100 protein-coding genes (2 of these 100 cut by a window edge) are annotated in these 115,343 nt (G+C 62.6%); 63 read left to right on the forward strand and 37 right to left on the reverse strand.

All coding sequences use genetic code 11. The annotated features are described in order from the left end of the window. The 3 genes in view from EKO19_RS11330 to EKO19_RS11340 are tightly spaced (each overlapping or abutting the next) and all read left to right on the forward strand, a layout consistent with a single transcriptional unit that may run on beyond the window. Window positions 1-1,032: the 3' portion of an MGDG synthase family glycosyltransferase gene (locus EKO19_RS11330; protein WP_175597030.1), read on the forward strand. 381 nt of this gene lie to the left of the window's left edge; the window shows 1,032 of its 1,413 coding nt (coding positions 382-1,413); the start codon falls outside the window, past its left edge; it ends in the stop codon at window positions 1,030-1,032. Further along, window positions 1,029-1,583: a YkoP family protein gene (locus EKO19_RS11335; RefSeq protein WP_129776529.1), complete on the forward strand. Its 555-nt coding sequence runs from the start codon at window positions 1,029-1,031 to the stop codon at window positions 1,581-1,583. Before EKO19_RS11330 ends, EKO19_RS11335 begins: the two co-directional genes overlap by 4 nt. Beyond that, the gene (locus tag EKO19_RS11340; RefSeq protein WP_129776530.1) at window positions 1,583-2,152 is read left to right on the forward strand and encodes a polysaccharide deacetylase family protein; all 570 of its coding nucleotides are present in this window, start codon (window positions 1,583-1,585) and stop codon (window positions 2,150-2,152) included. Before EKO19_RS11335 ends, EKO19_RS11340 begins: the two co-directional genes overlap by 1 nt. On the opposite strand, the gene EKO19_RS11345 is transcribed toward EKO19_RS11340, so the two are convergent. After that, the gene (locus tag EKO19_RS11345) at window positions 2,149-2,874 is read right to left on the reverse strand and encodes a glutathione S-transferase (protein ID WP_129776531.1); all 726 of its coding nucleotides are present in this window, start codon (window positions 2,872-2,874) and stop codon (window positions 2,149-2,151) included. The genes EKO19_RS11340 and EKO19_RS11345 overlap by 4 nt on opposite strands. Before the next feature lie 316 nt (window positions 2,875-3,190). Between EKO19_RS11345 and EKO19_RS11350 the strand changes: the two genes are divergently transcribed. Further along, window positions 3,191-5,773: a putative bifunctional diguanylate cyclase/phosphodiesterase gene (locus EKO19_RS11350; RefSeq protein ID WP_175597031.1), complete on the forward strand. Its 2,583-nt coding sequence runs from the start codon at window positions 3,191-3,193 to the stop codon at window positions 5,771-5,773. An 80-nt stretch (window positions 5,774-5,853) separates the two neighbouring features. Continuing rightward, window positions 5,854-7,626: an AI-2E family transporter gene (locus EKO19_RS11355; protein WP_129776533.1), complete on the forward strand. Its 1,773-nt coding sequence runs from the start codon at window positions 5,854-5,856 to the stop codon at window positions 7,624-7,626. A gap of 4 nt (window positions 7,627-7,630) precedes the next feature. Here the strand turns inward: EKO19_RS11355 and EKO19_RS11360 are convergent, their stop codons facing one another. Next, window positions 7,631-9,601, reverse strand: coding sequence for a lytic transglycosylase domain-containing protein (locus EKO19_RS11360; RefSeq protein ID WP_175597032.1), 1,971 nt, complete (start codon window positions 9,599-9,601; stop codon window positions 7,631-7,633). A gap of 132 nt (window positions 9,602-9,733) precedes the next feature. Between EKO19_RS11360 and EKO19_RS11365 the strand changes: the two genes are divergently transcribed. The 3 genes from EKO19_RS11365 to EKO19_RS11375 all read left to right on the forward strand — a co-directional run bounded on the left by EKO19_RS11365 (window position 9,734) and on the right by EKO19_RS11375 (window position 11,551). Next, a complete protein-coding gene (locus EKO19_RS11365) occupies window positions 9,734-10,246 on the forward strand; it encodes an MgtC/SapB family protein (RefSeq protein ID WP_129776535.1) in 513 nt (170 codons plus the stop codon). Window positions 10,247-10,276: 30 nt separating this feature from the next. Then, a complete protein-coding gene (locus tag EKO19_RS11370) occupies window positions 10,277-10,819 on the forward strand; it encodes a methylated-DNA--[protein]-cysteine S-methyltransferase (protein WP_246038875.1) in 543 nt (180 codons plus the stop codon). Window positions 10,820-10,948: 129 nt separating this feature from the next. Beyond that, window positions 10,949-11,551, forward strand: a complete 603-nt coding sequence (locus EKO19_RS11375; protein WP_129776536.1) for a DUF4136 domain-containing protein — start codon at window positions 10,949-10,951, stop codon at window positions 11,549-11,551. 58 nt (window positions 11,552-11,609) lie between these two features. Here the strand turns inward: EKO19_RS11375 and EKO19_RS11380 are convergent, their stop codons facing one another. Further along, window positions 11,610-11,888 (reverse strand): hypothetical protein, encoded by a 279-nt coding sequence (locus EKO19_RS11380; protein ID WP_129776537.1) that lies wholly within the window; start codon window positions 11,886-11,888, stop codon window positions 11,610-11,612. Between the two features lie 204 nt (window positions 11,889-12,092). On the opposite strand from EKO19_RS11380, the gene EKO19_RS11385 reads away from it, so the two are divergent. The 3 genes from EKO19_RS11385 (at window position 12,093) to EKO19_RS11395 (ending at window position 16,482) form a co-directional block, all read left to right on the forward strand. Continuing rightward, complete coding sequence (locus EKO19_RS11385; RefSeq protein WP_217705262.1) at window positions 12,093-13,916, forward strand: SLC13 family permease; 1,824 nt, start codon at window positions 12,093-12,095, stop codon at window positions 13,914-13,916. Between the two features lie 84 nt (window positions 13,917-14,000). Further along, window positions 14,001-15,098 carry an MBL fold metallo-hydrolase gene (locus EKO19_RS11390; protein ID WP_129776539.1) on the forward strand — a complete coding sequence of 366 codons (1,098 nt, stop codon included), beginning with the start codon at window positions 14,001-14,003 and terminating at the stop codon, window positions 15,096-15,098. Between the two features lie 163 nt (window positions 15,099-15,261). After that, window positions 15,262-16,482 (forward strand): winged helix-turn-helix domain-containing protein, encoded by a 1,221-nt coding sequence (locus EKO19_RS11395; protein ID WP_129776540.1) that lies wholly within the window; start codon window positions 15,262-15,264, stop codon window positions 16,480-16,482. A gap of 248 nt (window positions 16,483-16,730) precedes the next feature. Here the strand turns inward: EKO19_RS11395 and rpoD are convergent, their stop codons facing one another. The 4 genes from rpoD to rpsU form a co-directional block, all read right to left on the reverse strand. Continuing rightward, complete coding sequence (rpoD, locus tag EKO19_RS11400; RefSeq protein ID WP_322095740.1) at window positions 16,731-18,620, reverse strand: RNA polymerase sigma factor RpoD; 1,890 nt, start codon at window positions 18,618-18,620, stop codon at window positions 16,731-16,733. Between the two features lie 89 nt (window positions 18,621-18,709). Beyond that, entirely contained in the window at window positions 18,710-20,473 is a 1,764-nt protein-coding gene (dnaG, locus tag EKO19_RS11405) for a DNA primase (protein ID WP_129776541.1), read from the reverse strand. Between the two features lie 49 nt (window positions 20,474-20,522). Further along, window positions 20,523-20,972 (reverse strand): GatB/YqeY domain-containing protein, encoded by a 450-nt coding sequence (locus EKO19_RS11410; protein ID WP_129776542.1) that lies wholly within the window; start codon window positions 20,970-20,972, stop codon window positions 20,523-20,525. Between the two features lie 75 nt (window positions 20,973-21,047). Next, window positions 21,048-21,275 (reverse strand): 30S ribosomal protein S21, encoded by a 228-nt coding sequence (rpsU, locus tag EKO19_RS11415; RefSeq protein WP_129776543.1) that lies wholly within the window; start codon window positions 21,273-21,275, stop codon window positions 21,048-21,050. 271 nt (window positions 21,276-21,546) lie between these two features. Between rpsU and tsaD the strand changes: the two genes are divergently transcribed. From tsaD to folK, 3 genes are all read left to right on the forward strand, one after another. Next, window positions 21,547-22,575: a tRNA (adenosine(37)-N6)-threonylcarbamoyltransferase complex transferase subunit TsaD gene (gene tsaD / locus EKO19_RS11420; RefSeq protein ID WP_129776544.1), complete on the forward strand. Its 1,029-nt coding sequence runs from the start codon at window positions 21,547-21,549 to the stop codon at window positions 22,573-22,575. A 10-nt stretch (window positions 22,576-22,585) separates the two neighbouring features. Beyond that, window positions 22,586-22,978, forward strand: a complete 393-nt coding sequence (folB, locus tag EKO19_RS11425; protein ID WP_129776545.1) for a dihydroneopterin aldolase — start codon at window positions 22,586-22,588, stop codon at window positions 22,976-22,978. A gap of 256 nt (window positions 22,979-23,234) precedes the next feature. Then, window positions 23,235-23,777, forward strand: a complete 543-nt coding sequence (gene folK, locus EKO19_RS11430) for a 2-amino-4-hydroxy-6-hydroxymethyldihydropteridine diphosphokinase (protein ID WP_129776546.1) — start codon at window positions 23,235-23,237, stop codon at window positions 23,775-23,777. Here folK and EKO19_RS11435 read toward each other — a convergent pair. Then, window positions 23,728-24,480, reverse strand: coding sequence for a pteridine reductase (locus tag EKO19_RS11435; RefSeq protein ID WP_129776547.1), 753 nt, complete (start codon window positions 24,478-24,480; stop codon window positions 23,728-23,730). The genes folK and EKO19_RS11435 overlap by 50 nt on opposite strands. 62 nt (window positions 24,481-24,542) lie before the next feature. Between EKO19_RS11435 and EKO19_RS11440 the strand changes: the two genes are divergently transcribed. Next, on the forward strand, window positions 24,543-25,721 hold the full coding sequence (locus EKO19_RS11440) for a class I SAM-dependent methyltransferase (protein WP_217705265.1): 1,179 nt from the start codon (window positions 24,543-24,545) through the stop codon (window positions 25,719-25,721). Here the strand turns inward: EKO19_RS11440 and EKO19_RS11445 are convergent. Then, the gene (locus EKO19_RS11445; protein WP_129777361.1) at window positions 25,690-26,949 is read right to left on the reverse strand and encodes a multifunctional CCA addition/repair protein; all 1,260 of its coding nucleotides are present in this window, start codon (window positions 26,947-26,949) and stop codon (window positions 25,690-25,692) included. The two genes, EKO19_RS11440 and EKO19_RS11445, sit on opposite strands and share 32 nt — an antisense overlap. A gap of 92 nt (window positions 26,950-27,041) precedes the next feature. Between EKO19_RS11445 and EKO19_RS11450 the strand changes: the two genes are divergently transcribed. From EKO19_RS11450 to EKO19_RS11460, 3 genes are all read left to right on the forward strand, one after another. After that, on the forward strand, window positions 27,042-28,139 hold the full coding sequence (locus EKO19_RS11450) for an aminopeptidase (protein ID WP_129776548.1): 1,098 nt from the start codon (window positions 27,042-27,044) through the stop codon (window positions 28,137-28,139). Window positions 28,140-28,261: 122 nt separating this feature from the next. Beyond that, window positions 28,262-29,017: a GDSL-type esterase/lipase family protein gene (locus tag EKO19_RS11455; RefSeq protein WP_129776549.1), complete on the forward strand. Its 756-nt coding sequence runs from the start codon at window positions 28,262-28,264 to the stop codon at window positions 29,015-29,017. After that, window positions 29,010-30,242, forward strand: a complete 1,233-nt coding sequence (locus EKO19_RS11460) for an acyltransferase family protein (protein ID WP_129776550.1) — start codon at window positions 29,010-29,012, stop codon at window positions 30,240-30,242. Before EKO19_RS11455 ends, EKO19_RS11460 begins: the two co-directional genes overlap by 8 nt. An 11-nt stretch (window positions 30,243-30,253) precedes the next feature. Here EKO19_RS11460 and EKO19_RS11465 read toward each other — a convergent pair whose 3' ends face one another. Together EKO19_RS11465 and cueR are read right to left on the reverse strand one after the other, a co-directional pair. Next, window positions 30,254-32,665 (reverse strand): copper-transporting P-type ATPase, encoded by a 2,412-nt coding sequence (locus EKO19_RS11465; protein ID WP_281281053.1) that lies wholly within the window; start codon window positions 32,663-32,665, stop codon window positions 30,254-30,256. Between the two features lie 3 nt (window positions 32,666-32,668). After that, entirely contained in the window at window positions 32,669-33,124 is a 456-nt protein-coding gene (gene cueR / locus EKO19_RS11470; protein WP_129776551.1) for a Cu(I)-responsive transcriptional regulator, read from the reverse strand. A 225-nt stretch (window positions 33,125-33,349) separates the two neighbouring features. On the opposite strand from cueR, the gene EKO19_RS11475 reads away from it, so the two are divergent. From EKO19_RS11475 to EKO19_RS11485, 3 genes are all read left to right on the forward strand, one after another. Then, window positions 33,350-34,543, forward strand: a complete 1,194-nt coding sequence (locus EKO19_RS11475; RefSeq protein WP_175597033.1) for a hypothetical protein — start codon at window positions 33,350-33,352, stop codon at window positions 34,541-34,543. Between the two features lie 22 nt (window positions 34,544-34,565). Next, window positions 34,566-36,116: a Calx-beta domain-containing protein gene (locus EKO19_RS11480; protein WP_129776553.1), complete on the forward strand. Its 1,551-nt coding sequence runs from the start codon at window positions 34,566-34,568 to the stop codon at window positions 36,114-36,116. Between the two features lie 168 nt (window positions 36,117-36,284). Further along, window positions 36,285-38,123 carry an NEW3 domain-containing protein gene (locus tag EKO19_RS11485; protein ID WP_157995225.1) on the forward strand — a complete coding sequence of 613 codons (1,839 nt, stop codon included), beginning with the start codon at window positions 36,285-36,287 and terminating at the stop codon, window positions 38,121-38,123. 57 nt (window positions 38,124-38,180) lie between these two features. Here the strand turns inward: EKO19_RS11485 and EKO19_RS11490 are convergent, their stop codons facing one another. Further along, window positions 38,181-39,533 carry a Do family serine endopeptidase gene (locus tag EKO19_RS11490; RefSeq protein WP_129776555.1) on the reverse strand — a complete coding sequence of 451 codons (1,353 nt, stop codon included), beginning with the start codon at window positions 39,531-39,533 and terminating at the stop codon, window positions 38,181-38,183. 530 nt (window positions 39,534-40,063) lie between these two features. Between EKO19_RS11490 and EKO19_RS11495 the strand changes: the two genes are divergently transcribed. Then, window positions 40,064-42,208, forward strand: coding sequence for an adenosylcobalamin-dependent ribonucleoside-diphosphate reductase (locus tag EKO19_RS11495; protein WP_246038876.1), 2,145 nt, complete (start codon window positions 40,064-40,066; stop codon window positions 42,206-42,208). 59 nt (window positions 42,209-42,267) lie between these two features. Next, the gene (locus EKO19_RS11500; protein ID WP_129776556.1) at window positions 42,268-42,984 is read left to right on the forward strand and encodes a TSCPD domain-containing protein; all 717 of its coding nucleotides are present in this window, start codon (window positions 42,268-42,270) and stop codon (window positions 42,982-42,984) included. 123 nt (window positions 42,985-43,107) lie between these two features. Here the strand turns inward: EKO19_RS11500 and EKO19_RS11505 are convergent, their stop codons facing one another. Both EKO19_RS11505 and EKO19_RS11510 read right to left on the reverse strand, forming a co-directional pair. Next, complete coding sequence (locus EKO19_RS11505) at window positions 43,108-43,539, reverse strand: hypothetical protein (protein ID WP_129776557.1); 432 nt, start codon at window positions 43,537-43,539, stop codon at window positions 43,108-43,110. Further along, window positions 43,527-44,153, reverse strand: coding sequence for a nucleotidyltransferase domain-containing protein (locus EKO19_RS11510; RefSeq protein WP_129776558.1), 627 nt, complete (start codon window positions 44,151-44,153; stop codon window positions 43,527-43,529). The genes EKO19_RS11505 and EKO19_RS11510 overlap by 13 nt, the downstream gene beginning before the upstream one ends. A 376-nt stretch (window positions 44,154-44,529) precedes the next feature. On the opposite strand from EKO19_RS11510, the gene EKO19_RS11515 reads away from it, so the two are divergent. The 10 genes from EKO19_RS11515 (at window position 44,530) to EKO19_RS11560 (ending at window position 55,007) form a co-directional block, all read left to right on the forward strand. Then, on the forward strand, window positions 44,530-45,261 hold the full coding sequence (locus EKO19_RS11515) for an endonuclease/exonuclease/phosphatase family protein (protein ID WP_129776559.1): 732 nt from the start codon (window positions 44,530-44,532) through the stop codon (window positions 45,259-45,261). Between the two features lie 72 nt (window positions 45,262-45,333). Then, window positions 45,334-45,999, forward strand: coding sequence for a trimeric intracellular cation channel family protein (locus tag EKO19_RS11520; RefSeq protein ID WP_129776560.1), 666 nt, complete (start codon window positions 45,334-45,336; stop codon window positions 45,997-45,999). 60 nt (window positions 46,000-46,059) lie between these two features. After that, window positions 46,060-47,643, forward strand: coding sequence for an AAA family ATPase (locus EKO19_RS11525; RefSeq protein ID WP_129776561.1), 1,584 nt, complete (start codon window positions 46,060-46,062; stop codon window positions 47,641-47,643). Between the two features lie 2 nt (window positions 47,644-47,645). After that, a complete protein-coding gene (locus EKO19_RS11530; protein WP_129776562.1) occupies window positions 47,646-48,632 on the forward strand; it encodes a hypothetical protein in 987 nt (328 codons plus the stop codon). Window positions 48,633-48,637: 5 nt separating this feature from the next. Continuing rightward, window positions 48,638-50,437 (forward strand): vWA domain-containing protein, encoded by a 1,800-nt coding sequence (locus EKO19_RS11535; RefSeq protein WP_129776563.1) that lies wholly within the window; start codon window positions 48,638-48,640, stop codon window positions 50,435-50,437. Beyond that, window positions 50,434-51,390, forward strand: coding sequence for a radical SAM protein (locus tag EKO19_RS11540; RefSeq protein ID WP_129776564.1), 957 nt, complete (start codon window positions 50,434-50,436; stop codon window positions 51,388-51,390). Before EKO19_RS11535 ends, EKO19_RS11540 begins: the two co-directional genes overlap by 4 nt. A 2-nt stretch (window positions 51,391-51,392) precedes the next feature. After that, complete coding sequence (locus EKO19_RS11545) at window positions 51,393-51,977, forward strand: hypothetical protein (RefSeq protein ID WP_129776565.1); 585 nt, start codon at window positions 51,393-51,395, stop codon at window positions 51,975-51,977. After that, window positions 51,974-53,317, forward strand: coding sequence for an AMP-binding protein (locus EKO19_RS11550; RefSeq protein WP_217705266.1), 1,344 nt, complete (start codon window positions 51,974-51,976; stop codon window positions 53,315-53,317). The genes EKO19_RS11545 and EKO19_RS11550 overlap by 4 nt, the downstream gene beginning before the upstream one ends. Continuing rightward, complete coding sequence (pnuC, locus tag EKO19_RS11555; protein WP_129776566.1) at window positions 53,314-53,910, forward strand: nicotinamide riboside transporter PnuC; 597 nt, start codon at window positions 53,314-53,316, stop codon at window positions 53,908-53,910. The genes EKO19_RS11550 and pnuC overlap by 4 nt, the downstream gene beginning before the upstream one ends. Further along, the gene (locus tag EKO19_RS11560; protein ID WP_129776567.1) at window positions 53,907-55,007 is read left to right on the forward strand and encodes an AAA family ATPase; all 1,101 of its coding nucleotides are present in this window, start codon (window positions 53,907-53,909) and stop codon (window positions 55,005-55,007) included. Before pnuC ends, EKO19_RS11560 begins: the two co-directional genes overlap by 4 nt. On the opposite strand, the gene EKO19_RS11565 is transcribed toward EKO19_RS11560, so the two are convergent. After that, the gene (locus EKO19_RS11565; RefSeq protein WP_175597034.1) at window positions 54,988-55,875 is read right to left on the reverse strand and encodes a MurR/RpiR family transcriptional regulator; all 888 of its coding nucleotides are present in this window, start codon (window positions 55,873-55,875) and stop codon (window positions 54,988-54,990) included. The genes EKO19_RS11560 and EKO19_RS11565 overlap by 20 nt on opposite strands. Before the next feature lie 157 nt (window positions 55,876-56,032). Between EKO19_RS11565 and EKO19_RS11570 the strand changes: the two genes are divergently transcribed. From EKO19_RS11570 to EKO19_RS11620, 11 genes are all read left to right on the forward strand, one after another. Continuing rightward, window positions 56,033-56,893, forward strand: a complete 861-nt coding sequence (locus tag EKO19_RS11570; RefSeq protein ID WP_129776569.1) for a class II fructose-bisphosphate aldolase — start codon at window positions 56,033-56,035, stop codon at window positions 56,891-56,893. Between the two features lie 3 nt (window positions 56,894-56,896). Then, a complete protein-coding gene (locus EKO19_RS11575) occupies window positions 56,897-57,850 on the forward strand; it encodes a carbohydrate kinase family protein (protein WP_129776570.1) in 954 nt (317 codons plus the stop codon). A gap of 14 nt (window positions 57,851-57,864) precedes the next feature. Continuing rightward, window positions 57,865-58,095, forward strand: a complete 231-nt coding sequence (locus EKO19_RS11580; protein WP_157995226.1) for a biotin/lipoyl-containing protein — start codon at window positions 57,865-57,867, stop codon at window positions 58,093-58,095. Then, window positions 58,095-60,107 carry an alpha-ketoacid dehydrogenase subunit alpha/beta gene (locus EKO19_RS11585; protein ID WP_129776572.1) on the forward strand — a complete coding sequence of 671 codons (2,013 nt, stop codon included), beginning with the start codon at window positions 58,095-58,097 and terminating at the stop codon, window positions 60,105-60,107. The genes EKO19_RS11580 and EKO19_RS11585 overlap by 1 nt, the downstream gene beginning before the upstream one ends. After that, a complete protein-coding gene (gene lsrF / locus EKO19_RS11590; RefSeq protein WP_129776573.1) occupies window positions 60,100-60,993 on the forward strand; it encodes a 3-hydroxy-5-phosphonooxypentane-2,4-dione thiolase in 894 nt (297 codons plus the stop codon). The genes EKO19_RS11585 and lsrF overlap by 8 nt, the downstream gene beginning before the upstream one ends. A 1-nt stretch (window position 60,994) precedes the next feature. Beyond that, window positions 60,995-61,696, forward strand: coding sequence for a ribulose-phosphate 3-epimerase (locus EKO19_RS11595; RefSeq protein WP_129776574.1), 702 nt, complete (start codon window positions 60,995-60,997; stop codon window positions 61,694-61,696). After that, window positions 61,693-63,657, forward strand: a complete 1,965-nt coding sequence (locus EKO19_RS11600) for a bifunctional aldolase/short-chain dehydrogenase (RefSeq protein ID WP_129776575.1) — start codon at window positions 61,693-61,695, stop codon at window positions 63,655-63,657. The genes EKO19_RS11595 and EKO19_RS11600 overlap by 4 nt, the downstream gene beginning before the upstream one ends. 36 nt (window positions 63,658-63,693) lie before the next feature. Continuing rightward, window positions 63,694-64,365: a D-lyxose/D-mannose family sugar isomerase gene (locus EKO19_RS11605; RefSeq protein WP_129777366.1), complete on the forward strand. Its 672-nt coding sequence runs from the start codon at window positions 63,694-63,696 to the stop codon at window positions 64,363-64,365. Window positions 64,366-64,395: 30 nt separating this feature from the next. Then, window positions 64,396-65,574 carry a hypothetical protein gene (locus EKO19_RS11610; protein WP_129776576.1) on the forward strand — a complete coding sequence of 393 codons (1,179 nt, stop codon included), beginning with the start codon at window positions 64,396-64,398 and terminating at the stop codon, window positions 65,572-65,574. Next, window positions 65,571-66,950, forward strand: coding sequence for a sugar porter family MFS transporter (locus EKO19_RS11615; RefSeq protein ID WP_129776577.1), 1,380 nt, complete (start codon window positions 65,571-65,573; stop codon window positions 66,948-66,950). The genes EKO19_RS11610 and EKO19_RS11615 overlap by 4 nt, the downstream gene beginning before the upstream one ends. Before the next feature lie 175 nt (window positions 66,951-67,125). Continuing rightward, window positions 67,126-68,412, forward strand: a complete 1,287-nt coding sequence (locus tag EKO19_RS11620; protein WP_157995227.1) for a C13 family peptidase — start codon at window positions 67,126-67,128, stop codon at window positions 68,410-68,412. Here EKO19_RS11620 and EKO19_RS11625 read toward each other — a convergent pair whose 3' ends face one another. The 7 genes from EKO19_RS11625 to EKO19_RS11655 all read right to left on the reverse strand — a co-directional run bounded on the left by EKO19_RS11625 (window position 68,413) and on the right by EKO19_RS11655 (window position 77,616). After that, on the reverse strand, window positions 68,413-70,071 hold the full coding sequence (locus EKO19_RS11625; protein WP_129776579.1) for an alkaline phosphatase family protein: 1,659 nt from the start codon (window positions 70,069-70,071) through the stop codon (window positions 68,413-68,415). Window positions 70,072-70,262: 191 nt separating this feature from the next. Further along, window positions 70,263-72,035: an IlvD/Edd family dehydratase gene (locus EKO19_RS11630; RefSeq protein ID WP_129776580.1), complete on the reverse strand. Its 1,773-nt coding sequence runs from the start codon at window positions 72,033-72,035 to the stop codon at window positions 70,263-70,265. Continuing rightward, window positions 72,025-72,894 (reverse strand): SMP-30/gluconolactonase/LRE family protein, encoded by an 870-nt coding sequence (locus EKO19_RS11635; RefSeq protein ID WP_129776581.1) that lies wholly within the window; start codon window positions 72,892-72,894, stop codon window positions 72,025-72,027. The genes EKO19_RS11630 and EKO19_RS11635 overlap by 11 nt, the downstream gene beginning before the upstream one ends. Window positions 72,895-72,925: 31 nt before the next feature. Continuing rightward, window positions 72,926-73,690 (reverse strand): SDR family NAD(P)-dependent oxidoreductase, encoded by a 765-nt coding sequence (locus tag EKO19_RS11640; RefSeq protein WP_129776582.1) that lies wholly within the window; start codon window positions 73,688-73,690, stop codon window positions 72,926-72,928. A 19-nt stretch (window positions 73,691-73,709) separates the two neighbouring features. Next, window positions 73,710-74,867, reverse strand: coding sequence for a fumarylacetoacetate hydrolase family protein (locus tag EKO19_RS11645; RefSeq protein ID WP_129776583.1), 1,158 nt, complete (start codon window positions 74,865-74,867; stop codon window positions 73,710-73,712). Window positions 74,868-74,879: 12 nt separating this feature from the next. After that, entirely contained in the window at window positions 74,880-76,367 is a 1,488-nt protein-coding gene (gene xylE, locus EKO19_RS11650; protein WP_129776584.1) for a D-xylose transporter XylE, read from the reverse strand. 166 nt (window positions 76,368-76,533) lie between these two features. Continuing rightward, the gene (locus EKO19_RS11655; RefSeq protein WP_129776585.1) at window positions 76,534-77,616 is read right to left on the reverse strand and encodes a LacI family DNA-binding transcriptional regulator; all 1,083 of its coding nucleotides are present in this window, start codon (window positions 77,614-77,616) and stop codon (window positions 76,534-76,536) included. Window positions 77,617-77,804: 188 nt separating this feature from the next. Here EKO19_RS11655 and EKO19_RS11660 point away from each other — a divergent pair, with 188 nt between their 5' ends. Genes EKO19_RS11660 through EKO19_RS11675 form a run of 4 tightly spaced genes read left to right on the forward strand, consistent with a single transcriptional unit; the run spans window position 77,805 to window position 85,808 of the window. Continuing rightward, window positions 77,805-79,943 carry an alpha-glucuronidase family glycosyl hydrolase gene (locus EKO19_RS11660; RefSeq protein WP_129776586.1) on the forward strand — a complete coding sequence of 713 codons (2,139 nt, stop codon included), beginning with the start codon at window positions 77,805-77,807 and terminating at the stop codon, window positions 79,941-79,943. A gap of 17 nt (window positions 79,944-79,960) precedes the next feature. Then, a complete protein-coding gene (locus EKO19_RS11665; protein WP_129776587.1) occupies window positions 79,961-81,886 on the forward strand; it encodes a sialate O-acetylesterase in 1,926 nt (641 codons plus the stop codon). Continuing rightward, a complete protein-coding gene (gene manD / locus EKO19_RS11670) occupies window positions 81,886-83,136 on the forward strand; it encodes a D-mannonate dehydratase ManD (protein ID WP_129776588.1) in 1,251 nt (416 codons plus the stop codon). Before EKO19_RS11665 ends, manD begins: the two co-directional genes overlap by 1 nt. Window positions 83,137-83,138: 2 nt before the next feature. Continuing rightward, the gene (locus tag EKO19_RS11675) at window positions 83,139-85,808 is read left to right on the forward strand and encodes a glycoside hydrolase family 3 protein (RefSeq protein WP_129776589.1); all 2,670 of its coding nucleotides are present in this window, start codon (window positions 83,139-83,141) and stop codon (window positions 85,806-85,808) included. Window positions 85,809-85,879: 71 nt separating this feature from the next. Here EKO19_RS11675 and EKO19_RS11680 read toward each other — a convergent pair whose 3' ends face one another. Then, the gene (locus EKO19_RS11680) at window positions 85,880-88,231 is read right to left on the reverse strand and encodes a glycoside hydrolase family 3 N-terminal domain-containing protein (RefSeq protein ID WP_129776590.1); all 2,352 of its coding nucleotides are present in this window, start codon (window positions 88,229-88,231) and stop codon (window positions 85,880-85,882) included. A 390-nt stretch (window positions 88,232-88,621) separates the two neighbouring features. Between EKO19_RS11680 and EKO19_RS11685 the strand changes: the two genes are divergently transcribed. The 7 genes from EKO19_RS11685 (at window position 88,622) to EKO19_RS11715 (ending at window position 98,050) form a co-directional block, all read left to right on the forward strand. Then, a complete protein-coding gene (locus tag EKO19_RS11685; protein WP_217705270.1) occupies window positions 88,622-91,696 on the forward strand; it encodes a TonB-dependent receptor in 3,075 nt (1,024 codons plus the stop codon). Between the two features lie 376 nt (window positions 91,697-92,072). Then, complete coding sequence (locus EKO19_RS11690) at window positions 92,073-94,256, forward strand: LysM peptidoglycan-binding domain-containing protein (RefSeq protein ID WP_129776591.1); 2,184 nt, start codon at window positions 92,073-92,075, stop codon at window positions 94,254-94,256. Next, the gene (locus tag EKO19_RS11695; RefSeq protein ID WP_129776592.1) at window positions 94,253-94,636 is read left to right on the forward strand and encodes a hypothetical protein; all 384 of its coding nucleotides are present in this window, start codon (window positions 94,253-94,255) and stop codon (window positions 94,634-94,636) included. The genes EKO19_RS11690 and EKO19_RS11695 overlap by 4 nt, the downstream gene beginning before the upstream one ends. 150 nt (window positions 94,637-94,786) lie before the next feature. Continuing rightward, the gene (locus tag EKO19_RS11700; protein WP_217705271.1) at window positions 94,787-95,353 is read left to right on the forward strand and encodes a L,D-transpeptidase family protein; all 567 of its coding nucleotides are present in this window, start codon (window positions 94,787-94,789) and stop codon (window positions 95,351-95,353) included. A 13-nt stretch (window positions 95,354-95,366) separates the two neighbouring features. Continuing rightward, a complete protein-coding gene (gene ppnN, locus EKO19_RS11705; protein WP_129776593.1) occupies window positions 95,367-96,785 on the forward strand; it encodes a nucleotide 5'-monophosphate nucleosidase PpnN in 1,419 nt (472 codons plus the stop codon). Continuing rightward, the gene (locus EKO19_RS11710; protein WP_129776594.1) at window positions 96,782-97,483 is read left to right on the forward strand and encodes a DUF6901 family protein; all 702 of its coding nucleotides are present in this window, start codon (window positions 96,782-96,784) and stop codon (window positions 97,481-97,483) included. Before ppnN ends, EKO19_RS11710 begins: the two co-directional genes overlap by 4 nt. Window positions 97,484-97,774: 291 nt before the next feature. Next, complete coding sequence (locus tag EKO19_RS11715) at window positions 97,775-98,050, forward strand: hypothetical protein (RefSeq protein ID WP_129776595.1); 276 nt, start codon at window positions 97,775-97,777, stop codon at window positions 98,048-98,050. A 22-nt stretch (window positions 98,051-98,072) separates the two neighbouring features. On the opposite strand, the gene EKO19_RS11720 is transcribed toward EKO19_RS11715, so the two are convergent. Beyond that, window positions 98,073-99,017, reverse strand: a complete 945-nt coding sequence (locus EKO19_RS11720) for a nucleotide-binding protein (protein ID WP_129776596.1) — start codon at window positions 99,015-99,017, stop codon at window positions 98,073-98,075. A 212-nt stretch (window positions 99,018-99,229) separates the two neighbouring features. On the opposite strand from EKO19_RS11720, the gene EKO19_RS11725 reads away from it, so the two are divergent. The 3 genes from EKO19_RS11725 (at window position 99,230) to EKO19_RS11735 (ending at window position 102,135) form a co-directional block, all read left to right on the forward strand. Beyond that, window positions 99,230-99,460, forward strand: a complete 231-nt coding sequence (locus tag EKO19_RS11725) for a hypothetical protein (protein ID WP_129776597.1) — start codon at window positions 99,230-99,232, stop codon at window positions 99,458-99,460. Between the two features lie 188 nt (window positions 99,461-99,648). Then, window positions 99,649-101,604, forward strand: coding sequence for a molecular chaperone HtpG (gene htpG, locus EKO19_RS11730; RefSeq protein ID WP_129776598.1), 1,956 nt, complete (start codon window positions 99,649-99,651; stop codon window positions 101,602-101,604). Window positions 101,605-101,628: 24 nt separating this feature from the next. Next, entirely contained in the window at window positions 101,629-102,135 is a 507-nt protein-coding gene (locus tag EKO19_RS11735; RefSeq protein WP_129776599.1) for an FKBP-type peptidyl-prolyl cis-trans isomerase, read from the forward strand. Between the two features lie 95 nt (window positions 102,136-102,230). Here EKO19_RS11735 and EKO19_RS11740 read toward each other — a convergent pair whose 3' ends face one another. Beyond that, complete coding sequence (locus tag EKO19_RS11740) at window positions 102,231-102,878, reverse strand: YbhB/YbcL family Raf kinase inhibitor-like protein (protein WP_129776600.1); 648 nt, start codon at window positions 102,876-102,878, stop codon at window positions 102,231-102,233. A 119-nt stretch (window positions 102,879-102,997) separates the two neighbouring features. Between EKO19_RS11740 and EKO19_RS11745 the strand changes: the two genes are divergently transcribed. Both EKO19_RS11745 and EKO19_RS11750 read left to right on the forward strand, forming a co-directional pair. After that, window positions 102,998-103,657 carry an alpha/beta hydrolase gene (locus EKO19_RS11745; protein ID WP_129776601.1) on the forward strand — a complete coding sequence of 220 codons (660 nt, stop codon included), beginning with the start codon at window positions 102,998-103,000 and terminating at the stop codon, window positions 103,655-103,657. Between the two features lie 16 nt (window positions 103,658-103,673). Then, window positions 103,674-104,132, forward strand: coding sequence for a tellurite resistance TerB family protein (locus EKO19_RS11750; RefSeq protein WP_129776602.1), 459 nt, complete (start codon window positions 103,674-103,676; stop codon window positions 104,130-104,132). A gap of 63 nt (window positions 104,133-104,195) precedes the next feature. Here EKO19_RS11750 and EKO19_RS11755 read toward each other — a convergent pair whose 3' ends face one another. The 5 genes from EKO19_RS11755 to EKO19_RS11775 all read right to left on the reverse strand — a co-directional run bounded on the left by EKO19_RS11755 (window position 104,196) and on the right by EKO19_RS11775 (window position 107,601). Next, the gene (locus EKO19_RS11755; protein WP_116810858.1) at window positions 104,196-104,507 is read right to left on the reverse strand and encodes an HU family DNA-binding protein; all 312 of its coding nucleotides are present in this window, start codon (window positions 104,505-104,507) and stop codon (window positions 104,196-104,198) included. 360 nt (window positions 104,508-104,867) lie between these two features. Then, window positions 104,868-105,395, reverse strand: coding sequence for a DUF4426 domain-containing protein (locus tag EKO19_RS11760; RefSeq protein ID WP_129776603.1), 528 nt, complete (start codon window positions 105,393-105,395; stop codon window positions 104,868-104,870). Between the two features lie 51 nt (window positions 105,396-105,446). Continuing rightward, a complete protein-coding gene (locus EKO19_RS11765) occupies window positions 105,447-105,980 on the reverse strand; it encodes a YggT family protein (RefSeq protein ID WP_129776604.1) in 534 nt (177 codons plus the stop codon). Between the two features lie 8 nt (window positions 105,981-105,988). Further along, window positions 105,989-106,810, reverse strand: a complete 822-nt coding sequence (proC, locus tag EKO19_RS11770) for a pyrroline-5-carboxylate reductase (protein WP_129776605.1) — start codon at window positions 106,808-106,810, stop codon at window positions 105,989-105,991. 53 nt (window positions 106,811-106,863) lie between these two features. Continuing rightward, window positions 106,864-107,601 carry a YggS family pyridoxal phosphate-dependent enzyme gene (locus EKO19_RS11775; protein ID WP_129776606.1) on the reverse strand — a complete coding sequence of 246 codons (738 nt, stop codon included), beginning with the start codon at window positions 107,599-107,601 and terminating at the stop codon, window positions 106,864-106,866. A 103-nt stretch (window positions 107,602-107,704) separates the two neighbouring features. On the opposite strand from EKO19_RS11775, the gene EKO19_RS11780 reads away from it, so the two are divergent. The 3 genes from EKO19_RS11780 (at window position 107,705) to EKO19_RS11790 (ending at window position 111,196) form a co-directional block, all read left to right on the forward strand. After that, window positions 107,705-108,745, forward strand: a complete 1,041-nt coding sequence (locus EKO19_RS11780) for a type IV pilus twitching motility protein PilT (RefSeq protein ID WP_129776607.1) — start codon at window positions 107,705-107,707, stop codon at window positions 108,743-108,745. A gap of 151 nt (window positions 108,746-108,896) precedes the next feature. Beyond that, window positions 108,897-110,060: a PilT/PilU family type 4a pilus ATPase gene (locus EKO19_RS11785; protein WP_129776608.1), complete on the forward strand. Its 1,164-nt coding sequence runs from the start codon at window positions 108,897-108,899 to the stop codon at window positions 110,058-110,060. 8 nt (window positions 110,061-110,068) lie between these two features. Beyond that, on the forward strand, window positions 110,069-111,196 hold the full coding sequence (locus EKO19_RS11790; RefSeq protein ID WP_129776609.1) for a PilT/PilU family type 4a pilus ATPase: 1,128 nt from the start codon (window positions 110,069-110,071) through the stop codon (window positions 111,194-111,196). Between the two features lie 42 nt (window positions 111,197-111,238). On the opposite strand, the gene EKO19_RS11795 is transcribed toward EKO19_RS11790, so the two are convergent. From EKO19_RS11795 to gshB, 7 genes are all read right to left on the reverse strand, one after another. Further along, window positions 111,239-111,574 (reverse strand): hypothetical protein, encoded by a 336-nt coding sequence (locus EKO19_RS11795; RefSeq protein ID WP_129776610.1) that lies wholly within the window; start codon window positions 111,572-111,574, stop codon window positions 111,239-111,241. Between the two features lie 31 nt (window positions 111,575-111,605). Next, a complete protein-coding gene (locus tag EKO19_RS11800) occupies window positions 111,606-112,025 on the reverse strand; it encodes a hypothetical protein (protein WP_129776611.1) in 420 nt (139 codons plus the stop codon). A gap of 81 nt (window positions 112,026-112,106) precedes the next feature. After that, the gene (locus EKO19_RS11805; RefSeq protein WP_129776612.1) at window positions 112,107-113,093 is read right to left on the reverse strand and encodes an aspartate carbamoyltransferase catalytic subunit; all 987 of its coding nucleotides are present in this window, start codon (window positions 113,091-113,093) and stop codon (window positions 112,107-112,109) included. Between the two features lie 32 nt (window positions 113,094-113,125). Beyond that, entirely contained in the window at window positions 113,126-113,638 is a 513-nt protein-coding gene (ruvX, locus tag EKO19_RS11810) for a Holliday junction resolvase RuvX (protein ID WP_322095745.1), read from the reverse strand. Beyond that, a complete protein-coding gene (locus EKO19_RS11815; RefSeq protein ID WP_129776614.1) occupies window positions 113,569-114,132 on the reverse strand; it encodes a YqgE/AlgH family protein in 564 nt (187 codons plus the stop codon). The genes ruvX and EKO19_RS11815 overlap by 70 nt, the downstream gene beginning before the upstream one ends. 45 nt (window positions 114,133-114,177) lie before the next feature. Next, entirely contained in the window at window positions 114,178-115,080 is a 903-nt protein-coding gene (locus EKO19_RS11820; RefSeq protein ID WP_129776615.1) for a TonB family protein, read from the reverse strand. Further along, window positions 115,077-115,343 carry the final stretch of a glutathione synthase gene (gshB, locus tag EKO19_RS11825; protein WP_322095741.1) on the reverse strand. The gene runs 720 nt beyond the window's last position, so only the last 267 of its 987 coding nucleotides appear in the window; its start codon lies beyond the right edge, outside the window; its stop codon occupies window positions 115,077-115,079. Before gshB ends, EKO19_RS11820 begins: the two co-directional genes overlap by 4 nt.

The following is a 115,343-nucleotide window of genomic DNA, read 5'->3' on the forward strand; positions in this document are numbered from 1 at the left end:
TCCTCGGTTGCCTCCAAGGAAGGGCAAAGCATCCCGCGCGGCGGTCGCTACGCCTCCGACAAACTGCTGTATTCCTTGCTGTGCGCGTCGATGCCGTATGACGGTGACAGTCTTGCGGGCAATGGCGTGCGCGCTCGTTTGGCTTTGTGGAAATTCACGTACCTGCGGCTGATCCGGCGGCTCGATCCCGCGATCCGCAAGTTCGCGCCCGATGTGATCGTCAGCACCCAAATGATCCCCGCGGCCATGACCTCGTACCTGAAGCAACGCGGCAAGGTGCACGCGTCCATGGTCGGAGTACTGACGGACTTTGGCGTGCACGATTTCTGGAAGCAGCGAGGAGTGGATCGCTACTGTGTGGCGCATGCGTCCATCCTGGAAGGGGATGGTTCGTCGACGTCTTCGCGTGCTGCCGCGACTGGCGTGCCATTAATGCCGGATTTTGCGTTTCCATTGTCACAAGCCGAAGCGCGTCGTGCGTTGGGGTTGCCCGAGGAGGCGCAGATCGTGCTGGTGCTCGGCGGCGGCCTGGGGTTGAGTGTGGACTCGGCCGCGCTGTCGCTGTTGCAGCGGCCGGCGTCGACGCACGTCGTCGTCATGCCTGGCACCAACAATAAAGCGCGGGTGTCGCTGGACCGTCTCGCGGCTCAGCATCCGCAGCGGTTGAAAGTTTGCGAGTGGACCGACCGCATGGATATTTATCTGCGCGCGGCCGATGTGGTCGTCGGCAAGCCCGGCGGCATCACGGTTGCCGAATCGCTGGCGTGCGGCCGGCCGTTGCTGGCGACCCGTTCGCTGGGCGGCCAGGAAGGATTCAACGTCGATTTTCTTACGCGTCACGAAGTCGGCGGCCTGGTCGCCGATGGCGAGTTGCTCGATCGCGTCGATGCGCTGCTGCGGGACCGGGATGCATTGCAGAGCATGCAGCGTCGTGCCTGGCTGCTCGGTCAGCGCGATGGCGCGGCGAGAGTGGCGCAACTGGCGCTCGATCTGGCCTCCGTCAACCGGGCAATGGCTCGACAAACCCGATGAAACTGCTGCATCGATTCGCGCAAGGCGCGCTCGGCGTCGTCGACGCCTGGTACTACCGGCGTTACAAGTTGAAGACGCTCGGACCGGTGTTGTTCATCGGTCGGGCGCAGTATCGCGGGCCGGATCTGACGTTCGAGGATGGCACGCTTCTGCGCGACAACGACGTCATCGGCCGTTTGCACTTCAACAATGCGAGCATCGCGGCGCTGGGCGAGGGCTCCATGCATCGGGTTGGATTTCGGTTCGCCAAGCTGATGCGCGAGTCGCTGCGCAAGCTGGCGGAAGCGGCGCATAGCGATCCCGCGTTTGCCGATGTGCGAGTGTTTCAGGGAACGACGTGGATTCCCGCGCACGGCGAGGTCGTCGGGTTCGTCAGCACGCCGATGCCCAAAACGTGGCGAACCAGATTGCTGTCGGCGCACTTCAAGATGCTGATGTGGGTGTTCGCACCCGCTGCGCGAATTCGCGATCGCGAGCAGGCTGAGCCGCGCCTATACTGGCTGACACGCGCAGCACTGTCGCGCAATCTGGGTAAGTTGAAGGTCGGTTAGTGGATCGCGTCTTTCTCACATTCGACGACGGGCCGGATCCCGAGTGGACACCGCAGGTGCTCGATGCACTTGCGCACGCCGGGGTGAAGGCAACGTTCTTTGTCATCGGGCAGCAGGCGCAGCGCACGCCCGATCTCATGCGACGCATTCACTCGGCGGGACACGCCGTCGGCAATCACACCTTCAGTCATCGACATCCCTGGTTCATGTCGTCGCGGACGGCGCGGGCACAGGTACGCGATGGCGCGAAGGCGATCAGCGACGTGGTCGGTGCGGAGCCGAAGTTCTATCGTCCGCCGCATGGGCGCGAACGTGCGTGCATGACCGATGAGGCGCATCGCTGTGGCGAGCAGGTCGTGCTGTGGAATGTCAGTGCGATCGATTGGGGGCCGCTGGGGGCGGCCGATGGCATCGAAAAGCGGCTCGATGCCGTGAAGGGCGGCGATATCGTGCTCATGCACGACGGCCAGAACAAGCACAATCGGCCGGACCAGCTGCTGAAGATTCTGCCGCTGTTTCTGCGCAAGCTGTCCGATCGTGGGCTGCGCGCCTCGTTATTGCCGTCCTAGCCATCCAGCTCCGGGTAATCGCGGAACAAGTCGTCGTTGTTGAAGGCGAGGCGTCGGCCTGATTCGGCGTAGCGCTTGATGCGCGGGCGATCGAAGACGGCGTCATGCAGTTTCAACAGTCGCGGATGTTTGCGGAGTGCCTTTGTTGAGGCTTTCGGGAACGCGTAACGAATTCCCGCGACGACTTGAGCCAGCGACAGGTCCGCGTAGGTGACGCGAGCGCCGACCAGCCACGGGCCAGCGCTTCGATTGCGGGTCAGTACTTTCTCGAAATAGTTGAAGAATTTTGGAATGCGGTGCTCGCGGAAGTCTGCGGCGCGGCGTTTCGCGGCCGCCTTTTGCTCTTTGTAGTAGAGACCTGCGGCGATCGGGTGATGTGTGTCGTGGGCTTCGACGACGAGATCCGCGACTGTCAGCTGCAGCTGATGCACCCAAAGTTTGCCCGCCTCGTCGTGCGGCGCGAGCTTCAACGGGCCGCCGAGGTAAAGCAGGATGTTCGAGGTCTGACCGATGAGTTGCTTGCCGACCTTGAGAAAGGGCGGCGCGAACGGCGGATGCGGGACGCGCGGGCCGTCGAGGAATTTATTCATGGCGGGCACGCCGCCGCCCTGGTTCTCGGGCTTCAGCGCGATGTCGACGTACTTCGCGCCGCCTTCTTCCAACGCCAGTCGGACAAATTCTCCGCGGCCCTGGATGCCTGGCCAATAATAAAGCTCGTACATGTGGGGTCCTCGTCCGGGTTGGGTTCATTTCTTTGAAGGCTTCGCGGCCAGATATCGTTCCCGGATGCTGAACGCACCGCGCCGCCGGTGCCGATAAGTTAAATCACACAGCAGCCGGGGCGGCAAAGCGAGACTTGCTGCTCAATCCAATCGAGTTCCTACAGACCGGAACCGGAGCCGGTGGCACATTGCCGGCTCTTATCTTACGTAGTGATACTGGATGGAGCTTCCTCCAAGCCGAACCGATGGGATCGACTCTGGCGAAGGAACATCGCGTCCAGTCTTCGGTCTGCGTTCAGGACAATGGCGGCCGGGCATGGCCCTGCGCGTGGCCATCGGTTTCGCGGCGGTGGCGCTCACGGTCATCGTAGCCAACGTTTCCACCCAGCAAAGCGCCCGCGAGGCCCGGGAAAAGGTTCGTGAGCTGCTGGTTCAGCATGAGCCGTTGGTGCGCGCCACCGAGTCGCTGGCCGCCGCCGTCTCCATGTATGAACGCGCGGTGATCGACCAGAGCGAGACCAGCACCATCGCGCAACAACCGGTCAAAGCCGCCGCCCAGCGCATGACCGAAGCCGCCAACGATTATCAAGAGGCTGCCGGCCGTTTCTCCGAGTTCGATAGCCCCGCTCCCGCATTCACCGCGGAGCTCAACAATTTTCTCAAGGCGGGCGACGATCTTCTTCGCAGCAGTGTGGCGCGTCGCTCACGCATGCGTGACTGCTGGGCGCGCTTCGATACCTTGGAGACGAGCCTCAACGCCCCGCAGGCGAATGCGGTGCGCTTTGCCGGCGCGGTATTCGCGAGCGAGAAGCTGATGGATCTGTCGCGCATGCTGTCCGGCATTCGTGAGCAAGTCAGCGCCGCCGCGAGTCTGTCATCGCCGCGTTCGTTGCAGTTCATCATCGCCAGCGAGAACGCGTTCCGCTCGCGACTTCAGCAGCATTCGGCTGAGCTGGCGAAACTGCATGGCCAGCCGTGGCTCGATCAAGTGAAGGCCAACTTCAACAACGTGGTTGCCGGCCGGCGCGCCGCGTTCGAAAGCATCGAGGCATTCAACGAGCGGTCGGTGATGTTCCGCGATCACACCGCTGAGATCTCGGGCATGGTCGTCAACAAGCTGGTCGAGCCGGCACGGCGAGCGCTGGCGGATGCGGATCGACTGGCGGTGCAGGCGTCGGATCGCGCGGACAGTCAGCTCGGTTGGGCGAGTGCCGTCGCCATGCTGTTGTTGATCGGCATTGCCATTGCCACGGTCACCGGCGTGACCGCGCCGGTGCGTCGATTGACCGAAGCGACGCGGCGTTTGGCTGGAGGTGCAGTCAGAACGCGAGTGGTGCGTGGTGGTGTGCGCGAGCTGGATACGTTGGCCGAGGCGTTCAACCAAATGGCCGAGCAGCTTCAGCAGGCGCAGAACGCGGTTCGCGTGCATCAGCTGGAATTGGAAGCGCGCGTCGATGAGCGCACACGCGAGCTGAATCATCTCGCGCATCACGATCCGCTCACCGATCTGCCGAACCGCCGCCATTTGCTGGCGCATCTCGATGAAGCCCTCGACAGGGCGCGTCTGCGCAACGGCCGCCTGGCGTTGCTGTTCATCGATCTGGATAACTTCAAGACCATCAACGACAGCATGGGTCACGCGTTCGGCGACCGCGTGCTGCAGGCGGTGAGTGAGCGGTTGCGCATGAACAGTCTGTTCTCGCGCTCGTTCAGTGCCCGTTTGGGTGGCGATGAATTCACGGTTGTTTGCGAAGAAGTAAGTCAGCTAGGGGATGTCGAGAGGCTGAGCCGTTCGGTGCTGGAGGAATTCCAGCGCTCGCTGAGCGTGCATGGCCGCGAGCTAAGGATCAGCGTCAGCGTCGGCGCGTGTGTCTTCCCGGATCACGCGTCCGACTCTCATGCTTTATTGCGAGCGGCCGATTCGGCGTTGTTCCGCGCCAAGGAGTCGGGCCGCAATTGCTGGAGCCTGTACGCGCCGCAGCTGCTCGAGGCGGCGGCGTCGCGGTTCAAGGTCGAGCAGTCGTTGCGTCGGGCGGTGGAGCAGGGCGAGTTCGAACTGCTCTACCAGCCCGAAGTTTGTTTCGAAACCCTGGAGACCCACACCGTCGAGGCGCTGCTACGCTGGCGTCAGCCCGATGGCAACGTGGTGTCGCCGGCGGACTTTTTTGCGGTTGCCGAGCAGACTGGCCTGATCGCCGATATCAGCGACTGGGCGCTGCGTACGGCGATCCAGACCGCGGCAGTATGGAACAATGGCCCGTGGCCCAAGGCGCGCGTTGCCGTGAATATTTCTTCGCAGCAGCTGATGAGCGCCAGCTTCGTCACTCGCCTGCAATCGCTGCTCAATCAGTATCAGCTGCCGGCGCACTGCCTGGAAATCGAGCTGACCGAAAACGTGTTGCAGACGGGCGCGAACACCATCGCGACGTTGAAGCGGTTGCGTGATCTCGGCATCAGCATTGCACTGGATGATTTCGGTACGGGCTATTCCTCGCTCACCTCGCTGGAGCGCTTGCCGCTGACTCGCGTGAAGATCGATCGCAGCCTGGTCAGGACGATCGATACGGGCGGCCGATCGCCGGCCATCGTGCGTTCAATCATCGGCCTGTGTCATAGCCTCGGCTTGCAGGTGACGGCCGAAGGCGTCGAGCGGCCGGCGCAGCTGGGCGTGCTGCTGAACGATCGCGGCGTGCAGATCCAGGGCTATCTGGTATCCCGGCCCATCAACGCGGCGACGGTGCCGGTGTTCATCGATCAGGCCCGCGCGCATCTGGAGCAATTGATGATCGGCGCGCCCGCGCCGGCTCAGGACAACGAAAGCACGACGCGGCTACGTACTTTGCGAGCGTCGTCTGCGCGCGGCACGCGTTCTGGAAGGCCTCCCGCCGACGAGAAGTGAGGAACCGGCGCCTGCGGCGCGGAGTTTCTGCATCGTCGTCTTCCAAACAAGCCGTCCCCCGGCGCAGGGGCTGATTTCAGGTGCCGCAGAATCCTTTACCCGCACGTTTGAACGGCCCGTGGGTCACGTTGCTCACGCTCGTGCTGGTGGTCGGCATTCTGTACACGGGCAAACAAGTGTTATTGCCGATGGCGCTGGGGGTGGTGCTGGCCTTCGTGCTCACGCCGCTGGTACGCCAGTTCGACCGCATGCATTTGCCGCGCTTCGCCGGGGTGACGCTGACCATGGTGCTGGCGCTGAGCGCCGTGAGTGGCATGGGCTATGTGGTGTACGACCAGTTTGCCCAGCTGTCCGGCGAGATCAGTCAATACACCTCATCCATGCGTCGCAAGGTCGGTGAACTGCGGCTCGGGAACGACGCCGCCATCCGACAGTTCACGCGCACGCTGGATCGTGTCACGGACCAGCTGTACGACGATCCCGACCAACGCAAAGCGCAGCCGGTGCGAGTCGTGCCGCCGAAGCCGTCGCCGACGGAGCGGCTGCGCGGGTCGTTTGGCGCCATGTTCGAAACGATCGCCAGTGCATTCATCGTGGTCGTGCTGGTGGCGTTTCTCCTCGGGCAGCGCGAAGACTTGCGCGATCGTTTCATACGGCTGATCGGCGCCGGCAATGTGACGATGACCACGCGGCTCATGAACGAAGCGGCGTATCGGGTCAGTCAGTTCCTGGTGTGGCAGACGCTGATCAATCTCACGTTCGGCGTGCTGGTGGGATTGGGGCTGTACTGGATCGGGGTTCCGTATGCGGCGTTGTGGGGTGGCATCACGGCACTGCTGCGTTTCGTGCCCTACGTCGGAACGGTGTTGTCTGCGTTGATGCCGGCGCTGCTGGCGTTCGCGACGTTTCCTGGCTGGGCTGAGACGGTACAGACCCTGGCGCTGTTCCTGGGGCTGGATTTGATCACTGCCTATTTCGTCGAACCGGTGGTGTTCGGTTATCGAACCGGTGTTTCGTCGTTTGCGTTGCTGGTGTCGGCGCTGTTCTGGATCTGGGTGTGGGGGCCGGCGGGACTGCTGCTCGCGACACCGCTGACTGTATGTATCGCCGTGCTGGGGCGGCACGTGCGCTCGTTGCGTTTTCTCGCGGTCATTTTCGCGGATGAGCCGGCGTTGCAACCGCATGTTCGTTTCTATCAGCGGTTGCTGGCGCGTGATGAGGACGAAGCCAGCGTGCTGGTGAGTCGCAAACTTCAGGAGGCCGGGCCGATCGGGGTGATCGATCAGGTGCTCATGCCCACGATCACACTGGTCCTGAGTCATCGCGAGCAGACCGAAATCACCGAGGACGATGCTGCGTTCGTGCTGGATGTGGTCGCCGAGACGTTGCAGCAGCTGCCAAGTACGGCGCATGCGATGCTGCCGAGGGCAAGCATCATCGGCTTGACGGTACGCGCGCCGGCAGATGAGTTGATACTTGCGATGTTACGGACGGCCTATGGTCGTGAGCGCATCACACTCACGTCGCCGGAGCTGACGGCGGAAGAGGCCTTGCGTGCCGCCATTCGTCAGGCGCCCGCGATGATTTGTATCGCCGCTGCCGCGTCGACTCGCGGATCCGAGTTGCGAAATTATTGTCGCCGCATTCGCAGCGAGCTGCCTGACACGCGCATCGTCGTGTTACGTCCGCAATTGCCGGAGGAAGAGGCACCGCGCGCGATTGATCGCTTCCGTGAGGCGGGTGCTGACAGCCTGGTGGTTGACGTCAAGGAAGCGGTGGTCACCATCGATCGGCTGTTGCCGGCGACCGAGGAACTGGCGAGCAAGCCGCGTCCGCTCTCGGCGCACGCTTAGTCGATCAGCTGCCGTCCTCCGCCAGGCCGAGCATCGCCGAATCGCTCAAGGGGGCGATTCGCGCCAGCCAGCCATCGACCTTCTGCGGCTCGCCCGTCTCGAGCCAAGAGAACACCACGTTGTGCCACAGGATTCGCTGCACGTAGTTGCGGGTCTCGTTATAGGGAATGTTTTCGACCCAGACATCGGGGTCGAGCGATTCCGAAGGCATCCAGCGCGCGGCGGCGTTCGGACCGGCGTTGTAGCCCGCCAGGGCGACGATGGTTTGACCGCCAAACTTATCCACCAGTCCCCGCAGATTGGCCGCGCCCAGCGGCACGTTGATCACAGGGTTGAACAGATCGTCGGGTGAGGGGCGCGGCTTCTTCCACTTGCTGGCTGTGCGACGCGCGGTCTCCGGCAACATTTGTAACAGGCCGCGCGCGCCAGCCGACGATTGCGCGTCCCGGCGATACAAGCTTTCCTGCCGCATCACGCTGTAGATGAGTTGCGGCGGCAGGCTAGTCAGTTTCGCGGCGGACAAGACTTCCGCGTCGTACGGCTGCGGATACAACAGCTCGTAGTCATTGAACACTTTCTGCTGACTCGCAGTGGCGATGGCCTGATCGTAATAGCCCCAGCGCGCGGCGAGATGAATGGACTGCTTGCGGGCCGAGTCCATCAATTGATCGAAGCCGAATGCCCATTCGCTGTTCGCTTGATTGCGCATGTCGCTCATCAACAGCTCACGCGCGCGCACCATCGGCGGCAGCTGTTCCATGCGGTTGACCTGCGCCTGATCCAACACCAGCTTTTCCGGATGGGGTGCCACCGGCCGATCGAGCCGCGCGCCAGCCATGATGGAATAGAAGTTGTCGTCGATCAGCACGGACTCATACAGCTCGCGCGCGAGTTTCGGATCGCCGGTCTTCTCGGCGGCGCGCGCCGCCCAGTAACGCCAGCGAGCCAACGCGCGCTGTTGATCGGGCATGGCCGCGATGATGTTGCCGACGAGTTTCCAATCGCCTGCCCACAGCGCGGCGCGGGCGTGCCACTCGCGAGCGACCTCGTCGAAATCTTTCAGCTGCACCCGCTTGAAGTAGTCGAGTGCTTCGGTGCGCCGACTCCAGGCCAGGCCGAGCCCCAATGCCAGCGCGTACGGGCTGGCGGTCTCTTCGGTGAGCTTGCGAGCGCGGACAAAATTTTCGTAGCGACGCATGGCGCCGTCGCTGTCGGCGCGAACCAGCCGCGACCAGCCGGCGAGCTGCGCTTTGGGTTCGACTTCCAGCGCAGGCGACGCGATCAACGCATCGATCTGTTTCTGCGGATTCTCCAGCAGCGCGGCCCATCGCAGCAGCGGCGCGGCCCGATCGGGCGGCAAGCCGGTGGCGATTTGTTTCGCGAAGCCCGGATTGTTGTTTTCGAGCGCGCGCCGCACGCGTTGCTCGACCAGGTCCGGCGTCAGCGCGTTCTGAGCGCGCATCCATGCAAACGCCTGTTCGCAGTCTGGCAGGCTGGTGGGAGTGAGCCACTGACGCGCGACGTCTAGCGACAAGTCCTGCGTCTGACCCAACGCGATGCGAGCGGTGAAGCTGTGACAGCGCAGTGAATCACTGGCTGAATCATCTTTGTAATACTTCAGGAACGGCTGCCACTGCTGACGGGCAGCGAGACTCGTCAACCAGGCGCCACGCACGTCGCGCCCGACGGGTTCGCGTTCATAGTAGGAGATGAAGGTCTCGGCGCTCTGATCGGCGGGGCCGAGGTCATTTGTTGCCACCGACAGGGCTCGTTTGATACGCGCGGCCTGCAGGTACGGATACAAGGGGTAGCTGCGCAGCGCCTCGCTGTCCTTTTTCCCGTCGCTGGGCTGCGTGCTTGCTTCGGCGTACGCGTCTTTGAAAACGTCGCGGGTGTGCTTGAACGGGTCTTTGGCGGCGAGCGCCGTGCCGCCAGTCAGCGACAGCGCGGTCAGAGCGAGCAACGACGATTTCATCAGCCGGAATCGATTCATGGCGTCAGATTAATGGCAAATGCCGCGCCTGACCATTGCGGGAGCTGGCGCGGCGGAGCGACGGAGCACACCGCATCAGAGGAACCCTACGGCCGGGCGCAACGTTCCGGCCGCATGGACTGGTATGTCGCATTGGGCGGTCACCACACCACGCTGCCGCCGCTGGAAACCACGCTGCGCGTGCTGGCAGCGGTGGTGGTCGGTGCCCTGATCGGGCTGGATCGCGAGCTGCGTAACAAGCCGGCCGGTCTGCGCACCCATATTTTGATATCGCTGGCGGCCGCTTTGTTCACTGTGATCGCCTTCGAAATCCATATTCAGTTCGCCGGCGGCGACAGCTCCAAGACGGCCGATCCGGTTCGTATCATCAACGCAGTGACCGCCGGGGTCGCGTTTCTGGCCGCGGGCGCGATCATCCAGAGTCGCGGCAATGTGCATGGCCTGACAACGGGCGCCAGCATGTGGCTGGCGGGCGCGCTCGGCACGTCATGCGGAGCGGGTTACTACTTCGTCGCCCTGGTCGGCATCGTGCTGGCGCTCACGGTGCTGGTGGCGGTGTCGAAGCTGGAACGGTGGATGAACACCAAACCCGATTCGGAGCAGCGGGATAAGGATGTCCCTAGTTGAGACGGGGCCGCTCGTGTAACGTGCGCGCCCGTGAACGCCGCTGTTACCTCCGAGCCGCCGCGATACATCGACTGGTACGAGTCGCCGGTCGGGCCGCTGATTGCCAGTGCAACCGACAGCGCGCTGTGTAGCCTGTCGTTCTGCGATGCCGAGCGACTGGAAGAGCGGCTGCAGGAACTGCGGCACCAGTACGGGGCGCCGGTTCGAGGTGGCGACAGCGCGGTGCTGAGCGATCTAAGAGTGCAGCTCGCGGAATATTTCGCGGGTCGGCGCCGGGATTTCGAGCTGCCGCTGAGCGCAGCCGGCACGCCGTTCCAGGAGCGGGTGTGGGCGGCCCTTTGCGAGATTCCCCATGGCGAGACCTGGTCGTATCTGCAGCTGGCCGTGCGTATCGGTGACGCGCTGGCGACCCGCGCGGTCGGGTATGCGAATGGCGCGAATCCCATCGCCATCGTCATTCCCTGCCATCGGGTCATCAACGCCGATGGCGGCGAGGGGGGCTACGGCGGCGGGCTGTGGCGCAAACGAATTCTGCTGGATCTGGAACGGGGTCAGGGCTGTTTAGCGCTGTGACGGGGTTGTGAGCGCCGGTTCAGCCGCCATATAGGCGTTCAGGATGAACATTTGGTAACACGTCGCGCCGGAACTCGCACCGGGACGATGCGACTAATCAGTAAGCTGATGCGGACGAGGTAGTAAAGCATGTCCTTCAAGCCTGCCAATACATCATTGTGGTCGAAGGCGGCGGCGGCGCTGGCGCTGACGGCCGCGCTGTTCGCGGCCGGTTGTGCCACCACCTCCGGCCCCAAGACCCGGATCGACTACGACAAATCGGCCGACTTTTCGGTGTATCGGACTTACGGATTCCCGAAGGAAACCGGCACCGATCGCGGCGGTTATTCGACGCTGGTGACCAGCTACCTGAAGAGCGCCATGTCGTCGCAGATGGAAGCCCGCGGTTACAAATACAGCGAGGATCATCCGGACCTGCTGGTGAACTTCTACATGAACACCCGCGAGCGCACCGAGATCCGCCCGGACGCCCGCGCGTCGGTGGGCTATGGCTATTACGGCTATCGCTACGGCCTGTACAACGCCTGGCCGATGTATGACGAAGACCGCACGGTCACGTACAAGGTCGGCACGTTGAACCTCGACATCGTCGATGCCGAGAAAAAGCAGTTGGTGTGGGAAGGCGTGGCCGAAGGCCGCGTCAGCGAAGAAGAGCTGCAGAATCCCAAGGTCGCCATCAATGGCGTCGTGACCGAGCTGATGCGTCAGTATCCCGGCCGGCCGAACATGTAACCTGTCCTTTCCAGCCGACCGTCAGCTCGTGCTGTCGGTCGGCGCGTCCGCGCCGCCGTTATCTGATGTGCCCGCTGAGCATCGAGTCCATCTGCTCGGCGCTGAGCTCGATCTCGATTTCGATGGTGTCGTCGTCGAGTGCCGGGTCCGGCATCGGATCGGCCGGCGACAGCACCGCGCCGTCGTTGTTGGCGGCCGGCAGCGGCTTGAGCAGGGGATCGAACTCGCAGATGTCGTCGACTTCGATTTCGGTGCTGGGGGAGAGCGGGGCGACGGAGGAGGGATCCGTCAGCTCCTGGGCGGTGAGATCGATGGAGATCTCGGCGATCGGATTCATGAATTCACGCCCTCATTCGACTTCGACGCCCTGAATGCTGCCAGAGCCGCGCGGGTCGAGCCTGCAACGCAGTTCACACACGGGAGTCGCGAGGATCATGAAATCCGGCGACTTACCGTAATCCCGCGATTATGACCGTCGCCTGTGACCGTTCTGGAACCATTCCAGGGCGTCGTTCATTGGGCCGCGATGACAACGATTCCCATGCCCGACCCGCACGCGATCGCTGTCATGCTCCTGACCCTGGTCGCGCTCTATCTGTTCTCGCGCGACTCTCTGCCCATCGAAACTTCCAGCCTGCTGGTGGTGGCGGCCCTCGCCATCGGCTTCAGCGTGTTTCCGTATCGGCCGCCGGAGGGTGGCGAGCTGGATCCCATCCGATTCTTCGCGGGCTTCGGCAACGAGGCGCTGATTGCGATTTGCGCCCTGGTGATGGCAAGTCAGGGGCTGGTCGCCACCGGAGCGCTGGCACCGATCGGGCGCGTCGTGCATCGGGTGTGGCAGATCAGTCCGATCCTGGCCATGGGGGTCGTGATCCTGGTGACGGCGGTCGTCAGCGCGTTCATGAACAACACGCCCCAGGTCGTGTTGATGATCCCGATCCTCACGGCCGTGGCCATGCGCTCGGGCATGTCGCCGTCGAAGCTGCTCATGCCCATGACGTTCGCGTCGCAGATCGGCGGGATGGGGACGCCGATCGGCACGTCGCTGAACCTGCTGGTGATCGGCAGCGCGGCCAGTCTCGGCGTCGAGCGATTCCATATGTTCGACTTCATTGCGCCGGCGTCCCTGGCGGCGATTCCCGGATTGCTGTTCCTGTGGCTGGTCGCGCCGCGACTGCTGCCTGACAAGCAGCCGGCATTCGTGAATGCCTCGCCGCGCATTTTCGATGCGCAGCTGCATATCACCGAGACCAGCCCGGTCGCGGGCAAGACACTGGCGGATGCGAAGAAGCTCACGCAGGGCGAAATGGCCGTCGTGTCGGTGCGGCGCTCGGCGGATCTGGTGATTACGCCGTTGCCGGATGTGATCTTGCGGCCCGGTGACCAATTGTCGGTGCGCGATACGTCGGAACAGCTGATGGAATATTCGCGCGTTCTCGGTGCGACGCTGTTTTCCGGCGATGTGCGCGTCGACGCGGAACATCCGATCACAGCGCCGGATCAGCAGACGGCCGAGTTGGTGCTGACACCGGCTTCACCGTTGCGAGATCGCACGCTGGCCCAGGCCAACTTCGATTGGCATTACCAACTGATCCCGCTGGCGGTTCATCGGCCCGGTGAAGAGCAGGCGCTGAGTCCGGCGACGCCGCTGCGAGATGTGCGGCTGGGCGTCGGCGACGTGTTGCTGGTGCAGGGACCGGCGGAACAGATCGAAGCGCTCAAACAACGCAGCGAAATGCTGGTGCTCGACGCCACGAGCAATGTGCCGCTGACCGCCAAGGCGCCGCTGGCGCTGGGCATCATGGCGGGCATCGTCCTGATCGCGTCGTTGCGAATCGCACCGGTCGCCATCGCCGCGATTTGCGGCGTGCTGGTGATGGTGACGACGGGATGTTTGAAGTGGCGTCATGCGACGCGGGCCCTGGACTCGTCGATGATTCTGTTGACGGTGGCGAGTCTGGCGTTGAGTCTGGCGCTGGTGACGACCGGCGGTGCTGCCTTCATCGCGCAAGTCGGTGCCGTGCTGGCGAAGTCCATGCCGCCGCTGGCCGTGTTGAGTGCGACGATGCTGTTCATGGCGATCATGAGCAGCGTGATTTCCAACAGCGCCGCGGCGGTCATCGGCACGCCGATCGCGATCGAGTTGGCGCGTCAGCTGGGTCTGGCGCCCGAGCCGTTCGTGCTGGCGGTGATGTTCGGCGTGAACATGGGCTTCGCGACGCCCATGGCCGATAACTGCAACTTGCTGGTCTATAGCGCGGGTGGCTATTCCTTCGGGGATTTCCTGCGTGTCGGTCTGCCGCTGACCTTGATCATGTGGCTGGCACTGACCTGGGTCCTGCCGCATTTCTACCCATTGGGGTGATCCCACGCAGCTGCGCAGGATCGGGCAAGAATCCGCCAGCTTCGCCTAACGCTCAGCTAAGTCTGCCGGGGCAAGATAGCTGCCATGCGCCTCATTGGTTGGGTGTTGTTATTGGGAGTTGTCGCTATGAGCGCGGCCTACGGCAATCGACCTGCTTCTTCCTCGAGTCAGTTTCGCGACGGTCAATTTCACAATGTCACGACGCCCAAACAGCCGGGCGGCTGGCAGATCGTGAAGTTGTGGTGGCAGTTCATGTTCAAGGACGCGAGCCGGACCGTGCCGCCCGAGGCGCTGCCCGTGACGCCGCTGACGCGGGAGCACTTGGATCAGGCGCCGGATGGCTCGATCTATCGGCTCGGGCATTCGACCGTGCTGCTGAAATTGAACGGCAAATTCTGGCTGACCGATCCGGTGTTCTCCGAGCGCGCCTCGCCGGTGCAATGGGCCGGGCCGAAACGTTTCCTGCCGACACCGATCTCGTTCGAGGAGTTGCCGCCGCTGGCCGCGGTGATTCTGTCGCACGATCACTTCGATCATCTCGATCGCGACACGGTGCTGAAGCTGCAGGCCAAGACGAATAAGTTTCTGACGCCGCTCGGTGTCGCCGATCATCTGATCGAGTGGGGCATTCCCGCCGGCAAGACGCATCAGCTGGATTGGTGGCAGACGATCGAGGTGGACGGGATTCAGTTCACCGCCACGCCGGCCCAGCATTTTTCCGGGCGCAGCATGTTTACCAAGAATCCGACGTTGTGGGCGTCGTGGTCCATCTACACCGGTACGCATCGCATCTTCTTCAGCGGCGACACGGGTTATTTCGACGGCTTCGCCGAGATCGGCCGGCGTCACGGGCCGTTCGATCTGACCTTGCTGGAAGCGGGCGCGTACGACAAGCAATGGGAGGGCGTGCACATGCTGCCCGAGCAGGTCATGCAGGCGCATAAGGATTTGCAGGGCGACTGGTTGCTGCCGATTCACAACGCCACGTTCGACCTGGCGTTCCATGCGTGGGACGAGCCGATGGAAAAGATGTTGGCGCTGTCGGCGCAGCACGGTGTTCGTCTCACCATGCCGCGTATCGGAGAGCCGGTCCGCCTGGATCATTACCAGTCGGCCCAAGCGTGGTGGCGTTTGAAGCCGCAACGTCGGCCCAGCAACGTGCCCGCAACAGCGACTTCATAGCCGACCTCGACCAGCGGGCCTTCGGCCCGCTGCCGCGATTGCAGCTTCGATCCTGCCGCATCGTGTGAACCCGGCGACGGCGCGCTGCCTCTAAAACCGGCGGGCACCGTCAGGGTTTGCGGCTAGACTGCGCGCTTCCTGACACTCGGGGATGCGGGTCGGCATGGGCGCGGCGAAGGACTCTCTCTCGATCGGCGAAGCGCGACGAGTCGCAATAGCGGCCCAACAATTCCTGGGCGGCGGCAGTGCGCCACGCAGTGGCAAGGCGTTCGCGGAGATCGTGCGGCGCCTGGGCGTCGTGCAGATCGATTCAGTCAATGTCCTGGTCCGTTCGCACTATCTGCCGATATTTTCCCGGCGCGGTCACTACAAGAGCACGCTGCTCGAGCGCGCGGCTTATGACGATCGACTGTTGTTCGAATACTGGGGCCACGAAGCTTCGTTGCTCCCCGTCGAATCGTATCCATTGTTCCGCTGGCGCATGGACGATGCGCGCAACGGCGTCGGCACGTGGGGCCGGCTCAAACGCTATGCGAACGATCACCAGGATCTGGTGAAAGCCGCGCTCGATCAGATTCGCGAGCGGGGTCCGCTGGGCGCGAGTGAATTGACCGGCGCGGGCAAATCCAAAGGCAGCTGGTGGGGCTGGAGCGAGGGCAAGGAAATCCTCGAGTGGCTGTTCTGGATCGGGGACGTGACCACCGCGCGCCGGCGCAACTTCGAGCGCATCTACGACCTGCCCGAACGCGTGTTGCCCGAGGCGCCGCGAAATGCGCCTGTGCCTTCACGAGAGCACGCCCAGCGCGAGCTGACGATGATTGGCGCCAGAGCCATGGGGGTGGCAACGGCGCGCGACCTGCGCGATTACTTCCGGCTTCCGGCGAAGGAAGCGGCGGCGCGGCTGGGTGAGCTGGTGGAAGAGGGCAAGCTGGTGCCTGTCAACGTGGAAGGCTGGAAGCAGCAGGGTTATTTGCATCACGAAGCGAAGCTTCCGCCGGCGGGCAAAGTCGCCGATATCGCGGCGCTGTTATCGCCGTTCGATTCATTGATCTGGGAACGTCAGCGCACGCAACGGCTGTTCGATTTTCATTTTCGCCTGGAGATCTACACGCCGAGTCACAAGCGTTTGCATGGTTACTACGTGCTGCCGCTGCTGCTGGGCGAGCGCATCGTCGGACGCGTCGATCTGAAATCGGAACGGCAGAGCGGGGTGTTGCAAGTGAAGGGTGGCAGCGTCGAGCCGGGGATCAAACCGGAGAGGGCAGTCGAGCCGCTGGCGAAACAGTTGAGCGAGTTGGCCGCCTGGCTGGGGTTGGAGAGTTACGCGGTCACAACTCGAAAAGGTGAACTCATGCGCGAACTCAAGAAGCTGAAGTCGCGCTGAATAAAGGTGACTGTGGCTTCAGCCCCCGCCGCGGACCGACCAGCCGAACACGCACATCACGATGAACAGTGTCAGATAAAACAACACGCTCATTGCCGCCCACTCCAATCTCCCGTCTTGTCGAAAAAACGCGAGGCGGGGGTGGTCGGTTCCCGTTGTAGAAAATGCGTATTCTGCCCTCGGGCCCAAAAAACAAAGCCCCCGTGAGGGGGCTTTGTCAGCTCACCAAAGAAAGCTGAACTTTAGTTCTAGTCATCCATCAGGAAGCTGCGCAGCTGCTCGCTGCGGCTCGGATGACGCAGCTTGCGCAGCGCCTTCGCTTCGATCTGACGAATGCGCTCGCGCGTCACGTCGAACTGCTTGCCCACTTCTTCCAGCGTGTGGTCGGTATTCATGTCGATACCGAAACGCATCCGCAGGACCTTCGCTTCGCGCGGCGTCAGGCCGGCGAGAACGGAGTGCGTGGTCTCGCGCAGGGATTCCATCGTGGCGGAGTCGATCGGCGAGTCCACCGAAGTGTCCTCGATGAAATCGCCAAGGTGCGAATCCTCGTCGTCACCGATCGGCGTTTCCATGGAGATCGGCTCCTTGGCGATCTTGAGCACGCGGCGGACCTTGTCCTCCGGCATTTCCATGCGCACCGCCAGCTCTTCCGGCGTCGGCTCGCGACCCATCTCCTGCAGCATCTGCCGCGAAATGCGGTTCAGCTTGTTGATGGTCTCGATCATGTGCACCGGGATACGGATGGTGCGTGCCTGGTCGGCGATCGAACGCGTGATGGCCTGGCGAATCCACCAGGTCGCATAGGTCGAGAACTTGTAACCGCGACGGTATTCGAACTTGTCGACGGCCTTCATCAAGCCGATGTTGCCTTCCTGGATCAGGTCGAGGAATTGCAGGCCGCGGTTGGTGTACTTCTTCGCGATCGAGATCACCAGACGGAGGTTGGCTTCCACCATCTCCTTCTTGGCGCGGCGGGCCTTGGCTTCGCCCACGGCCACTTCGCGGTTGATCTCTTTGACTTCCGCGATCGTCAGGTGCACGCGCTCCTCGAGCGACATCAGCTTCTTCTGCTGCTTCTCGATCTCTTCACGCAGACGCGCGAGCGCGGCCGAGTGCTTGCGCTTGGCGCGGATGTGCTTGTCGAGCCACTTGGTGTTGGTCTCGTTCTTCGGGAAGGTCGAGATGAAATCCTTGCGCGGCATGCCGGCATCGCGCACGCACAGGATCATGATCTGCTTCTCGAGGTTGCGGATCTCGGCGACGTTGTCGCGCAGCTGCACGATCAGCGCGTCGAACATCTTCGGCGACAGCTTGAGCTCCATGAACTCGCCGGCGACCTTCTTGCGCAGCTTGACCGACTTCGGGTCCTTGCCGGTCTTGTCCTCGGCCATGGCCTTGAGCACCTGCTGGTGCCCCTTGGCGATGGATAGGAAGCGGCGCGCGGCCTCTTCCGGATCCGGACCGGTCTCGAGGGTCTCTTCGTCCTCGCTGTTGCCGTCGCCTTCCTCGTCCTCGGTCTCTTCCTCAGCCGGCGCGGCAGCCGCCGCCAGTTTCGGATTGACCGGCGCGGCGATTTCGTCCGGCGCGTTCGGGTCGATGAAGCCGGTGATGATGTCGACCAGGCGGCCCTGACCGGCCTTCACCTGCTCATACTGGTTGAGCATGAAGTTGTAGGTGAGGGGATAGCTGGACAGCGCACCCCGCACCGTGTCCAGGCCTTCCTCGATGCGCTTGGCGATACGGATTTCGCCTTCGCGGGTCAGCAGCTCGACCGTGCCCATTTCGCGCATGTACATGCGGACCGGGTCGGTCGTGCGGCCGAATTCGGCGTCGACCGTGGCGAGCGCGGCCGCGGCTTCTTCGGCGGCCTCCTCGTCGGCGACTACCGGCTCGGCCAGCAACAGGGCTTCGGACTCCGGTGCCTTCTCGTACACCGTGATGCCCATGTCGTTAATCATGTTGACGATATCTTCGATCTGTTCCGGATCGACGATTTCGCTGGGCAGATGGTCATTGACCTCGACGTACGTCAGGTAGCCCTGCTCCTTGCCACGGGCAATCAGCAGCTTCAATTGCGATTGACGCTCATCGGCGATCTGCGCCGGTTCCTTTTTTGCTGCCAAGGTTTTGCTCAAGTCGGGGCCCTCACGTGCTGTCGGGGGTGGGCGGGCTTAAAAAGACCGCGCAGTGTACTTTGATCGTTTTCCGGGCGCTAGGTTCGCGTTCACGCACCATTATCGACCGGAGGTTTACGGGCCAGCAGCCCCTGTAACTCGGCCTTTTCCGCATCGGTCCGGTCCGTCTTCTTTAACAAAAAGTCGGTTCGAAGCCGCGCCGCCTCCTCGCCAAGCCGCTGGACTGCGTCGACCAGCTCCCTGGCGGCGCCGGCGGCATCGACCAGGCACTCCTGAGCGGCCAATTTCGCCAGGTGCTCAACATCGGGGCGGTCCCGCCAGCGTTCAAGCAGCGCTCCTGTGTTAGCGCATGGCCGGCGGCCTAGTTCCTCGATCAAATCGATCAACAAGGCGATTCCCGGCCTTGCCAGCGTGGCCAGGGCCGGATTCAACACGACTTTGTCGGCAATTTGCGGGTAATGCACCAATAAAGAGATCGCCTGACGGACCAGATTGCGCCGGCCCGCCTGAACCTGCGGCCGGGCCGGGGTACGTGCCGGCTCCACGGTCGCGGGTTTCGTTTCCGCGCCCTCACCTAACATAGACGTCAAACGACCGCTTTTCAGGCCCACGGTTTTCGCAACTTCGTCGGCCAGCAATTCACGGAATATTCCGGCGGGGATGCGCTCGAGCAATGGTCGTGCCAGGGCCCCCAGCTGAGCCCGTCCGTCGATGCTGCGGATATCGACCTGCGCGCTCAGCTGATTGATGAAATATTCAGACAACGGCAGCGCCTGTTTGATCCGGGCCTCGAACGCTTCGCGGCCTTCCTCGCCGACCAGGGTGTCCGGGTCGTGGCCCTCGGGCAGAAACAGGAACCGGATCTGACGGCCCTCGCGCACCTGACTCAGCGAATTCTCCAGCGCCTTCCACGCGGCCGCCCGGCCGGCGCGGTCGCCGTCGAAACAGAACGTCACTTCGTTACAGATGCGGAACACGCGTGCCAGATGCTCCGGGGTCGTGGCCGTGCCCAGCGTGGCCACGGCATAAGTGATGCCAGCCTGATGAAGACGAACCACATCCATATAGCCTTCAACGATCAACAGCCGGGTCAGGGTTCGGCTCGCCTGCCGGGCTTCATATAAGCCATAAAGCTCCCGGCCTTTGTGAAACAGTTCCGTTTCCGGCGAGTTCATATACTTCGGCTCGCCCTTATCGAGCACTCGCCCGCCGAAACCGATGGTGCGCCCGCGCGCATCCCGGATCGGGAACATCACCCGATCCCGAAACCGGTCGTAATGACCTGAACGGTTGTCCCGCTCGATGATCATTCCCGTCTGCAGCAGCCGCTGCCGTTCGGCGTCGCTGCCACCCAATAGCTTGAGTACCGAGTCCCAGGCATCCGGGGCGTATCCGAGGCCAAAAGTCAGGGCCGTTTCGCCGGTGATACCACGGGCCTTGAAATAGTCCTTACCGCGATCCGTGTTCATCAACTCGCTGCGGTAGAAACCCGCGGCTTTCTCCAATGTCGCGAACAATGCATCCGAGGGCGGCGGCCGCTGGCCCGGGGTTTGCTCGCGCGGCACTTCGACGCCGATCCGGTCCGCCAGTTCCTCGATCGCGTCGACGAAGCCCATGTTGTCGTGCTTCATCAGGAAGCCGAGCGCGTTGCCGTGCTCGCCGCAGCCGAAGCAGTGATAGAAGTTCTTGTCCGGGACCACGGTGAACGACGGTGTCTTCTCGCCATGGAACGGGCAGCAGCCCTTGTATTCCTTGCCGTGCTTTTTCAACGGCACGCGGCTGCCGATCAGCTCGACCAGGTCGACCCGGGTGATCAGATCTTCGATGAAATGTTTGGGGATGAGGCCGGACACGAATACAAGAGTATGCGCGGCGACGGGGCCGGCATAGAGCCCGGTTGTCTCAGCCGCCGAGCTTGGCCTTCAGCTTGGCACTGGCACTGGCCATGTCGGTGCGACCCTGCGCCTTCTGCTTGAGCAGCGCCATGGCCTTGCCCATTTCCTTGATGGACGTGGCGCCGGCTTCGGCGATGGCCTGGGCGATCAGGGCGTCGACTTCCGCCTCGCTGAGTGCTTCAGGCATATAGACCTGCAGCAGGTCGATTTCCTTCTGTTCCTTGGCGACCAGGTCCTCGCGACCGCCGCTCTGGAACTGCGCGATGGATTCCTTGCGCATCTTGATCATCTTCTCGATCACGGCCAGCACCTGGGTGTCGTCGAGCTGAATGCGCTCGTCGACTTCGCGCTGCTTGATGGCGGAGGTGATCATCCGGATGGTGCCGAGGCGCTCGCTGTCCTTGGCCTTCATCGCCGTCTTCATGTCTTCGGTGATGCGGTCTTTGAGTGAGGACATGGCGGCTATCGAACTTCGGCGGGGAGGGGAATCGGCGGGGACGGGGCTTGCGGCCCCATCCCGGAGACAGATCTATCAGTAAGCGCGGACGCGAGCCGGGCCGCGGCTGCTGCCGTCGCGGGTGACGCGCTTCATGTGGCGCTTCACGGCGGCGGCCTTCTTGCGTTTACGTTCCTGAGTGGGCTTTTCGTAGAATTCCCGGCGGCGCAGTTCCGTCAGGACCCCGGCCTTTTCGCAGGCGCGCTTGAAGCGCCGCAAGGCGGCATCGAAGTACTCGTTTTCTCGGACGCGAACGCTCGGCATTACTAACCTCGGAATGTGAACACGGCCCGCTTCGGTCGATTCGAGCCGACGACGAGCGCCGAAGACTGGCGTCGGGGTCGAGGACGAAACGAGACGGGGACGATTGAGAGCGCGGCAGTCTAATGGCCCGCGCGGGGAAAAGCAAAATTCCCGGGCTTCCGGCCGCCCGGGGCACGATCGCGGCCCGTTTTTGCCGCTTGGGGGTTAAGCTTCGCGCCCCCAAAGTTGGCTTTTGGGCATTTTCCTACGCAACCCGCCCTACGCAGTTCAAGTGAAAGTCCTCGGCATCGAAACCTCCTGCGACGAGACCGCCGCCGCCGTTTACGACGGCGAACGCGGGCTGCTGTCCCATGCCCTCTATAGCCAGGTCCAGCTGCACGCCATTTACGGCGGCGTCGTGCCTGAACTGGCGTCGCGCGACCATGTGAAGAAGCTGCTGCCGCTGGTTCAGCAGGCGCTGGCCGAGGCGAAAATCGAGGCGGATCAGCTGGATGGCGTCGCCTACACCGCCGGCCCGGGCCTGGTCGGGGCATTGCTGGTAGGCGCTTCGGTGGCGCGCAGCCTGGCGTTTGCCTGGGGCAAGCCGGCGGTTGGAGTCCATCATTTAGAAGGACATTTGCTGGCCCCCATGCTGGAGACCGCCGCGCCGGACTTTCCGTTCCTGGCGCTGCTGGTGTCGGGGGGCCATACCTTGCTGGCCGAAGTGCGCGGCTTGGGGGAGTACCAGATCATCGGATCGTCGCTGGATGATGCCGCCGGGGAGGCCTTCGACAAGACGGCCAAGATGCTCGGCCTGCCGTATCCCGGCGGCCCGGCGCTGGCCAGGCTGGCGGATACGGGCAAGCCCGGCGGCTTCGACTTCCCGCGCCCCATGCTCGACCGGCCGGGGCTGGATTTCAGCTTTAGTGGGTTGAAGACCGCGGTGGTGGTCGCGATTCGCGGCCGGCAGCTCGATGAACAGACGCGCGCCGACGTTGCTTATGAGTTTCAGCAGGCTGTGGTCGAAACGCTGGTCGCCAAATGCGCGCGCGCCGCGAAGCAGACGGGGCTGAAGACGTTGGTCGTTGCGGGCGGTGTGGGTGCGAATCGACGGTTGCGCGCGGAGCTGCAGGCGTTGGGTGAGAAGCGCGGCTTGCGAGTGTTATATCCGCGCCCGGAGTTTTGCACCGACAACGCAGCGATGATCGCGTACGCTGGTTATCGCCGGCTCGCGGCGGGCGAGCACGACGACCTGAAGATTCGCGCCACCGCGCGCTGGCCGCTCGATACGCTGCGCAACCCTTCCGTCATTGGTCATTAGTCATTTCTCAATGGACAAGATCTTTCTTTCCCAGCTCAGCGTTGAATGCATCGTCGGCATTTGGGATTGGGAACGGCGCGTCAAACAGACCGTCATCATCGATGTCGAGATGGCCGCCGATATCCGCAAAGCCGCGGCGACCGATCACATCGACGACACGATCGATTACAAACGAGTCGCCAAGCGATTGCTGTCGTTCGTGGGTGAGTCGCAGTACCAGCTCGTGGAGACCCTTTGCGAGGCGATTGCGCGAGTGATCGTGACGGAGTTTGGCGTGGCGTGGGTAAAGGTGCGGCTGAACAAGCGTGGCGCGATTCGCGGCGCGAAAGATGTCGGTATCGAGATCGAGCGGCGCGCGGAGGATTACGCCGGCGTGGCAGTGGCGCAGCAGACTCAGCCATGACGAATAACTCAGCCACTGATTTAAAAGAGAAGACTTGCGCGCTGGCACGGAAAGGAGCCGCCGCTGCTGAACCGTTGAACAACGCAGTCTTCTCAGCTGTTCGGAAAGGAGCCGCTGCTGAGCCGTTGAACAACACGGTCTTCGCAGCTGTTCGGAGAGGAGCCGCTGCTGAGCATCTGAGCAAGGGGTTCTTCATGTCGGCTGGGAAGGGCACGGCCGGTGGGCATAGGGCGGCTTGTTTGAACGGGCGGCGGGCATGACGGCCGTTTATGTAGCGGCCGGCAGCAATGTCGAGCCGGAGCGATATTTGTCGGTGGCGTTACGCGCGCTGGCCGCGACCTTCGGGCCGCTGACGTTGTCGCCGGCTTACAAGAACAAAGCCGTGGGATTCGAGGGCGCGGACTTCATTAATCTGGTTGTCGGCTTCGGCACGCAAGAGCCGGTTGCCGAAGTCCGGCAGCAATTGCAGAAAATCGAAGCCGTCTGCGATCGCCCGCCGGGCGCGCCGAAGTGGGCGCCGCGGACCATGGATCTCGACATCCTTCTCTTTGGCGATCTGATCAGTAACGACCCTGGCCTGATCATTCCTCGGCCCGATCTGCTGAAGCGACCGTACATGCTCAAGCCGATGGCCGACATAGCGCCCGACGTCCAACATCCGGCGCTGGGCAAAACGATGCGCGAGCTCTGGGAGACCTTTCCGGGGCGCGGCGACCATCAGATGGTCGAGGTGCTGCTCGGTGGCGAGCCTACCAACCCACACTCCGCCCCCCGTCGACAGCCAGAATCTGGCCGGTGACGAACGGCGCGTCCTTCGCGAAGAACAGGGCCGTGCGCACGATGTCCGGCGGCGAGCCGCTGCGTTTGAGCAACGTCTTATCGATGATTTCCTGTTTCACCGTTTCATCCAAGCCGCCCTCGGGCCACAAGATCGGCCCGGGCGCGATGCCGTTGACCCGCACTTCCGGCCCCAGCTCGCGCGCCAACGAACGCGTAAGCATTACCAGTCCGGCCTTGGCGGTGGAATAAACAGGATGCTGTGGCAGCGGGCGCTGGGCGTGGATGTCGATCATGTTGATGATCAGACCCTGCGTTTCCTTGAGCGCCGGCGCGGCGGCCTGCGACAGGAACAGCGGCGCGCGCACGTTGGTGCCCATCAGGTCGTCCCACTGCTTGCCCGTGACAGTCCCGAGCGGAGTGGGATAAAACGACGAGGCGTTGTTGATCAGCACGTCGAGGCGGCCGAACGCGCGCGTGGTTCGTTCGACCAGCGACGACAGTGCCTCGAGGTCGAGCAGATCGGCGGTGGCGCAGATGGCCGAGCCGTCGCGGCGGGCGTTCAGCTCGTCACGCAACTGTTCCGCTTCGCCGGCCGAACGGTGAAAATGAATGCAGACGTTGGCGCCCTCGGCATGAAAGCCGCGGGCCAATGCCGCACCGATGCGGCGGGCCGCGCCGGTGATCAGCACCGAACGCTGGGCGAGTGCGTTGGAAGTGTCCATGCAGGTATGGTGAACGAACGGATGATTGCTGCAAGTCCGGCGGATTTGTCGGGGCAGGGCGCTTGAGCGTCCCGTCGTCGCTGCCAGCTTTGACGCCGGAGGAATCGGCGCACAGCGAGCGGCTGGTCCAGCGCATCCGCGAGGCTATCGATGCCGCCCGCGGCTGGATCAGCTTCGAGCGCTTCATGGAGATGGCGCTCTATGAACCGGGCCTCGGCTACTACAGCGCCGGCTCGACCAAGCTGGGCAGCGAAGGCGATTTCGTCACCGCGCCGGAAATCTCTCCGCTGTTCAGTCGCTGCCTCGCCAATCAGTGCGCGCAGGTGCTGGAGACCGTCGCGGGCGGTCACATTCTCGAGCTGGGGGCCGGCTCCGGCGTGATGGCCGCCGACGTGCTGACCGAGCTCGACCGACAACAGCGGACGCCGGATCGATATCTGATCCTCGAAGTCAGCGCCGACCTGCGCGAGCGGCAGCGCGCCTTGTTACAGCGCCGCCTGCCGCATTTGATGGATCGCATCGAATGGCTGGACCGTCTGCCGGAAGACTTTCGCGGCGTGCTGCTAGCGAATGAAGTGCTCGACGCGCTTCCCATCCAGCGGTTCCGGATTCGCGGCCTGCACGTGAATCAGCTGGGCGTCACGTGGCAGCTCGGCCGGCTCGACTGGTCCGAGGTTCATGCCGACGCCAGCCTCGAATCGAAAGTCCGCGAGATCGAATTCAACCTGGGCGAGCCGTTTGCCGACGGCTACACCTCCGAGCTCAATCTTCGCTTGCAGCCCTGGATTGCCGGCATCGCCGCCGCAATGAAAGAAGGCGCGGCCTTCTTCATCGACTATGGATTGCCGCGACGACAGTTCTACGCGGCGAGTCGCAGCACCGGCACGATGCTGTGTCACTTCCGCCATCGCTTCCATGACGATCCGCTCATCAACGTCGGCGTGCAGGACATCGGCGCGTGGGTGGACTTCACCGCGGTCGCTGAAGCGGCCGTCGCGGCTGGCATGAGTGTCGCGGGTTACACGACTCAGGCGCACTTCCTCATCGGCAACGGCATCGAGCAGTTCCTCGCGCCGAAGGACGATGACGAGCTGGCGTCGCGATTGCAGATGGCGCGGCAGGCGATGCTATTGACGCTGCCCGGTGAGATGGGCGAGCGCTTCAAGGTCATCGGCCTCACCAAAGGCGTCGACCTGCCGTTGCGTGGCTTCAGTGTGCGGGATCTCGCGGCGTCGCTTTAGTTTCGTACTGACGCTTCAGCTCTTTCAGCGCATGCACGCGCTTGTCGTGCAGCCGCTTCGCGATCTCGAAACCTTGCAGCCCCTCGCGTTCTTCCGCGCTCAACGTCGTGCTGGCAGCCGCTTCGCGCGCGCGGCGAAGATATTCCGACTGCGGATAGTCGCGCTCCTCGAGTCCTTTGCGGCCGCGAGCATCCGCCTCGCACGCGAGCAGAAATTGTTCGAATCGCGCCGGTCGACGGAAGGCGTCGAGACTTTCCAGCAGTTCGAGCACCGTATTGGGGCGCAGCTCGACGACCTTATGCATGTGCAGGTGATACCGGGAGACCAGCACACCCAGCTCGCGATACGCATTGGGAATGCGCAAGCGATCGCACAGCTCCTCGACGATGCCGACGCCTCTTTCCTCGTGCGCAACGTGTCTCGGCAACTCGTGGGTCGGCGTTGTCGCCTTGCCCAGATCGTGAACCAGCGCGGCGAATCGAACCACCGGGTCTTCGGTCAGCTGGGTGGCTTGATCGAGCACCATCATGGTGTGCACGCCCGTATCGATTTCGGGATGCCATTGTTCCGGTTGCGGGACGCCGAACAGCGCATGGATCTCAGGGAAGATCACTGGCAACGCATTCCCTTCGCGCAGCACTTCGAAGAACTGTCGCGGCGCGGGCATTTCCAGCGCGCGCTGCGTTTCCTGCCACACGCGTTCCGACACCAGTGCATCGAGTTCACCGCGGGCCGCGATGTCTCTCAGCAGCTCCATCGTTTCGGGGGCAACTCGAAATCCCAGCGGCGCAAAGCGGGCCGCGAATCGCGCCAGGCGCAGCACTCGAACCGGATCTTCGACGAACGCGGGAGACACATGCCGCAGCCACCGCTCTTGCAGATCGCGTTGACCGTGGAAGGGATCGACCAGCTGGCCGGTCGCCTCGTCCCGCGCGATGGCGTTGATGGTCAGGTCGCGGCGTTCGAGATCCTGCTCCAGCGTCACGTCGGGCGAGAACATGGTGTCGAAGCCGCGATAGCCCGGTCCCGTTTTGCGCTCGGTGCGTGCCAGCGCGTACTCCTCGCCGGTTTGCGGATGGAGGAATACCGGGAAGTCCTTGCCCACGGGCTTGAAGCCCTGATCCAGCAATTCTTCGGGGCGCGCGCCCACCACGACCCAGTCGCGCTCACGCACGGCCAGGCCGAGCAGCTCATCGCGGACCGCGCCACCGACCAGATAAATCTTCATACTGTCCATCGCACTTCGATGCCGGCATTTTGTCTCACTTGACCCGGTGGGACAAAATATCCGCCACCGTGAGCCGATTCCCGTAACGAGCGATGCCCCGAACGGACCACACTTCGAGCTTCCTTTGCCGCCTCTGCCGGCTGTTCATCCTGCTGGCGGCGTCGTTGTCGACGGGCGGTTGCTACCTGATGCAGGCCGCCACCGGCCAGATGGAGCTCACCTCGAAGCGTCAGCCCATCGCCAAGCTGCTGACCGACGAGCGGACGCCCGAGAAGTTGCGCGGCCGGCTCGAATACGTATCCGCTGCACGCACGTTCGCTTCCCGAGAGCTCGGGCTGCCGGATAACGACAGCTATCGCAGCTATGCCGATGTGGGCCGACCGTACGTCGTATGGAACGTGTTCGCGACCGACGAGTTCTCGGTACAGCCCAAGCGCTGGTGTTTTCCGATTGCCGGCTGCGTCGTCTATCGAGGCTACTTCAAAGAAGACAACGCGCAGAGCTATGCCCGTGGCTTGCGATTGCGCGGCAGCGACACGGCGGTTGGCGGTGTGGCGGCGTATTCGACGCTCGGTCATTTCAAAGATCCGGTGCTCAACACCATGCTCGGCTGGAGCGATTTGCAGCTGGCATCGACGTTGTTTCATGAGTTGGCGCATCAGGTCGTGTATGTGCCCGGTGACTCGGAGTTCAACGAAGCGTTCGCGACAGTGGTCGAGGAGGCAGGCTTGCAGCGCTGGCTCGCGTCGCGTGGTCGACTGCAAGACCTCGATGCTTGGAATGAACAGCGCGATCGAAACGCTCAGTTCGTGGCACTGCTGTTACAAACGCGCGAGCGCCTCGACGCGCTGTATCGATCCGACCTGCCCGACGATCAGAAGCGCGATCGCAAACAATATGAGTTCGGTGTCTTGAAGCTGGAGTACGCGCAGCTCAAGACGGAACAGTGGGAAGGGTATCGTGGCTACGACGCATGGTTCAGTCGCACGCTGAACAACGCTCATCTGGTGTCGGCCGCGACGTACTACGGATGTGTGCCGGGGTTGCGCCGAGTGTTGCAAGCCGTGGACGGCAATCTGCCGCTCTTTTATGACAAGGCTCGCGAGCTGGCCAAAGAAACAAAAGAGGCGCGGACCGCGGCTGTGTGCGCGGACCAGACTCCAGCTCCCGTCGCGACGGCCACCCACTGAGCGCGGCACTAGTTTCTCCGCTCATGCGTCGGCAAATTTCTGAGCCGGCGCATGTGAAATATACATCGTATTGCTCACGATCAAACTCGCGTATCGTCCGCCGCTGAGCACGAGGGAGTCCTATGCGGCTGTGGGCGCGGACGAGTGTCGCCATCATTTGCGCCGGTTATCTGATCGTCGCGGGCGCGCAAGCAACTATTTCAAACGCAGGGCCGTCACCGTACCCGCAGGCCGCGAAGGACTGGCCCGGAGAAGGGGTGATCCGTGTCTTCGGGTGGATGAAACAGAATCGCGAAAGTTTCTGGAAACAACGCGAGCGCAAGCAAGGTGCGTGGGTGTTGGCGGGCGACTCGTTACTGGGCAACTGGAAGACGTCGGAACGCGATCTGGCGCCGACGCCGACCGCGAACCGGGCCATCGGTGGCGATGTCAGTCGTGGGCTGCTGTTTCGCTTTCAGGAAGATGTGCTCGATCTGCATCCCAGCGGCATCGTCGTACTGATCGGCGGCAACGATCTGAGTGCTCAGCAGAAGACCGATCAGACCGCGCGCAACATCGACCGCATGCTCCAGGAGATCCGGTCGCAAAGTGCCGACCTGCCCGTGATCCTGTGCACGTTGCCGCCGCGGGATAGTGAGAAGGCGCCGATCAAGCCGTCGGAACTCACCAATCTCAACGCGAGCATTCGGGAGCTGGCGAAGAAGTACGGCAACGTCGAATTGCTCGATTTGTATCCACTGTTCTCGAGTGCCGATGGACAGCCGCAGCTGCAATTGCTCGCGGCGGATCGCTTGCATATCGGTGCAGCGGGCTACGAAGTGCTGGGCCGGGCGCTCAAGGCGAAGATTGAATCGATGAAGGCGGCCGCCAATGGCTAGCGTGCTACCGGCTCAATCGGAAAGCAGCGTGGCTCAAGGAGTGCGGCCTGAGGTCGCCAAGGCGCGGGACTCTCGGGGGACCAGTGCGTCGGCGACCGCGTTTCTGGATACGTTACGGTTCACGGCGGCCAACCTGGTGTTGTTGTCCCATATCATGGTGGTCTATTTCGACAACAAGATGACCTACAAGGGTCGCGGTGTGGCGGTCATCATTCTGTTCGTGCTGTCGGGATTCCTGATCACGCGCTCGTTGCTGTATCGAGCGAAGAAACCCGGCGAGCACATGCCCGCGTTTCTGGCGGATCGTGTCGCCAGGATCATGACGCCGCTCGTGCCGGTGGTGCTGTTGATCGCCGTGCTCAACGCCACGGTGATTCACACGCGCTGGAGCCTCGATGGGCTGAGCACGGGGTTCGTTGCCTTGGTCGGAAATCTGTTTCTCTTGTTCGACTATCCATTGTTCCAGTTGCTGGATCTCGCGCACTTTGATGTCTGGTGGCGCATCCGCCCGTACAACACTGCGGAACCGTTTTGGACAGTCGCAATCGAGTTCTGGATTTATATCGCCGCCAGCCTGCTGTTCTTCTGCGCGATCCGGCGCGAGCGGATTCGATTTGGCTGGGTGCTGTTGCTGGCGGCGATCAGCATTCCGGTGGTCATCTGGAATGCGGCGGATGGTGCGGGCAAGTCGTTGTCGCTCGTTTGGCTGGTGGGCGGCATGGCGGGATTTCTGGTTGTCTATATGGGCCTCGACGGCCCCGCCGCCCGTTCGAAGTTACTCGCTGCATTGATCGTCGCTTGCGGCGCCGCTGCCCTCGGTGCGCGCACCGTGAAACACGGGTTCGATCCATACGATCTGCAGACGGCGTTTCTGATGACCCTGATCTTCTTCGGCATCTTCCTCCGTCTCAACCAGGCGGCGACGGCATGGAAAATTCCCGCCGCTCTGGCCAGGTTTGGCGCCTCCTACAGTTACAGCCTGTACCTGGTCCACAACACCGTGATGGTCATCGTGTTCGAACATACCCACGGCTGGCCCAAGGCCGCCGCCATCGCCCTCGGCGTCGTCCTGGCGCATCTGGTGGCGCTGCTGGTGTATCACTCGTTTGAGAAACATCACCGCGCCGTCGGGACGTATCTTCGGCCGGTCTTTGCTCGGGCGCTGTTGCGCTCCAAGGAGCCTGTCGCTCAGGCGCAGGTCACTTCGCCTGCGGTGCCGGGCTGAGGCGTTTCGGCTCAACGAAGCCGCAACGCATTGCTGATCACCGATACAGACGAGAGACTCATCGCCAGCGCCGCGAGCATCGGATTCATCAGCCAGCCGGTGAAGGGATAGAGCAGCCCGGCGGCGATGGGAATGCCCAGCGCGTTGTAGCCGAAGGCGAATAACAAGTTCTGGCGGATGTTTCTTACGGTCACGCGGCTCAGGTGGCGGGCGCGGACGATGCCGGTGAGGTCGCCTTTCACCAAGGTGACTTGAGCGCTTTCCATGGCGATGTCGGTGCCGGTGCCCATGGCGATGCCGACGTCGGCGGCGGCGAGGGCGGGGGCGTCGTTGATGCCGTCGCCGGCCATGGCGACGCGGCGGCCTTGGGACTGCAGCCTGGCGATGACGTCGGCTTTGTCCTTGGGCTGAACTTCCGCGATGACTTCGTCGATGGCGAGATGTTTGGCGACCGCGCGGGCGGTGGCTTCGCTGTCGCCGGTGAGCATGACGAGTCGCAGGCCGTCTTGCTTCAAGGCCTGCAACGCGCTCGGCGTGGTGTCTTTGATGCTGTCGCCGATCGCAATCGCGCCCGCGAGTTGGCCATCGACGCTCAGAAAGACGACCGTGCGTCCTTCACTCCGCAATCCCGCGATTTGCTCGGTGAGTGCGTCCGTCGATGCGCCCACGCTGCTCATGAGCGCTTTGTTTCCTAACGCCAGCGCGTGGCCGTCGGCATTGCCGCGAACCCCCTGGCCGGTCACCGACTGAAATCCGGTGACATTGGCAAGTGGGGCGCCGCGTTGTTCGGCGCCGGTGACGATGGCGCGAGCCAGCGGATGTTCGCTCGAGCGATCGAGGGCGGCGGCCCAGCCCAGGACTTGCGATTCAGAATAGCCGTTCAACGCGATGACGCGATCGAGCGTTGGACGGCCCACTGTGATCGTGCCGGTTTTATCCAGCACGAGCGTGTCGATGTTCCGCAGGTTCTCGATCGCCTGCGCATCTCGAAACAACACGCCTTGCTGAGCGCCACGACCGCTCGCGACCATGATGGAAATGGGCGTGGCGAGTCCGAGTGCGCAAGGGCAGGCGATGATCAAAACGGCGACGGCGTTCACGAGCGCGTAGGCGAGCTTCGGTTCGGGGCCGACGAACCACCACACGATGAATGTCGCTACCGCGATGACGATCACCGCAGGCACGAACCAGGCGGCGACTTGATCCGCCAGTCGTTGCAGCGGAGCGCGCGAGCGCTGAGCTTGCGCGACCATCGTCACGATTTGAGAGAGCAGGCTTTCGGCGCCGACGCGTTCTGCTTGCACGATCAGGCTGCCGGTCTGGTTGATCGTCGCGCCGGTGACGGCATCGCCGGCGGATTTATCTACGGGCATGGGCTCACCCGTCAGCATCGACTCATCGACGCTGGAGTGGCCGTCAATCACGCGACCGTCGACCGGAATCTTCTCGCCGGGGCGAACGCGGAGTTTGTCGCCGGCGTGCACGTGGCCGAGAGGCACGTCGTTCTCTGTGCCATCCGCCTCGATGCGACGCGCGGTCTTCGGTGCGAGGCCCAGGAGTTGTCGGATCGCGGCGCTCGTTCGCCCACGCGCGCGAAGTTCGAGCCATTCGCCGAGCAGGACCAGCGTTACGATGGAGCTGGCCACTTCGAAGTACACGCCGACCATGCCGTGTCCGTCGCGGAGTTCGGCTGGGAAGAGCTGGGGAAGGAAGGTGGCGATCAGGCTGTAGCCGAAAGCGATACAAACGCCGAGGCCGATCAGCGTGTACATGTTCGGCGCGCGATTCACGATGCCCATCCAACCGCGTTTGTAATAATCCGCCGCGGCCCAGAGTACGACCGGTACGCTGAGGAGCATTTCGATCGTGCGCAGAAGGCGCGCGGTTGAATGTGATATCGCGAGATCGAGCATGTGCGGCGCCATCGCCAGGATGACGACAGGGATGCTCAGCGCGAGGGCGATCCAGAACTTCCGTTGAACGGCGCGCAGTTCGCTGTCGTCGACGTGTTCACTCGGAAGCTCAGGCTCGAGCGCCATGCCGCACTTGGGGCAAGTGCCCGGGCCGACCTGCCGGATCTCGGGATGCATGGGGCAGGTGTAGATCGTGCCCGCCGGCATCGGCGCGCTGCTCGCCGGCTGCGCGTGATGATGGCCATGATGCTCGTGCGAGCAGCATGCCGCTGGCGTCGCATGCACATGCGGCTTGGGCTGAAGCGCGGGTTCAGTCTGGCTCGCGGGCGAGCAGCACGCCTTGGGCGCAGGCGTGGCCGACGCGGGCGAGCAGCACGACGCCGCTTCGGGTTGCGTCGTCGGATGATGCTTGATGCTCACAGGCGCCGGGATCTGTTTGCCGGCAGTCGAGCAGCACGACTTCTCAGTCGCGCCATCTTGATCAGAGCTTGGATGCTGATGCTTGGTCATATCTCACTCCGCCGGCGGCAGGCCGGCGAGATCGGCAAGGATGGGACATTCCGGTCGCGAGTCGCCGTGACAGTGCCCGGCCAGCTGCGCCAATGCCGCGCGCATGGACTGCAGCTCGGCGATTTTCTCATCGAGGTCCGCGACATGTTTGATCGCGAGCCGCTTCACTTGTTCGCTGGCGCGGCGCTGATTGCGCCACAGCCCGAGCAGCGTCCCGATCTCTGCCATCGAAAAGCCGAGACCCCGGGCGCGACGGATGAAACGCAATGTATGAATGTCTGCGGCCGAGTAGACGCGATAGTCGCCCGCCGTGCGTGCGGCCTTGGGAATCAGCTCCAGCGCCTCATAGTGCCGGATCATCTTCGGGGTGATGCCCGACAGCTCGGCGGCCTTGCCGATGCTGTAGTAACCCTGATCCTTGGCTTCGGACAACTCCGCTGGCGCTTTGACAGAAGGCATGACGGTACTCATTCGTAACACACCGACATGATGAACCTTGCCATGGTGGTAAGGTCAAGCGATCGTCAGAAATTCCGACGTTTGCTATCTCGCTCCGATTCCGCAGGTACACTTTACTTACAAACAAGAGCGGGTGATTGCGCCGGACACGGCGCGCACGGAGGAGATCACGGTGGCGAGTTCGATGTGGCGTGCCTGCGTGGCTGCGTTCTATGCGTTTTTTCCTTGGGTCTCGCCGAGGCGGCGACGGGCGATTGGGATCGCTCTTATGGCGCCGAGGGTCATCTGTCGTTGACTGACTGGTTCACCGAGCCGGGTGGCTTTCAGCCCTCGACCTGGCAGCCTCAGGCCGACGGCAAGCTCCTGCTCGCGGGATGGGGTCACACCGCCAGCAGCGCGCAGAGCTATTGGGTCGTGCGCCTCAACGCGGATGGCACGCGCGATACCAGTTTCGGCGGTGGCGACGGTATCGCGACCCTCACATTCGGCAACTCGGGGTGGATCGATCTGGCGCTACAGGCGGATGGGCGAATCCTGTTCGTGGGAGGCGGAACCAGCTCGCAGGAGATCCGGCTGGTGCGCCTGAATACCGATGGCTCTCGCGACACCAGCTTTGCGACCGGCGGCGAGCTCGTGATCGGCGACACCCGGCGTATCGAAAACCCGCGCCTCGCGCTGGCGCCGGACGGCTCCGCAATCGTCCTGGCGAAAATCGGCACCAGCAATCAGACCATGAGGATGCTCGTTGCCAAAGCGACTTCCGCCGGCGTGCTCGATGCGTCGTTCGGCACCGGCGGGCTCACCGAAATCGTGCCACCTTTCACGGTGGTGGAAGCCGGCGCGCTGGCGGTGAACGGCAACGGTGTCATCGGGATCGGCGGCGCCTACAGGCAGTCCATTGGACGGATTCCATTCGTCGCGCGCGTGAGGAGCAACGGACAGCCGGACAGCGCGTTCGGCACCAACGGTGTCGTGGAGGTGCCCTTCTTCAACGGTGACGGCACGGTGGGCAGCGTGGCTGTCACCTCTGACGGCAAGGTCGTGGCGGCGGGCGAGGGCGGCGACAACAACGGCTGGCGGCAACGTTTCATTGCACGCTTCAATACAAATGGCGCACTCGATCCGACCTTCGGCAGCGGCGGTCGTATCGTCGCGAGCGGTACCTGGATCGCCTCCATGCTGCTCGAGCCCGATGGCAAGCTGGTGGTCGCCGGCGACGTCTCCGAACCGGTCTGGAATATCGGCTGGCTGGCCCGTTACAACGTCGATGGTTCTCCGGATGTGACGTTCGGTTTGCGGGGAAGCAGCCCCGTGGACTTCGCTGTGATGGCCGGCACGCGACTGCAGCGGCTCGATCGTCTGCATCGAGATGCAGATGGGAGTTATCGCGCCATCGTGATGGCTTGGCGGTACCGATAGAAGCTTCACGCTGGCTCGCTTCATGGGCAGCAGCGGCACCTCCGCCGGTGTCATCGGCATACGCACTGAAATCCAGTATCCGCCCGATCAGACCCTCCGGGTGACCGAAGACGACACCTCCATGCCGCTGCGGGTCTATCGCTCGGGCGGGACGGATGGCACCGTCAGTGTGCAGTACCGAGTGGTGGGTTTGACCGCGACTGCCGGTCAGGACTTCGTCGCCGATCCGGGCACCGTCACCTTCAACCCGGGCGAAGCCAGCAGAGTCATCTACGTTCCCATCCTCGAAGACTCACTCGTGGAGAGTGCCGAGGATCTCTATGTGGAATTGTTCGCCCCGACCGCTGGCGCGACGCTGTCGCGCTCGCGCGCGGATTTTGGCATCACCGACGACGACCGCGTCAGCTCGCCGGCGCAGCCGGGCGTCGGCATTTCAAGTGATGTCACGGTGAATGAGGGCGCCGGCACGGCAACGCTGACCGTGACGTTGGCCGAGCCGCCCAACCAGAATTTCAACGTCTCGTATTGGCTCAGAGACGGTACCGCGACCAGTCACGATTTCTCCGGCGGCTCGACGACGATGACATTGACGTGGGTGGCGGGTGACTCCGCGCCAAAGCAGATCGTCATTCCGATCGTCGACGACAGTCTCGATGAGATTGACGAGACGTTCATGGTGTACGTGTCGAACGATCAGGGCTCGGAGAAGCGCGCCTCCGCGAGTGCGCGCGTTACCATCGTGGACAACGATCCGACGCCAGCCGGCCAGAGCGGGCCGACGGCGCAGGGGATTCAATTCTCGGCAACCTCGCTGACCGTGCATGAGGGCGGGTACAGCGTTCCGCTGACATTGTCGCGCGTCGGTGGCAATCACGGAAAATTGGACGTGAACTGTGCGTACGTTGCAGGGTCTGCAACCGAGCCCGACGATTACCTCCGGCTCGAGATTGGCACAAGCTGGGAGGACGGCGCGGACGCCGCCAGGAATTTCGAGATCCATCTCAATGGCGATACCCAGGTCGAGGCGAATGAAACATTCACCCTGCGGTGTTCGCCGCGCATGGGGCTCGTCGATCTCACGCCGGTCGACGTGACTGTCACCATCGTCGATGACGACGTGGCCAGCGGGACGCCGGCGCGCGTCGAGTTCGTCAGTGCGACTCAATCGGTGAACGAGAATGTCACATCGGTGACGTTGCAAGTCGCGCGCTCGGGCAATACCTCGATCGCGTCGAGCGTCGAGTACACGACGCTTGCGGGCACGGCCGCCAGCGGAGATTTCACAGCGGCATCGGGAACGCTCACGTGGGCGGCGAACGATGTCTCGACCAAGCTCATCACGGTCGCGCTGACGCCGGATGCTGTCGATGAGTCGGACGAAAGCTTCACCGTCTCATTGCGGAATGCTTCCGCGGGGACCGAATTGGGCGTCGCGACCGCCACGGTGACCATCGTCGATGACGATGGAGCGGCGTCGACTCCCTCGAATTCGGGCGGCGGCGGTGGAGGCCAGGAAAGCTGGCTCGCTCTGCTGCTATGGGCGACGCTCGTCGCGATTCGCCGGCGGGCCTAGGCGATCGCCTCATGATTCGGGAAGGGGGGATGATGAACCTTGCCATGGTTGCAAGGTCAAGGTCGCGCTTGGCGTCGAGTCGGATGCTCGGGAGTTCGCGCTGCATCACGCTTTGTTCGCGCCGCTCCTCGCACAATTGTTCGTCGTTCATTGATGAAGGATTGTGTGGTGAGAGTGCACGGTTGGGTGATGAGCGCGGTGGCGCTCGCGTTGGCGGGTTGTAACGGCAGCAATGGCAGTGACTATAAGAATCTGACGTTTTCCGCGGGTGTCGGCGGCACGGTCACGGGTTTGGAGGGAGAGGTCACGCTGGTTTTGAATGGCGCCGAGTCGCTGCGGGTTTCCGCCGACGGCGCCTTCCGCTTTTCCCGCATGTTGACTGCGCAGACCGCATATTCAGTCACTGTCGGTTCGCAACCGGCCGGGCAGAACTGTTCCGTGACCAACGGCACAGGCACGATGGCCAACTCGACGATCAACAACATCGTCGTCAGCTGCGCGGCCAGCACGCATCCGCTCGGTGGCCACATCTCGGGCCTCATCGGCACCATCACGTTGGCCAACGGCAGCGAGGTCTATACGACCAGCACCGATGGCACGTTCGAGTTCGACACGCCCGTCGAGGAGGGCGCCGCTTATTCCGTCAGCGTTCAAGCTCAGCCCGCGACCCAAACCTGCTCGGTCAGCCACGGCGCCGGGACGATGGGCGGGAGCGCGATCGACAACGTCACGGTCGTTTGCTCGACCCATACCTTCGCCGTCGCGGGTTCGGTGAGCGGTCTGATGGGCACTGTCCTGATTCGTAACAACGGCGGCGATGAGCTGGCCCTCAGCAGCAACGGCGCCTTCGAATTTCCCATCGCCATCGCGCATGGCAGCCCTTACGCCGTCACGATTCAAGCTCAGCCCGCGACGCAGACGTGCAGCGTGAGTCACGGCACAGGCACGGTCACTGGCGATGTCAGTGACGTAGCGATCGTGTGCTCGAACAACGGCTTCAATCTGGGCGGTCTCGTCTCTGGATTGCACGGCACCGTCGTCCTGCAAAACAACGGCGCGGACGATCTGTCGATCAACAACGACGGTCCCTTCACCTTCTCGACCGGTGTCGCGCAGGGCAGTCCTTATAACGTGACCGTGTTCACGCAGCCTGCCTCGTCCACCTGCGTTGTGAGCAACGGCTCAGGCGTGATGGGCTCGACTGACATTGCCAACGTGACGGTCAATTGCTCGCTCAACGCCACGACGCTGTCGGTCGTTGCCGATACCGTGGTCCCGGTGCACACCGGCTCCGGCCTGCTCACCGTCACGAATACGGGCTCCAGCACCGCGGTGAATATCGGGATAGACCTGCCCCCGGGTTGGACGAGCGTCGTCGTCGATGCTTCGGATTGCGTCGACCTCGCGCCGGGCGCCTCGTGCAATCTGGAGTTCACTTCGTCGGCGCCGTACGTGGCGAAGGATGGCATCGAGATCACGGCGGACAATGTGTCCTCGCCGCCGACCACGACGCTGGGTTTCTCCATCGACAGCTACCTGGTGTTCGCGGTCGAGTCCGCGAGCGCTGCCACGGTGATCGACAACAACACCCAGGGCAATTTGCAGTGGGCGGATTTGCAGGGATCGACGACCGCAAACAGCCTCACCAACGGCAAGGCGAATACGCTGACGGCGGTTGCCGAGCTGTCGCTCGATGCGATCGCGGCCAAAGCCTGTAACAACAGCGCCGAGGGTGGCGCCGCTCCGGGCACCTGGTATCTGCCGGCGATCTGTCAGCTGTCCAGCTCCAGCAGCTGGGCGAGCTGCCCGGCGGGCCTGCCGAATATCTGGGACAACTTGTTCCGGTTCGGCTTGAACCCGGTCGCGCAGGGCACGTATTGGAGCTCCACGGATTCGAGTTTTCCCGGTGCCTGGAATGCTCAACTGACCGGCAGCTCGCCGGTGGAGATGCAGGACGTCAAGCCGAACTCGGCGGCAGTGGTCTGCGTCCGTTCGATGTCGTATTGAGGGCGAGTCCCGGCCCCTGTCCTGAAAGGGACAGGGGCCGGGACCGATCCGAACGTTTTATTGAATCGTAAAGACCAGCGTCGAATTGCCGCGACGGATGGTCAGCGCGAAAGCCGTCGCGCCATTCACTGCCTGACGCAGTTGGTCCACCGTGCTGATGCGCACGCGGCCGATCGCAAGAATCACGTCGTTCGCGCGCAGGCCTGCCTGCTGAGCCGGGCTGCCTTCGATGACGTTCTCCACCAGCACGCCGGCATTGTTTGCAGCGTTGGTCAGCGCGGCACCTTCCAGCGCCGGATGAATCTGCGCGGCGCCTTCAGCGTCAGCGCCATCGCGCTCGCCGATCACTGCACTCACACGACGCGGCTTGCCTTCGCGAATCAGACCGAGCTCGACCTTCTCGCCGATGCGCAGCAGGCCGATGGTGTTTCTCAGCTCGCCCGCGTTGGCGACGTTGCGGCCGTTGATCGAGGTGATCACGTCACCGGCCTTGATGCCCGCCTTGTCGGCCGGCGAGCCTTCGATGACCTGCGACACCAGCGCGCCACGCGCATTGTCGAGGCCGAGGTTTTCAGCGATGCCCGGCGTGAAGTTGTTGGAGAGCTGCACGCCGAGCATGCCGCGTTTGACTTCGCCGTACTGAACGAGCTGCGCCATCACGGCCTTCACCATGTTGGACGGGATGGCGAAGCCGATGCCGATGTTGCCGCCGCTGCCGGAGAAGATGGCGGTATTCACGCCGACCAGCTGGCCCTTGAGGTCGACCAGCGCGCCGCCGGAATTGCCCGGGTTGATGGGCGCGTCGGTCTGGATGAAGTCCTGATACGACTCCGGGTTGTTGTCGGAGCGGCCGAGCGCGCTGATGATGCCGGAGGTGACCGTGTGGCTGAGCGCGAAGGGATTGCCGATCGCGAGCACGAAATCGCCGACTTCAGCTTTGGAGGAATCGGCCAGCGGCATCTCGACCAGATTCCTGGTCGGGACCTTCAGCACCGCGACATCGGAGGCCTTGTCGCGACCGACGATTTCGGCCTTGACCTGGCGGTCGTCGAGCAGCGTCACGGTGATCTCATCGGCGTTCTCGATCACGTGCGCGTTGGTGATGATGTAGCCGTTCTTGGCATCGACGATGACGCCCGAGCCGGCGCTCTGGAATTGTCGCTCGCGCGGCCCCACATCTGGAGCATCGAAGAAGCGGCGGAAGAACGGATCTTCCAGCAACGGATTGCGCGGCCGCTGTTCCTTGACCGTGCCCCGGGTGGCGATATTCACCACCGCCGGCGAAGCCTTTTTGACGATGGGTGCCAGCGACGGCATCGGCGTGTCGCCGACCTTTTCCGGCAGTTGGGCGGCGGAACCCACGTTGTAGAGCAGAGCCGTCGCGGCCAACAGCGCGTAAACCTGTCTCATGAAGCAATCCTACTTTGGAGCATGAACGGCTGAGCGGCCGCCCTTGTGAAGACCAACGGTGATGTTATGGGTTCGATGTCAGGCCCGGATTCTATGGTGACTGGCAACTCCCGTGCATATCCCTGTGCGCAGCCCGGTGGGCAGGATGTGGATAACTTGTGGGCTTACCGTTGATGGTCGGTGGACACAAGATGTTGTGGTTTGCCGCGTTTGCGGAGATACTGGCGTTCTCTTTTCGGCAGCGCCGAAATCCTCCCGCAAAACCTCGCAAGCCCTTGAACTATACGGGCTTTCCGAGCCTATTTTTCGCAGGAGGGTTTCTTGACGGCTTCATGACATGGGTCTAGGCTCGTGCCCCTGACACAATATGTAGTGTCTCGCCGCGGAAAGAAAAACATGACCGGCGAGCTCGCTGCGCAGGTCAGATATGGACCGCCTGCTTGGGCTTGAAGGGGCCTGGGGGGAGGGAGTTATGGGACGTCAGTTGGGGACGATTGGCTCCCGCTCGCAATCCGGAGTTCTTTGCCGGCATGAAGACCGCAATCAAACTTGAGCCCATGGATGTCAACAGCATTCCGTTCCAGGAAGCCTCGCTGGATATCTGGGACAAAAAATATCGACTCTCCGCGAAAGACGGCACGCCCGTCGATCGCTCGATGGACGACACCTATAAACGGGTCGCCCGTGCCCTCGCCGACGTCGAGAAAGACGACGTGCGCGACACCTGGTACGAACAGTTTCTCTGGGCCCTGCGCAAGGGCGCGATTCCGGCCGGCCGCGTCACGTCGAACGCCGGCGCGCTGGAGCACAAGCCCGCCACTTCCACGATCAACTGCACCGTGTCCGGCACCATTCTGGACTCGATGGATGACATTCTCGCGAAGGTCCACGAAGCGGGCCTGACGCTGAAGGCCGGCTGCGGCATCGGTTACGAATTCTCGACCATGCGCCCCAAGGGGGCGTATGTCTCCGGCGCCGGCGCATACACGTCGGGCCCGCTCTCGTTCATGGATATCTACGACAAGATGTGCTTCACCGTGTCGTCGGCCGGCGGCCGTCGTGGCGCGCAGATGGGCACGTTCGATATCGGCCATCCGGACGCGATGGATTTCATCCGCGCCAAGCGCGAAGCCGGCCGGCTGCGTCAGTTCAACCTGTCGCTGCTGATCACCGACGATTTCGTCGAGGCGGTGAAGAAAGATCAGGATTGGCAGCTGGCCTTCCCGGTTAGCCAGCGCGAGCTGGAGGGCGATGAGAACCTGCAGGACAAGACCCAGTACCTGTGGCGCGAGTGGCCGACCAAGGAAGGCTATGTCGTGAACGACACCGGTCTGGTCTGCTGCAAGATCTACAAGACCCTGCCCGCCAAGCGCATGTGGGACGTCATCATGTCGTCCACCTATGACTTCGCCGAACCGGGCTTCGTGCTCATCGACAAAGTCAACGAAATGAACAACAACTGGTGGTGCGAAAACATTCGCGCCACCAATCCTTGCGGCGAGCAGCCGCTGCCGCCGTACGGCTCGTGCCTGCTCGGCTCGATCAACCTGACGCGCTTCGTGCTCGATCCGTTCACCGAAGACGCGCGCTTCGATTGGGAAGAGTTCCGCAAGGCCGTGAAAGTGTTCACGCGCATGCTGGACAACGTGGTCGAGATCAACGGTCTGCCGCTCGGGCAGCAGCGCGACGAGATCATGCGCAAGCGTCGCCATGGCATGGGCTTCCTGGGCCTGGGCTCGGCGATCACCATGCAATGCATGAAGTATGGTTCGAAGAAGTCGGTCGCGTTCACGCAGAACGTGTCGCGCGAAATGGCGCTGGCGGGCTGGGAAGCGGGCCTCGAGCTCGCCCGTGAGAAGGGCCCGGCCCCAATCATGGTCGAAGAGTTCGAGGTCACGCCGGAGATGCTCCGCAAGCGTCCCGAAATGGTGAAGGACGGCTGGCGCGTCGGCCAGAAAGTTCACGGCCGCACGTTGCACGCCAGGTACAGCCGCTACATGCAGCGCGTCGCCGAAGCCGCGCCGGAGCTGGTCGATGAGCTGGCCGAAGTCGGTGCGCGCTTCACGCATCACAGCTCGATCGCGCCGACCGGCACGATTTCGCTGTCGCTGGCGAACAATGCTTCGAATGGCATCGAGCCGTCGTTCGCACATCACTACTTCCGCAACGTGATCCGCGAAGGCAAGAAGAGCAAGGAGAAGATCGACGTGTTCTCCTTCGAGCTGCTGGCCTATCGCGAGCTGATCAATCCGCGCGCGATGCCGAACTCGAATGTTCCCGCCGAGAAGCTGCCCGAGTACTTCACTACGGCCGACAACATCACGCCGAAGGAACATGTCGACATCCAGGCGGCCTCGCAGCTGTGGATCGACTCCTCGATCTCCAAGACGGCGAACGTGCCGACGGATTATCCGTACGAGGATTTCAAGAACATTTATCTGTATGCCTACGAGCAGGGCCTGAAGGGCTGCACCACGTTCCGGTTCAATCCGGAAGCGTTCCAGGGCGTGCTGGTCAAGGAAGAGGACCTGAAGAACACGACCTACGTGTTCACGCTGGAAGACGGCACCGAAGTGAAGGTGCGTGGCGATGAAGAGATCGAGTACGACGGCGAGAAACACACCGCCGCCAATCTCTTCGACGCGCTCAAAGAAGGCTACTACGGGAAATTCTAACGAGTTGTCGGCGGCGCGCGCGGAGCGCGCTGCCGCCGCACTGGAAGCAGGTTGAAACCATGAGCTCCAAGATCGACAAGAAAATCGTCAAGTACCGGGTCGAGAAGCCCGAGGACCGGGCCGCGGCCGAAAAGGCCGCCGCCGAAGCCGCGCAGGCCAAGGAGCGCAAGGAAGAATCGAACGTCGTCTGGATGCACGAGAAAGTCGAGCGTCCGGACGTACTGATCGGCTCGACCTACAAGATCAAGACGCCGGTGTCGGATCACGCCATGTACGTGACCATCAACGACATCATCCTGAACGAAGGCACCCGCCACGAGCAGCGCCGCCCGTTCGAGATCTTCATCAACTCCAAGAACCTGGATCATTTCCAATGGATCGTGGCGTTGACCCGGATTCTCTCGGCCGTGTTCCGCAAGGGCGGCGACGTGACCTTCCTGGTCGACGAAATGAAAGCCGTGTTCGATCCTCGCGGCGGCTACTGGCAGACCGGCGGCAAATTCATGCCGTCCATCATCGCCGAGCTGGGCTACGTGGTCGAAAAGCATCTGCAGACCATCGGCCTGCTGAAGAAGCCGGAAATGGAAGAGGAACGCAGGAAGCTCATCGAGGAGAAGAAGGCTGAATACGAAGCGCGCAACAAGCAGCAGGACGCCTTCGCCAAGAGCCACTTCCCCGAGGGCGCGCAGCTGTGCTCCAAGTGCAGCACCACCGCCGTGGTGCTGATGGACGGCTGCATGACCTGCCTGAACTGCGGCGACTCGAAGTGCGGATGAGCACTGTCGCCTGATACCAGTTTGATTGACGGCCTTGGGGACTACCCGCGCCGACCACCTGCGCCCCGCCTCGTGCGGGGCGTTTTCTTTTTGAGCGGACTGGACGGCGTTTGAATCTGAAGGCTAACCCCCGAACACACGCGGGTGGTTTTTCTTGACCCACGTGACCGTCTCGTTGATCAAGCGATCCGCCCACTTGATGGCGCGTTCGACCTGTACTTCATCGGCCAATTGCATGTTGCCCTTGTATGTCACGTCGTTCCTGGCTTGACTCATGGCTTTAGCCTCGGCTACGGCTCCGCCCTTGAACCCGAGCGTCGTAAGCAGGTGCTGGAAGGATTCGGCATGGTGTCCCTCTCCTCTGGTCTGCTGTCTGTTGAGTTCGAGCACCGCTAATGCACAGTGGAGGCCTGCATCATAGGCAGCAAGAAATCGACGATAAGGTGTAATTACTTTCTTGTCCGCACGGGCATCCTGTAGATCAAGAACCGCTTGATGCAGGAGGTTTCTGGCCTTCTCGATATTGATATGGCGTTGTTGAGTCAGATCTGCCATGGCACCTCTCCGATCAGGTCAATCCGAGGATTGGCCAGGATGCTGCGGGCCACGGCCTCGCCCTTGTCGAGATCCGCGATGAACACGGCCGTGCCCAGGAACTGCGGGCTGATCTCGTGCGAGAACTTGAGGCCGGTTTCTTGGAGCGACGTACGAATGTCCCATTCATCTTCCGCAGAGGCGCCGAGAATCAGTACGTCGATGTCGCTCTTCTCATGGGTTTGACCGCGTGCAAAGGAGCCGAAGACACAGGCGTAGTCGATCGATTTGAAGCGCCGAAGTTTGGATCGCAGCATTGCAATGAACTCGCTGTCCTGTCGAAGCAGCAAAAACAAGTGCTTCAATCGGGGATCCTCGAATGGAGCTCGATACTCCACGCCCCGTGGGGATTCTTGAACGCTCACGAGCCGGGCTTTGACAAGGTCGTTCAGGGTCTTATGGACCGAGCCGTAGGGAATCCCGGCCAGGCGGGCGAGCGCTCGCGGCGGATAGGTGTCCTTGGGGTCGGCCTGGGTGTAGAGCCACTGCACGATACGGGCTTTTGCACCGCTCCCGAACAGGGATGCCACCATGGGGCTGATTGAATTTTTTCCTTTAGATGCTTTGGCTTGCATGGCATCAGTGTAGCTACCTTTTGTAGCGATTGGCTACTAAAGGTAGTCGTTCACTACGAAAGGTAGTCATTGGGTCACGGGCCTTCTGCGCAAAGTGTGCACGGCGTGGAGCGGCAAATTTTTGTATGCCGTCGCTCTATGCGGCCTATTCGTGTAAATCGCGGGCCGATTTTGTGGAGGCTCAGTATGCGTGAGCCGCTTGGGCGCGCAGCGGAGATTACGCGCTCCGTGTATGGAGGTAGTTCGTGCTTCGTTACGAAGGTTTGCAGCCGACCGTGCCTGTGCTGCCTTTAGCGGATCTGTACTCGGATGACCGCGCAAGAGACCTCGCTATGATCGTTTTATTTTTCTGCGCACCTCGCGTACCGTCACGCGCATGCCGCTAAAACTCCTGACGCTGAACATCGAGCACGATCGTCATCTCGATCGGGTGGCGCAGACGATTGCCACGCATCTGCCTGACATCGTCTGTTTACACGAAGTGTTTGAGAAAGATTGCGCGACGCTGGCGGCTGTGGGCGATTACCAGGTGAAGTACGCCATCAGCACGCTCATGCCGGAGAGAAGCGGCGGTGGCAGCAGTCCGCGCAGTTGGGGGGTGGCTGTGCTGACGCGCGTGCCGGTGCATGCTCAAACCGTCGCCTACTATGCCGACGATCCGCGCATCCGGATCTTCGCTCAGCCGAACGATCCGCGGCGGCTCTTGGTCATGACTGAGATCGATCACGAGGGGCGGAGCTACAAGATCGGCTCCACTCATTTCACCTGGTCGATGGACGGCGAAACCACCGACGAACAGCGCGCGGATTTCGCCAGGCTCAAGCAGGCGCTGCTGCCCTATCCAGACTATGTGCTGTGTGGCGACTTCAACGCGCCGCGCGGCAGAGAAATGTTCGCCCTGTTCACCGACGAGCTGGGGCTCATCGATCACCTACCCGCCGATGTCACCACCACGATCGATGCGCAGTTCCACTATGCCGGCGCGCTCGAGTACGCGGTCGATACGATTTTCGCCACGCCGGAGTATCGGCTGACGGACGTGCAGGTGCTCGAGGGGATCAGCGATCACAAGGGCATATTGGCGAGCGTCGAGCGGCGGGCGCCGTGAAGGAATCACCTCGGAATTTGCGGCGAGCAGGCAGGTCAATCACCTCATGCGCGTGGGTGTAGGGGCGTAAGCGTGAAAACCCTGGTTTTAGTCCTCGACCTCGCGGGCACCTTCGTCTTTGCCCTGGCCGGCGCGACGGCGGGCGCGCGCAGGCAGCTCGATATCTTCGGCGTTCTGGTGCTGGCGTTTGCGGCCGCATGCGCGGGTGGCATCGTGCGTGATGTATTGATTGGCGCTACGCCGCCGGGAGCGATTACCGATTGGCGATTCCTGGCGGCATCGGTGCTGGCGGGGGTCATTGCGTTCAAGTGGCATGCGGCGATCGAGCGCATGGCGAATCCGGTTCGAATGTTCGATGCCGCGGGGCTCGCGTTGTTTGCAGTCGCGGGCACTCAAAAGGCGCTGGCGTACGAACTCAATCCGGTGATGGCGGCGCTGCTCGGCATGCTCACGGGGATCGGCGGTGGTGTCGTTCGCGACGTGTTGCTGGCACAGATTCCGTTGGTGCTCCGGGCTGAGCTCTACGCAGTGGCGGCGTTGGGTGGTGCGACGGTGGTCGTGTTGGGCGATCAGTTCGGCGCGCCGCCGGTGCCCGCGGCATTGTGTGGGGCGGCTTTTTGTTTTGTCTTGCGCGTGCTGGCCATCAGGCGGGGCTGGCAGTTGCCGAAGGCGCTTCAGCAGCCCGCGGGCGCCGCCGGCGAAAAGCCCGCGAGCGAGCGCAAAGACGCCAGGCTGTAGCGATTGTCGTCACCAGGAATGAGCTAGTATTCAGCGGCATTTTGTCGCTCAGGATCCGGCATGTCCGCATTCGACCTGTTCAAGCGAGTCTCCAAGGCACCGACCAATCCGCACGTCAGTCCCGCCCGCCGGACCTTCGACATCGCCGATCTGTATCGCGGGCCGGTGGTCATCGCCGATGACAAAGCCGAGGGTCAGGAGCTGGCGCTGGATGAGAAGCTGCGCCAGGCCTACTTCTGGATCGTCAACACGGCCATCATCAGCCCGCACTACGACATCGAGTACAACGAAGAGCCGCCGCAGGAATTCAGCATCGGCGATCACAAGAGCCGGCTGACGCTGCCCACCGGGCAAAGTTATTCCAGCTTCGTGCTGTTGCCGCTGCTCACATTCGCCCTGCGTCGCAAGTGCCTGCTGATCGGCGGGCCGGGGCGCGGCAAGACCGCCAGCGCAATTCTGATGGGCGTGCTGGGCGGCTACTCATTGAAAGACGTGCGGCGCTCGATGCTTCACGGTCACCCGCAGATGACCACGGCCGACCTGCTCGGCAATCCACTGCCGGCCGATCTCATCAACGCGCAGAAGGTCGAAGACATCCGCATCGCCTGGCGCAAGTGGCTGTCGATGCGTGTGAAGATCGTGGACGAATACAACCGCATTCCGACACGCACCCAGAGCGCGCTGCTCACCGTGATGGGCGACAACTACGCCGAGCTGCTTGACCAGATTCACGAATGTCCCGAATCGGCATGGTTCCTCACCGCCAACGACGAGCAGGGCGGCGGCACGTATCAGGTGATCGAAGCGTTGCGCGATCGTATCGACGTGATCGTACAGGCGCTGTCCTTCAATCCGCGTTTCCTGGGGCAGCTGCTGACCCGGATCGAGGAAGGCATTCGTCCGGAAGAGGCGATGCCCAAAGAAATCGTGTTCACGGAAGCGCAGATCGATCGCATGGGGGCGCAGATTCGCGCCATCCAGTTGAGTCCGGAAGTGCGCCGGCGCATCGAGTTCTTCTCGAGTCAGTTCGAGTTCTGCGATGTCGCCGCCGAGCAGTTCGAATACAAAACCAAGGACACGGCGCGGCTGGCCGGAGTCGAGTGGCACACACTGACTGCGCAGGAAACCGGCAAGGATCGGCTCAAGGATCTCGGCGCGCAGTCGAAGAACGGCATCTCCGTGCGCATGTTGATGACCTTGCTTCTCTATGCCAAGGCGATGGCGTTCTTCCGTGGTAACCCCGCAGTGGAACTGAGCGATGTTCGCCAGATCCTGCCGTTCGTATTCCACGACAAGCTCATCCCGGACATCGACGCGCCGTTCTTCGAAAGCGCCGGCAACGCCATGTTCCGCAGCGATCGCGTCGGCTGGTTGCGCCGGCTGTTCGATCTTTCGTGTGCCGAGTACGAACGACTGAATCTCGACCAGGACGATGCGGTGCTGGCGCTCACCACTCAGTTCGATCGCGGTCTGGAGGGCTTGAGCGAGAGCGACACGCGCCAGCAGTTGTTTCAGATCGAGCGCACCGTCAATGAGCTGATCAAAGGACAGAAGCTGTACGGTCACTTATATGACGACCTGCTCAAGCTGAAGTATCTGCATCAGCGTTACACCAATTATCTGCGCTGGCTGCGCGCGGGTTGACGATGATCAGCGCTCCTCTCGCCGAGGCGTTACAGGCGCGACGTGCGGATTTCAACGCGCGCTTCAGGCTCGCCGCGCAACGCTATCCGCAGCTCGATGGTCAGGAGCTGCTGCGATTCATTGCCGATGCGGTCGAGCCACTCGCACAGGCGGTTCATGCAAATCATCCTGATGCCGTCGGTGATGTTGTCAGTGTCGCGTACGACTGCTCGCTGCAACTGGTAGGGCAGCGACTGTCGCTCGATGCGGGTCGCTATGGCGCGATTCCTGAAACCTGGCGCGAGGTGTTGCCGCCAGCGGCTGGCCTGATCGCCTCTCAGCCCGCGCGTGTAATGGCGTCGCTAACGAATGCGGCCCATCAACTCGCAAGCACGGAGTCCGCCGACGTGAATCGATGGGTGCGCGCGTTGAAGGGCATCGCATCTCAATGCGCAACGCCGGACGAGTTATTAATGGTGGGGCAGGTGGGCGCGTGGCAATGTGGGCTGGCGCACTATCGCGAGGGTGCACTCGGCGCGATTCCGTCGCTGCCGACCAAACTTGCGTGCACGGTGCTGGGTATCGAGTCGAAACAATTTGAACCCGTGCTTCGGCGATTGCAGGAAGATCGCTGGTTCGATCCCGCGCACCCGAATGCAGAGTCGTTACGCATCGTGCGCAGCGCCGGCGCGTTTCGTGGTTTCGGCGGCCCATTCCTGCAGCCGCCTTTGCTCAAAAGCGCGGACAGCGGCTGGCTCGTGCAGAGTGCCGATGACTATTGGTTCCTGGTCGCGGACGCATTCGGCGCGACACTTCATCGCAGTACCGCCGAAGAGTGGCGTGCGCAGCCGGCGAAGAAAGAAGAACACGTCGGCACGCGAGTGGTCTACAACGGCAAGTCGCTCGATATGCCGGGCGCGGGCCCCATCACCAGCAGCGGATCGAGCACGGGCGCGATTGCCTGTACGTTCGCTCATTCGCATCAGATCGTGCTGGTCGCGCTGAAGTAACTATCGTGCTCAACGACGAGCCACTTTCACGGTTACGCGAACGCTGGACGGCGGCCTGGCCGAAAGCGCTCGCTGCGTGGAGCAGGCACGTCGTGCTTCATGCGCCGTCTTTGTGTGCGGACGATCGTGAAGCGGAGCAGGAAGGGCTGACCGAGAGCTTCGCGATGATCCGTCTGGCGGATCAGTCCATCATCATCAATCTCGCGGCTATCGAACGGCACGGGCTCGGCGATTACGCCGAAGAAATCCTGGCGCACGAGATCGGCCATCATGTCCTGGCGCCGGCGAATCTGACGGATCACGCTCGTTCGCTCGCGCGTATCCGACAGGCGCTGCCGACGCTGGAAGCGCATGCGCCGATGATTGCTAACCTGTTCACCGATCTGCTGATCAACGATCGGTTGCAGCGGAGTGCCGAGCTGCGGCTCGCCGAGGTGTTCAAGAAGCTGACCCTCGACAAGAGGGAAGCGGGCGGAACCCTGTGGCGAATCTATCTGCGGACCTACGAGTTGCTGTGGTCGCTGGAGCGCGGCTCGCTGGCCGATGGCAAGTTGAGCGCGGAAGCCGAGGGTGATGCGTGGCTGGCGATGCGCATCGTTCGTCACTATTCGCGCAACTGGATCGAAGGCGCGGCGAAGTTTGCGATGTTGATGTTGCCGTATCTCGCCAAGGACGCGCTCGACGCGAGTGCCGCCCGCGCCTGGCACGACACGCGCGCGGCTGGAGCGGGCGGTGAGCCGTCAGGGTTGGCGGAAGCGGATGAGAATGATGGCAAGCCGATGGTGCATCCGTCGCGTGATCCGGAAATCACCGGACATGAAGGGCCGGGTTCGCAAACGGAGTCGAAGAAAACACTTGAAGCGGCGACTCAAAACCGGCCCGGCGGGCAGACTCGCCAGCCGTTCGAATACGGTGAGATTCTGCGCGCCGCCGGCGTGACTCTAAGCGATCACGACATCGCCGTCTCGTACTACCGCGAGAAGGCCGCGCCTCATTTGATTCGGTTCCCGGCGCGGCGCAAGCCGGCGAGCCTCGATCCGTTGCCGGAAGGCATCGAGCCGTGGCAAATGGGCGAGTCCTTCGACAGCATCGATTGGCTGCAAACCATCATGCAGAGTCCGAGGATCGTTCCCGGCATGACGACGGTGCAGCGGGTGTGGGGAGTGTCGCCAGGTGCCGAGCCGGCCAGCGTGCCGCTGAATCTGGACGTATTCATCGACAGCTCGGGCAGCATGCCCAATCCGCAGCAGTTTTTGTCTTTTCCGACTTTGGCGGGCGCGATCCTGTGTCTGTCGGCGCTGCGGGCCGGAGCGAGGGTCAAAGTCACGGTTTGGAGCGGCAAGAATCAAGTGACATCGACGCCGGGTTTCGTTCGCGATACCCAGGAAGTCATGCGCGCCTTGATCAGTTACTACGGTGGCGGGACACAGTTTCCGCTGCACGAGCTGCGCGAGACGTATCTTGAAACGAAGCGCGCGCTCAATCCCACGCATCTGCTGTTCATCTCCGACGACGGCATCACGACGATCTTCGATAAGGATGAGCGCGGACACGAGGGTTGGGATTTGTTTCGCGCGGCCCTGGCCAAGGCCGCCGGCGGTTCGACTTTTGTCTTGAATCTGGGCAAGGAGTGGGAGACCGCTCAGTACGCCTTCCCGCATCGGGAGCTGTTGATTCGCGCTCGTGATGAGCTCGGCATTCGCATCGCTCGTATCGAAGATTGGGAACAACTGGTGGAATTCGCGCGGGACTTCGCGAGAACCGTCTATCAACCGGCGGAGCCGTCCGCGAGAGCGACGGCATGATCGTCATCTGGCGCGTCACGACTCATTGCAATCTCGGCTGTGGCTACTGCGCCTATGATCGCAATCTGCCGTTCGAGCGCGCCGACGTCGATGAGGGCACGGTGCTGCGGATGGCGCGGTTGTTCTCTGAGTATCAATCGCGAACCGGCGCTACGGTGATGATCAGCTGGCTGGGCGGTGAGCCGCTGCTCTGGAAGCCGCTCGCGTCAGTGTCGAAGATGCTGTCCAAGGAGCTTGGCTTGCAGCTCAGTGCAACGACCAATGGCACCGCGCTGAAGTCAGCGGCACTGCGCTCGATGATCGCCGACGACTTCGCCGAGCTGACCGTGAGCGTCGACGGGCCAGCAGCCTTTCACGACCGCGTCCGGCGCTGGCCGGGCGGGTTCGAGCACCTGCGATCCGTGGTCACACAGTTGCGGGCCGACACGCAGAGTCGCGAACGCAGGCTGCGCTTGCGAGTGAATACAGTGTTGATGGCGAAGAACATTCACCTGTTCGGTGAGCTGTGCGAGCAGCTGATCTCGTGGGGCATCGATGAGATCACGTTCAACCAGCTCGGCGGCAACGATCGGCCGGAGTTTTATCGGGAGCATCGTCTGCGCCCCGAGGACGTTGAGACGCTGACAAAGATGCTGCCCCGATTGCGGGACCGACTCTGGGCGCATGGCATTCGACTCAGCGGTGGCTCGCAGTACTTGCATCGGTTCCGAGCCAGCGCGTCGGGCGAGCGATTGCGCGTCGATAGTTGCAATCCGGGTAAGAAGTTTCTGTTCATCGATGAGCGCGGCCAGGTCGCTCCGTGCAGCTTCACGCTGGCGGACTACGATGTGCATGTCGACGAACTGCGCTCAGTCGAGGATTTGATGACGTTGCACAGTCGCTATGAGCAGCGCCGGTCGCATTGGTGCGATGATTGTCCCAGCACCCAGGTCTTCGAGAAGTTCGTGGCGTAACCATGCAAAAAGAAGGACCCCCGCTTCAGCAGCTCCTGCATCGGATCACGGCGACCCCGCCGGACTTCATGGCCGAGCCGCGCATCGGCAACAAGGGCGAGGTACATACGGTCGCCGTCGTGCGGGACCTGCTTGCGTCCAAGGGACACGTCGTCGAGCTTGCCAGCTTGAGCGCGCTGGCGGGGCGGGACGTGAAGGCCGACCGGAATCGCCTGTCGATCACGTTGCTCATCGCGTGGTTGCTGGCCGATCCAGCGCTGACGATAGAGCGTGAGCGCCTGGTCGACATACTGACTTTGTTGAAGGACGATGCCACGCGCCTTGCCGGATACACGAACGCTCGGCAGCTGTTCGAGGACCTGGAGCGTCGTGAGGAGTTGGCGCGACTGACTTTGTCCAAGCTCGGGCTGCGGCCTGCCGGCGAGACGATGGCGCAAGCGCAAGACCGATTCACGAGCATCAGCTCGCTGGAGCGGGCGCGATTGCTGGCGGCGTCGCAGGAGGCCGAGGCGCGGGCGCGTGCTATCCGCGAGCAACTGGCGAAGAAGGCGGCTGAAGAGTCCGCGAACAAGTGGACGCGCGAGTGAGCGACGAAGAGAGTCGCCATCCCAATATCTCGGAGCACGGCCAGCGCATGCTGGCGCAGCTCAGAGAGCATCCGAGCGCACCGATCTATCGGAATCAAAGCGGGCACCGTCTGTTGCCCGGCGAGGTTGATCGAGCGCGAGCGTTGGAAGACGAAGCAGTTCGCGCCACGATCGATTGGCAGCCCAATGTGCCGCCCGCCTGGGTGAAGTCGTTCGTCGAGCGATGTTTCAGCGCGTCGCCTTTCTATCGTCGTTACGGCGCCATGCCTCGCAGCTTCACCGAGCTGCCAACGATGACACGCGAAGATCTCGCGCGTGACATGCCGTATCTGGTGCCGGACGACATCGATATCGACCGGCTCATCAACTTTCGAACCAGCGGCACCAGCGGCCATCCGTTGCTGATGGCATCGCATCCGCTGGTCGCGGCTCAGTACCTCGGTTATCACAAACGGGCGCTGCGCCGGTTCGGTGTGACGCTCAGGCACGGGCGCGGCCAGGTTGGCGTCATCCTGCTGGGCGTGCAGTCCATCTGCTTCACGTATGTCTCCATCACGCCGACCATGGATGATTCGGGTCTGGCGAAGATCAATCTGCATCCTAACGACTGGCGCTCGCTCGACGACCGGGCGAAGTATCTGGAGGCGATGAATCCGGAGGTGCTCGCGGGCGATCCCATTTCGTTCGCGACGCTGCTCGACATCGATCCCAAGCTCCGACCCGCCGCGTTGCTATCCACGTCGATGACGCTCATGCCGGCGCTTCGCGAGCGGCTCGAGGAACGTTTCGGCTGTCCCGTGCTCGACCTCTACTCCATGAACGAAGCGGGGCCGATTGCGGTGCTCGATGAGACAGCGGGCGGTCATGTGCTGCTTCAACAGCGCATGTATGTGGAGATTCTGGATGATGCCGATCGGCCTGTCGCTCCGGGCCAGCGCGGCGAAGTGACGCTCACCGGCGGCTTCAACTTCTGCCTGCCGCTGGTTCGTTATCGCACCGGAGATCACGCGTCGCTGGAACGTCGCGGCGACGATCTCGTGCTGATCGGGCTCGAAGGCCGGCCGCCCGTGAAGTACCGGCGTCACGATGGCCGGTGGCTCAACAACATCGAGATCACGCATGCGTTACGCCCGATGCCCATCGTGCAGTTCAGCGTGCATCAGGATGCGTCGGCGCATATCCGCGTCGACTACGTTGCGGCGTCGGTCGCGCCGGGCGATGTGGAGCGGGCGCTGCGAGCGCTGTTTGGTGAGGAAACTTCGTTGCAAGTCAGTCAGGTCGACAGCTTCGATCGCAAGATCATTCAATACACGTCTGCGTTGCCCGGAGCGCAGGCGTGAGAGCGTGGGAGATCGCCGCCAATCTGGCGTATCTGGTTTCCATCCTGCTCGCGACCCGGAACAGTGGGCACACGTGGTGGACCGGCATCGTCGGCTGCTTGCTGTTCGGTTGGGTGTTTCTGCAGACGCAGTTGTACGCGGATCTGACGCTGCAGGGGTTCTTCATCGTCACCAGCATCTACGGCTGGTGGCATTGGCAGCGAGGTTGCGAAGGCGCGCCGGCGCCAATCCAGAGAAGCTCGGCGCGCGAGATCGTCATGTGGGCGGCGGCGGCAATTGTTGGTGCGATCGGCTACGGGGCGCTGCTGCTGAGGTTTACGGATGCGTATGCGCCGTTCGTCGACTCGCTGGTGCTGACGTTCAGCATTCTGGCGCAGCTTTTGTTGATGCGTCGGCGTGTCGAGACCTGGTGGTGTTGGCTGGTCGTGAACACCATCGCGGTGCCCCTTTATCTGAGTCGTGATTTGCAGCTGACCGCCGCGTTCTACGCCGCCTATTGGGTCAATGCATGCGTGGCGATGCCACGCTGGTATGCGTTGTTGTGTCGGGAGCGGAGTCTGCAGGTGTCGCAGGTTTCCGCCGGTGCTCAGTGAGTGCTCGATTTGAATGGGGTCTGGTGGTGGGGAAGTTCGCGCCGCTCCACCGAGGGCATCAGCATGTGATCGACACGGCATTGAGCCAGTGTCGTCACGTCGTTCTGCTGTCGTATTCGAATCCAGAGATGCCTGGCTGCGAGCCGGCGCGACGCGAGGGCTGGCTCGCGGCGCTATATCCGCAAACGACGCGGCTGGTCGTGACGAATGAGCGACTGGCGATATGGTTCGGCGATCAGCAGCGGCAGATTCCGCCGAACAGCGCGCCCGACGACGTGCATCGCGCGTTCACAGCGGAGTTGATCGAGCGCGTCGTAGGTCGCCGACTTCGACGCGATGCTTGCGCGCGATCGATTCCATGGTCGCGAGGCCTGGTCGACGCGGTGTTTACGAGCGAGAGCTATGGGGAAGGTTTCGCCGCATATCTCGACCGGTATTTTCGTCGCGTCGATTCATCGGCGAGGCCCGTTCAGCACGTGCTCGTGGACGCGGCCCGAACTACCGTTCCAACCTCCGGCACAAGCATCCGCGCCAACGTCCACGCCGAACGTCAGTGGCTGCACCCTTCCGTCTACGCGTCTTTCGTCGATCGCATCGTGTGCCTCGGCGGTGAATCAAGCGGCAAGAGCACGCTGACGGAAGCTTTGGCTCGCGCGTTTGGCACATGTCATGCGCCGGAGTTCGGCAGGGAATTATGGGTGGAGCGCGGCGGCACCCTGGAGTTCGACGACTTGCTGCTGATCGGCCGAACTCAAGTGGCGCGAGAAGAGCGTCTTGCCGGGCAGTCGAATCGCTACTTGTTCTGTGACACCTCGCCGCTGACGACGCTGTTCTATTGTCTGGAGCAGTTCGGCAGGGCCGCGTCCGAGCTGGAGCGCCTCGCCGATCGCGAATACGCGCTGACCATTCTGTGCGCGCCGGACTTCGATTTCGTCCAGGACGGCACGCGGCGCGAGCCTGAGTTCCGTCTGAAGCAACACCAGTGGTATTTGCAAGAGCTGCAGCGACGCGGCGTGCCTTATATCGAGGTACGCGGCAGTGTCGAGGCGCGGATCGAGCAGGTGGACAGAGCGCTGGTTACTCGATCCGGCGCTTGATCAGTTCCTCGCCGGAGGCCTGCAGCTTGGCCGCCGTCCGGCTCTTGTGCTTCAGGGCCAGGAAAACGAACAAGGCATCGATCAACGCCAGTTGCGTGACGCGCGAGGCCAGCGGCGCCTGGAAATATTTGATCTCGCTCGGCGTCGCGTACAAACAATAATCGCTGTGGGTGGTGATCGGCGACTTCATGGCGTTGGTCAGGCCGATGGTGGTCGCGCCCTTGGCCTTGGCGACCTCCAGGCATTCCACGGTTTCGCGAGTCGTGCCCGACAACGAAATGCCGATCGCCACGTCGCCTTTCTCGAGCTGAGTGGCGGCGATCAGCTGGATATGTGAATCGAAGTGGGCCGATGCCTGCAGGCCGAGCAGCAGGAATTTGCAGTACGCCGTATGCGCGACGGGATAGGACAGGCCGATGGAGAACAGCTCCACGCGACGGCTCTTGTCGATGACCTGCGCAATCTTCTCGAACTGGGCCGGCGGATTGATCTGCAGCGTCTCGGTCAGGCTTTGCGCGTGAACTCCGAACACTTTCTCCAGCAGCGTGCCGCTTTCCTGAGTGTGGCCGGCCGGTAGCCCCGACTGCGCCAGGTCCCGGGCCAGCGCGATCTTGAACTCGGCAAAGCCGGTCAGACCGACGCGACGACAGAACGCCACGATGGCGCCGACACTGGCGCCACAGTCGTCTTTCAACTGCGCGATCGAGGAGGTGATGACCCGTTCCGGGTCGGCGAGCACACAGTCCGCGATCAACCGGTCTGTCGGATTGAGGGACGCGAGGATCCCTTTGATATAGGTCAGCAACGGCCGCCGGCTGTCCGCCAGCGTGTCAGTCGATGCCTTTATTGATGAGTTCTTGCGTCGCACACGCACATTCTATGAGCAGCCTTGACAGCGCACCAGCGGCCGCGTAGTTTTGAACCAAGTTCATTAACACTACAACATTTGTGAACATAGTTCAGTCGTAGTTCACAGGCTGTTTCCCAGGGGTTTCCGCTCTTTTCTCGAATCACGGGTTCATTTCATGTCGCTCGAATCGATCACTCGCCTGATGCAACACGCCCGCCACCACGACTACGCTCTGGGGTATTTCGAGAGTTGGAGCCTCGAGTCGGTCCAGGGCGTCATCGATGCGGCCGAGGCCACCCGCTCGCCCATCATCATCGGTTTCAACGGCGAATGGCTGGCCGAGCGCCAGAACGCCTCGTCCCAGGAACTGCGTCTGTATGCCGCCCTGGGCAAGGCGGCGGCCGAGCAGGCCGGCGTGCCGGTGGGTTTCATTTTCAATGAATGTCCGAACGACGCCTGGGTCGAGCAGGCCATCGGCGCCGGTTTCAATCTGGTCATGCCCGCGGACCCGCAGGCGCCGCTGGAGGACTACACCCGCCGGGTGAAGCGGCTGACCGCGCTGGCCCACAGCCGCCAGGTGGCGGTGGAGGCCGATTTCGAAGGCGACGATCTGGAGACCGCCGACTATGCCGACGGCGCCGCGAAGTTCGTGGCCGAGACCGGCGTCGATCTGCTGGCGGTCAGTGTCGGCAACGAAGAAATCAAATTGCAGGGCCGGGCGCCGCTCGACCTGAGCCGTCTGGAAGCGGTGGGGCGCAAGCTCGATGTGCCGCTGGTGTTACACGGCGGCACCGGCATCGAGGACGACTCGATCAAGGCCGCGATCCATCTGGGTGTCAGGAAGATCAACTATGGCACCTACATGAAGCAGAAGTATCTTCGGGTGATCCGCCAGGCGCTGGCCACGGCCGAGCCGAATCCGCATGCCCTGCTCGGCGACGGCAGCGACACCGATCTGATGGTGGTCGGCCGTCAGGTGGTGAAAGAGGCGGTGCTGGAACGTATCGAACTTCTCGGGTGCTGCGGCAGGGCGTGATCTATGCCTGACGTGGGCTGTGCAGGACTCCTGGTCGAAGACACTTTCTGCGGTCCGCTGGCGGCGCTGCCGCCGGCCGGGTCGTTGGTGGCGCTCGACGACATGCCGGTGCGTGCCGGCGGTTGTGCCGCCAATGTGGCCATCGACCTTGCCAAGCAGGGCATTGCCGTCGATCTCGCCGGCTGTGTCGGGCGCGACGGTTCCGCCGATGCGCTGCTGAAAACATTCGCAAAACACGATGTCGGTGCTTCGCGAGTCCTGCGGGTCGAGCAGTATCCGACCAGCCGCACCATCATTTTATTGATCGAAGGGCAGGACCGGCGCTACCTGCACGTGATCGGCGCCAACCGCGCGTTCAGTATCGATCAGATCTCCCATCAGTGGCTGTCGTCGCTGAAAGTCTTTTATCTCGGTGGTTTGTTTGCTCTGCCCGGCATCGAGTTCGCCAAGCTCGCAGCGCTGCTGGCGTTCTGTCGCGAAGCCAACGTCAAGACGGTGGTCGATGTGGTGGTGCCCGAGGGGCAGGGCGGCGTCACGGCGCTGAAGTCGTTGTTGCCCCTCATCGACGTGTTCCTGCCGAACGACGACGAAGCCCGTGCCTTCACGGGGCTCTCCGATCCGTTCGATCAAGTGCGTGCGCTCACCGAGGCCGGTGCCAACACTGTGATCGTGACTCGTGGCGGGCTCGGCTCGGTCGCCGCACGAGGCGGCAAGATCTGGACCTGCGGTGCTTACAGCATGAACGTGGTCGATCCATCCGGCTCCGGTGATGCATTTACGTCGGGCGTCATTCGCAGCCTGCTGCAGAACTGGAACTTGCCACAGACCCTTCGTTACGCGAGCGCCGTCGGCGCGTCGGCTACCCGAGCCGCGGGCACGACCGATTCCGTTTTCTCCGCCGCGGAAGCCGAAGCCTTTGCAATCGACCATCCGCTGACTGTCTCCGAGGTTCGTTGAGTATGGAAGTGAATATGAAGATGCCGGATCTCGCCACCAATGAAGGCGTGGAGCTCGGCATCACCCGTTGGCTCGCCAATGTCGGCGACGCCGTGAAGCGCGGTCAGGCGCTGCTCGAGATCGAGACCGATAAAGCGGTCCAGGAAGTGGAGTGCATCGCCAACGGCACGCTCCAGACCATTCATGTGCAGTCGGGGGAGAAGGTTCCCGTCGGCACCGTCATCGCGACCATCAAGGTGAGCTGATGTCAGGCCACGACCGCAAGTTCCTGCTGGGGCTGTATGAACGGATGCTGTTGATCCGTGAGTTCGAGGATACGGTCAAGTTCCTGTTCCTCGAAGGCACCATGCCCGGGACCATTCATCAATGTCAGGGGCAGGAGGCGACCGCTGTCGGCGTGTGCGCGGCGCTCGGTGCCGATGACTGGATTACGTCGACGTTTCGGGGACACGGCCATGCGCTGGCGAAAGGGCTGACCCCGCAGGAAATGATGGACGAGTTGTTCGGTGCCGAGACCGGCTGCTGCAAGGGTCGCGGCGGCTCGATGCACATGGGCAACATGAGCAAGGGGATGGTCCCGGGAATCGCCATCGTCGCAGGAGGCATCCCGCTGGCTGCCGGCATGGCGCTGTCATTCAAGATGGAAAACAAGCCACACGTAGTGGCGTCCTTCTTTGGTGACGGCGCCATTGCCGAGGGCGCCTTCCATGAAGGCGTCAACATGGCGGCCATCTGGGATCTGCCGCTCATCCTGGTCTGTGAAAACAATCTTTACGGCGCGTCGACGCATGTCGATCTGGTGATGAAGAACTCGCGCATCTCGGAGCGCGCGAAGTCCTACGGATTCCGTGGTGAGACGGTCGACGGCAACGATGTGCTCGCAGTCTATGAAGCCTCGCAAAGAGCGGTCGCCGATTGCCGTGCTGGCAAAGGCCCGGTGTTGCTCGAACTGCTGACCTATCGTCGCACCGGCCACTCGCGTCGCGACCCGTGTCATTACCAACCTAAAGATGAGCGCGAGGCGTGGGCCCAGCGCGATCCCATCGAGCGATTCCGTGAGCAGGCTCATATCACCGCGGAAGAGCATGAGCTCATCAACACGCGCATTCAAAAGATGCTCGCCGACTGTGTGGAGCGAGCCAAGGTCGCGCCTCACCCGAGCGTGAGCGGGCTGGCCGAGTACGTTTTTGTCGAGGCGCCGCCGCGATCCCCTGCTCTCAATGTACAGAACCCCGTCGTGAGTGCAGCCGGGTCAACGCGGCGTCTCGGCATCGCCGAGGCGTTGCGCGAAGGGATCGCCGAAGAAATGGCGGCGGATCCACGCGTGTTCTGCATCGGTGAAGATATTGGGGTGCCGGGAGGTTGGGGCGGGGCGTTCACGGTGACGCTGGGCCTGGAGAAGAAGTATTCCGAGCGGATGATCAATACGCCGATCGCGGAACTCGGCTTCTTCGGCCTGGCCACCGGGGCGGCGATGATGGGCATGCGCCCCATCGCCGACGTGCAGTATGGCGATTTCCTGTTCCTGGCCAGCGATCAGATCATCAATAACGCGGCCAAGCTTCGTTACATGTCGGGCGGCACCATCAGCGTTCCGCTGGTGATGCGCGCACCGGTCGGCGCGACCGGTCGCGGCTCGCAGCACGCTCAAAACATGGAACGTTACTTCACCGGTGTTCCAGGCTTGAAAGTCGTTGCGCCATCGAATGCGTACGACGCCAAGGGTTTGCTCAAGGCCGCGCTCCGCGATGGCAATCCGGTGCTGATGTTCGAGCACAAGTTGTTGTACGGCTCGAAGGGCGCGCGTGCAGAGGGTGGCGCCGTGGACGCGTCGAGTGACGTTCCGGCGGAAGATTACATCGTGCCGCTCGGCAAGGCCGCGGTTCGACGCGAAGGCAAGAACGTCACCGTGCTCGCCTGGCTCTTGATGGTCCATTACGCGATGCAGACGGCCGACGAGCTCGATGCGGAAGTCATCGACGTGCGCAGTCTGAATCCCATCGATTGGGACACGATTGGCGCGTCCGTGCGCAAGACCGGTCGCGCCGTGATCGTGGAGGAAGGTCCGATCACGGGCGGTGTCGGTGCCGAGATCGCCGCCGGCATCGCCGAACGCTGGCCGTCGGTGCGCGTGACTCGCGTCGCCTCGCCAGATGTCCCTGTTCCTTTCACGCCCGTGCTCGAGAACGCGTATCGACCCGATGCGAATCGGATCTCCGCGGGCGTGCGCCAGATTTTGGAGGAGAGTCATGGCTGATACAGACGGTCTGAAAGAAGCGAAGAACTTTCATGAAGACGTGCCGATGCGCACGCCCGGGTTCTTCCTGCGCGGCGCGGGCTCGCTGGATTGGGGAATGAAGAATCGCCTGGCGCGCATCTTCAACCCCGAGACGGCGCGCACGGTGATGCTCGCCATCGATCATGGCTATTTCCAGGGACCGACGACCGGTCTGGAGCGCGTCGATCTGAACATCGTCCCGCTCATGCCCATGGCCGATGCGTTGATGCTCACGCGCGGCATTCTGCGATCCACGGTGCCGCCGGCCATCAACAAGCCCATCGTCATGCGTTGTAGCGGCGGTCCCAGCATTCTCAAGGAACTGTCGAACGAAGAGCTGGCGGTCGATATCGAAGACGCCATTCGCATGAATGTGTCGGCGCTGACCACGCAGGTGTTCATCGGCGGTCAGTTCGAGACGCACTCGGTGCACAACATGACGCGACTGGTCGACATGGGCCTGCGCTATAGCATCCCGACGATGGCGGTCACGGCGGTGGGCAAGGAGCTGACGCGTGATGCTCAGTATCTGCGCCTGGCTTGCCGCATCTGTGCCGAGCTCGGCGCGCAGATCGTCAAGACTTACTACTGCGCCGAAGGCTTCGAAACCGTCACGGCATCGTGCCCGGTGCCCATCGTCATGGCCGGTGGCAAGAAGCTGCCGGAACTCGAGGCGTTGACGATGGCATACAACGCCATCCAGCGCGGCGCCGCCGGTGTCGACATGGGTCGAAACATTTTCCAGAGCGACGCGCCGCGCGCCATGATGCAGGCGATTCACAAAGTCGTGCACAACGGCCTCAAGCCCAAGGAAGCGCATGAGCTGTTCCTGAGCTTGAGAAGCGAAGAGTCGAAGGGACGTTGAGATGGCGCGCTCCCCTCTCGTTGATCGATTGCGCGCCTCCGCGCCTCAGATCAGCGTGGGGGTGCTCACCGCCGATTGGCTGACGCTGGGTTCGCAGCTGAAATATCTGGAATGCGCGGGCGTCGATCTGTTGCATTTCGACGTGATGGATGGCGTCTTCTGTCCTCAGTTGACCTTGGGTGCGCCGGTCGTCGCCGGCATCAAGACGAATCTGCTCAAGGACGTGCATCTGATGATCGAGGACCCGCTCAGCAAGCTGGATTCGTTCGTCGCCGCCGGCGCGGACATCGTCACTGTGCACGCGGAATCCACTCGTCACATCCATCGCGTGCTCCAGGCGCTGGGCAAGATGACCAATGCCAACGATCCAAATCGGGGCATCGTGCGGGGCATCGCTTTGAATCCCGGCACCCCGCTGGAAGTGCTCGAGCCGCTGGCGGGCGAATTCGAAATGGTGCTGGTGCTGGCGGTGAATCCCGGGTGGGGCGGGCAGAAGTTCATCGCATCGACCTGCGATCGCGTCAAACGGCTGCGGGAAAGTCTGGGCGATACGGCTTTGATTTGTGTGGATGGCGGCGTGACTCGCGACAACATCGTAAATATTGCCCGCATGGGCGCGGACATCATCGTCACCGGCAGCGCGGTCTTCGACGGCAAAGCGCCGTTGGAAAATGCCAAGTACATGATGGGCGCGCTGCGATGAAGAGTCTCTGGAACGAACCGGACGCGGCCCGCTTTCAAGGGCTGCTGGGCCAGCGCGTTTATACCTCGCGTCTGCTCGGTCGCGATCCGTCGCTGGTGCTCCACGGCGGTGGTAATACCTCGGTCAAACTGGTCGAGTCGAACGTCTTTGGCGAGTCGGAGGACGTGCTCTACGTCAAAGGTCGCGGCGCAGATCTTGCGACGATCGATGCCGCTGGATTCTCACCCTGCCGCCTGCGCCGGTTGCTACGGCTGGTGAGTCTCGGCGAGCTTTCCGACGAGCACATGGAGAGTGAGCTGAAGTTGTCACTGACTCGTGCCTCGGCACCGGCACCCTCAGTCGAAACCCTGTTACACGCCCTGCTGCCTCAGAAGTTCGTCGATCACACGCACTCCGACGCGCTGATAGCTGTCATGAACTCGCGCAATGGCTTCGAGCGATTGCAGGAGATCTATGGCTCGCAGGTCGTGGTCATCCCCTATGCGATGCCGGGCTTCAAGCTGGTGCGTCTGTGTCGCGAGATTCTTTCCAAAGAAGCGACGCGCGACACCATCGGCGTTGTACTCATGCATCACGGGATCTTCACCTTCGGTGAAACCGCGAAACTGTCCTATGAGCGCATGATCGATCTGGTGTCGCAGGCGGAGCGCTATCTCGAGACCCACGATGCCGGTCGGGCCGAGTGGATTACTCGAACGCCGAAGCCTGTGTCGCGCGTGGAGATCGCTTCGCTGCGCCGGGAAGTCAGCTGCGCGGCCGGTACGCCCATGGTGATGACGGTTCGCACCGACTCGCAGGCCTTGGGCTTCGCCCAGCATCCCGATGTTGTCGAGTTGTCGCAACGAGGGGGCGTCACGCCGGATCATGTGATTCGCACGAAGCGCGTGCCGATGATTGGTCGCGATGTCGCGGCCTACGCGGCTGCGTATCAAGAGTATGTGCGTGCTCACGTGGCTGGGCGCGCGCTTGCGGTGGTCGATCCGGCGCCGCGCGTGATTCTCGATCCCGATCTGGGCATGGCAGTGCTGGGGCGGAGCGCCGAGGATGCGAGCATTGCCGAAGACATCTATCGGCACACAATCGACATCATCATGAGCGCCGAAAAGCTGGGCGGCTGGAAGGCGCTGCCGGCTCGCGATTTTTTCGATGTCGAATTCTGGGATCTGGAGCGCACCAAGCTGGCCAAGCCGAATCCCGAGGCGACATTTCTAGGTGAAGTCGCGCTGGTCACCGGCGCGGCGTCGGGTATCGGCAAAGCTTGCGTCGATTCGTTGCTGGCGCGAGGCGCGGCCGTCGTTGCCCTGGATGTTTCGCCCGCGGTCAAACAGCTGTACGACCGCAAGAGCTTCCTGGGGATCGAATGCGATCTCACCAGTGAGGAACAGATTGGCGCCGCGCTGGATCAGGCAGTGCGCGTGTTTGGTTCGGTCGACATGCTGGTGCTCAATGCCGGCATCTTCCCCAAGAGCTCGCCGATCGCCGCGATGGCTACGGATGTCTGGCGCCGGACCATGAGTATTAATCTGGATGCGAACCTGGTCCTGATGCGGGAGTGTCATCCCCTGCTCAAGCTCGCGCCGCGCGGCGGCCGGGTGGTGATCGTCGGCTCCAAGAATGTCGCCGCCCCCGGCCCCGGCGCCGCTGCTTATTCGGCTTCGAAGTCAGCCATGCAGCAGTTGGCGAGAGTCGCGGCGCTGGAGTGGGGCAGTGATGGCATTCGCGTGAACTGTGTTCATCCGAACGCGGTGTTTGATACGGCGATCTGGACGCCGGAAGTGCTCGCGGCTCGCGCAGCGTCCTATAAGTTGAGTGTTCAGGAATATAAAACCAACAATATCCTCAAGGTCGAGGTGACGAGTAAGGACGTAGCAGAGCTGGCCGCCGAGCTGTGCGGACCCCGGTTCTCCAGAACCACGGGCGCGCAGATTCCGGTGGACGGTGGTAACGAGCGCGTCATCTGACGACGAAGCGCCGGCCGGTGAGGCCGAGGGGGAATGATGAAACGGTCCGAGATCAACGCGCTCATCGAGGGCGCGATTACGCTGTTGCACGAACATCAGATTCGCCTGCCGCCGTTCGCCTACTGGAGCCCGGCCGATTGGGCCGCCAAGGGCGAGGAGTGCGATGAGATCCGCCAGTGCAAACTCGGCTGGGATATCACCGATTTCGGCTCGGGGGATTTCGACAAGGTCGGCCTGGTCGTTTTCACCGTGCGCAACGGCCATCATCGGCGCGTGCCTTATAACAAGAAGCCGTATGCCGAAAAGCTGCTGGTGATTCGCGAGAATCAGCACACGCCGATGCACCATCACGTTCTCAAGTCCGAGGACATCATCTGCAAGTCGGGCGGCAATCTGCTGATCCGTCTGTTCAATCGCGGCCCGGACGGCAAGCTGGCGGACTCGGATGTCGAGGTGTCCCTGGATGGCGTGCGGCACCGGGTCAAGGCCGGCCACACCTTCCGCTTGAAGCCGGGCGACTCCATTACCTTGACGCCGTATCTGTATCACGAATTCTGGGCCGAAGAAGGCACCGGTACGTCCATTGTCGGCGAGGTGTCGTCGGTCAATGATGACGATATGGACAATGCCTTCTACGCCAAGATCGGGCGCTTTCCACAGATCGAAGAAGACGTGCCGGTGACGCACAAGCTGTGCACTGAGTACTAGGGTTCACAGGCCCTCACGTTCGAGGTCCCCATGACCTTCGAAGCCACCGTCAAGATTCAGGGGCAGGAGTCTTTCCTGCTGGGCACGCGGCACGTCGAGCTGGCGTTGACGCGGACCGGCGGCATGCTGGGGCCGGTGATTTTCTTTCCCAGGGAAGATGAGCCCATCCGGCCCTACGCCGTCGCGCCCTGGGCGGAAGAAACATTGCCGGACGATGTTCCTCCCATGCTGCGCGCCCTGCGCGGCGACTGGTTCTGTTCGGCTTTCGGTGAAAATGGCGAGCCGTATCGAGGTCGGCGTCTGCCGCCGCATGGGGAGACGGCGAATCTCGAGTGGCGTGAGATCCGGAACGGCGAGACGAGCGAGGGTTGCTGGCTGCGTCTCGGTGTCGACATGCCTCTGCAAGGGGGCACGTGCCACGCGACGACCGCGCTGCTCGCCAATCAATCCATCATCTATCAACGCCACGATCTTGCGGGGTTGAGCGGGCCGATCAATCCCGGGCATCACGCGACATTGGCGTTTCCAACGACCAAGGGCGGCGCGCGGCTGTCGTTCAGTTCACTGGTCCACGCTCGAACGTACGTCGAACCGACGGCTCGGCCGGAAGATCGCGGCTACTCGTGGCTGAAGACCGACGCTGAGATTGCCGATCTGCACGCGGCGCCATGCATCGATGGGTCGAGCACCGACCTGTGCCGATATCCCGCGCGGCGTGGCTTCGAAGACCTCGCCATTCTATGTGCCGATCCGACTCAGGAATTCGCGTGGTCGGCCGTGACCTTCCCCGAGCAGCGCTATGTCTGGTTCGCGATGCGCGATCCGAAGCAGCTGGCGTCGACGTTGCTGTGGTTCTCCAATGGCGGGCGGCATTTTCCGCCTTGGAACGGCCGGCACGTCAACGTCATGGGGATCGAAGACATCACGGCGTACTTTCACGCCGGTCTCGCGGCTTCCGCGCGAGAGAATCCGTTGAGCGCGCGAGGCATACCGACGTGCCTGCGGCCGGACGCACAGGGCCGGCTGTCGATCTTCTATCTCCAGGGCGTCGCGCGCATCCCGGCGGATTTCGATTGCGTCGCCGATATCGAGGGTCACTGGAGAGATAACAGTATCGTGCTACGCGCGGAATCGGGGGCGGCGGTGGCGGTTCAATGCCATCTCGACTTTCTGCGCACGGGAACGTTACCGGGGCTGGAAATACAATGACACATACGCTCAACGGCACTTTGGTCCGGACCGTCTTCGTGGCCGCCCTCGGCGGCTCCTTGCTCGGTTTCGATACGGCCGTCATCGCCGGATCGACGCACGGACTGACTCAGATGTTCAATCTGTCACCGAGCGAGCTCGGTTTCACTGTATCCGCGGCGCTCTGGGGCACGGTGCTCGGTGCGATGGCGGCGGGCTCGATGGGGCGGGTGCTCGGTGGTCGCACGAGTCTGTTGATTCTCGCGTCCTGTTATCTCATTTCCGCACTGGGCTGCGCCTTCTCGTCGTCCTGGACATGGCTGCTGATCTTCCGTTTCGTCGGCGGCCTCGGCATGGGCGGATCGTCCGTGATCGCGCCGGTGTACATCGCCGAGATCGCGCCGGCCGCGTGGCGAGGGCGACTGGTCGGTGCGTTTCAGATCAATATCATCGGCGGCATTCTGCTGGCGTACCTGTCCAACTATGTGATCGGGATGTTTGCATTGGGCGAGCTGGTCGAGTGGCGCTGGCAGTTGGGAATCGCGGCGGCGCCGGCGGCGTTGTTTCTGGTGATGCTGGTCGGCATTCCGCAGAGCCCGCGCTGGCTGGTCGCGCAAGCTCGCCTGGAGGAGGCGGAGCAGGTGCTTCGCAAGCTGGGCTCCGAGAAGCCACTCGGCGAGCTGGCCAGTATTCGCGCGTCACTCGAAGGGGATGCCGGGCCGAGTTCCGATCGACTGTTTCAATGGCGCTATCGTCGCCCCATCCTGCTGGCGCTGGTGCTGGCGATGTTCAATCAGCTGATCGGCATCAACGCCGTGCTCTATTACTTGAACGACATCTTTGCGATGGCGGGCTTCGATCGCACCTCACAGAACGCGCAGGCGGTTGCGGTCGGCGCGACCATGCTGATCTCCACCCTGATCGCGCTCAGCCTCATCGATAAGTTCGGCCGGCGTACGCTGTTGCTGGTTGGCTCCGTGGGCCTGGCCATTTGTCTGGCCGCGATCGCGACGATCTTCCACATCCAGCAGTATCAAAGCACGTTGCTGATGTTCCTGGTCGGCTACGTCGCGTTCTTCTCGTTCTCGCAGGGTGCGGTGATCTGGGTGTACTTGAGCGAGATCTTTCCCGATCGGGTGCGCGCTCAGGGCCAGAGTCTGGGCAGCTCGACCCACTGGGTGATGAACGCCATCGTGTCCGCGGCTTTCCCGGTGATCGCCACTCAGTCGCAGTCGGGTCCGTTCTTCATGTTCCTGGTCATGGTGATTCTGCAGTTCCTGGTGGTGCTGATGTTCTTTCCCGAGACCAGCGGCGTCAGGCTCGAGGACATTCAGCGGCGACTGGGTACCACCGAGGGCTCGGACACCCCCGTCGTAGTGGCGCGCGAAGCTCAATAGCGCCAGCGGATTAAATGTGACTGGGGCGAACCTGCCCCGGTCACGGGCTGATATGCTGCGCCGTCCAGCGATCCCGGCAGCACGCATGTTCCCTGACTCCGAATCTCCGCCGACCGAAGCCGCGCCCCGGGTAATAGCAACGCCGCGGCCCTCGCAACTCCGCGCATCGTTACATTTGCTTACATTCCGATCGATCGACAGCGCGGTTCTCACCGGCAGCGCTTCTTCGATCGCCGTGCCGACGCTGCTGGCGCTGGCGTTGTGGGTCGGGCTCGGCTGGTTCAATGCCCTGCCGGAGGCGCAGTTCTTTCCCTACGCCTTGCCATACGTTACTTGGTATGTGCTCGCGGCGTTGCTGGCCGCGGTGGCGTTGAAGCTCATCTCGCGTCCGGTCATTTCCTTTGCGCAAGCGTGCTCGTTGGTGGCGTTGCTCGCGCCGGTGCTGGTGGTCGCGCAATTCGTTATCGACCGCTGGGTGCCGGCACGCTGGACCGACGCGGCGTTGGGAGCAGTCGCGCTCTATGCGGCCATCTACTGTCTCAGAGGATTGCGTTCCATCACGGGCAGCCTGCACCTCATCGGGACAGCCGGAGGTATCGCGGTCGCCGTGCTGGCCGTGTGGCTGGGCAATGTTTTGTATGTCGACCCGACGTTATGGAGTTCGGGCGAAGATGTTGAAGAGGAGCCCGCGAGCGACTGGAACGCCGACGAGCCGGTTCTCTTCGAGCAAGCCGCGCGCATCGACGAGTCGGTGGCTCAACTGGTGCGGCCGGCGGGCGAGGCGCCAGTCGGGTTCTTCGTCGGCTTTGCGGGGTTTGGCGATCAGAAGGTTTTCGCCGAGGAAATCAAATTCGCCGCCGATCGATTCGCGGAACGCTATCACACGGGCCAGCGCACGTTGCTGCTCATCAACGATCGCCGCTCGTTGGACGAGCAGCCGCTCGCGAGCGCCACGGCACTGAGCTACGCGCTGAAAGGTGTGGCATCCAGGATGGAACTGGATCGCGACATCCTGTTCCTCGCGCTGTCCTCACATGGATCGGATGAGCCGCTGCTGTCAGTGACCAACGGTTCGCTGCCGTTGCGGCAGCTGTCCGGAGAGCTGCTGGCCGAAGCCTTGCGAGACTCCGGCATCAAATGGAAAGTGATCGTGATCTCGGCGTGTCACGCCGGAGCATTCATCGAGCCGCTCAAGGATGAGCATACGATCCTGCTCACCGCGGCCGCCGCCGACAGATCTTCTTTTGGCTGCGCGGACGATCGCGATCTCACCTATTTCGGGGAGGCGTTCTATCGGGAGGCCTTGCCGGGTGCGAGCTCATTGCGCGATGCCTTCGACAAGACCAAGACATTGATCGCGGAACGGGAAAAAGAGGAAGGAGTCGAGGCGTCCCTGCCTCAGGCTTACTTCGGCGAGCAGATGCTGAAGCAGCTGGCCGTGATGACTGAAGAAGGCACCTGATCAGGGCAGCACGATCGGCAGTGCGCGCCCGTCGAATTCCCCCGCGGGAACCTCGAGCCCGATGATCTTCGCCAGCGTCGGCGCGAGATCCACCGTTTCCACGGCGACGGGCTGCTCGAAACCAGCGACGCCTTTCCACCAGAACACGAGCGGCACGCGCCGGTCGTAGCCCCATGCCGAACCGTGCGAGGCGGTGTAGTCGCTGTCCACATTCCTGGGCGCCTGATACAGCGAGATGTAAGGCTTGAGCAGCACGATCAGATCGCCCGAGCGCTGTGCATTGAAGCTGGCCTTGGCGCGCTGGAGCAGCGTCCACTCGTCGACCGGCCCGGACGGCTGCTCGGCTTCGATGAGGTCGTGCTTGGTGAATACCGCCGCCACTTGCGGATGATTCCGATAGTACAGATAGGCGGCACGCAGCACGCCTTCGCGGCGGTCCGCCGGAATGGCGGCATTCAAGTAAACATCGTTACCGAATTCCCTGGCGCCGAGCACGATGGGTTTCGGCAGGCCCGGCTGATCCTTTTCCAGCGCCGCGGCGACGTTGACGGGCAGCAGGCTCGATTCGAGGCGCGCCGCCTCGGTGACGCCGCGCTGTTTGTTTCTTTCAGTGGTATCGATGCCGCCGTGATCGGCGGTCATCGCTACGACGTACGGAATGCCGGTCTTATCCAAGCCGTCCAGCAGCCGCCCGAGCGATTGGTCGAGGGCCAGTTGCTGAGTGCACATCTCCGCACCTTCGGTGCCGTAGTAATGGCCCGCGTAATCGGTGCCGGAAAAACTCACGGCGAGCAGATCGGTGGAGTTCTTGCCCAGATTGAAACTCTTCACCGCGGCCAGCGCGGCGTCGACGGTGAACGAGTCCAGCGCCGGCGTCGCGCGCCACCGTTTGGAGTTGGCGGGAAGGTTCTGCAGCGTGCCGATAGAGATGGCGTCGGTGACTTTGACCGGGCGCGATCGGGAGGCGCAGGCAGCTGGCAGCTTGGTCACGGTGGGCTGGCCGTAAGACTTGCGCACGTTCGCATTGACCTTATCGGCGATCTCCTTCGGGATGTTCGATTCCTTGCCGACGTAGGTCGTGAAGCCCGCTGGCGTCCACCACAATGCGAGATCCGCGTTGTGACCGCCGAGCATCACCGCCGAGCGATCCTTGCCGGCAACAGTGACGACCTTGGTGGCCGGATCGCGTGCTTTCATGCGATCACCCAGCGTTGGCACGAGCAATGGGTCGGCAGAAATGACCTTCTCGTCCGCTGAGCTGCCGGCCGGGCCCGGTTTCTCCACGCAGTAGAGCGTGAATGTTTCCTTGCCTCGCTCCGTGCGCGGCAGCGTCGGGTCCTGCCAATCGTTCGCGATGATGCCGGTTCGGGCCGGGCGCGCGCCGGTCAGGATGGTGGAGTGACCGGGACAGGTTTCAGTCGACGCGTGGCTCTGGTGTCCGCGCGGAAACACGACGCCGCTAGCGAGTCGCTTCAAGCCGCCTTGATACAAGGGCCGGTATTCGGTGAACACGTCCGAGGAGAGCTGGTCGACCGCGATGGTCACGACCAGCTTGGGATGCGGCGCTTCGGCTGCATGCAACGGTCCAGCTGCGAGCGAGCCGACGAACAGGCAGGCGGACAGGCAACGCACGATTGCCGGGCGAGACAATGAACTCATGGGGGCAGCGGCCTCTTGGCGGGTTCTTGACAGCCAGGACCGGATTCCAGCGGCCGGTCAGCCCAGGTAGTTTACGGCGGCCGGCGAGTCACGTCAGGTTAAGCCTCCGACATGAACGAGCGCAGCGAGCTGGCGCCCGCCTCCAGCTCATGACTCTGATCCGTGTTGTGTCGCCAGTGTTACAGAGGCGATCAGTGATTGTGCCGAGGCGTCTTCTTCGCGACCTGCCGATATTTCAGCGCCATTTCCATCACGCCGCCCTGGTCGAGCTGACTGACGGTGGAGCGATACAGTTCCTGCCACGGCGTCGCGCTGTCGGGCACCGCCGGAATGCCGTCCTGCTTGCGGCGTTCGATCTCTTCGTCGGAGACCAGCATGTCGCAACGAGCCTGGTTCAAGTCGATGCGAATGATGTCGCCGGTTCGCAGCCACGCGAGACCGCCGCCGGCCGCGCTCTCGGGCGAAGCATTCAGAATCGAGGGACTGTCCGAGGTGCCGGACTGACGGCCATCGCCGATGGTCGGCAAGCTGGCGATGCCTCGCTTCAACAGAGCATCCGGCGGCTGCATGTTCACGACTTCGGCGGAGCCGGGCCAGCCCAGCGGGCCGGCGCCGCGAATCACCAGCACGCAGCGCTCATCGATGTTCAGCGCCGGATCGTTGATGCGCGCTCTATAGTCGTCCGAACCATCGAATACGACAGCGCGACCTTCGAACACGTTGTCGTGTCCGGCCTCGCCCAGATAGCGACGGCGGAAATCCTCAGTGATCACGCTCGCCTTGAGAATCGCGAAGTCGAACAGGTTGCCGCTCAACACGACAAAGCCCGCGCGCTCGCGCAGCGGCTTGTCGTAGGTCGCGATCATTTCGCGGTCTTTGCTCGCGCGGCCTTTGATGTTCTCTCTCAGCGTGCGACCGGTAACAGTCATCGCGTCCGCATGCAGCTTGCCCGCTTCGATCAGCTCGTGCAGAACGGCGGGCACGCCACCGGCGCGATGAAAGCGCTCGCCCAGGTACTTACCCGCGGGCTGCATGTTGAGCAGCAGCGGGATGTCATGTCCGTACCTGGTCCAGTCCTGAGCATGCAACTCGAGACCGGCGTGACGAGCCATCGCAGTCAGATGCGGTTGCGCGTTGGTCGAGCCGCCGAGCGCCGCGATCGCAGTGATTGCGTTGAGGAACGACTCGCGCGTGAGAATCTTCGACGGACGCAGATCTTCGAACGCCATTTCCACGGCGCGGCGACCTGTCTCATACGCCATCTGCCCACGCTCACGATAGGGTGCGGGAATGGCGGAACAGCCGGGCAACGAAAGCCCGAGCGTTTCGGCGACGGCGTTCATCGTCGAAGCCGTGCCCATGCTGTTGCAGTGGCCGGGCGAGGGGGCGGACGCGGCGGCGGCATCCAGAAATTCCTGTTCGGTAATCTGACCGGCGGCGAGGCGACGGCGACTCTTCCAGATCACCGTGCCCGAGCCGACCAGTTCATCTTCGAACCAGCCATCGAGCATCGGGCCGCCGGAGAGCACGATCGCTGGAATATCGACGGTCGAAGCGGCCATCACCGCGGCGGGCGTCGTCTTGTCACAGCCAGTCGTGAGCACCACGGCGTCGATCGGGTAGCCATGCAGGATTTCGACGAGGCCGAGGTAGGCAAGATTGCGATCGAGCGCCGCCGTCGGGCGACGGCAATTCTCGAAGATCGGATGGGTCGGGAATTCCATGGGAATGCCGCCGGCATCGCGAATGCCTTCCTTCACGCGCGTCGCGAGATCGACGTGAATACGATTGCAGGGAGTGAGATCGCTGCCGCTCTGGGCGATGCCGATGATGGGCTTGCCGCTCATCAGCTCCTTGGGCGTCAGCCCGTAGTTCATGAAGCGCTCCAGATAGAGCGCCATCATGTCGATGTGATCGCGGGCGTCGAACCAGTCCTGGGAACGAAAGCGGCGCTCAGCCGTCATAGCGAACCTCATTCGGAGCCACGCCGGCTGTGCCGACGCGGGTCGCGAACAGGCCTCCAGCAAGCGGTTGCGCGGCGATCTGTTCTTTCGACAGGCCTTTCCACGCGGTGGTGATGTACAGGGTGCGCAGGTCGTCGCCGCCGAAAGCGACCTTCGTGCAGTTGGCGACCGGCAGGGCGATAGTTTGTAGCAATTCGCCCCGCGGTGAGAAGCGCTGCACGCCCCAACCGCCGAACAGAGCGATCCAGACGCAGCCTTCGGCATCGATGGCCGGGCCATCGGGATAGGCGCCGGGCTTGTCGATGCGGGCGAACACGCGACGATTGCTCAGCTCGCCGCCGTTCCGGTCGAAGGCGTAGATGACTCGCTCCAGCGTGTCGACGTGATACAGCGTGCCGCCGTCGGGGCTGACCGTCGGGCCATTCGTGATCACGTAATTTTCGTCACAGCGCCGCAGGCCGTGATGGTCGAAACGATACAAGGCGCCGGTGGGTCGAGACTCGTCGTTGTCCATGCTGCCGAACCACAGGCGGCCGGCAGCGTCGACATAGCCATCGTTGAGGCGGTTGCGCGGTTTGTCCGAGTCCACGCGAGTGATCAGAGCGAACTTGCCGCTCTCCGGGTCGAAGGAATACAGGCCGCTCTTCATGCCGGCGACGAAGCGCTCGCCCGGGGCTTTGACGACGAAGCCCACTTCCTCCGGCGCCGGCCAGGAAGTGAGCGCGCTGCCCCGCGTGTCGAAACGATGGATCTGGCGCCCTTTGATATCGACGAACCAGACGGCCTGGTTGCTCGCCGACCATAATGGTCCCTCACCCAGCTGGGCGCCCACGGCGCAGACGCACTCGACCTTGGTCATGCTCAGTCCGTGATGTCAGAGCTCAAATTGATCAACGCCAGCCGGCGTCGACGAAATACTCGTGGCCCGTGCACATGCGGGCGTCGTCCGAAGCAAGAAACACGACCATGTTGGCCACGTCGTGCGGCTCGACCCGCGCCTTGATGCACTGGAGCCCGAGCATGCGCTGCTCTTCGTCAGGCGTATGCCACAGCTTCATCTGGCGCGGGGTGCGGACGCCGCCCGGCACTACACAATTCACGCGGATGCCAAACGTTCCCAGGTCCCGGGCCAGCGCACGGGTCAGGCCTTCGATGCCGGCCTTCGCGGTCTGGTAGATCGACAGGTCCGGCAGTGCCAGATGCCACGACACCGAGCCGAGATTGACGATGGCGCCACCGCCGGCGGCCTTCATGTCCTCGACCACGGCCTGCGCGCAGAACAGATGGTGACGCAGGTTCACAGCGATACGGTCGTCCCAATACTTCTCGGTGATTTCCTGCAGCGTGTGACGGTCGTCGTTGGCCGCGTTGTTCACCAGGATGTCGATGCCGCCGTCCAGGTCGGCACGAATCCGAGGAAACAATTCCTTGATGGTGTCGATGTCCTTGAGGTCGCAGCGATAGTAGCGGGGCGGCGTCGGGCTGGACGCCAGCTGACGCTCCAGTTGTCTGGAGTCGTCGTCGGCGATGTCGAGGAACGCCACGCGCGCGCCCTGGCGGGCGAACGCTTCGACGATGGCCGCGCCGATGCCGGAGCCGCCGCCGGTGACGACGACACGTTTGTTACGAAGCGACGGGTAGACGGTGTGAGACATAAATTCGTTGAGCCTGAGCTTAAGTGGAGCGCTGGGCCAACAAGCCCCGGCTGGCAAGATTGCGCATCAGATGACCGATGCCGTGGGACCACGGCGGCGCCTGGTCCGAGGTCGTGAGTTTGTTCTCGAGCGTGCCCAGATGCGGCGAGGACACGCGCACGAGATCGCCGACTTTGTGCGTGAAGCCGCGGCCGGCCACATCGCGATCGTCGGTGGGAGCAAACATGGTGCCGAGGAACAGCGCGAAGCCGTCTGGATATTGATGCTGACTGAGCGTCTGCTCGACCAGCTCGAGCGGATCGCGGCTGATGAGCGACATGGAGCTGCGGCCTTCGAGCTTGTAGCCGTCATCGCCTGCCACGGTCAGAGAGACCACGGTCTTGCGCACGGCATCGATGTCGAACGTCGCGTCGAACATGCGAATGAAGGGACCGATGGCGCAGGATGCGTTGTTGTCCTTGGCCTTGCCGAGCAGCAGCGCGCTACGGCCTTCGATGTCGCGCAAGTTCACATCGTTGCCCAGGGATGCACCGAGTGTGCGGCCTTTCGCGTCACAAGCGAGCACGATCTCGGGCTCGGGATTGTTCCACTGCGATTCTTTGCGCACGCCGATCCAGTCGCCCCAACCCACGGAGGACAGCACCGGCGACTTGGTGAACACTTCGGCATCGGGGCCGATGGCCACTTCGAGATACTGCGACCACAGGCCGTCGGCGATCAGCGCTTCTTTCAAGCGGACCGCGGTGGCTGAGCCGGGTTTGACCGAGCGAATGTCGGCGCCGACGCGTTCACCCAGCGCGTCACGAATGGACTGAGCTTTGGCGTAATCGCCGCGGGCGCGTTCTTCGATCACGCGTTCCACCGCGGAGACAGCGAACGTCACACCGCACGCTTTCACACATTGCAGGTCGACCGGCGCGAGCAAACGTGTCGACGACGACGCGCCGCCATTGAATGCAGCCGACAGCGGCAGCTGATCGAGCGGACCGAGATCCTCGCCGGCTGGAATCGTATCGTTCCAATTGTTCAGCAGATCCGAAACGGTCGGCGCGACTCGCGACACGTCGCGAACGCGACCGCGAGTCACGACGACCGGCGTCGGGCCGGCGGCGGTGGCGATGCGGCCAACCAAGGTGGCCTCACGCCAGTCCGCCGGAAGATGGGCAAGTAATCTCATGGGCTGAGTCGATCAGAGCGCGTTGGCAGTGCTGGCCTTGGACGAAGCGTTGGTGGGGTGGCCGTCGGGCTTTGCCATCCACAGGTGCTGAATCGCTTCCAGGCTGTGACCCTTGGTCTCGGGCACGAAACGCCACACGAACAGCGCGGCGAGAACGCTCATCACGCCGTAGATCCAGTAGGAGAAGCCGTGGTTGAACATCGCGTTCAAGGCCGAGTTGCCGTCCAGCACCTTGAACGACCAGGACACGAACAGATTCGCGATCCACTGCATGGCCACGGCGATCGCCATCGCCTTGCCCTTGATCGGGTTCGGGAAGATTTCGGCGAGCAGCACCCACACCACCGGGCCCCACGACAGCGCGAAGCCGGCGATGTAAGCGACCACGGCGACCAGCGCGGCGGTGCCGACGTTGTGGCTGTTGAACAGGAAGCCGAGCGTCAGCATCGAGACCGCCATCACGACACCGCCCAGGATCAGCAGCGGCTTGCGGCCCCAGCGGTCCACGGTGACCAGCGCGACCAGCGTGAACACGATGTTCGCGACGCCGACGATGATGGTCTGCAGCAGCGCGCTGTCGGTCGAAGCGCCCATGTTCTGGAACATCAGCGGCGCGTAGTACAGCACCGCGTTGATGCCGATGAACTGTTGGAACACCGACAGCATGATGCCGACGAAGATCACCAGCGTGCCGAAAGCGAACAACTTGCCGGTGCGCTCGTGCAGCGACTCGTCGATCTCTTTCAGCACCACGCGTGCATCGGCCTCGTTGGTCAGGCGTGCCAGAACATTCCGTGCCTCATCCATGCGGCCCTTCATCACCAGCCAGCGCGGCGTTTCCGGGACCAGCATCAACAGCGCGAAGAACAAAGCGGCGGGCAACGCGGCCGACAGCAGCATGTAACGCCAGCCGGTCGAGACCACCCACTGATCGTCACCTTGCGAGGCGATGAACCAATTCACGAAGTACACCAGCGTCATGCCGACGACGATGGCGACCTGCTGATAAGTGACCAGCTGACCGCGCTGCTTGGGCGGAGCGATCTCGGCGATATAGAGCGGGGAGAGCATCGAGGCCACGCCGATGCCGACGCCACCGAGGATGCGATACAGGATGAAGGCCGTCAGTGCGTCCGGGCCCTTGCCGCCGATCCACAAAAAGCCGAATTCCGGAAACGCGGAGCCGGCCGAGGACAGCATGAACAGAATTGCCGACACGAGCAGACCGCCGCGCCGGCCGATCTTCTGTGACATCGGGCCAGCCAATGCCGCGCCGATCACGCAACCGAGCAAAGCGCAGGAAATGGCCCAGCCGGACAGACTGGCCGCGCTGGTTTCGGACAGGCCTCGCGGGTCGATGAAGTTATGGTCGATGGCGCCGACGGCACCGGAAATGACCGCCGTGTCGTAACCGAACAGCAGTCCGCCGAGTGCGGCAACGAACGCAAGTCCACGCACCAGCGTGGGATTCAGCTCGGCCTGGGGAATCCCCTGTGACATAAATTGCGCCCCCTGAGATGACGCTTGTGAGTGGCTTGGCGGTGCTGAGGCTCTCAATGGCCTCATGCCATGACGAGCGTAGTGATAGCGCTATCAAAATTCAAGCGCGACCTCGCCCTGCCGGGACGCCGGAGCAGCAAAGGGGAGTGCGCTCCGAAGCGCGGAATCAGCCCGGAGCGGGGGCGGCCACCGAGTCGCGCTTGACCAGGACGTGAGCCACGACGTGATCGACCACGACACGGGCTTCACCGTCCTTACGCCGACGAATGCTACGTAACAACAGGTCGATGGAAGAGGCGGCCATCGCGGCGATGGGCTGGCGAATGGTGGTCAGCTCCGGCCAGACAGTCGTCGCGATTGGCGTATCGTCGAAGCCGACTACGGATATGTCGCGCGGTACATCCATTCCCCGGCGGTGAGCTACCGACACGGCGGCCGCGGCCATGTCGTCGTTGCTGGCAAAAATGGCTGTGGGCGGCTTCTTGCGCGCGAGCAATTTCTCGGCCGCTTCCAGGCCGGACCGATAAGTGAAAAAGCCTTGCTGAACGAGTGTGGGATCGACCGGGATGCCGGCCGCAGCCATGGCCGATTGGAACCCTTCGTAGCGCAGGGCGCTGGCCGTCTGATTGGGATGGCCTTTGATAAAGGCGATGCGCGAATGTCCGAATGAAATCAGATGCTCGGTCATTTCTTGCGCTGCGCGAAAGTCATCGATGCGCACGCCGGAAATGTCGGGCTGGAAGCGTCCGGACGCGATCGCTACCACTGGAATTCCAGCGGCCACCAGTTCGGAACAGACGGCCTTCGATTCGCACAGCGGCGGCGGAAGAATCACGCCCGCCACGCTCTGCGCGATCTTGCGAGCGGCGGCCCGTTCGGTCGCTCGCGTCATGTGATCCCAAGTATCGAGCACGAGTTGTGTCGCTGCCTTGCTGGCGCCGTCGAGCGCACCGACCAGCAACTCGCTCAAGTAAGCGGAGCTCGGGTTGGTATAGATCAGCGCGATTCGCGTTCCCGACGCGGCCGCCAGCGAACGGGCTGCGGCATTCGGTGTGTAGTTGAGCTCGCGCACCGTTCGCATCACCAACTCGCGCGTCGCGGCTCGCACATTGGCATTGCCGTTGACTACACGGGACACGGTCATCGGCGACACGCCGGCGCGCTGAGCCACCTCATGGATGGTGACCGCCGCGCCTTTGCGACGGGTCGAATTGGCCGAGTTCCTGGCTTTGCGAGGTGCGTTTTGCATGAAGGTCTGAGCAGCGGGCCGGCAGGCCCAAGGAATTCATCACATTATTGCCTCGGACCGGCAAGGGTGGAAGCGCGTCGATTACCCATGGTACCGTTACCAAAAGTCCGGTCAGTCGATGGTAGGGGGAAGTGATGGCACCAGGGCATCGTTCGCTGGGTGGCGGGTGCGCGCCTTTGTTTCGATCGATGTTGTCTCTTTGGGCTCTGTGCGCGGCGTTTTTCATGCGGCCGGCGGCGGCCGAAGACGGCTATGAGCTCTGGCTGCGTTATCACCCATTGCCTGCCGAACAGCGCGCGCTCTATGCACCGGCCACGTCCCAGCTGGTGATGCCGACTCCATCACCGACGCTGGCGGTGGCCAAAGACGAACTGTTGCGTGGGTTGAATGGCTTGCTGTCGCAGCGGCCGGCTTCTGTTGAGCGTGTGTCGGCGTCTGGCTTGATCATAGGCACGCCGCAATCGAACCCGCAGATTGCTCAGCTCGATCTGGGATTGCAGGGACTGGCCGCGCAGGGCTATGTCATTCGACATCGTCGGGCCGACGACCAAACGGTGGTAGTGATCGCCGCCAACGACGACGTGGGCGTGCTGTACGGCGTGTTTCATTTCCTGCGCCTGTTACAGACCCAGCAGCCGCTGGGGAACCTCAACGTCACCGAGTCTTCGCGCATCCAGTTGCGCATGCTGAATCATTGGGACAATCTGGATCGCACCGTCGAGCGCGGCTATTCGGGCTTTTCGCTGTGGGACTGGCACAAGCTGCCCGATTATCTCGACCCGCGTTACACCGACTACGCGCGAGCCAACGCGTCAATCGGTATCAACGCGACAGTTCTCACCAACGTCAATGCCAATGCGACGAGTCTGACCGCGCCGTATCTGGAGAAGGCGGCGGCGCTGGCGAACGTGTTTCGCCCCTACGGCATCCGAGTGTTTCTCACCGCACGGTTCAGTGCGCCCGTCGAGATCGGCGGCTTGAAGACCGCCGATCCCGCGGACCAGGGCGTGCAGCAGTGGTGGAAGGACAAGGCGGCGGAAGTCTACAAATACATTCCTGACTTCGGCGGCTTCCTGGTGAAAGCGAACTCGGAGGGACAGCCTGGTCCACAGGACTACGGCCGCACGCACGCCGACGGCGCGAACATGCTGGCCGATGCGGTGAAGCCGTTCGGCGGCATGGTGATCTGGCGCGCGTTTGTTTATTCGCACGAGCAGCCGGACGATCGCGCCAAGCAGGCTTACGACGAGTTCGTTCCGCTCGATGGCAAGTTCCGCGACAACGTGCTGGTGCAGGTGAAGAACGGCGCCATCGATTTCCAGCCGCGCGAACCGTTCCATCCGCTGTTCGGCGCCATGCCCAGGACGCCGCTGGCCATGGAGTTCCAGATCACCAAGGAATATCTGGGCTTCGCGACCCACCTGGTCTACCTCGGCGCGTTCTATGAAGAAGTTTTGCGCGCGGACACTCATCGTCCGCGCCAGGGCTCTACGGTCGCCAAAGTCCTCGACGGCTCAATCGACAACTACGCCCACACCGCCATCGCCGGCGTGGCCAACATTGGTACCGATCGCAACTGGAGCGGCGCTCAGTTCGAGCAGGCGAACTGGTATGCGTTCGGCCGGCTTGCCTGGAATCCGATGCTGTCGTCGAAGGACATCGCCGAAGAGTGGGTGCGGATGACATTCTCGAACGACCCGCAGTTCGTGCGGCCCGTGGTCGCGATGATGATGAAATCGCACGAGGCCGTCGTCGACTACATGACGCCGCTGGGTCTGCATCACTTGATGGGGCGCGGTCATCACTACGGCCCGGGCCCATGGGTTGAAGGCGGGCCGCGCGCAGATTGGACGTCTGTTTACTACCATCGCGCCGATGCGAAAGGCATTGGCTTCGATCGCACCAAGACGGGTAGCAATGCCGTCGCTCAATACGCGCCGCCGGTGGCTGCGCAGTTCGGCGATCTGAAGCGCGTGCCCGAACAGTTCCTGCTGTGGTTCCATCACGTGCCTTGGGACTATCGCACCCAGTCCGGTCGCATCCTGTGGGATGAGCTGGTGTATCGATACACGCGGGGCGTCGATACGGTGCACGAGATGGCAGGAACGTGGCAGGGATTGGCGCCGTTCGTCGATACCGAGCGGTACCAGGAGGTCGCCGCGTTCCTCAGGATTCAGGAGCAGGAAGCCAAGTGGTGGCGTGACGCCAGCATCGCCTACTTCCAGACTTTCTCTAAGCGACCGCTGCCCGCCGGCTTCGCGCCGCCCGAGCATTCGCTCGATTACTACAAATCGCTGGAATTCCCATACGCGCCTGGGCATCACTGATCATGAGGGCTCGCTGTATGTCGAAGTGGCTCCCGGGCGCGATGCTGTCGTTGGTGGCTGCGTCGAGTGCGAACGCGGCGCTCCTGCACGACTTGTTTCAGGATCACGCAGTCCTGCAACGAGAGCAGGCCATCAACGTTTGGGGGCGTGCCGCGCCGGGCGAGTCGCTGACGGTCACGCTGGCGAACTCCAGCTCGCAGGCGAAAGCTGATTCGACCGGGCTGTGGCGACTGAGCCTGCCAGGCATGGGCGCGGGCGGCCCATATCAACTGTCCGTCACTGCGGCGTCGGGTGAAAAGCAGGTTGTCGACGATGTGATGATCGGCGACGTGTGGCTGTGCTCCGGCCAATCCAATATGGTCCTGCAGGTTCATCGCGCGCTCGACTCCCGGTCCGAGATCGCGAACTCCACGAACGATTCCATTCGCATGCTTACTGTGCCGCTGGCGAACAATCCCGTTCCTCAGTACGGGTTCGTCGGTCCGGTGCAGTGGCTGAAGGCGTCGCCGACGACTGTGCCGGAGTTCTCGGCCCTTTGTCTGTACTTCGCGCGCGAGCTGCAGAAGAAAGACAAGGTGCCGATGGGCTTGATCAATGCCGCTTGGGGCGGCTCGAAGATTCAGTCGTGGATGACCGCGTCCGCGCTCCGTTCCATGGGCGGTTACGATCGCGCTTTGGATGCATTGGCGCAGTCGAGTAAAGATCCATTCGCTGCGAATTCGCAGTGGGCAAGCATCTGGGAAGATTGGTATCGGCAGCGCGCGAAGGATCAGCCCTGGAGTGCGAAGCCGACGGGAGAGTGGAAGCTGGCACCCGTAGAGCGCGGCTACTGGGAGGACTGGGGCGTCCCCGAGCTGGCCAGGTACGACGGCATGCTGTGGTATCGGACAAGTGTGACTTTGACGAAGTCACAAGCGTCGCAGCAGGCCACGTTGGCGTTGGGGCGGGTCGATGAGTCGGATCAGGCGTGGATCAATGGCCGACTGGTCGGAGCCGCAGGTCCCGGCGGTGAGAAGTCCTATCCGTTGCCGCCGAATGTGCTGCACGCAGGCGAGAATTCTGTCGTCGTCAGCATCCTCGATACTTACGCGAACGGCGGGCTGCCCGGCTTGATGGAAAGTCGCGCGCTTCGATTCGCCGATGGTTCGAGCGTCGTGCTCAACAAAGAATGGCGCTATCGATTGCCGCCTGCCAACGCCGCGTTTCCATTGCGTGCACCTTGGGAAGCTACTGCCGGATTGGGCGTGATTCACAACGGCATGATCGCGCCGCTGTCGAATCTGAGCTTGCGTGGCGTCGCCTGGTATCAGGGCGAATCCAACACCGATGAAGGCGATCGGTATCAGGCGCTGCTGACACGCTTCTTCGCTGATTGGCGCGCGCAGTTTGGCGCGAAGACACCGTTCTTCGTGGTGCAACTGGCGGGCTACGGGCCTGCCTCGTCAAAGCCCTCCGAAAGTGGCTGGGCAAATCTTCGCGAAGGCCAGCGCCTCGCTGTGAACGCCGATGGGAATGCAGGTCTGGCGATTGCGGTCGATCTGGGCGAGCGCACCGATGTGCATCCGGCGAACAAACAGGAGGTCGCTCGTCGACTCGCGCGAGCGGCTCGACACCTTCTGTACAAGGACGCGGCTCCGCCGTCCGGCCCAATGCCGGTGAGTGCACGACGCGATGGTGACGCGGTCTCTGTCGAATTCACCGACACCACGGGCAAGCTCGTGGCTTACAGCGCTGCGCGGCCGATTGGTTTCGAAACATGCGGCTCGTCTGCAGGCAGTTGTGAGTACGCCGAAGCGACGCTGCAGGGACAGCGCGTGATTCTGAAGAGCGCCAACGCAAGCAGCGCCACTCGTGTTCGTTACTGTTGGGCAGACAGCCCGGTCTGCACGCTATACGACGAAGCTCCGCTGCCGGCGGGGCCGTTTCAGATCGAGGTCAAGTGATGAGTGTCGAAGCAGCGTCGGTGGCCGGCTCGAGTCGAGATCGCGAGATCGTCGCAGCGAAAGTGATCGTGACTTGTCCGGGCCGCAACTTTGTCACGTTGAAGATCGTGACCCGCTCGGGAATCACCGGCCTCGGTGACGCCACGCTCAACGGCCGCGAGCTGGCCGTCGCCGCGTATCTGCAGGAACACATCGTTCCCAACCTGATTGGCAGGGACGCCGGTCGCATCGAAGACACCTGGCAGTTCTTTTATCGGGGCGCCTATTGGCGTCGCGGCCCCGTGACGATGACGGCGATCGCTGCTGTCGACGTGGCGTTGTGGGACATCGTTGCGAAGCTCGCAGGCCTGCCGCTGTATCAAATGCTCGGCGGCCGTTCGCGCGGAGGTGCGCTGGTTTACGCACATGCCAACGGTCGTGACATCGCCGAGACCAGTGATGAAGTCCGCAAGTACATCGATATGGGCTTCCGCGCGGTTCGTGCTCAATGCGCTGTGCCGGGTCTGGCGAAGACGTATGGAATCGCGAGCGGCGGCAAGGCCTACGAGCCCGCCGAAACGCAGCTGCCGCTGGAAACGTTGTGGTCGACGCCGAAGTATCTGGAGATCGTGCCGAAGCTGTTCGAGCAGTTGCGCGTGGATCATGGTAACGATGTCGAGCTGCTGCACGATGGTCATCACCGCATGACGCCGATCGAGGCGGCGCGGCTGGCGCGCAGCCTGGAGCCGTACCGCTTGTTCTGGTTGGAAGACGCGACGCCCGCGGAGAATCAAAAGGCGTTCGAGGTCATTCGCCAGCACTCTGTCACGCCGCTCGCTGTCGGCGAGGTGTTCAACTCGATCTGGGACTGCAAGCATCTGATCGAGAATCAACTCATCGACTACATCCGCACGACCATCGTGCACGCCGGTGGCATCACGCATGTGCGTCGGCTGGCGGACTTCGCATCGCTCTATCAAGTGCGCACGGGCTTCCACGGCGCAACCGATCTGTCGCCCGTCTGCATGGGCACGGCGCTGCATTTCGATACTTGGGTGCCGAACTTCGGCATTCAGGAATGGATGCATCACGCCAGGGAAACCGACGAAGTGTTTCCTCACGACTATCAGTTCCGGGATGGTCGCCTGCATTGCGGTGAGTCGCCGGGCCACGGCGTCGGCATCGACGAGAAGCTCGCGGCCCGCTATCCCTATTCGCCCAAACAACTGCCTATCGCTCGTCTGGAAGACGGCTCCATGTGGGATTGGTAACCATGCGCTACACCAAGTCGGGATCGACCAAACTTGCCGTGACCGTTGCCGCGTTGCTGTCGCTTGCTACGTCAGCGTTCGCCGAGCAACCGGTCTACAAGGATCTGAGCAAATCGTTCGAAGATCGCGCGGCCGACCTGGTGTCGCGCATGACCTTGGAAGAGAAGGTCGCGCAGCTGGGCAACAACGCGCCCGCCATTGCGCGACTCGACGTGCCCGAATACGAATGGTGGAACGAGGCATTGCACGGTGTCGCGCGCGCCGGTGCGGCGACAGTATTCCCGCAGGCCATCGGACTCGCCGCCACCTTCGACGACAGGATGATGTTCGAGATCGCGACCGCCATCAGCGATGAGGCACGCGCCAAGCATCACGAGTTCGAACGTCGCGGCCTGCGCAAACGCTATCAGGGCCTGACGTTCTGGTCGCCGAACATCAACATCTTTCGCGATCCTCGCTGGGGCCGTGGCCAGGAAACGTACGGCGAAGATCCTTGGCTCACCTCGCGCATGGGCGTCGCGTTCGTGAAGGGCTTGCAGGGCGACGACCCGAAGTATCGCAAGGTCGACGCTACCGCCAAGCACTTCGCTGTTCACAGCGGGCCCGAGGCGGATCGCCACCACTTCGACGTTCACCCGAGCGAGCGCGATCTGTATGAAACCTACCTGCCGGCGTTTCAGGCGCTGGTGCAGGAGGGCGGTGTCGCATCGGTGATGGGCGCGTACAACCGCGTCTACGGCGAATCGGCCTCCGCCAGTCCGCGACTGTTACAGCAGATCCTCCGCAAGGACTGGGGCTTCGATGGCTACGTCGTGTCGGACTGCGACTCCATCGAGGACATCTTCAAACATCACAAGATCGTTGGCACCGCACCCGAAGCCGCGGCGCTTGGCGTGCGCTTTGGATGCGATCTGGATTGCGGCAAGACTTACGACGCGCTGGTCCCGGCCGTGAAGCAAAAGCTGGTGAGCGAGGCTGAGATCGACGCAGCGGTGCGCCGACTCATGCTGACGCGGTTCAAGCTCGGCATGTTCGATCCGCCGGAGCGCGTTCGTTGGGCGCAGATTCCGTACTCGGTCAATCAGTCGCCCGGGCACGATCAGTTGGCCCGGCGCGCGGCGCAGTCGTCTATCGTGATGCTGAAGAACGACGGCATGCTGCCGCTGTCGCGCGACATCAAGACGATTGCCGTCATCGGACCGACGGCGGATGAGGTCATGTCGCTGCTGGGCAATTACTACGGCACGCCGGCGGCGCCCGTGACGATCCTGCAGGGCATTCGTGAGGCGGTCGGCAAGCAGACCAAGGTGGTGTATTCGCGGGGTGTCGATCTGGTCGAGGGTCGCGAAGAGCCGCGAGCGGTGCCGCTGATCGATGCGAACTTCCTGCGGCCCGACGCGAGCTCGAAGGAGCAGGGACTCAAGGGCGAGTACTTCCGGGGTCGCGACTTTGCCGGCGCACCGGTGCTGACTCGCATCGATTCGCGAATCGCGTTCCGATGGGATCGCGGCGCGCCGACGGATGACCTGGCGGCGCGAGGTGAGCTGTCGAACGCGCAGGCGTTGGCAGGCGATGACTTCAGCGTTCGCTGGACCGGTCAGCTGTTGCCGCCGACGTCGGGCAAGTATGAGCTGGTCGTGGGCGCCAATGACGGCGTGCGTCTGTATATCGACGATCGCTTGATCGTCGACGGCTGGGATCTCAATGAGCGCGTGAAGAGTCACACGGCCAGCGTCGATCTCGAAGGGGGGCGTGCCTATCGGATCAAGCTCGAATACTTCGAAGACATTCGCGACGCCGAAGTGCGTCTGGGCTGGCGGCGTCCGGGTGCGAAAGAACCTTTCGAGGAAGCGATGGATGCCGCTCGCGGTGCCGACGCTGTCGTATTCGTCGGCGGTCTGACCGGCGATGTCGAAGGCGAAGAGATGAAGGTGAGCTATCCAGGCTTCGCCGGCGGCGATCGCACCGATCTGCGTTTGCCCGGCAGCCAGCGCAAACTGCTCGAGGCGCTGCAGGCCACCGGCAAGCCGGTGGCGTTGGTGCTCACGGGTGGTTCGGCACTCGCTGTCGATTGGGCGCAGCAGCGTCTGCCTGCGATCTTGATGGCGTGGTATTCCGGTCAGCGCGGCGGTAACGCGGTGGCCGATGTGTTGTTCGGCAATGTGAATCCGTCGGGGCGTTTACCCGTCACGTTCTACAAGGAGAACGAGAAGCTGCCGGCCTTCGACGACTACGCCATGCAGGGCCGCACGTATCGATACTTCACGGGGCAGCCGTTGTATCCGTTCGGGCACGGGCTCTCCTACACGCGTTTCGAGTATTCGAACCTGAAGCTGGATCGCGCGAATGTTGCTCCGGACGGAACGATCCAGGCGTCGCTCACGGTGAAGAACGTCGGGCAGCGCGCGGGTGAGGACGTCGTTCAGCTGTATGTCGCGCCGAAGGATTCCAAGCAGCAGTGGGCCAACAAGGATCTGCGCGGAGTGAAGCGAGTGGCGCTGAAGCCGGGTGAGGCGGGCAACGTCAGCTTCACGCTGAAGGCTGCCAACGATCTGCGGCACTATGACGTGAACGCGGATCGCTACGCGGTCGAAGCAGGCAAGTACGAGGTGCAGGTTGGCGCGTCGAGCGCGGATATTCGCGCCCGACAGACGTTTGAAGTGAAGCGCTGATCTCGTCTCGAGGAAGGGGCGTCCGCCGAAGCACGGCGGACGCCAATGTCGTGACTGCAGTCGAGGTCGATTCAGTCGCCGACGGTCAAGGTCGCGGACTTGAGATCGACCGAATTGGGCCCGGTCATGATGCTGAATTCGCCGGGCTCGACCACGTACTTCATTTGCTCGTTCCAGTAGGCGAATGCCTCCTTGGCCAGGGTGAATTCCACAGTGGTCGACGCGCCCGGTTGCAGCGAAACGCGGCGGAAGGCTTTGAGCTCTTTCACCGGACGCGTGATGCTGCTGGCGACGTCGCGCACGTACAGCTGCACGACTTCGTCTCCTTGCATGCCGCCGGTGTTACGAACATCCACTGATACTTTCACGCTGCCGGCGGCATCGATGCGAGCGCTCGACAGCTTCGGTTCGCCGAGCTCGAACTTCGTATAGGACAGGCCGAAGCCGAACGGGAACAGCGGCTCCTTCGATTCGAAGTGATAACCGCGATGCGCGCTGGGCTTCTGGTTGTAGAAGTAAGGCAGCTGTCCGACGTCGCGTGCCACGGTGACAGGCAGCTTGCCGCCAGGATTCGCGTCGCCGAACAACACCTCGGCGAGCGCCGTGCCGCCTTCCTGGCCGGCATACCAGCCTTCGATCACGCCGTTGGCTTTCTCCACGACTTCGGGAATCGACAGCGGCTGACCGTTGATCAGCACCACGACGACCGGCTTGCCGAGAGCAAACATCGCCTGCGCCAGGTCGTTCTGTTCGCCACAGAGGCCGAGATTGAGGCTGTCGCCGAGATGGTTCTTCGCCCACGCCTCTCGATGCAGAGCGCTGCTGCCGCCAACCGCGAGCACGATGGCGTCGGCGCCCTGCGCGATTTTGACCGCCTCTTTGATCCGTTCGAGATTGTCCTCGCGCTTGGCGAGGATGACTTCGTCCGTGTACCAATCGCCCGACTCGGTCAGACGCACACCTTCGGCCGACACGACATTCACACGCTGGCCGAGCTTCGCCTTGATGCCGTCGAGCAGCGTCACGACGTGCTTGGGAACGTTCGAATAGCCGCCCAGTTCGACGCGAGCCGCGTTCGGGCCGATGACGGCCAATGTTTTCAAGCCGTCCGCACGCAACGGCAGCACGCCGTCGTTCTTCAACAGCACGACGGTCTTGCGGGCGGCTTCGAGCGCCAGCGCGCGTGCTTCGGCGTTGCCGGTGATCTTCTCGGCGTACCTGGCATCCGCATACGGTTGTTCGAACAGGCCTGCCAGGAACTTCAGCCGCAGCATATCGGCGACCGCTCTATCGATATCCGCTTGCCGGATGCGACCTTCAGCCAATGCCTTGGGCAGTAGCGCGAAGCTTTCGCCGTTCGGCAGATCGGCGGACACACCGGTTTTCAAGGCGCGGACGGCGGCCTCCATCGGGTTTGTCGTGATGTGGTGAACGTCGATGAGCTCTTTGATCGCGAAGTAGTCGCTCACGATCGCGCCCTTGAACCCCATCTCGCCGCGCAGGATGTCTTGCAACAGCCAGCGATTGGCATGCGACGGCACACCGTCGATTTCATTGTACGAAGGCATCACCGCCTGAGCGTTGGCAGCGACCGCGGCCCGGAACGGCGGGAAGAACACTTCGCGCAGAATGCGCTCGGAAATGTTTGCTGGGCCGACATTGGTGCCGCTTTCGGGCTGGCCGTGACCGGTCATGTGCTTGAGGGTGGCGAACACTCGATCTTTGGCGAGTGGCAACGTCGTGCCCTGGAAGCCACGCACGGCGGCCACGCCCATCGTGCTCACGAGATAGGGATCTTCGCCGTAGGTTTCCTCGAAGCGTCCCCAACGCGGATCGCGCGCTACGTCGACGACCGGTGCCAGCACCAGTTGTGAGCCGCGGGCGCGAATCTCGCGACCAACGATCGTGAAGACTCGCTCGAGCAGCGCCGGGTCCCAGCTGCTGGCCAGTGCGATGGCTTGTGGAAAGGAGGTGCCGCCGAGCGCCTGAAAGCCGTGCAGGCCTTCTTCATGAAACAAAACCGGAATGCCCAGTCGCGTGCTGCGAGCGGCATGGCGCTGGATGGCATTGATCAATTCAACGGTTTCACGCTCATTACGAAATGGCGTGCTCAGCGGACTGCCGACGTTCTGACGATCGCTGGGACGCGTGAAATGACCGATGCCCGCTGGATACAGCCGTTGCGCGGCCTCGGGACTGAAATTTCCCTTGGCGTCGAGCAGATCGTTCTTGCCGGTCCAGACCGCCGTGATCTGCGCGATCTTTTCTTCCAGCGTCATGCGCGAGAGCAGGTCCTGCACGCGCTGCTCGACGGGAGCGGCGGGGTCTTTATAGACAGGGCGGTCGTTGCGTACCTGCGCCGATGCGTCCGATGCAATCAACAACGTGGCCACAACCGTGGCCAGGCGAAATGCACTCACCATGAATCCCCCGTGCGCCGATAATTTCTAGATTGATAACGTTATCATCAACTGAGGCTCCCGACCGGGTCAATCGTTGTTGTGAATGCCGTCCGCCGGGCCGCGCCATGCTCTGTGGCGTGCCGACATCAGGCGCGGATACCGGGATTTTTAGACGATTTTTCTAGATGGCGCCGGCGCCACAGCGGCTGCGTCGGCCGGCTTTGCCAGTTTGTGAGTTCGGTCCCATTCAGGTGGTTGCATTTCCTGAATTGTGAGCGCTATCATCAAATCGCCACTGCCGACTGAGTGGATGGCCAAGATAAAGATCGAATTGTCAGGGGGAGAGAACAACCATCCCTCCCTCATTGCCGATGTCAACGCGATTCATAACGTTCGTGACCGGAGGGGATTGTGAGTATTCGCAAACTGGATGCGGGTCTCGCCCGCAGTAAAGCGCTGAGCATTTGCATCGCTGCTGTACTGAGCCAGGCGCAGTTGGCGCACGCACAGGAGGCTGCCGCGAACGACGACACGGCGCTCGAAGAGGTGGTCGTTACCGGCTATCGCCAGAGCCTGGAGAACTCCACCAGCGCCAAGCGCGATGCGGTGGGCTTCCTCGACGCCATTTTTGCCGAGGACATCGGCAAGTTTCCCGATACCAACATCGCCGAATCGTTCAATCGCATCCCCGGCATCACCATCAGCCGTGAGACCTCGGGCGAAGGCCTGAACATCGCCATTCGCGGTCTGGGCACGAACTTCACCAAGGTATTGCTCAACGGCGCGCCGGTCGCGGTGGCTTCCACCGGCCGTACCGATGCGCAGAGCACGAATCGCGAAGTCGATCTGGATTTGTTTCCAACCGAATTGTTCTCACAGCTGACTGTCAGCAAGACGCCAACGGCCGCGATGCTCGAAGGCGGCGCCGCCGGTACCGTGAACATGCGCAGCGCGCGTCCCTTCGACAAAGAGGGCGGGCGCATCGCTTATTCGCTCCAAGGCGTCGACAACAGCAACGCGGACTCGATGGGCAGCCGCGGTTCCATCGTCGCAAGCAACACGTGGGGCAGCTTCGGTGCGCTGATCGGCGTGGCCGGCGTTCACAACAAGGTGAAAACCACGGGTTTTGAAACCATCGGCTGGACCAATCCCAATCTCACCGCCGGTCAGTGCAGCGGTACCTGTAACACCACGGGCGGCGGCAATTTCACGATTCCGGCCACCGTGCCTACGCTCGCCGGCAACGGACTCACGCCGGGCGCGACCATCGATCAAGCGTTCCTGCTCGCGAACAATCCGGGCCTCACCATTCAACAGATCGACAACGCCATCATTCCCCGGCTGGGCCGTCCGGCGGTGATCGAAGGCGATCGCGATCGTTACAACGCCGTCGCCAGCTTCGAATTCCGGCCCACCGACGACTTCCATGCCTACCTCGACACGATGTACGGCAAGAAGGAGAACGATCTGGAGCGTATCGACATGAACCTGGTCGGTCGCAACGGCGCGATGATTCCGTTGAACATGCAGGTGGATCGGGCCAATTGTGCGCAGGGCTGCGTGGTCACCAGCGCCACATTCGCGAATGCGCAGGCGTTCCTCGAATACCGGCCCTTCATCGAGGACACGGAATTCTACGGCGCCAATCCGGGCTTCAGCTGGCAGCTCACCGACAAGCTGAGCTTGAACTGGCAGGGCGACTACACGCACAGCGAATTCCATCGTGAATCGCCGACGTTCCTGGTCAGCACGCCGGCGAACTCCGGCATGACGGTGCAGTACACCAACAACGGCGGCATTCCGAACATCGTCAGCAGTCTCGACTTGAACAATCCGGCCAACTTCGGCTGGACCGGCGGTCGAGTGAACATGCAGGACGAGGAGCGCGAGACCGAAACGAAGGGCACGCGCGCCAGCCTCACATGGGGCGACAGCAAGTTCAGTGTCAGTGTCGGCGGCGCCTATGACGACGTCGAGCGTCGCATTCGCGCGTTCGACAACAGCCAGGCCTGGCAGAACGCAGCCTGCGGTAACAATCCAAATGTCTTCGTGCAGGCACCGAACACGCAGCCGGCGTGTCAGGGATTAGCTTCACCGGGCGCCGCGCCCGCGGGCTATCCGACGTATCCGGGCCTGGGCACCGGCGCTTCCGTCGGCTTCCCGGCGCTGGTGTATCAGGGCTCGTTGATTCCGCAGTCGGCGCTGGCGAACTATCTGCGTCCCGGTCCGGGTTTCATCACGGCCAATTGGGATGCCTTCGCGCGTGATTCGCAGTACGCGGCGTTCCACAACGCCTCGCCGGAAGCCGGCTCGTCGAACACCGGCGCCAACGGTGGTTTGATTCGCGAACAGAGCACGGGCTTCTTCACCGAGCTCAACGGCGACTTCGACATCAACGATCAGCGCCTGCGTTACAACGTCGGCGTTCGCTACGTCACCACCGATCAAACGGTCGGCGGTCGCGTTTCCATCAGCGATCCGCGCAACACGCTGGCGGGCGGCGCATTGATCGCCGACGGTTCGCGCTATCCGAACGTCGTGAACTTCGTCGAGACCGAGCGCACTTACGAGAACTGGTTGCCGTCGGCGAGCGTCGCCTTCAACGCAACCGAGAACGTCGTGATCCGCGCCGCAGCCTCTCGTTCGATGACGCGCGCGAATCCCAACGACATGTTGCCCGGCCTGGGTTTCAGCACGCCGTCGGCCGACGTCGGCACGGTCGGCAATCCGGATCTGAAGCCGTTCCTTTCGGACAACCTCGATATCGGCTTCGAGCTCTACACCGGCAAGGAAGGTTACGTCGGTGCCACCGCGTTCCGGAAAGGCATCAACGGCTTCACCGTGCTCGGCTCGCGCACGGTGCCGTTCACCGATCTCGCGATCTACGGCGTGACGTTCGACAGCCTGACCCGCGATCAGCAGAACGCGATCAACTCGCGCGGCGGCCCGAACGCGGCCACGGTCGTGTTGAATCAGCAGGTGAACGCGGACGGGCGCCTCACGGTGAACGGCCTCGAGTTCAACTGGGTGCAGCCGCTGGATTTCCTGCTCGCGGGCATCGGTCTCGAAGGCCTGGGCTTCACCGCCAACTACACGATCGTCGATCAGAAGGGAGAGGGCCAGGTGCCGGCGGTGGCGGTCGGTGTCGCGCCTGAAACTTACAACGCGACGATCTACTACGAGAACCATGGCATCAGCGCGCGTCTGTCGACGACGTTCTCGGAGGGCTCGCAAGCGTCGGGCCTGAATCAGAACGGCATCGCGGCCGCCGCGCTGTACAACGACGACTATGAGCAGTGGGACTTCTCGTCCAGCTTCGACCTGGCGACGATGTTCGGCTTGTCCGACGCGATTCCCCAGATCACGGTGGACGTGATCAATCTGTTCGACGAGGAACAGCGCCAGTACTTCCAGTTCCCGAACGCGACCTTCACTCAATATGAACCCGGCCGCACCGTGATCGTCGGTTTGCGCGGCAAGTTCTGATCGAGAGACGTCGACGGGGGTGCTGTCGTTTACCCCCGGTGGTGACCCGTCGACGACTTTTAACGGCAGGAGAACGCAACGCTCCTGCCGTTTTTTTATTCCCGCCACGCCGTCGCAACCGGCAGCCGAGTCTCGGCGAATGGACACATGGATGTGTCCACGCCACGCGAGTAGCGGTTCCGAGGCCATCTTGATCGTTGCGACGACGCCTTTCCTCGGAACACGACCGTCGTGACAGGATGTCCGATCGGTCGCTTTTAATCAGGGAATGCCGTAGGGCTGTGCCTGTCGCAATCTGCGAACTGCACCGCTGTGCAAGCGCCAAGGTTTTACATAGTCTTGCTTGCCTGGATTTTCCCGTTCCGCTGCCGGATTCATGAAGACGACCTCGTATCGCCTCGCTCTACTGTTGTTGCTCACATCGCTGGCCATGGCGCTGGTGCTGCCTGCCCGCGCGGATTCCAGTACGAGCAAGCACTTTGTGCGACCGGCCGAGCTGGAACCGGACATCGCGTTCTGGCGCCGGATCTACACCGAGGTCACGACCGAAGGCGGTCTGCTGCATGATCCCGAAGACCTGAGCGTCGTCTACGAAAAGCTCGAGTTCCCTTCGGACATCGCGCCGAAGGCGCGCTCCAAGCGCATCGATGACGCGAAGAAGAAGTACTCGCACATCCTTGATCGTCTCGCCAGCGGCGCCGACGATCTGAGCGAAGAGGAACTGCGCGTTCAGGCGCTGTGGCCGAAGAACACGCGTCGCTCGCGGTTCGAGCAGGCGTCCGAGGAAGTGCGTTTCCAGCTGGGTCAGGCCGATCGCTTCCGCGAAGGCCTGGTGCGCTCGGGCGCGTGGCACGACCACATCGCCGATACGTTCGCCAAGGCGGGCCTGCCGCGCGAGCTGGCGGCTTTGCCGCACGTCGAGTCGTCCTTCAACACGTACGCATATTCCAAGGTCGGCGCCGCCGGCATGTGGCAGTTCATGCGAAGCACGGGTCGTCGCTTCCTGCGCATCGACGCGGTGGTCGATGAGCGTCTCGATCCGTATCGCTCCACCGAGGCTGCTGCGCGCTTCCTCGAACAGAACTACATCATTCTCGGCAGCTGGCCGTTGGCGCTGACCGCTTACAATCACGGTCCGGGCGGCATGAAGCGCGCTCAGGAACAGCTGGGCACCAGCGACATCACCACCATCGTGCGCAAGTATGAGAGCCGCTCGTTCGGCTTCGCTTCGCGCAACTTCTATCTCGCGTTCCTGGCCGCGCTGGAAATCGATCAGAACCCGGAGAAGTTCTTCCCTGGCATCCGTCGCAACGTCCGGGACAGCAGCCTCGTGTTGAAGCTGCCGCAGCCGTTGCCGGCCAGCCGCATCGCGACCACCCTCGATGTGGATCGGGAGGATCTGCGTCGTCTGAACCCGGCGCTGCTGAACACCGTGTGGAAAGGCGCGCGCAATGTGCCGAAGGGTTATGAGTTCCGAGTGCCGTCGCACATCGATCTGACGAGCGTGGTGGCCAAGTTGAACGCGGGCGGCGGCGCCGAGGCGGTCGAAGTCGCGATTGCCGACTCTCAGCATCGCGTGGCAAGCGGCGAGACGCTGTCGGTCATCGCGAGCCGCTACGGCGTTAGTCAGCAGCAGCTCGCCGAGCTGAACGATCTGAATCGTCCGTATCGTCTGCGCGTCGGCCAGGTGCTGGAGTTGCCTTCCAAGGGCACGCGTCCGGCCGCCACGGTCGCAGCGGCACCGAAGGAGCCGACACCGCCTGCCGCTCCAGCCGCCAAGCCGACGCCTCCGACCGGCGTGGTCGGCAACGCGAGCTATGTGGTCCGTCGTGGCGACACGATCGGCAAGATCGCGAAGAAGCATGGACTGACCGAAGACCAGTTGCTGGAGCTGAACAACATTCGCAATCGCCAGTTCATCTACGAGGGGCAGGTGCTCGCGTTGGCCGCGTCGGCGCGCGCCAGGCCGCCGGTGGAAGCGGAAGTGCCGGTCGAGACCATCGCTGCCGTCAGCGAGCCGCCGGCCGAAGCGGAAGCCGTCGAGCCGGTGTCGGAGCGCGAAGCTGAAGAAATCGGTCCGGCGCTCGTGCCTGGGACGGCGGCTGCCGCGTCGGCGGATCCGGCGGATTACACCGTCAAGGACAACGCCGTGATCGTGCAGGCCACGGAAACGATCGGGCACTACGCCGAATGGCTCGATGTGCGTGCCAGCCAGCTGCGCCAGCTGAACCGGATGTCCATCGCCACGCCGATGGTGATCGGTCGCAAGGTGAAACTGAATTTCTCCAAGGTCACGCCCGACCAGTTCGAGGCGCGTCGCGCGGAATATCACCGTGCCTTGCAGGAAGCGTTCTTCACGCAGTTCCGTATCCAGGGCACCAGCGAGCACGTGATCAAGCGCGGCGAGTCGGTGTGGGTGCTGGCTCAGCAGCGCTACAACATTCCCATCTGGCTGCTGCGCCAGTACAACCCGGATCTGGACCTCGGCTCGCTGCAGCCCGGGGCACGTTTGGTGATCCCGCTGGTCGAAGCCACGGGTGTTTCGGAGCCATCGGCTTGAAGTCAGTCAGACTCAGTTTCATTGCGACGGTCGCGGTCCTGGCCAGCGGCTGCATGAGCGTGCAGCTCTATGACGGCCCGAAGCGCGACAAAGACGAAGTCGCCCGCATCACGGGCGATCCGGTGGTCACCGCCGGCTCGCCGGTCACCGTGATCCTGCGCCAGGTCGACGGTCACGACATCGGCGTCACCCAGACTTCAGTCGAGGTGCTGGAAGGCAAGCACAACCTGCTGGTGGACTGCCGGATCGCCGAGACCAAGGGCGGCTCGCGCCACGCCCTGGAAGTGGAGGTGTTCGGCGGTCGCAAATACCGGCTGCGGGCTGAAACCGGCCCGGCGCTGCGGGAATGCACCGGCGTGACCCTGGAATCGGTCGATTAGCACCGACGGCGTTGGTGACCTGCTTCACGGTTTTTCCCACCAAGCCCGTCAACATGCGTCGCCAGGACTCGACACGGACGATGCCCTACAGACTCAATGGTACGGCCTGTGAGCCGACATAAGACAAAGCCACGCTATACTCTTCCAGCGTTGACCATCGCTACCCTTATGCCGCGAAACATTGTTGCCCTAGTCACCGCTTCGTTGGTTCTTCTTTCCGCCGCCCCGCTGCGGGCGGAAACGCCATTGCAGTCCTCCGCGCTGGTGTCCTCCAGCGTCGAAGCCGCGCTGCCATTGGCGGACAAGATCGTCGTCCGCAAAGCCGAGCGCAAGCTCTTCCTGATGAGCAACGGCGCCGCGCTCCGGACCTTCAAGATTGCGCTCGGGCTGCGGCCGGAAGGTCACAAGCAGTTCGAGGGCGACTTCCGTACGCCCGAGGGCAGCTACCGCCTGACGCGCCGGAATCCGAACAGCGAATACTTCCTGTCCATCCAGGTCGACTATCCGAACGAGCAGGACATGAGGCGCGCCCGTGCCCAGGGCCTGCGTCCGGGCGGTGCGATCATGATCCACGGCCAGCCGAACACCCCGAAGAAGTCCCGCGACTACTACGCAAATGTCGACTGGACCGAGGGCTGCATCGCCGTGTCGAATTCGGACATGGTGGAAATCTGGTTGATGACGCCGCCCGACACGCCCATAGAGATCCTGCCGTGAAAGAGAGTGCAAGATGAAGGCGCCGTCCAATGACGGACGCGCCTCGGCCTCGGTAACCCAGGCCGAACCCGAAGGAGTGGTCGACGCCAGAGTCTCGCCGCTAGGCAGCCTGGAAAACCTGTCGCAGCGTGAAGTGCAGCAACTGCTCAGCTCGAAGCAGAGCGGCGTGTACGAGCTGTTTCGGCGTTGCGCGCTGGCGGTGCTCAGCTCCGGCCTCGAGTCCGACGACGTGCGCGCCATCTTCGATCGTTACAAGGACTTCGAGATCAAGCTCGGCCGCCAGGCCTGGGGCATCAAGCTGGAAGTGAAGAACGCGCCGGCGAGCGCCTTCGTCGACGGCTCGATGATCCGCGGTATCAAGGAACATCTGTTCTCGGTCCTGCGCGACATCGTCTACATCCACGACGCCATTCTCGGCAGCGATCGTTTCGATCTGAACGATCCGGTCAGCATCACCAACGCCGTCTATCACATCCTGCGCAACGCGCGGATCCTGGACTACAAGGGCCGGCCCGACCTGGTGGTGTGCTGGGGCGGCCATTCGATCGGCACGGCCGAGTACGACTACACCAAGCGGGTCGGCTACGAGCTCGGCCTGCGCGCGCTGAGCGTGTGCACGGGCTGCGGGCCGGGTGCGATGAAGGGCCCGATGAAGGGCGCGACCATCGGCCATTCCAAGCAGCGCATTCGCGAGGGCCGTTATATCGGCATGACCGAGCCGGGCATCATCGCCGCCGAGCCGCCCAATCCGATCGTCAATCAGCTGGTGATCATGCCGGACATCGAGAAGCGTCTCGAAGCGTTCGTGCGCTGCGCGCACGCCATCATCGTGTTCCCGGGCGGCGCCGGCACGGCCGAAGAAATTCTGTACCTGCTCGGCATCCTGCTGGATCCCGCCAATGCGGGTCAGCCATTGCCCGTGGTCTTCACCGGGCCGCCGTCGGCGGCCGAGTACTTCGGTCAGATCGATCATTTCATCGGCGCGACGTTGGGCGACGCCGCGCGCAGTCGCTACAAGATCATCATCGGCGATCCGCCGCAGGCGGCGCGCGAGGTGTACAAGGGCATCGAGTCGGTGCGTGAATATCGACGCACCAAGAGCGACGCGTACAACTACAACTGGCTGCTGAAGATCCCCGAGGACTTCCAGCGGCCGTTCGAGCCCACGCACGAAGCGATGGCGCGCCTCGAGCTGCGTCGGGATCTGCCGGCGCACGTGATGGCTGCCAATCTGCGCCGCGCGTTCTCCGGCATCGTCGCGGGCAACGTGAAGGAGAATGGCATTCACGCCATCGAAGAACACGGGCCGTTCGAACTGCACGGCGATAAGGAAGTGATGACACTCCTCGACCAGCTGCTGTCGGCCTTCGTGCGGCAGAAGCGCATGAAGATCGCGGGCGAGTACAAGCCCTGCTATCGGCTGGTCGCATGAGCAAGGTTGCGCTGACCTACCGTTTCACTTTCCCCGATTCCCAGGAACGAGTTTTCGAGCTGGAGATGGATCGCGACACGGCCGAGCTGTCGCCGCCGGATGTGTCGCAACCGCCGGCATGGACCGCGCTCGCTTTCAATCAATGCACCGGCTGTCCGTTCAATGCCGCCGAGACGCCGCATTGTCCCGCGGCCTTGCAGCTGTCGGGAGTGATCGATGGGTTCACCGACATCGTTTCCTACGACAAGGTGAAAGTCTCGGTGGAAAGCGAAGAGCGGCAGGTCGTCGCGACGCTGGCCGCACAGCAAGCGCTGGCTTCGCTGATGGGGTTGATCATGGCTTCGAGCGGTTGTCCGCGGACCGCGGTGTTCCGTCCGATGGCGCGGTTTCATCTGCCGTTCTCGAGCGAATCGGAAACGGCGTATCGGGTGGCGTCGATGTATCTGCTCGCTCAGCACTACACGGCTCGCAACGGTGGTTCAGCGGATCTCGCGTTGAACGATCTCGAGCGCGTGTATCACGGCATGCACTCGGTGAATCGTGGCATGGCGACGCGTCTGCGCGCGGCGAGCCGGCAAGATGCGATCGTGAACGCGGTCGTGCTGCTCGATGTGTTCAGCAGTCTGGTGCCCGCGGCGATTCACGACATCCTCGATGAGATCAAACCCGCGTTCGCCGCGTTGCTCGCCGCGAAATAAATAAAACATTCGTTATTCGCGCCGAGTGTCGGAACTTTTTCCACTCGTGTGGCTGAACGCTCTCGTTCAGCCGTGTGCTTTGCGCGCGACGCTTCGCAAGCGCTCCAATAATCAATAACGGCCGGTTAAATACAGCGCGAAAACACCGCGCTTTGTGACGTGACACGACTGTCAGTAGTGCTTCCCTTGCGATGGCTGTCGCACTCTGGAGACGTCGCTCGAACGCTGTGATGTAGTTCCTCTTGTGCGTGGTGTGTGCTCCGTAACTTCGCTCGCAACAGGAGATCACATATGACCACGACTGAACCGAAACTCGACGAGATGACCGCCACTGGCCGGCACCGTGCCTGGGCGGGTGAGAATGCGGGCGCCATCGTGCGCGCCGCCAGCTCCAACACGCCGCCGCGTGAGCAGCAGCGAGCCAACTGGCTCGATCGTGCGCAGCCGGCCGCGAGCAACTCGCGTCATGCCGCCATCACGCGTTCGTTGCACACCTGGTCCAACTACAAGAGCTGGACCGACAAGGTGAAGAGCAATTGGGACAAGGATACGAAGGGCGGCAAGTAACGCGCTTCGTGAGCTGACTGCTTCAGCCGAAGACGCGGCGAAGCAGTGACGGGAGTAAGGACTCCGAACGCTCGATCTTGCTGGTGTTGCCGGTGCCCTTGGTGGACGACAGAGCGCTGGCGGGAGTCACCACCGCATTCATCACCGCGCGAGGATTGAGTTGAGGCGTGGTGGCCGCGGTCGGTGGAGTAAAGACGGAAGGTTTCGTCGGTGAGGGTGGCGGCGATGGAGCGACCGATTCCAAGGTCACTGTCGCGACCTTGGGCGCGGTCGTCAGCGCCGAAGTAATCGCCGGCGTGCCCGGCTCGATGTGCAGCGGCTTGCGTTGCGCGAGCCAGCCGACCAGCGGCAACCATTGCTCCAGGTCCTCGCGCACCGAATTCGGTTTCATCTCGAACACGCCCAGACCGATCTCCGCCGAGCGAATGTAAGCCTGCGAGTCGCGCAGCGTCGCGATGACTGGAATCTGCAGGTTCTCCAGAAACTTCATCAACGACTTGTAGACCAGCGTCTGCTTCTTCACTCGATTGGCGATCACGGCGATGCGCTGCTCATCGCGACGGAGCTTGGCAATCAGCAGCAGATTGGATATGCATTTAGCCGCGGCGTGAATGTCGATGTCCGAGGGCAAGACGGGGACCAGCACGGCGGTGGCGTTACGCGTGATGTCGGGCAATTTCTGCGGCTCGACCGCTGCCGGCGTATCCACCACGAGGCGCTCTGTATCCAGTGGCAGACGAGTGGCGAAACTGCGGGTCAATCCGGTATTACGTTCGTAAGCGGCAATGCCGTGGATCAGCGGCTGCTCCTGGGTGCGCTTGCTGAGCCAGTGCGTGCTCGAGCCCTGGGCGTCCATGTCCATGAGCGTGGGTCGCAGCTTCTCGAGCGCGAAATAGCTGGCCAGGTTGGTCGCTATCGTGGTCTTGCCGGACCCGCCCTTGGGATTTAGAACGACGATCTTTTGCATGCTCGCGGACGCCGCGGTTCTTGCCTCAACAATCGACTGTCAAATTGAGTCAGTTTCTGTCGTGAATCAGCCTACGCAGCGTTTGGCAACGCCGCAAGCTCGGAAGTTGTGACGATCATCACCGGCCGTGCTTGCCCGTGCTGTGAGTCGGCTCACACCGACCCCAATTGACTCCCCGCTAGAGTCGTCACCGATCAACTTTGAGGACCCCTATGGAATTCCTGCTGCTGTGGTGGGACAACCTTGACGATTCCCTGGGTGCCGCCCGGCACCTGGCGCCGAAGATTCTGGGTTTCCTGCTGGCCTTCGCTCTGTTCGCGCTCACTGGATTCGCACTGCTGCTGGCCCCTCAGGTCGCCCTGGCCGCCATCGGGCTGATGCTGTCGGCCTCGCTCTATGATTATTGGCGTCGCCGTCGCGCGGCGCTCGCCGAACCCCGCTAGACCCGCTGTTAGGCATCTCCCCGAAAAATATATCGGGGAGAATGCTCTCACCCCCGCCTTGAACTCGCGGCGTGGGGTCCCCATAAGCCGACGCGTCCATCTATCATGGCCGGCCTCCCCGGACCGGGCCTATCACCGCATCAGGTTTTGCTGGCCGATGCGCGACGCGAACTTATGGAGAGCACTACATGAACGACACGGGCACGCACGAGACTCAGACGCAGACGTTGGGTTTTCAGGCGGAGGTCAAGCAGCTGCTGAAGCTGATGATCCATTCGCTATACAGCCACAAGGAAATCTTTCTTCGCGAGCTGATCTCCAACGCTTCCGACGCGCTCGACAAGCTGCGCTTCGAGGCGCTCGCGAAGCCCGAGCTGCTGGAAGGCGGCGGTGAGCTGACCATCACCATCGATGCCGACAACAACGCGCACACCATCACCATCGTCGACAACGGCATCGGCATGAGCCGTCAGGAAGCCATCGAGCACCTGGGCACCATCGCCAAGTCCGGCACCTCCGACTTCCTCGCCAACCTCACCGGCGATCAGAAAAAGGACGCGCAGCTGATCGGCCAGTTCGGCGTCGGCTTCTATTCATCGTTCATCGTCGCGGACAAAGTGGAAGTGTTCTCGCGCCGTGCCGGCCTCGAAGCGGGCGCTGGCGTGCACTGGACGTCGGCCGCGGACGGCGAGTTCACCGTATCGGATATCGAGTTGCCCGAGCGCGGCACGCGCATCGTGTTGCATCTGAAGGAAGGCGATCGCGAGTTCGCCGATCAGTATCGGATTCGTTCCCTGGTGCGGAAGTATTCCGACCACATCGCGTTCCCCGTGCGCATGCCGAAGCCGGCGCCCTATAAAGCGGAGGACGAAGAGAAGAAAGACGACTCGGTCGTCGCCGAGGTCAAGCCGGAAGACGCCAAGCCCGAATTCGAAACGGTCAACGCCGCGCAAGCGCTCTGGGCCCGGCCGCGTACCGAGCTGAAGGACGAGGAATACAAAGAGTTCTATCGTCACGTCACGCACGACTTCACCGATCCGCTGGCGTGGTCGCACGGCAAGGTCGAAGGCAAGAAGGAATACACCAGCCTGCTGTATATCCCGTCGCGCGCGCCGTATGACCTGTGGCATCGCGAAGGCGCTCGCGGTCTGAAGTTGTATGTGCGTCGCGTGTTCATCATGGACGACGCCGAGCAGTTCCTGCCGCTGTATTTGCGCTTCGTCAAAGGCGTGGTCGATTCGGCCGATCTGCCGCTCAACATTTCGCGCGAGATGCTCCAGCAGGACCCCGCGATAGAGACCATGAAGACCGGTCTCGCCCGCCGCGTGCTCGACATGCTGGCGAAGATGGCCAAGGACGAGCCGGAGAAATACGCGACGTTCTGGAAGGAGTTCGGCACCGTGCTGAAGGAAGGTCCGGCCGAGGATCATGCCAATCGCGAGCGCATCGCCAAGCTGCTGCGTTTCTCCAGCACGCTGGCGGACAAGCCTGAGTCGGACGTGTCGCTCGAGGAATACGTCGGACGCATGAAGGAAGGCCAGAAGGAGATCTACTACGTCATCGCCGACAGCTTCGGTGCCGCGAAGTCGAGCCCGCATCTGGAAGTGCTGCGTAAGAAGGGCATCGAAGTGTTGCTGTTGTCGGATCGCGTCGACGAATGGCTGGTCGATCACCTGCGCGAGTTCGACGGCAAGCAGCTGAAGAACGTGGCGCGCGGCGAGCTGGATTTCGCGGCCATTCAGTCCGAGGACGAGAAGAAGGCGCAGGAAGAGTTGTCGAAGGGTCACACCGAGCTGGTGGAGCGCATGAAGAAGGCGCTCACCGATCAGGTCAGCGACGTGCGCGTCACTGTGCGCCTGGCGGATTCGCCGGCCTGTCTGGTGCTCGGTCAGTACGATATGGGCGCGCAGATGCGTCGGATCATGGAGGCGGCAGGGCAGAAGGCACCGACCAGCAAGCCCACGCTCGAGGTGAACCCGAATCATCCGTTGCTTCAGCGGATCGAGAAGACGTCCGAGGACGCCGAGTTCAACGACCTGTCGATGCTGTTGTTCGAGCAGGCTACGCTGGCTGACGGCGGTCAGTTGCCCGAGCCCGCGGCGTTCGTGCAGCGGCTGAACCGGTTGCTGATGAAGACGGCGTGATTCTCGCCCGGGTATGATGGGCGCATGAAGACCAAGCGCTCATCATCATTGGTTCTGGTTGGCGTCGCCGCGACGGTGCTCGCGGCGGCGTGTAGCAACGATGTTCCCAGCACGGCTCGCCGTCCGGCGGATGCGCCGGCGGCGGACGCGGCACCGATCACCGAGTTGCAGAAGAACGATATCGTCAAAGGATCGGGTGAAGGAATTTCTTCCGGACAGCAGGCGGTCGTGCATTACACCGGCTGGCTGTACAACCCGAATGCGGCCGACCACAAGGGCAAGCAGTTCGACAGCTCGCGCCGCAGTGGCCGGCCGTTTCGTTTCGTCATTGGCGCGGGCAGCGTGATCAAAGGCTGGGACGAAGGCGTGCAGGGCATGCAGCCCGGCGGTCAGCGTCAGTTGGTGATCCCGGCGGATCTCGGTTATGGCGCGACGGGCGCGGGCAACGGCGAGATTCCGCCGAATGCCACGCTGCTGTTCGATATCGAATTGCTGGCGATCGAAGATGCGCCAGCCCCGCCGGCGCCGTAGCCGGTCCGAAAGACCCACCCCCTGGCCCGCTCCCGTATACGGGAGGGGGAATAGATTTTTATTTTTTTCTACGGTGGAGGAGGAATGCCGAAGGGCTATTCGTCCAGCGGCTTCGGCTGGTTGATCTTGGGATTGTTGGAGTAAGTCCCGGTCACGGTCGCCTGCGCCAGGATGTGCGGGCGAATTGCCTGCAATACCTGTTGACCGGTGAAATCGCCGTCCACCGGCGCTTTCGCGCAATCGAGCGCGTACACCGTGAAGTTGTAGTGGTGCACGATGTCGTCGTTCCAGGGCGGGCACGGGCCGTCATAACCCTTGTACGTGCCTTTCATGTCGGCGTCGCCCGCAAACCAGCCGGTGTAATCGTTCACGCCCTGGCGTGAGCCGGTCGGGCCGCCGAGCTCTTTCTTGCCGCCGGCGACGATGCCCTTGGAGCATTCGCCAGCTTTGATTTCCGTAGTCTGTGACGGGATATCGACCATCACCCAATGATAGAAATCGGTGCGCGGCAGGCTCGCCGGGACGCGGCGGCCTTCCTGGTTCACGTCATCCGGTTGGGACGGAACGTCCGGATCGACGCAGATCAGCGCGAAACTGCGCGTCTGCGCGGGCGCGTCGCTCCACTGCAATTGCGGGTTGTGGTTGTCCGTGAGGCGGATGTGCAGCACCGGATCCGGCGCGCCGAACGCGAACTTCTCCGGAATGGGCTGATCGGGCTGGAAGCTGGCGGAACTAAGCTTCATGACAGTCTCGCAAGGTCGGATCTAACGGAATCGAAGGACGGCGGTCGATGTTCCCTCAGCGGGTGCGAAATCTTCGCCCGCGCGAGAGTGCCATACGCCATGAATGGTACCCTGGAACCATGACTGCAACCGCTCCCATCGCCTCGCAAACGCTGACCATTCCCGGCCCGGCCGGGACACTCGAAGCCCTGCTCGATCTGCCCGCCGTGATGGCCGCGCCGGAATCGGTCGCGGTGATCTGTCATCCGCATCCGCAATACGGCGGCACCATGACCAACAAAGTGGTGTACTCGATTGCCAGAGCATTCAACGAAGCGGGCGCGCCATCGGTGCGATTCAACTATCGCGGTGTGGGTGCAAGCACGGGCAGCTACGATGAAGGTAACGGCGAGACTGACGACGCGATCGCCGTGCTGGACTGGGCCGCGCAGCGCTGGCCGGGCGCGCGATTGATGCTCGGTGGATTCTCCTTCGGTGGCGCCGTGGCGATTCGTGCCGCCGCCGCTCGTGATGTGGCGAGATTGGTGACAGTCGCGCCAGCCATTCGCCGGGTCTCCGTCGATGACCGCGCGTTACCCCAATGTCCCTGGCTGATCGTGCAAGGTGACCGCGATGAACTGGTGGATCCCAATGACATCCAACAGTGGGCGCAGTCTCTGGCGGAGTCGCCGCGCCTGGCGATACTGAGCGGCGTGGAACACTTCTTCCATGGCCGCTTGAATGAGCTGCGGCAAGTCACGGTGCAATGGTTGATTGAGCTCGCGCAGCTGGGGCGCTGAGCTTCACGGAGTACGCATGTTACTGGGGCAATTGAAAAAGATTTTTGGCGAAGATCCGGTGCCGCGCGGCGTGCTGGAAGATCGCGAGCCTTTCGAGCTGGCGACGGCGGCATTGCTGCTGGAGCTGGCGCGCGCCGATTTTTCCGAGTCCGATGCCGAGGTGCAGGCGATCCGTCATCTGTTGCAGAAACGGTTCGGGCTGAACGACGACGCGCTCGACGTGTTGATGGTCAACGCCGCGAAGCGCGCCGACAAGGCGGTCTCGCTGCATGAATTCACGCACCGGCTGAATCAGGGGTTACCCGAAGCGGACAAGCTGCAGATCGTGGAGATGCTCTGGCGCGTCAGTCACGCCGACGGCCGGATCGACAAGCATGAGGAGCAACTGGTCCAGCGAATCGCGGGGTTGCTGCATATTTCCGATCGCGACCGGGTGCGCTTGAAGCTGAAAGTGGTCGTGCAGAGCGATCGATAGAGTCGGGGCGGGGACGGCGCCGGACGAATCCGGCGCCGCGAAAGCATCAGGAGCCGTGAACTATCAGTTCACCATTTCCTTGAGGCTCTTCAGCGCAGCGATGCGCACCTTCTTGCTGGCGGGCTTCGCCTTGAAGGTCATCTTTTCGCCCGTGAACGGGTTGATGCCTTCGCGAGCCTTGGTGGCAGGCTTCTTCACAACCTTCATCTTCAGCAGGCCCGGCAGGGTGAACAGTCCCGAACCCTTCAGGCTCTTCTTCACTACGCCGCTCAACGACTCAAACACATCGGACACTTGCTTCTTGGCAAGACCGGTGTCCTTGGAAATCTGCGCAAGGATCTCCGACTTGGTCGGCGCAGCATTCTTTTTTGCCATTTGTAGTCTCCTGAGTAAGTGACAAATCGCGCCGTCTTGAAATGGATCGGTCGCGGGCAATCGCAAGACGCGCGGAAAATAGCACAAGATTTGCCGGGAAATAAGCAGCTCACCCGTTTTTTCGCCTGTTTTTTCAGGCCCGCGCGCACTCCCTCACTGCGCTTGGACCCGCTCGGCGGGCCAAAGTCGTCGGGCGATTGCGACTGAAGGGTACTTCTCCGATCGAAAGCGGCCGAGGCCCTTTCGATACGGTCGGCAAAAGACGCGACTTTTGCCGGTCATGTGACTCTGATCGAAAGCGGCCGAGGCCCTTTCGATACGGTCGGCAAAAGACGCGACTTTTGCCGACCTGTGACACGCTCAGTTGGAGACGAATTCGCGCTTCAACTTCACGTTGAACGGCGCCGATTCGCCCTGCGGCGTGACGTTGATGTCGAACACCAGGATTTCGGTGCCGGCGATGGTCACCTCGCCGATGGAGTAGATCGCTTCGCCTTCGGAAACACGGCGCATCTCCATATCCTTCAACTGACCGTTCAAGTTGTAGGCGTCGACCGCTACCGTGGCTTCCACCGGCTTGCGCGGCGCATGCTCGGCTTCCTTGCGCAACACCGTCACGTTGAGCATGACGCGATTGGCGCTACGCTGGATGCCGTAGGCGCGTGCGATCTCGGGTGTCAGCTCGTCGGTGCGAAGCGCGTTGAAGTGCACCTCGTAATTTCCGAAGTCCTTGAAGGTTTCGTCCAGTGCCTGCGCCGGCATGGCGCGTTGCTCGGGCTTCTCGGTGCAGCCCACGAGCAGGGTGGCCGCGAACAGCGCGAGCAGCGGGCCCATCGACGAAGCTCGGGTCTTGCGAACGCTGGTGTGCCTGCTGGTGTTATTGATCACCGTTGTTCTCCAAAAGGCGTTGGAGAACTGTTTATAGCACCGTTCGTCGCGTCAGGTGATCGCGATGTGTAGCGCCTGCAGGATGATGATGGCGAACAGCGCCGACAGATCGATGCCGCCGAGTGGCGGGATGATCCTGCGCAACGGGCGTAGTAGCGGCTCGCACAGAGTATCGAGCAGCGACGCCGCCGGACTGTATGTGCCCGGTGCGATCCAGCTGAGAATGGCGTACAGGATCAGGGCGAAGATATAGAACCGCAGGACGGTCGTAACCAGCATCAGGAACACGACCTGGATGAACTGCGCGGGCGTGAAGATGCCCGGGTAACCGCCGAGCAACCACATCATGGCGACCGCCGCCGCCTGCACGATGATCAACGCGACGACCGAAGCGGTGTCGACCTTGCCGATCGGCGGCAGCACTTTCCGCAGCGGCAGCACCAGTGGATTGGTCATGCGGATCACGGCCTGCGACAGCTGATTGCGCGAGTCCGCGCGCGCCAGCGGTAACAGGACGCGCAACAAGAAGACCATGACCAACAGCACCTGAAGCAAGGTGCCGACGATGAATCTGATTGCTTCCATGAGTGAAGTTACGCGCTACCCAGTTCTTTCGCCAGCTGCGCCGAGCGTTGCGCGGCGGCGGTGACGGCCTGTGAAAAGATAGCACGGACGTTGTTGGCTTCCAGATGCTTGAGTGCCGCTTCGGTGGTACCGCCCTTGGAAGTGACCTGCTGGCGCAAAGTTGCGGGCGAGTCGCTTGACTCGCGCGCCATGAAGCCGGAGCCGTACGCAGTCTCGACCGCCAGCTTGCGGGCCACTTCCGCCGACAGGCCGAGCGACTGGCCGGCTGCTTCGAGCATTTCGATCAGCAGGAAGAAATAAGCGGGGCCGCTGCCGGAGATCGCGGTCACGGTATCCATGTCGGTTTCACGCTCGACCCACAGCGTCGCGCCGACTGCGCCGAGGATCTGCTCGGCGAGCGCGCGATGCTCTTGCGACACTTGCTCGTTCGCATAGAGCGCGGTGACGCCGCAGCCTTGCAGCGCTGGACGATTCGGCATGCAGCGTACGACCGGCACGCCGCCGGCCCAACGCTGGATGTCGGCGGCGAGAATGCCGGCGGCCACCGAGATGATCAGCGGACGGGTGCGTTGAATCTGCTCCTGAAGCGCGCTGACCACATTACGCAATTCCTGCGGCTTGACGGCCAGCAGAATCACGTCCGCATCGCGCACGGCGTCGGCGTTGCTGGCGGCGGTCTGCACGTTGTATTGAGCTTGCAGTGACTGCAGCGTTGGCGCGTACGGATCGGCGACCACGAGCTGCGACGGCGCGGTGCCCTTGGCGATCAGGCCGCCGATCAGGCTGCGCCCCATGTTGCCGCCACCGATGAATGCAATACGTTGTTTCATGTTTATCTGGATCAAATTCAAGATCGAATGAGAGGATAGCCGCCCCAGGGCGGCTATCGGGTGGGGCGCTTACCAAAAATGGCCGTGCCAATTCTGACCCAAGTCGCGCCCGCAGCCACGGCGGCCTCGAGATCCTCGGACATGCCCATCGATAAAGTATCGACCGCCAGTCCGGCGTCCAGCAGCTGACGCTGACAAGCGACGAGTTCCTCGAACAGCGCGCGCTGTTCCTCGAAAGTATCGCGCGGCGGTGGAATGCACATCAGGCCGCGCAGTTTGAGCTTGGGCAGCGTCGCCACTCTTTGCGCCAAGGGCAGCAGTTCCTCCGGGGTCACGCCGCCTTTGCCGGGCTCGGGCCTCAGGCTGACCTGCACACATATATTGAGAGGCGGCGCGTAGTGGGGGCGCTGCTCGTTCAGGCGAATGGCGATGCGCTCCCGGTCCAGCGTGTGGACCCAGTCGAACTGCTCGGCCACCGGGCGCGTTTTATTGCCCTGGAGCTGGCCGGTGAAGTGCCAGGTCAGCTTCAAGTCCTGCAATTCCTGCAGCTTGGGCAGCGCCTCCTGCAGGTAATTCTCGCCGAAATCGCGCTGGCCCAGGGCCGCCAGTGCCCGGATGCAGCTTGCCGGGTGGCCCTTACTGATTGCGACCAGCCCCACGGAATCGCACAGTCTGCCCCACTGCGACGCAACGGTAGCGATACGTTGGCGGGTTTCCGTCCAGTTATTCGCCAGGTTTGAAGATGCGCTGTCTGTCACTGTGTCAGCCGAAATCTGCGGACCGGTTAACATATTGAGCCCGATACCGCTCCGTTATACTGCCGCACGCTCGTCTTTTGCGTCCGCGCCACCCTGACCCGTCCCCGGCAGGGCTCGCGGATTGAAAGGAAGATTCATGCCTGTCGATATCGCGCAGCTGTTGGCTTTCGCCGTCAAGAACAATGCCTCGGATCTGCATCTGTCGGCCGGTGTGCCGCCGATGATCCGTGTCGACGGCGACATGAAGCGCGTCAACATGCCGGCGCTCACTCATAAGGAAGTACACAGCATGGTGTACGACATTATGAATGACAAGCAGCGCAAGGCTTATGAAGAGTTCTACGAGACGGACTTTTCCTTCGAGATTCCCAAGCTGGCGCGCTTCCGCGTCAACGCGTTCAATCAGAGCCGTGGCGCGGCCGCGGTGTTCCGGACCATTCCCTCGTTGATCATGTCGCTCGACGACTTGAACGCGCCGAAGATCTTCAAGGATCTGGCCATGCAGCCGCGCGGCCTGGTGCTGGTGACGGGCCCGACCGGTTCGGGCAAGTCCACGACCCTGGCGGCGATGGTCAACTATGTGAACGACAACAAGCCCGATCACATCATCACCATCGAGGATCCGATCGAGTTCGTGCACGAGAGCAAGCGCTCGCTGGTCAATCAGCGCGAAGTGCATCGTGACACGCTGGGCTTCTCCGAAGCGCTGCGCTCGGCACTGCGCGAAGACCCCGACGTGGTGCTGGTCGGCGAAATGCGCGACCTGGAAACGATTCGTCTGGCGCTGACCGCCGCGGAAACCGGTCACTTGGTCTTCGGTACCTTGCATACCAGCTCGGCCGCCAAGACCATCGACCGTATCGTCGACGTGTTCCCTTCGGCCGAAAAAGAAATGGTGCGAACCATGTTGTCCGAGTCGCTGCGCGCGGCCATCTCGCAGAGCTTGCTCAAGCGCATCGGCGGCGGCCGCGTGGCCGCGCACGAGATCATGATCGGCACACCCGCGATCCGTAACCTGATCCGCGAAGGCAAGATCGCGCAGATGTATTCGGCGATCCAGACCGGCCAGAAAGACGGCATGCAGACGCTCGACCAATGTCTGACCGAGCTGCTGCAGAAGGGCGTGGTGACGAAGGAAGAAGCCCGCTTCCGTGCTCAGAACAAGGATGCGTTCTGATCATGGCGAGAGATCGGACATCCTGTCACGACGCTCGCGGAGGCGACCCATGTCTCATTGGAGATGGGCGTGGTTTTTGCCCGCCTCTGGCCGGGCCGTGCCGGCGGGGTACATCCTGTACCCGGTAGAAGATATTTGAATAGGTTGCGAAATGGAACGCGAACAAGCCATCAAGCTGATGCAGGACCTGCTCAAGCGCGTCGTCGACCGCAAGGGCTCGGACCTGTTCATCACCGCCGGGTTCCCGCCCGCGATCAAGGTCGACGGCGAAATCCGCCCGCAGTCCGAGCGCGTGCTCACGCCGGAGCAGGCGGCCGTGCTGGTTCGTTCCATCATGAACGACAAGCAGACGCGCGATTTCGACGCCTCCAAGGAATGTAACTTCGCGATCGCGCCCGCCGGCATCGGCCGGTTCCGTGTCAGCGCGTTCGTGCAGCAGGGTCAGATCGGCTGCGTGGTGCGAACCATCAACGCCAAGATCCCCACGCTGGAAGAGATGCAGCTGCCGCCCATCCTGCGCGATGTCGTGATGAGCAAGCGCGGCCTTTGTATTCTGGTCGGCGGGACCGGCTCGGGTAAGTCCACGTCGCTGGCCGCGATGTTGAACTACCGGAACGAGAAAACCCGCGGTCACATCATCACCATCGAAGACCCGGTGGAGTACGTGCACAACCACAAGGGGTGCGTGATTACCCACCGCGAAGTCGGCGTCGACTGCGAAAGCTGGCACGTCGCGCTCAAGAACACCCTGCGGCAGGCGCCGGACGTGATCCTGATCGGCGAAATCCGGGACCGCGAGACCATGGAATACGGCATTCAGTTCGCGGAAACGGGCCACCTGGTGCTCGCGACGCTGCACGCCAACAGCGCCAACCAGGCGCTGGACCGCATCATCAACTTCTTCCCGGAAGAACGCCGGGAACAATTGTTGATGGACCTGTCGTTGAATATCCGGGCGCTGATCTCGCAGCGTCTGATTCCGCGCGAGTCCGGCACGGGCCGCATCGCCGCGATGGAAATCATGCTGAACTCGCCGTTGATCGCCGACCTGATCTTCAAGGGCGAAGTCGCGCAGATCAAGGAAGTCATGGGCAAGTCGAATCGCGTCGGCATGAAGACGTTCGACCAGTCGCTGTTCGACCTGTACGAAAGCGGCATGATCTCCTACGAGGACGCGCTGCGTAACGCCGACTCGAAGAACGAGGTGCGCTTGCGCATCAAGCTCGAGAGCAAGCGCGAGATGAAGATTTCCGATGAGGCGAGCGACAGCTTGCGCATCATGGATGAAGAGACCGAAGGCGTAATTGGTAGATAGTGACAAACATGGCTGCCGACGGCGAAACGATCAACAACGAGGCGGGCGCGGACAACACCGGCGAGGAACGCGCGGTCGTCCTGAATACCAAGCCGTTGTTCAAGCTGATGGTGGACAAGCGCGCTTCCGACTTGTTCTTCACCTCCTACGCGCCCATCAAGATCAAGATCGAAGGCCAGATCTTTCCGGTCAACAAGCAGATGCTGACGCCGGAAGTGGTGCGTCAGGCTGCTTACGGTCTGATGACCCAGGAACAGATCGACGCATTCAACGACGAGCTGGAAATCGACTTCGCCATCTCCGAGCCCGGCCTCGGCCGCTTCCGGGTGAACGTGTTCCATCAGCGCGGCAATCCCGCGATGGTGCTTCGCTACATCACCGCCGACATGCCGCGTCTGGATGACCTCGGCCTGCCGGAGATCCTCAAGGATCTGATGATGATGAAGCGCGGTCTGCTGCTGATGGTCGGCGCGACCGGCTCGGGCAAGTCGACCACGCTGGCCTCGATGATCAATTATCGCAACGAGAATTCCTCGGATCACATCATCACCATCGAAGATCCGATCGAGTTCCTGCATTCGAACAAGAAGTCCATCATCAATCAGCGCGAAGTCGGCCTGGATACCAAGTCCTACGCCCGCGCGCTTCGCAGCGCCATGCGCGCGGCGCCGGACGTGCTGCTGATCGGTGAGATCCGGGACCGCGAGACGATGGAGTCGGCGATCATGCTGGCGGGTACGGGGCACCTGGTGCTCGCGACTCTGCATGCGAACAACGCGGCTGAAACGCTCGACCGCATCATCAACATGTTCCCGCTCGATCAGCACACGCAGATCTTCCTGGATATTTCCCAGTACCTGCGCGCGATCATTGCGCAGCGTCTGGTGCCGGGTAAGAACAAGCGCCGCGTGGCGGCGGTAGAGTTGCTGATCAACACGCCGCACGTGCAGGAGCTGATCAAGAAAGGCGACGTGCTGGGAGCGAAGGAAGCTCTGCGTACCAGTTCCGAGAAGGGCATGCAGCACTTCGATACGGCGTTGTACGAACTCTATAAAGCCGGTCGCATCACGATGGAAGATGCGTTGACCTACGCCGATTCGCGTACCAACCTCGAAGCGAAGATCAACTTCGGCTGAGCGGGCTCGCTCAGCCTCACGCAATGCGCCGTTACGGAACTGTTACCAGATGGAAGGTACGGCTACCGCTCTTATCTTGGGGTAGGTCTCGGTCGTGCCGATGCAGCCGTCATAGTACAGCGTGACAGTCTGTCCCGATGTATGTGCCGCGAGGATCTGCGCCCAGATCGCTTTGAAGTTGGATGCCGCAGTGTCGATTCCCAGATACTGGGAAGAGGTGCAGCCATTGCCGGGATTCAGATTGCTCGTTGTTCGGATGTACGCCAGACCGTTATCCCAGATGTAGTAACCAGTGATAGTCACGGGTTGCGGGGCCCAGGCCGCGAACGACGTGAGGGGTAACAGCAACGCAGCCGCCGCGAATTTTATCCTTTTCATCGTATCCCTCGAATTTGTTGAAAGCGCGGAGCTACGATAGCACTCGCAACGAACTCACAGGGATGCTCAGGCGCTGCCCCAAATCTTCCGCCGCGGCAATCTGGTGCGCGGGGCCGCTGGTGACGATCCGGGTTTGAGTGCGGAGTTGTTTTGTCAGCGCGCTCAGCCACGCTTCCGCCAGTTCGATCGCCGACCCGTCGTAGCAGCCGGGCAGGCCGGCGGTGCTCGCCAATCGGCTCGCAACCCCGAACTCTTCGAGCGAAGGCACGGCGGCAATCACGCCGGGGAGCATGCCGGGCACGAGAATGGTCGACGGTCGGGGCTTGAAGGAAAACGAGCCCGCGCTTCCGATCAGCACGAGCAGCGGCGAGCGCGCGTCCGCTTGATGCATCTCGTGGGCGGTCCGAATGACCGCCGCCTGTTCCGAGTCCATGCCGATCAGCAGTCGCACGGCTCACCTGCAGGAAAGTATCCGATCAACGCAGTACTTCAGGCGCACTAACGCGGCGGCGTCGACGAGCCGCGCGTTTGTTCACTGAAAATGCCGGCGCGCCTGCACGTTGCGGGCGATGGTGGCGAGCACGGCCATGCGGACGGCGACGCCGTTGGTCACCTGGCGCTGGATCACGGACTGCGGGCCGTCGGCCACGGCGCTGGCGATCTCGACATCGCGATTCATCGGTCCCGGGTGCATGACGATCGCGCCGGCGCGGGCCTTGGTCAGGCGCTCGGCGGTGATGCCGAATGTGCGGTGATAAGTCACTTCGTCGGGTATCGCCGAAGCGGTCATGCGCTCGCGCTGAATGCGCAGGGCCATCACGACATCGACGCCGCTGATCGCCTTGTCGATGTCAGTGAAGCGGGAGGCGCCTTTGAACTCATCCTTGCCCGGCATCAAATCTTCCGGCGCGGCGATGCGCAGCTCCTCGACGCCGAGCGTCGTGAACGCATGCCAGGCGGACCGAGCGACGCGCGAGTGACTGATGTCGCCGGCGATCAAAACTTTGAGCTTGGTCAAATCGCCCTTGGTCTGGCGGATAGTGAGCGCATCGAGCAACCCCTGCGTCGGATGTGACAGATGCGCCTCGCCGGCATTCAAAATACAAACATGGGGCGCGACGTACTTCGCAACGTACGCCGGCAATCCGGGCTCGGCGTCGCGCATCACCAGGATGTCCGCCTGCATGGCTTGCAGCGTGTAAATCGTGTCGAGCACCGTCTCGCCTTTGACGCGAGAGGACGACTGCATGTCCAGGTTGACCACGTCCGCACCCAGCCGTTGCGCCGCCAGCTCAAACGACACGCGCGTGCGCGTGCTCGGTTCGAAGAACAAATTGGCGACGGTGTGTCCGGCCAAGGTCTGGTCGCGCGCGGCCAGTTCGCCGGGCGTTCGTGCGTAGAACTGGGCCAAGTCGAGCAGGGCGACGATTTCGTCGCGGCTCATGCCGTCCAGGGTGATCAGGTGTCGCAGCCGCCCTTCGGCGTCGCGCTGCATTTGGGCGCTGTTGTCGGTACTCATAGTCGGAACGGGATTGTAGCCGCGCCGACCCGTTAGAGCACGTTCTCCGCCGCGCCGGGATTCTCCAGCCACTGCTCCAGCAAAATGCGGGCAGCGATCATGTCCACGTCCGCATGGGTATTGCGACGTTTCTTCATACCCGAAGCGCGGGCCTCGCGCAGCTGCGCCTCGGCCTCACGCGAGCTCAGTCTTTCATCTACCAAGGCGACCGGCTTGCGGTAACGAGACTTCAACTCGGCTGCAAAGGAACGACTGACGTCGGTGAGCAGCGTCGGCGTGCCGTCCATGTTCCAGGGTAAGCCGACCACGAATTGCGACGGCTGATATTCCTGCACGAGCTTGCCGATCGCCGCCCACGGCACATCGCTACCACGCTCCAGTGTAGTGAGCGCGCGAGCGGTACGAGTCAGCGTGTCGCCGCTGGCGACGCCGATGCGTCGGGTGCCGTAATCGAAGGCGAGAATGACCTGCGGGCTCAGGCGTGGCCCACCTGATCGCTGATGGTGGCGAGGTCCACGCCGAGCAGGCGGCCGGCGGCGCGCCAGCGTTGCTCATAGGGCGTGTCGAACAGGATGCGCTCATCGGCGGGCGCCGTGAGCCAGGCGTTCTGCGCCAGTTCGGTTTCCAGCTGACCGGCGCTCCAGCCGGCATAGCCCAATGCGACCAGCGCGGTATTCGGGCCGCTGCCGCGAGCCATGGCATTCAGAATGTCGGGCGAAGTCGTCACCTGCAGGCGGGGCGACACCTGGCGGGTATGTTCCCAATGACCGCCGATCTGGTGCACGACGAAGCCGCGGTCGGTCTGCACCGGGCCGCCTTGCAAGACTTGCTGGTGACCGAACACCCCAGGGGCCGTCGGCATTTTCAACTGCTCGAACACATCCAGCAGCCGCATCTGTAACGGGCGGTTGATGATGATGCCGAGCGCGCCGTCGGCGTTATGTTCCCAGATGAATGTGACCGTCTGGGCAAAATTGCTGTCGGTCATCGCCGGCATGGCGATGAGGAACTGATTGGTGAGGAAGTCGCCTTCGGACATGGTCCAAGTATCCGGCGCCGTCCGCCCTGGCTCAAGCACGGAAGCTCACTTTTTGGGGGCGCCGAGGAATTGCCATTCGTAGGCGAACCGCAATTCCCGGTACTGCTTGCGCAGCTCGCTCGGGAACGGGTCGAACGGCGAGGCCAGGCGCAGGATGGACAGCGCCGCCTGGTCGATTTCCTTGTTGCCGCTGGAGCGCCGGATCAGGGCGTCGCCCAGGGTGCCGTCGGCTTGCAAAGAAACTTCCAGCACCGGGTTGCCGGTCTGGCCGTTGCGGGCGTACTGAGGAAAGTTGAGCGTGCCCAGCCGCTCGACCTTGGAGCGCCACGCATTCAGGTAGGGCGCGAGTTTCGATTCGCGCGTGTTCGGCACGATCTCGATCGCTCCATCCAGGCGCTGACCGCGCAGGACCAGCGACGTGTCGGTCGCGCTGGTCGCGATCGGGCGCGGAGCGGTGGTCGACAGCGCCAACGGCGTTTCCGCCTGCTGCGACGGATTGTTGTCACCGCTGCGGTATTCGACTTCGCTGCGATCACTCCGGCTGCTGATGATCTCCGTGGATCGCTGACCGGAGACCGCTTCCTTGTATTGATCGCTGTTGCCGTCGGGCACGCCGTCCAGATCGGCCACGACCGGCGAGGACGTCGGATTCGCCGGCCGGACGCGCTCGTCGGTGGTGCCGCTGCCTTGCTGATTGCGCTGGGCCAGATATTGAGCGGTGGGATTGTCGGCGGCCTTGGTGTCGTTACTGGTGAGCAACAGCACTTCCAGGGTCGGAGTAGGGCTGTTGTCACTGCGAGGCACGGCGAATGTGATGCCCAGAATCACGATGCCGTGAAACAGCGCCGCCAGAAACAAAGTGGTGGTCAGCCGGTCGTTGACCGGTGCCTGTCCCTCCCGCAATTCGCCGGCGAGGGCTTCGTCGTCTGGCGGGGCCGAAGCGTTCATTTCAGTCGTTTCTCTATCGCATCCATGAGCAGGCCGGCGATCCGGGTGCCGAACTGCTTGTCCAGTTCACGGACGCCGGTGGGACTGGTCACGTTGATCTCCGTGACGAAGCCGCCGATGACGTCCAGTCCAACAAAGAGCATCCCGCGACGCCGCAGCTCGGGCCCGATCTGAGCCACCAGCCAGCGGTCGCGATCGTTCAGCTCGCGGCCCACGCCCTTGGCGCCGGCGGCGAGATTGCCGCGATTGTCGGTGGCCGACGG

The organism is Peristeroidobacter soli, assembly GCF_004138485.1.
GTDB classification, from domain to species: Bacteria; Pseudomonadota; Gammaproteobacteria; order Steroidobacterales; family Steroidobacteraceae; genus Steroidobacter; species Steroidobacter soli.

Excerpts from the sequence above, each read along its gene's own strand:
- EKO19_RS11335 (WP_129776529.1), top strand. The coding sequence starts at position 1,029 with ATGAAACTGCTGCATCGATTCGCGCAAGGCGCGCTCGGCGTCGTCGAC.
- EKO19_RS11345 (WP_129776531.1), bottom strand. The coding sequence starts at position 2,874 with ATGTACGAGCTTTATTATTGGCCAGGCATCCAGGGCCGCGGAGAATTT.
- EKO19_RS11350 (WP_175597031.1), top strand. The coding sequence starts at position 3,191 with ATGGCCCTGCGCGTGGCCATCGGTTTCGCGGCGGTGGCGCTCACGGTC.
- EKO19_RS11360 (WP_175597032.1), bottom strand. The coding sequence starts at position 9,601 with ATGAAATCGTCGTTGCTCGCTCTGACCGCGCTGTCGCTGACTGGCGGC.
- EKO19_RS11365 (WP_129776535.1), top strand. The coding sequence starts at position 9,734 with ATGGACTGGTATGTCGCATTGGGCGGTCACCACACCACGCTGCCGCCG.
- EKO19_RS11375 (WP_129776536.1), top strand. The coding sequence starts at position 10,949 with ATGTCCTTCAAGCCTGCCAATACATCATTGTGGTCGAAGGCGGCGGCG.
- EKO19_RS11380 (WP_129776537.1), bottom strand. The coding sequence starts at position 11,888 with ATGAATCCGATCGCCGAGATCTCCATCGATCTCACCGCCCAGGAGCTG.
- EKO19_RS11385 (WP_217705262.1), top strand. The coding sequence starts at position 12,093 with ATGCCCGACCCGCACGCGATCGCTGTCATGCTCCTGACCCTGGTCGCG.
- EKO19_RS11390 (WP_129776539.1), top strand. The coding sequence starts at position 14,001 with ATGCGCCTCATTGGTTGGGTGTTGTTATTGGGAGTTGTCGCTATGAGC.
- EKO19_RS11395 (WP_129776540.1), top strand. The coding sequence starts at position 15,262 with ATGGGCGCGGCGAAGGACTCTCTCTCGATCGGCGAAGCGCGACGAGTC.
- EKO19_RS11410 (WP_129776542.1), bottom strand. The coding sequence starts at position 20,972 with ATGTCCTCACTCAAAGACCGCATCACCGAAGACATGAAGACGGCGATG.
- rpsU (WP_129776543.1), bottom strand. The coding sequence starts at position 21,275 with ATGCCGAGCGTTCGCGTCCGAGAAAACGAGTACTTCGATGCCGCCTTG.
- folB (WP_129776545.1), top strand. The coding sequence starts at position 22,586 with ATGGACAAGATCTTTCTTTCCCAGCTCAGCGTTGAATGCATCGTCGGC.
- folK (WP_129776546.1), top strand. The coding sequence starts at position 23,235 with ATGACGGCCGTTTATGTAGCGGCCGGCAGCAATGTCGAGCCGGAGCGA.
- EKO19_RS11435 (WP_129776547.1), bottom strand. The coding sequence starts at position 24,480 with ATGGACACTTCCAACGCACTCGCCCAGCGTTCGGTGCTGATCACCGGC.
- EKO19_RS11445 (WP_129777361.1), bottom strand. The coding sequence starts at position 26,949 with ATGAAGATTTATCTGGTCGGTGGCGCGGTCCGCGATGAGCTGCTCGGC.
- EKO19_RS11450 (WP_129776548.1), top strand. The coding sequence starts at position 27,042 with ATGCCCCGAACGGACCACACTTCGAGCTTCCTTTGCCGCCTCTGCCGG.
- EKO19_RS11455 (WP_129776549.1), top strand. The coding sequence starts at position 28,262 with ATGCGGCTGTGGGCGCGGACGAGTGTCGCCATCATTTGCGCCGGTTAT.
- EKO19_RS11460 (WP_129776550.1), top strand. The coding sequence starts at position 29,010 with ATGGCTAGCGTGCTACCGGCTCAATCGGAAAGCAGCGTGGCTCAAGGA.
- EKO19_RS11465 (WP_281281053.1), bottom strand. The coding sequence starts at position 32,665 with ATGACCAAGCATCAGCATCCAAGCTCTGATCAAGATGGCGCGACTGAG.
- cueR (WP_129776551.1), bottom strand. The coding sequence starts at position 33,124 with ATGCCTTCTGTCAAAGCGCCAGCGGAGTTGTCCGAAGCCAAGGATCAG.
- EKO19_RS11480 (WP_129776553.1), top strand. The coding sequence starts at position 34,566 with ATGGGCAGCAGCGGCACCTCCGCCGGTGTCATCGGCATACGCACTGAA.
- EKO19_RS11490 (WP_129776555.1), bottom strand. The coding sequence starts at position 39,533 with ATGAGACAGGTTTACGCGCTGTTGGCCGCGACGGCTCTGCTCTACAAC.
- EKO19_RS11495 (WP_246038876.1), top strand. The coding sequence starts at position 40,064 with ATGAAGACCGCAATCAAACTTGAGCCCATGGATGTCAACAGCATTCCG.
- EKO19_RS11500 (WP_129776556.1), top strand. The coding sequence starts at position 42,268 with ATGAGCTCCAAGATCGACAAGAAAATCGTCAAGTACCGGGTCGAGAAG.
- EKO19_RS11505 (WP_129776557.1), bottom strand. The coding sequence starts at position 43,539 with ATGGCAGATCTGACTCAACAACGCCATATCAATATCGAGAAGGCCAGA.
- EKO19_RS11510 (WP_129776558.1), bottom strand. The coding sequence starts at position 44,153 with ATGCAAGCCAAAGCATCTAAAGGAAAAAATTCAATCAGCCCCATGGTG.
- EKO19_RS11515 (WP_129776559.1), top strand. The coding sequence starts at position 44,530 with ATGCCGCTAAAACTCCTGACGCTGAACATCGAGCACGATCGTCATCTC.
- EKO19_RS11525 (WP_129776561.1), top strand. The coding sequence starts at position 46,060 with ATGTCCGCATTCGACCTGTTCAAGCGAGTCTCCAAGGCACCGACCAAT.
- EKO19_RS11530 (WP_129776562.1), top strand. The coding sequence starts at position 47,646 with ATGATCAGCGCTCCTCTCGCCGAGGCGTTACAGGCGCGACGTGCGGAT.
- EKO19_RS11540 (WP_129776564.1), top strand. The coding sequence starts at position 50,434 with ATGATCGTCATCTGGCGCGTCACGACTCATTGCAATCTCGGCTGTGGC.
- EKO19_RS11545 (WP_129776565.1), top strand. The coding sequence starts at position 51,393 with ATGCAAAAAGAAGGACCCCCGCTTCAGCAGCTCCTGCATCGGATCACG.
- EKO19_RS11570 (WP_129776569.1), top strand. The coding sequence starts at position 56,033 with ATGTCGCTCGAATCGATCACTCGCCTGATGCAACACGCCCGCCACCAC.
- EKO19_RS11575 (WP_129776570.1), top strand. The coding sequence starts at position 56,897 with ATGCCTGACGTGGGCTGTGCAGGACTCCTGGTCGAAGACACTTTCTGC.
- EKO19_RS11580 (WP_157995226.1), top strand. The coding sequence starts at position 57,865 with ATGAAGATGCCGGATCTCGCCACCAATGAAGGCGTGGAGCTCGGCATC.
- EKO19_RS11585 (WP_129776572.1), top strand. The coding sequence starts at position 58,095 with ATGTCAGGCCACGACCGCAAGTTCCTGCTGGGGCTGTATGAACGGATG.
- lsrF (WP_129776573.1), top strand. The coding sequence starts at position 60,100 with ATGGCTGATACAGACGGTCTGAAAGAAGCGAAGAACTTTCATGAAGAC.
- EKO19_RS11595 (WP_129776574.1), top strand. The coding sequence starts at position 60,995 with ATGGCGCGCTCCCCTCTCGTTGATCGATTGCGCGCCTCCGCGCCTCAG.
- EKO19_RS11600 (WP_129776575.1), top strand. The coding sequence starts at position 61,693 with ATGAAGAGTCTCTGGAACGAACCGGACGCGGCCCGCTTTCAAGGGCTG.
- EKO19_RS11605 (WP_129777366.1), top strand. The coding sequence starts at position 63,694 with ATGAAACGGTCCGAGATCAACGCGCTCATCGAGGGCGCGATTACGCTG.
- EKO19_RS11610 (WP_129776576.1), top strand. The coding sequence starts at position 64,396 with ATGACCTTCGAAGCCACCGTCAAGATTCAGGGGCAGGAGTCTTTCCTG.
- EKO19_RS11615 (WP_129776577.1), top strand. The coding sequence starts at position 65,571 with ATGACACATACGCTCAACGGCACTTTGGTCCGGACCGTCTTCGTGGCC.
- EKO19_RS11625 (WP_129776579.1), bottom strand. The coding sequence starts at position 70,071 with ATGAGTTCATTGTCTCGCCCGGCAATCGTGCGTTGCCTGTCCGCCTGC.
- EKO19_RS11630 (WP_129776580.1), bottom strand. The coding sequence starts at position 72,035 with ATGACGGCTGAGCGCCGCTTTCGTTCCCAGGACTGGTTCGACGCCCGC.
- EKO19_RS11635 (WP_129776581.1), bottom strand. The coding sequence starts at position 72,894 with ATGACCAAGGTCGAGTGCGTCTGCGCCGTGGGCGCCCAGCTGGGTGAG.
- EKO19_RS11640 (WP_129776582.1), bottom strand. The coding sequence starts at position 73,690 with ATGTCTCACACCGTCTACCCGTCGCTTCGTAACAAACGTGTCGTCGTC.
- EKO19_RS11645 (WP_129776583.1), bottom strand. The coding sequence starts at position 74,867 with ATGAGATTACTTGCCCATCTTCCGGCGGACTGGCGTGAGGCCACCTTG.
- xylE (WP_129776584.1), bottom strand. The coding sequence starts at position 76,367 with ATGTCACAGGGGATTCCCCAGGCCGAGCTGAATCCCACGCTGGTGCGT.
- EKO19_RS11655 (WP_129776585.1), bottom strand. The coding sequence starts at position 77,616 with ATGCAAAACGCACCTCGCAAAGCCAGGAACTCGGCCAATTCGACCCGT.
- EKO19_RS11660 (WP_129776586.1), top strand. The coding sequence starts at position 77,805 with ATGTTGTCTCTTTGGGCTCTGTGCGCGGCGTTTTTCATGCGGCCGGCG.
- EKO19_RS11665 (WP_129776587.1), top strand. The coding sequence starts at position 79,961 with ATGTCGAAGTGGCTCCCGGGCGCGATGCTGTCGTTGGTGGCTGCGTCG.
- manD (WP_129776588.1), top strand. The coding sequence starts at position 81,886 with ATGAGTGTCGAAGCAGCGTCGGTGGCCGGCTCGAGTCGAGATCGCGAG.
- EKO19_RS11675 (WP_129776589.1), top strand. The coding sequence starts at position 83,139 with ATGCGCTACACCAAGTCGGGATCGACCAAACTTGCCGTGACCGTTGCC.
- EKO19_RS11680 (WP_129776590.1), bottom strand. The coding sequence starts at position 88,231 with ATGGTGAGTGCATTTCGCCTGGCCACGGTTGTGGCCACGTTGTTGATT.
- EKO19_RS11690 (WP_129776591.1), top strand. The coding sequence starts at position 92,073 with ATGAAGACGACCTCGTATCGCCTCGCTCTACTGTTGTTGCTCACATCG.
- ppnN (WP_129776593.1), top strand. The coding sequence starts at position 95,367 with ATGAAGGCGCCGTCCAATGACGGACGCGCCTCGGCCTCGGTAACCCAG.
- EKO19_RS11710 (WP_129776594.1), top strand. The coding sequence starts at position 96,782 with ATGAGCAAGGTTGCGCTGACCTACCGTTTCACTTTCCCCGATTCCCAG.
- EKO19_RS11715 (WP_129776595.1), top strand. The coding sequence starts at position 97,775 with ATGACCACGACTGAACCGAAACTCGACGAGATGACCGCCACTGGCCGG.
- EKO19_RS11720 (WP_129776596.1), bottom strand. The coding sequence starts at position 99,017 with ATGCAAAAGATCGTCGTTCTAAATCCCAAGGGCGGGTCCGGCAAGACC.
- EKO19_RS11725 (WP_129776597.1), top strand. The coding sequence starts at position 99,230 with ATGGAATTCCTGCTGCTGTGGTGGGACAACCTTGACGATTCCCTGGGT.
- htpG (WP_129776598.1), top strand. The coding sequence starts at position 99,649 with ATGAACGACACGGGCACGCACGAGACTCAGACGCAGACGTTGGGTTTT.
- EKO19_RS11735 (WP_129776599.1), top strand. The coding sequence starts at position 101,629 with ATGAAGACCAAGCGCTCATCATCATTGGTTCTGGTTGGCGTCGCCGCG.
- EKO19_RS11740 (WP_129776600.1), bottom strand. The coding sequence starts at position 102,878 with ATGAAGCTTAGTTCCGCCAGCTTCCAGCCCGATCAGCCCATTCCGGAG.
- EKO19_RS11745 (WP_129776601.1), top strand. The coding sequence starts at position 102,998 with ATGACTGCAACCGCTCCCATCGCCTCGCAAACGCTGACCATTCCCGGC.
- EKO19_RS11750 (WP_129776602.1), top strand. The coding sequence starts at position 103,674 with ATGTTACTGGGGCAATTGAAAAAGATTTTTGGCGAAGATCCGGTGCCG.
- EKO19_RS11755 (WP_116810858.1), bottom strand. The coding sequence starts at position 104,507 with ATGGCAAAAAAGAATGCTGCGCCGACCAAGTCGGAGATCCTTGCGCAG.
- EKO19_RS11765 (WP_129776604.1), bottom strand. The coding sequence starts at position 105,980 with ATGGAAGCAATCAGATTCATCGTCGGCACCTTGCTTCAGGTGCTGTTG.
- proC (WP_129776605.1), bottom strand. The coding sequence starts at position 106,810 with ATGAAACAACGTATTGCATTCATCGGTGGCGGCAACATGGGGCGCAGC.
- EKO19_RS11775 (WP_129776606.1), bottom strand. The coding sequence starts at position 107,601 with ATGTTAACCGGTCCGCAGATTTCGGCTGACACAGTGACAGACAGCGCA.
- EKO19_RS11780 (WP_129776607.1), top strand. The coding sequence starts at position 107,705 with ATGCCTGTCGATATCGCGCAGCTGTTGGCTTTCGCCGTCAAGAACAAT.
- EKO19_RS11785 (WP_129776608.1), top strand. The coding sequence starts at position 108,897 with ATGGAACGCGAACAAGCCATCAAGCTGATGCAGGACCTGCTCAAGCGC.
- EKO19_RS11790 (WP_129776609.1), top strand. The coding sequence starts at position 110,069 with ATGGCTGCCGACGGCGAAACGATCAACAACGAGGCGGGCGCGGACAAC.
- EKO19_RS11795 (WP_129776610.1), bottom strand. The coding sequence starts at position 111,574 with ATGAAAAGGATAAAATTCGCGGCGGCTGCGTTGCTGTTACCCCTCACG.
- EKO19_RS11805 (WP_129776612.1), bottom strand. The coding sequence starts at position 113,093 with ATGAGTACCGACAACAGCGCCCAAATGCAGCGCGACGCCGAAGGGCGG.
- EKO19_RS11815 (WP_129776614.1), bottom strand. The coding sequence starts at position 114,132 with ATGTCCGAAGGCGACTTCCTCACCAATCAGTTCCTCATCGCCATGCCG.
- EKO19_RS11820 (WP_129776615.1), bottom strand. The coding sequence starts at position 115,080 with ATGAACGCTTCGGCCCCGCCAGACGACGAAGCCCTCGCCGGCGAATTG.